100 protein-coding genes, 1 tRNA gene and 5 pseudogenes (1 of these 106 running past the window's edge) are annotated in these 115,343 nt (G+C 38.9%); 56 read left to right on the forward strand and 50 right to left on the reverse strand.

Annotated elements, in window-relative coordinates; all coding sequences use genetic code 11:
- From K3248_RS04310 to K3248_RS04330, 5 genes are all read left to right on the forward strand, one after another.
- Positions 1 to 217 (forward strand): hypothetical protein (locus K3248_RS04310; RefSeq protein WP_220717174.1); only part of this gene is annotated, 217 nt, incomplete at its 5' end.
- A 629-nt stretch (positions 218 to 846) separates the two neighbouring features.
- Positions 847 to 1,509 (forward strand): gene transfer agent endolysin BgtA, encoded by a 663-nt coding sequence (bgtA, locus tag K3248_RS04315; protein WP_220717175.1) that lies wholly within the window; start codon positions 847 to 849, stop codon positions 1,507 to 1,509.
- The gene (locus K3248_RS04320) at positions 1,506 to 1,733 is read left to right on the forward strand and encodes a hypothetical protein (RefSeq protein ID WP_220717176.1); all 228 of its coding nucleotides are present in this window, start codon (positions 1,506 to 1,508) and stop codon (positions 1,731 to 1,733) included. The genes bgtA and K3248_RS04320 overlap by 4 nt, the downstream gene beginning before the upstream one ends.
- A gap of 537 nt (positions 1,734 to 2,270) precedes the next feature.
- A complete protein-coding gene (locus tag K3248_RS04325; RefSeq protein ID WP_220717177.1) occupies positions 2,271 to 2,489 on the forward strand; it encodes a hypothetical protein in 219 nt (72 codons plus the stop codon).
- Positions 2,490 to 2,798: 309 nt separating this feature from the next.
- Entirely contained in the window at positions 2,799 to 3,728 is a 930-nt protein-coding gene (locus K3248_RS04330; protein WP_220717178.1) for an outer membrane protein, read from the forward strand.
- A gap of 857 nt (positions 3,729 to 4,585) precedes the next feature.
- On the opposite strand, the gene K3248_RS04335 is transcribed toward K3248_RS04330, so the two are convergent.
- Positions 4,586 to 4,670: transfer RNA gene (locus tag K3248_RS04335), tRNA-Leu, on the reverse strand.
- A 225-nt stretch (positions 4,671 to 4,895) separates the two neighbouring features.
- Here K3248_RS04335 and K3248_RS04340 point away from each other — a divergent pair.
- From K3248_RS04340 to dut, 4 genes and pseudogenes are all read left to right on the forward strand, one after another.
- Entirely contained in the window at positions 4,896 to 5,504 is a 609-nt protein-coding gene (locus K3248_RS04340; protein ID WP_220717179.1) for a YqaA family protein, read from the forward strand.
- Positions 5,505 to 5,516: 12 nt separating this feature from the next.
- A complete protein-coding gene (locus tag K3248_RS04345) occupies positions 5,517 to 6,089 on the forward strand; it encodes a disulfide bond formation protein B (protein WP_220717180.1) in 573 nt (190 codons plus the stop codon).
- Positions 6,090 to 6,447: 358 nt separating this feature from the next.
- Positions 6,448 to 7,267: pseudogene (locus K3248_RS08970) on the forward strand (VIT1/CCC1 transporter family protein).
- 291 nt (positions 7,268 to 7,558) lie between these two features.
- Entirely contained in the window at positions 7,559 to 8,119 is a 561-nt protein-coding gene (dut, locus tag K3248_RS04355; RefSeq protein ID WP_220717181.1) for a dUTP diphosphatase, read from the forward strand.
- A 572-nt stretch (positions 8,120 to 8,691) separates the two neighbouring features.
- On the opposite strand, the pseudogene K3248_RS04360 reads toward dut, so the two are convergent.
- Positions 8,692 to 9,132, reverse strand: a pseudogene (locus K3248_RS04360) (biopolymer transporter ExbD); the annotation flags it as partial.
- A complete protein-coding gene (locus K3248_RS04365) occupies positions 9,129 to 9,995 on the reverse strand; it encodes a MotA/TolQ/ExbB proton channel family protein (protein WP_220717183.1) in 867 nt (288 codons plus the stop codon). The gene K3248_RS04365 and the pseudogene K3248_RS04360, both read right to left, overlap by 4 nt.
- 623 nt (positions 9,996 to 10,618) lie before the next feature.
- Here K3248_RS04365 and K3248_RS04370 point away from each other — a divergent pair.
- Both K3248_RS04370 and K3248_RS04375 read left to right on the forward strand, forming a co-directional pair.
- The gene (locus tag K3248_RS04370; RefSeq protein ID WP_220717184.1) at positions 10,619 to 10,945 is read left to right on the forward strand and encodes an ElaB/YgaM/YqjD family protein; all 327 of its coding nucleotides are present in this window, start codon (positions 10,619 to 10,621) and stop codon (positions 10,943 to 10,945) included.
- A 3-nt stretch (positions 10,946 to 10,948) separates the two neighbouring features.
- Positions 10,949 to 11,392 carry a phage holin family protein gene (locus K3248_RS04375; protein WP_220717185.1) on the forward strand — a complete coding sequence of 148 codons (444 nt, stop codon included), beginning with the start codon at positions 10,949 to 10,951 and terminating at the stop codon, positions 11,390 to 11,392.
- A 723-nt stretch (positions 11,393 to 12,115) separates the two neighbouring features.
- Here K3248_RS04375 and glmM read toward each other — a convergent pair.
- The 6 genes from glmM to K3248_RS04405 all read right to left on the reverse strand — a co-directional run bounded on the left by glmM (position 12,116) and on the right by K3248_RS04405 (position 21,320).
- On the reverse strand, positions 12,116 to 13,495 hold the full coding sequence (gene glmM, locus K3248_RS04380) for a phosphoglucosamine mutase (RefSeq protein ID WP_220717186.1): 1,380 nt from the start codon (positions 13,493 to 13,495) through the stop codon (positions 12,116 to 12,118).
- Between the two features lie 493 nt (positions 13,496 to 13,988).
- Positions 13,989 to 16,154, reverse strand: a complete 2,166-nt coding sequence (gene ftsH, locus K3248_RS04385) for an ATP-dependent zinc metalloprotease FtsH (RefSeq protein ID WP_220717187.1) — start codon at positions 16,152 to 16,154, stop codon at positions 13,989 to 13,991.
- 135 nt (positions 16,155 to 16,289) lie between these two features.
- Positions 16,290 to 17,645 carry a tRNA lysidine(34) synthetase gene (locus K3248_RS04390; RefSeq protein ID WP_371875513.1) on the reverse strand — a complete coding sequence of 452 codons (1,356 nt, stop codon included), beginning with the start codon at positions 17,643 to 17,645 and terminating at the stop codon, positions 16,290 to 16,292.
- A 120-nt stretch (positions 17,646 to 17,765) separates the two neighbouring features.
- Positions 17,766 to 19,805, reverse strand: a complete 2,040-nt coding sequence (locus K3248_RS04395; protein WP_220717189.1) for a hypothetical protein — start codon at positions 19,803 to 19,805, stop codon at positions 17,766 to 17,768.
- 100 nt (positions 19,806 to 19,905) lie between these two features.
- Complete coding sequence (gene pal, locus K3248_RS04400; RefSeq protein ID WP_220717190.1) at positions 19,906 to 20,424, reverse strand: peptidoglycan-associated lipoprotein Pal; 519 nt, start codon at positions 20,422 to 20,424, stop codon at positions 19,906 to 19,908.
- 197 nt (positions 20,425 to 20,621) lie between these two features.
- On the reverse strand, positions 20,622 to 21,320 hold the full coding sequence (locus K3248_RS04405) for a DUF1013 domain-containing protein (protein ID WP_220717191.1): 699 nt from the start codon (positions 21,318 to 21,320) through the stop codon (positions 20,622 to 20,624).
- A gap of 385 nt (positions 21,321 to 21,705) precedes the next feature.
- Between K3248_RS04405 and K3248_RS04410 the strand changes: the two genes are divergently transcribed.
- Positions 21,706 to 22,452 (forward strand): YebC/PmpR family DNA-binding transcriptional regulator, encoded by a 747-nt coding sequence (locus K3248_RS04410; RefSeq protein ID WP_220717192.1) that lies wholly within the window; start codon positions 21,706 to 21,708, stop codon positions 22,450 to 22,452.
- Between the two features lie 683 nt (positions 22,453 to 23,135).
- Here the strand turns inward: K3248_RS04410 and tolB are convergent.
- The 10 genes and pseudogenes from tolB to opgC all read right to left on the reverse strand — a co-directional run.
- The gene (gene tolB / locus K3248_RS04415; RefSeq protein WP_220717193.1) at positions 23,136 to 24,458 is read right to left on the reverse strand and encodes a Tol-Pal system beta propeller repeat protein TolB; all 1,323 of its coding nucleotides are present in this window, start codon (positions 24,456 to 24,458) and stop codon (positions 23,136 to 23,138) included.
- A 38-nt stretch (positions 24,459 to 24,496) separates the two neighbouring features.
- The gene (tolA, locus tag K3248_RS04420) at positions 24,497 to 26,143 is read right to left on the reverse strand and encodes a cell envelope integrity protein TolA (protein WP_220717194.1); all 1,647 of its coding nucleotides are present in this window, start codon (positions 26,141 to 26,143) and stop codon (positions 24,497 to 24,499) included.
- An 87-nt stretch (positions 26,144 to 26,230) separates the two neighbouring features.
- Positions 26,231 to 26,683 (reverse strand): protein TolR, encoded by a 453-nt coding sequence (tolR, locus tag K3248_RS04425; protein ID WP_220717195.1) that lies wholly within the window; start codon positions 26,681 to 26,683, stop codon positions 26,231 to 26,233.
- A 15-nt stretch (positions 26,684 to 26,698) separates the two neighbouring features.
- Complete coding sequence (gene tolQ / locus K3248_RS04430) at positions 26,699 to 27,412, reverse strand: protein TolQ (protein ID WP_220717196.1); 714 nt, start codon at positions 27,410 to 27,412, stop codon at positions 26,699 to 26,701.
- Between the two features lie 191 nt (positions 27,413 to 27,603).
- The gene (gene ybgC / locus K3248_RS04435) at positions 27,604 to 28,044 is read right to left on the reverse strand and encodes a tol-pal system-associated acyl-CoA thioesterase (protein ID WP_220717197.1); all 441 of its coding nucleotides are present in this window, start codon (positions 28,042 to 28,044) and stop codon (positions 27,604 to 27,606) included.
- A gap of 206 nt (positions 28,045 to 28,250) precedes the next feature.
- Positions 28,251 to 29,345, reverse strand: coding sequence for a Holliday junction branch migration DNA helicase RuvB (gene ruvB / locus K3248_RS04440; RefSeq protein WP_220717198.1), 1,095 nt, complete (start codon positions 29,343 to 29,345; stop codon positions 28,251 to 28,253).
- Positions 29,346 to 29,358: 13 nt separating this feature from the next.
- Positions 29,359 to 29,979, reverse strand: coding sequence for a Holliday junction branch migration protein RuvA (gene ruvA / locus K3248_RS04445; protein ID WP_220717199.1), 621 nt, complete (start codon positions 29,977 to 29,979; stop codon positions 29,359 to 29,361).
- Positions 29,980 to 30,009: 30 nt separating this feature from the next.
- Positions 30,010 to 30,525, reverse strand: coding sequence for a crossover junction endodeoxyribonuclease RuvC (gene ruvC / locus K3248_RS04450; RefSeq protein ID WP_220717200.1), 516 nt, complete (start codon positions 30,523 to 30,525; stop codon positions 30,010 to 30,012).
- Between the two features lie 158 nt (positions 30,526 to 30,683).
- Positions 30,684 to 31,208 (reverse strand): DUF1465 family protein, encoded by a 525-nt coding sequence (locus K3248_RS04455; protein WP_220717201.1) that lies wholly within the window; start codon positions 31,206 to 31,208, stop codon positions 30,684 to 30,686.
- 254 nt (positions 31,209 to 31,462) lie between these two features.
- Positions 31,463 to 32,460 (reverse strand): annotated as a pseudogene (opgC, locus tag K3248_RS04460) (OpgC domain-containing protein); the annotation flags it as partial.
- Positions 32,461 to 32,682: 222 nt separating this feature from the next.
- Here opgC and K3248_RS04465 point away from each other — a divergent pair.
- The 5 genes and pseudogenes from K3248_RS04465 (at position 32,683) to K3248_RS04485 (ending at position 37,669) form a co-directional block, all read left to right on the forward strand.
- Positions 32,683 to 33,345 (forward strand): thiamine phosphate synthase, encoded by a 663-nt coding sequence (locus tag K3248_RS04465; protein ID WP_220717202.1) that lies wholly within the window; start codon positions 32,683 to 32,685, stop codon positions 33,343 to 33,345.
- Positions 33,346 to 34,139: 794 nt separating this feature from the next.
- A pseudogene (locus K3248_RS04470) lies at positions 34,140 to 34,447 on the forward strand (helix-turn-helix domain-containing protein).
- Positions 34,448 to 34,984: 537 nt separating this feature from the next.
- Entirely contained in the window at positions 34,985 to 36,049 is a 1,065-nt protein-coding gene (locus K3248_RS04475) for a tetratricopeptide repeat protein (RefSeq protein WP_220717203.1), read from the forward strand.
- A 247-nt stretch (positions 36,050 to 36,296) separates the two neighbouring features.
- Positions 36,297 to 36,866: an elongation factor P gene (efp, locus tag K3248_RS04480; RefSeq protein ID WP_220717363.1), complete on the forward strand. Its 570-nt coding sequence runs from the start codon at positions 36,297 to 36,299 to the stop codon at positions 36,864 to 36,866.
- An 11-nt stretch (positions 36,867 to 36,877) separates the two neighbouring features.
- Complete coding sequence (locus K3248_RS04485) at positions 36,878 to 37,669, forward strand: inositol monophosphatase family protein (protein ID WP_220717204.1); 792 nt, start codon at positions 36,878 to 36,880, stop codon at positions 37,667 to 37,669.
- A 505-nt stretch (positions 37,670 to 38,174) separates the two neighbouring features.
- Here K3248_RS04485 and K3248_RS04490 read toward each other — a convergent pair.
- Positions 38,175 to 39,602, reverse strand: coding sequence for a hypothetical protein (locus K3248_RS04490; RefSeq protein WP_220717205.1), 1,428 nt, complete (start codon positions 39,600 to 39,602; stop codon positions 38,175 to 38,177).
- 876 nt (positions 39,603 to 40,478) lie between these two features.
- Positions 40,479 to 42,269, reverse strand: a complete 1,791-nt coding sequence (locus K3248_RS04495; RefSeq protein ID WP_220717206.1) for an ABC transporter transmembrane domain-containing protein — start codon at positions 42,267 to 42,269, stop codon at positions 40,479 to 40,481.
- A gap of 192 nt (positions 42,270 to 42,461) precedes the next feature.
- On the opposite strand from K3248_RS04495, the gene rpmE reads away from it, so the two are divergent.
- Positions 42,462 to 42,683: a 50S ribosomal protein L31 gene (rpmE, locus tag K3248_RS04500; protein ID WP_220717207.1), complete on the forward strand. Its 222-nt coding sequence runs from the start codon at positions 42,462 to 42,464 to the stop codon at positions 42,681 to 42,683.
- Between the two features lie 948 nt (positions 42,684 to 43,631).
- Here rpmE and K3248_RS04505 read toward each other — a convergent pair.
- From K3248_RS04505 to tkt, 4 genes are all read right to left on the reverse strand, one after another.
- Positions 43,632 to 44,663, reverse strand: a complete 1,032-nt coding sequence (locus K3248_RS04505; RefSeq protein ID WP_220717208.1) for a class I fructose-bisphosphate aldolase — start codon at positions 44,661 to 44,663, stop codon at positions 43,632 to 43,634.
- Positions 44,664 to 44,793: 130 nt separating this feature from the next.
- Positions 44,794 to 45,987 carry a phosphoglycerate kinase gene (locus tag K3248_RS04510; protein WP_220717364.1) on the reverse strand — a complete coding sequence of 398 codons (1,194 nt, stop codon included), beginning with the start codon at positions 45,985 to 45,987 and terminating at the stop codon, positions 44,794 to 44,796.
- Positions 45,988 to 46,306: 319 nt separating this feature from the next.
- Positions 46,307 to 47,314 carry a type I glyceraldehyde-3-phosphate dehydrogenase gene (gene gap, locus K3248_RS04515; RefSeq protein ID WP_220717209.1) on the reverse strand — a complete coding sequence of 336 codons (1,008 nt, stop codon included), beginning with the start codon at positions 47,312 to 47,314 and terminating at the stop codon, positions 46,307 to 46,309.
- Between the two features lie 176 nt (positions 47,315 to 47,490).
- Positions 47,491 to 49,497, reverse strand: coding sequence for a transketolase (gene tkt / locus K3248_RS04520; RefSeq protein ID WP_220717210.1), 2,007 nt, complete (start codon positions 49,495 to 49,497; stop codon positions 47,491 to 47,493).
- Positions 49,498 to 49,827: 330 nt separating this feature from the next.
- Between tkt and K3248_RS04525 the strand changes: the two genes are divergently transcribed.
- Both K3248_RS04525 and K3248_RS04530 read left to right on the forward strand, forming a co-directional pair.
- Positions 49,828 to 50,103, forward strand: coding sequence for a DUF4164 domain-containing protein (locus tag K3248_RS04525; protein ID WP_220717211.1), 276 nt, complete (start codon positions 49,828 to 49,830; stop codon positions 50,101 to 50,103).
- Between the two features lie 12 nt (positions 50,104 to 50,115).
- Positions 50,116 to 50,493 carry a cell division protein ZapA gene (locus tag K3248_RS04530; RefSeq protein ID WP_220717212.1) on the forward strand — a complete coding sequence of 126 codons (378 nt, stop codon included), beginning with the start codon at positions 50,116 to 50,118 and terminating at the stop codon, positions 50,491 to 50,493.
- A gap of 355 nt (positions 50,494 to 50,848) precedes the next feature.
- Here K3248_RS04530 and pyk read toward each other — a convergent pair whose 3' ends face one another.
- Together pyk and K3248_RS04540 are read right to left on the reverse strand one after the other, a co-directional pair.
- Positions 50,849 to 52,285, reverse strand: a complete 1,437-nt coding sequence (gene pyk, locus K3248_RS04535; protein WP_220717213.1) for a pyruvate kinase — start codon at positions 52,283 to 52,285, stop codon at positions 50,849 to 50,851.
- Positions 52,282 to 52,815, reverse strand: a complete 534-nt coding sequence (locus tag K3248_RS04540; RefSeq protein ID WP_220717365.1) for a DUF1036 domain-containing protein — start codon at positions 52,813 to 52,815, stop codon at positions 52,282 to 52,284. The genes pyk and K3248_RS04540 overlap by 4 nt, the downstream gene beginning before the upstream one ends.
- A gap of 248 nt (positions 52,816 to 53,063) precedes the next feature.
- On the opposite strand from K3248_RS04540, the gene K3248_RS04545 reads away from it, so the two are divergent.
- Positions 53,064 to 53,321 (forward strand): DUF2312 domain-containing protein, encoded by a 258-nt coding sequence (locus tag K3248_RS04545; protein WP_220717214.1) that lies wholly within the window; start codon positions 53,064 to 53,066, stop codon positions 53,319 to 53,321.
- Between the two features lie 592 nt (positions 53,322 to 53,913).
- On the opposite strand, the gene K3248_RS04550 is transcribed toward K3248_RS04545, so the two are convergent.
- The 3 genes from K3248_RS04550 to K3248_RS04560 form a co-directional block, all read right to left on the reverse strand.
- Positions 53,914 to 55,770, reverse strand: a complete 1,857-nt coding sequence (locus K3248_RS04550; protein WP_220717215.1) for an ABC-F family ATP-binding cassette domain-containing protein — start codon at positions 55,768 to 55,770, stop codon at positions 53,914 to 53,916.
- The gene (locus K3248_RS04555; protein ID WP_220717216.1) at positions 55,770 to 56,174 is read right to left on the reverse strand and encodes a YMGG-like glycine zipper-containing protein; all 405 of its coding nucleotides are present in this window, start codon (positions 56,172 to 56,174) and stop codon (positions 55,770 to 55,772) included. Before K3248_RS04555 ends, K3248_RS04550 begins: the two co-directional genes overlap by 1 nt.
- A 105-nt stretch (positions 56,175 to 56,279) precedes the next feature.
- On the reverse strand, positions 56,280 to 56,924 hold the full coding sequence (locus K3248_RS04560; protein ID WP_220717217.1) for a thiamine diphosphokinase: 645 nt from the start codon (positions 56,922 to 56,924) through the stop codon (positions 56,280 to 56,282).
- Between the two features lie 162 nt (positions 56,925 to 57,086).
- On the opposite strand from K3248_RS04560, the gene K3248_RS04565 reads away from it, so the two are divergent.
- Positions 57,087 to 58,610: a M48 family metalloprotease gene (locus K3248_RS04565; RefSeq protein WP_220717218.1), complete on the forward strand. Its 1,524-nt coding sequence runs from the start codon at positions 57,087 to 57,089 to the stop codon at positions 58,608 to 58,610.
- A gap of 402 nt (positions 58,611 to 59,012) precedes the next feature.
- Here the strand turns inward: K3248_RS04565 and K3248_RS04570 are convergent, their stop codons facing one another.
- Entirely contained in the window at positions 59,013 to 59,924 is a 912-nt protein-coding gene (locus tag K3248_RS04570; RefSeq protein ID WP_220717219.1) for an RNA polymerase factor sigma-32, read from the reverse strand.
- A gap of 580 nt (positions 59,925 to 60,504) precedes the next feature.
- Here K3248_RS04570 and K3248_RS04575 point away from each other — a divergent pair.
- The 3 genes from K3248_RS04575 (at position 60,505) to K3248_RS04585 (ending at position 63,333) form a co-directional block, all read left to right on the forward strand.
- Positions 60,505 to 62,070: a hypothetical protein gene (locus K3248_RS04575; protein WP_220717220.1), complete on the forward strand. Its 1,566-nt coding sequence runs from the start codon at positions 60,505 to 60,507 to the stop codon at positions 62,068 to 62,070.
- 21 nt (positions 62,071 to 62,091) lie between these two features.
- Entirely contained in the window at positions 62,092 to 62,430 is a 339-nt protein-coding gene (gene fdxA, locus K3248_RS04580; protein WP_220717221.1) for a ferredoxin FdxA, read from the forward strand.
- A gap of 318 nt (positions 62,431 to 62,748) precedes the next feature.
- Positions 62,749 to 63,333 carry a CarD family transcriptional regulator gene (locus tag K3248_RS04585; RefSeq protein ID WP_220717222.1) on the forward strand — a complete coding sequence of 195 codons (585 nt, stop codon included), beginning with the start codon at positions 62,749 to 62,751 and terminating at the stop codon, positions 63,331 to 63,333.
- A 630-nt stretch (positions 63,334 to 63,963) separates the two neighbouring features.
- On the opposite strand, the gene rpmF is transcribed toward K3248_RS04585, so the two are convergent.
- Positions 63,964 to 64,143 carry a 50S ribosomal protein L32 gene (rpmF, locus tag K3248_RS04590; RefSeq protein ID WP_220717223.1) on the reverse strand — a complete coding sequence of 60 codons (180 nt, stop codon included), beginning with the start codon at positions 64,141 to 64,143 and terminating at the stop codon, positions 63,964 to 63,966.
- 472 nt (positions 64,144 to 64,615) lie between these two features.
- Between rpmF and K3248_RS04595 the strand changes: the two genes are divergently transcribed.
- A complete protein-coding gene (locus K3248_RS04595) occupies positions 64,616 to 65,518 on the forward strand; it encodes a polyprenyl synthetase family protein (RefSeq protein ID WP_220717224.1) in 903 nt (300 codons plus the stop codon).
- A gap of 73 nt (positions 65,519 to 65,591) precedes the next feature.
- Here the strand turns inward: K3248_RS04595 and ispG are convergent, their stop codons facing one another.
- Positions 65,592 to 66,833 (reverse strand): flavodoxin-dependent (E)-4-hydroxy-3-methylbut-2-enyl-diphosphate synthase, encoded by a 1,242-nt coding sequence (ispG, locus tag K3248_RS04600; protein WP_220717225.1) that lies wholly within the window; start codon positions 66,831 to 66,833, stop codon positions 65,592 to 65,594.
- A gap of 241 nt (positions 66,834 to 67,074) precedes the next feature.
- On the opposite strand from ispG, the gene K3248_RS04605 reads away from it, so the two are divergent.
- Entirely contained in the window at positions 67,075 to 67,359 is a 285-nt protein-coding gene (locus K3248_RS04605) for a hypothetical protein (protein WP_220717226.1), read from the forward strand.
- A 243-nt stretch (positions 67,360 to 67,602) separates the two neighbouring features.
- Here K3248_RS04605 and K3248_RS04610 read toward each other — a convergent pair whose 3' ends face one another.
- From K3248_RS04610 to K3248_RS04645, 8 genes are all read right to left on the reverse strand, one after another.
- Positions 67,603 to 68,598 (reverse strand): HlyD family secretion protein, encoded by a 996-nt coding sequence (locus tag K3248_RS04610; RefSeq protein ID WP_220717227.1) that lies wholly within the window; start codon positions 68,596 to 68,598, stop codon positions 67,603 to 67,605.
- A complete protein-coding gene (locus K3248_RS04615) occupies positions 68,595 to 70,256 on the reverse strand; it encodes an MFS transporter (RefSeq protein WP_220717228.1) in 1,662 nt (553 codons plus the stop codon). Before K3248_RS04615 ends, K3248_RS04610 begins: the two co-directional genes overlap by 4 nt.
- A gap of 23 nt (positions 70,257 to 70,279) precedes the next feature.
- Positions 70,280 to 70,693 (reverse strand): F0F1 ATP synthase subunit delta/epsilon, encoded by a 414-nt coding sequence (locus K3248_RS04620; protein ID WP_220717229.1) that lies wholly within the window; start codon positions 70,691 to 70,693, stop codon positions 70,280 to 70,282.
- A 75-nt stretch (positions 70,694 to 70,768) separates the two neighbouring features.
- Positions 70,769 to 72,379, reverse strand: a complete 1,611-nt coding sequence (atpD, locus tag K3248_RS04625; protein WP_220717230.1) for a F0F1 ATP synthase subunit beta — start codon at positions 72,377 to 72,379, stop codon at positions 70,769 to 70,771.
- Positions 72,380 to 72,398: 19 nt separating this feature from the next.
- On the reverse strand, positions 72,399 to 73,310 hold the full coding sequence (locus tag K3248_RS04630) for a F0F1 ATP synthase subunit gamma (RefSeq protein WP_220717231.1): 912 nt from the start codon (positions 73,308 to 73,310) through the stop codon (positions 72,399 to 72,401).
- 22 nt (positions 73,311 to 73,332) lie between these two features.
- Entirely contained in the window at positions 73,333 to 74,868 is a 1,536-nt protein-coding gene (gene atpA / locus K3248_RS04635) for a F0F1 ATP synthase subunit alpha (protein ID WP_220717232.1), read from the reverse strand.
- Positions 74,868 to 75,452 (reverse strand): ATP synthase F1 subunit delta, encoded by a 585-nt coding sequence (atpH, locus tag K3248_RS04640; RefSeq protein ID WP_220717233.1) that lies wholly within the window; start codon positions 75,450 to 75,452, stop codon positions 74,868 to 74,870. Before atpH ends, atpA begins: the two co-directional genes overlap by 1 nt.
- Before the next feature lie 549 nt (positions 75,453 to 76,001).
- Positions 76,002 to 78,212 carry a primosomal protein N' gene (locus K3248_RS04645; RefSeq protein ID WP_220717234.1) on the reverse strand — a complete coding sequence of 737 codons (2,211 nt, stop codon included), beginning with the start codon at positions 78,210 to 78,212 and terminating at the stop codon, positions 76,002 to 76,004.
- 430 nt (positions 78,213 to 78,642) lie between these two features.
- Here K3248_RS04645 and fsa point away from each other — a divergent pair, with 430 nt between their 5' ends.
- Positions 78,643 to 79,296 carry a fructose-6-phosphate aldolase gene (fsa, locus tag K3248_RS04650; RefSeq protein WP_220717235.1) on the forward strand — a complete coding sequence of 218 codons (654 nt, stop codon included), beginning with the start codon at positions 78,643 to 78,645 and terminating at the stop codon, positions 79,294 to 79,296.
- Here fsa and lptE read toward each other — a convergent pair.
- Entirely contained in the window at positions 79,293 to 79,877 is a 585-nt protein-coding gene (gene lptE, locus K3248_RS04655) for an LPS assembly lipoprotein LptE (protein ID WP_220717236.1), read from the reverse strand. The genes fsa and lptE overlap by 4 nt on opposite strands.
- A complete protein-coding gene (gene leuS / locus K3248_RS04660) occupies positions 79,864 to 82,488 on the reverse strand; it encodes a leucine--tRNA ligase (RefSeq protein WP_220717237.1) in 2,625 nt (874 codons plus the stop codon). The genes lptE and leuS overlap by 14 nt, the downstream gene beginning before the upstream one ends.
- 167 nt (positions 82,489 to 82,655) lie before the next feature.
- Here leuS and K3248_RS04665 point away from each other — a divergent pair, with 167 nt between their 5' ends.
- The 5 genes from K3248_RS04665 to K3248_RS04685 all read left to right on the forward strand — a co-directional run bounded on the left by K3248_RS04665 (position 82,656) and on the right by K3248_RS04685 (position 88,577).
- A complete protein-coding gene (locus tag K3248_RS04665) occupies positions 82,656 to 83,345 on the forward strand; it encodes a YggS family pyridoxal phosphate-dependent enzyme (RefSeq protein ID WP_220717238.1) in 690 nt (229 codons plus the stop codon).
- Positions 83,346 to 83,568: 223 nt separating this feature from the next.
- Positions 83,569 to 85,527, forward strand: a complete 1,959-nt coding sequence (gene acs, locus K3248_RS04670; RefSeq protein ID WP_220717239.1) for an acetate--CoA ligase — start codon at positions 83,569 to 83,571, stop codon at positions 85,525 to 85,527.
- Positions 85,528 to 86,278: 751 nt separating this feature from the next.
- Entirely contained in the window at positions 86,279 to 86,938 is a 660-nt protein-coding gene (gene ftsE, locus K3248_RS04675; RefSeq protein ID WP_220717240.1) for a cell division ATP-binding protein FtsE, read from the forward strand.
- The gene (locus K3248_RS04680) at positions 86,931 to 87,884 is read left to right on the forward strand and encodes a cell division protein FtsX (RefSeq protein WP_220717241.1); all 954 of its coding nucleotides are present in this window, start codon (positions 86,931 to 86,933) and stop codon (positions 87,882 to 87,884) included. The genes ftsE and K3248_RS04680 overlap by 8 nt, the downstream gene beginning before the upstream one ends.
- 3 nt (positions 87,885 to 87,887) lie before the next feature.
- Positions 87,888 to 88,577: a YdcF family protein gene (locus tag K3248_RS04685; RefSeq protein WP_220717242.1), complete on the forward strand. Its 690-nt coding sequence runs from the start codon at positions 87,888 to 87,890 to the stop codon at positions 88,575 to 88,577.
- A 686-nt stretch (positions 88,578 to 89,263) separates the two neighbouring features.
- On the opposite strand, the gene K3248_RS04690 is transcribed toward K3248_RS04685, so the two are convergent.
- The 6 genes from K3248_RS04690 to K3248_RS04715 all read right to left on the reverse strand — a co-directional run bounded on the left by K3248_RS04690 (position 89,264) and on the right by K3248_RS04715 (position 98,625).
- Complete coding sequence (locus K3248_RS04690) at positions 89,264 to 91,246, reverse strand: MacB family efflux pump subunit (RefSeq protein WP_220717243.1); 1,983 nt, start codon at positions 91,244 to 91,246, stop codon at positions 89,264 to 89,266.
- A 3-nt stretch (positions 91,247 to 91,249) separates the two neighbouring features.
- On the reverse strand, positions 91,250 to 92,476 hold the full coding sequence (locus K3248_RS04695) for an efflux RND transporter periplasmic adaptor subunit (protein ID WP_220717244.1): 1,227 nt from the start codon (positions 92,474 to 92,476) through the stop codon (positions 91,250 to 91,252).
- The gene (locus K3248_RS04700; RefSeq protein ID WP_220717245.1) at positions 92,473 to 93,972 is read right to left on the reverse strand and encodes an efflux transporter outer membrane subunit; all 1,500 of its coding nucleotides are present in this window, start codon (positions 93,970 to 93,972) and stop codon (positions 92,473 to 92,475) included. The genes K3248_RS04695 and K3248_RS04700 overlap by 4 nt, the downstream gene beginning before the upstream one ends.
- A gap of 60 nt (positions 93,973 to 94,032) precedes the next feature.
- Positions 94,033 to 94,848 (reverse strand): exodeoxyribonuclease III, encoded by an 816-nt coding sequence (locus K3248_RS04705; protein WP_220717246.1) that lies wholly within the window; start codon positions 94,846 to 94,848, stop codon positions 94,033 to 94,035.
- 30 nt (positions 94,849 to 94,878) lie between these two features.
- Positions 94,879 to 95,487 carry a LolA family protein gene (locus tag K3248_RS04710; protein WP_220717247.1) on the reverse strand — a complete coding sequence of 203 codons (609 nt, stop codon included), beginning with the start codon at positions 95,485 to 95,487 and terminating at the stop codon, positions 94,879 to 94,881.
- Positions 95,488 to 96,189: 702 nt separating this feature from the next.
- Positions 96,190 to 98,625 carry a DNA translocase FtsK gene (locus K3248_RS04715; RefSeq protein ID WP_220717248.1) on the reverse strand — a complete coding sequence of 812 codons (2,436 nt, stop codon included), beginning with the start codon at positions 98,623 to 98,625 and terminating at the stop codon, positions 96,190 to 96,192.
- Between the two features lie 174 nt (positions 98,626 to 98,799).
- Here K3248_RS04715 and K3248_RS04720 point away from each other — a divergent pair, with 174 nt between their 5' ends.
- Positions 98,800 to 100,077 carry a ubiquinone biosynthesis hydroxylase gene (locus K3248_RS04720; RefSeq protein WP_220717249.1) on the forward strand — a complete coding sequence of 426 codons (1,278 nt, stop codon included), beginning with the start codon at positions 98,800 to 98,802 and terminating at the stop codon, positions 100,075 to 100,077.
- 542 nt (positions 100,078 to 100,619) lie between these two features.
- Here K3248_RS04720 and K3248_RS04725 read toward each other — a convergent pair.
- On the reverse strand, positions 100,620 to 100,907 hold the full coding sequence (locus tag K3248_RS04725) for an H-NS histone family protein (protein ID WP_220717250.1): 288 nt from the start codon (positions 100,905 to 100,907) through the stop codon (positions 100,620 to 100,622).
- Positions 100,908 to 101,651: 744 nt separating this feature from the next.
- Between K3248_RS04725 and K3248_RS04730 the strand changes: the two genes are divergently transcribed.
- The 22 genes and pseudogenes from K3248_RS04730 to K3248_RS04830 form a co-directional block, all read left to right on the forward strand.
- Complete coding sequence (locus K3248_RS04730) at positions 101,652 to 102,308, forward strand: lysozyme family protein (RefSeq protein WP_220717251.1); 657 nt, start codon at positions 101,652 to 101,654, stop codon at positions 102,306 to 102,308.
- Positions 102,309 to 102,435: 127 nt separating this feature from the next.
- Positions 102,436 to 102,735, forward strand: coding sequence for a KorA family transcriptional regulator (korA, locus tag K3248_RS04735; RefSeq protein ID WP_220717252.1), 300 nt, complete (start codon positions 102,436 to 102,438; stop codon positions 102,733 to 102,735).
- Positions 102,698 to 103,015, forward strand: a complete 318-nt coding sequence (trwL, locus tag K3248_RS04740) for a VirB2 family type IV secretion system major pilin TrwL (RefSeq protein WP_220717253.1) — start codon at positions 102,698 to 102,700, stop codon at positions 103,013 to 103,015. The genes korA and trwL (K3248_RS04740) overlap by 38 nt, the downstream gene beginning before the upstream one ends.
- Before the next feature lie 126 nt (positions 103,016 to 103,141).
- The gene (gene trwL / locus K3248_RS04745) at positions 103,142 to 103,465 is read left to right on the forward strand and encodes a VirB2 family type IV secretion system major pilin TrwL (protein WP_220717254.1); all 324 of its coding nucleotides are present in this window, start codon (positions 103,142 to 103,144) and stop codon (positions 103,463 to 103,465) included.
- 155 nt (positions 103,466 to 103,620) lie between these two features.
- The gene (gene trwL, locus K3248_RS04750) at positions 103,621 to 103,941 is read left to right on the forward strand and encodes a VirB2 family type IV secretion system major pilin TrwL (protein ID WP_220717255.1); all 321 of its coding nucleotides are present in this window, start codon (positions 103,621 to 103,623) and stop codon (positions 103,939 to 103,941) included.
- 150 nt (positions 103,942 to 104,091) lie between these two features.
- Positions 104,092 to 104,409 (forward strand): VirB2 family type IV secretion system major pilin TrwL, encoded by a 318-nt coding sequence (trwL, locus tag K3248_RS04755; protein ID WP_220717256.1) that lies wholly within the window; start codon positions 104,092 to 104,094, stop codon positions 104,407 to 104,409.
- A 50-nt stretch (positions 104,410 to 104,459) separates the two neighbouring features.
- Positions 104,460 to 104,780, forward strand: coding sequence for a VirB2 family type IV secretion system major pilin TrwL (gene trwL, locus K3248_RS04760; RefSeq protein WP_220717257.1), 321 nt, complete (start codon positions 104,460 to 104,462; stop codon positions 104,778 to 104,780).
- Between the two features lie 140 nt (positions 104,781 to 104,920).
- Entirely contained in the window at positions 104,921 to 105,238 is a 318-nt protein-coding gene (trwL, locus tag K3248_RS04765) for a VirB2 family type IV secretion system major pilin TrwL (RefSeq protein WP_220717258.1), read from the forward strand.
- A 140-nt stretch (positions 105,239 to 105,378) separates the two neighbouring features.
- On the forward strand, positions 105,379 to 105,693 hold the full coding sequence (gene trwL, locus K3248_RS04770) for a VirB2 family type IV secretion system major pilin TrwL (RefSeq protein ID WP_220717259.1): 315 nt from the start codon (positions 105,379 to 105,381) through the stop codon (positions 105,691 to 105,693).
- Between the two features lie 47 nt (positions 105,694 to 105,740).
- Positions 105,741 to 106,058 (forward strand): VirB2 family type IV secretion system major pilin TrwL, encoded by a 318-nt coding sequence (gene trwL / locus K3248_RS04775; protein ID WP_220717260.1) that lies wholly within the window; start codon positions 105,741 to 105,743, stop codon positions 106,056 to 106,058.
- Between the two features lie 56 nt (positions 106,059 to 106,114).
- Positions 106,115 to 106,441: a VirB2 family type IV secretion system major pilin TrwL gene (gene trwL, locus K3248_RS04780; RefSeq protein ID WP_220717261.1), complete on the forward strand. Its 327-nt coding sequence runs from the start codon at positions 106,115 to 106,117 to the stop codon at positions 106,439 to 106,441.
- Positions 106,442 to 106,564: 123 nt separating this feature from the next.
- On the forward strand, positions 106,565 to 106,876 hold the full coding sequence (trwL, locus tag K3248_RS04785; protein ID WP_220717262.1) for a VirB2 family type IV secretion system major pilin TrwL: 312 nt from the start codon (positions 106,565 to 106,567) through the stop codon (positions 106,874 to 106,876).
- A gap of 144 nt (positions 106,877 to 107,020) precedes the next feature.
- Positions 107,021 to 107,350 carry a TrbC/VirB2 family protein gene (locus K3248_RS04790; RefSeq protein ID WP_220717263.1) on the forward strand — a complete coding sequence of 110 codons (330 nt, stop codon included), beginning with the start codon at positions 107,021 to 107,023 and terminating at the stop codon, positions 107,348 to 107,350.
- 12 nt (positions 107,351 to 107,362) lie between these two features.
- Positions 107,363 to 107,677, forward strand: a complete 315-nt coding sequence (locus tag K3248_RS04795) for a VirB3 family type IV secretion system protein (RefSeq protein WP_220717264.1) — start codon at positions 107,363 to 107,365, stop codon at positions 107,675 to 107,677.
- Positions 107,678 to 107,679: 2 nt separating this feature from the next.
- Positions 107,680 to 110,151, forward strand: a complete 2,472-nt coding sequence (locus K3248_RS04800; RefSeq protein ID WP_220717265.1) for a VirB4 family type IV secretion/conjugal transfer ATPase — start codon at positions 107,680 to 107,682, stop codon at positions 110,149 to 110,151.
- Positions 110,148 to 110,951: a TrbJ/VirB5 family protein gene (locus tag K3248_RS04805; protein WP_220717266.1), complete on the forward strand. Its 804-nt coding sequence runs from the start codon at positions 110,148 to 110,150 to the stop codon at positions 110,949 to 110,951. The genes K3248_RS04800 and K3248_RS04805 overlap by 4 nt, the downstream gene beginning before the upstream one ends.
- 236 nt (positions 110,952 to 111,187) lie before the next feature.
- On the forward strand, positions 111,188 to 112,039 hold the full coding sequence (locus K3248_RS04810; RefSeq protein ID WP_220717267.1) for a TrbL/VirB6 family protein: 852 nt from the start codon (positions 111,188 to 111,190) through the stop codon (positions 112,037 to 112,039).
- 276 nt (positions 112,040 to 112,315) lie between these two features.
- Positions 112,316 to 113,161: a type IV secretion system protein gene (locus tag K3248_RS08740; protein WP_308765658.1), complete on the forward strand. Its 846-nt coding sequence runs from the start codon at positions 112,316 to 112,318 to the stop codon at positions 113,159 to 113,161.
- A 215-nt stretch (positions 113,162 to 113,376) separates the two neighbouring features.
- Complete coding sequence (locus tag K3248_RS04820; protein WP_220717267.1) at positions 113,377 to 114,228, forward strand: TrbL/VirB6 family protein; 852 nt, start codon at positions 113,377 to 113,379, stop codon at positions 114,226 to 114,228.
- A 222-nt stretch (positions 114,229 to 114,450) separates the two neighbouring features.
- Positions 114,451 to 114,594, forward strand: a complete 144-nt coding sequence (locus K3248_RS04825; protein ID WP_220717268.1) for a TrwH protein — start codon at positions 114,451 to 114,453, stop codon at positions 114,592 to 114,594.
- Positions 114,591 to 114,665 (forward strand): annotated as a pseudogene (locus tag K3248_RS08745) (TrwG protein); the annotation flags it as partial. The gene K3248_RS04825 and the pseudogene K3248_RS08745, both read left to right, overlap by 4 nt.
- Before the next feature lie 99 nt (positions 114,666 to 114,764).
- Positions 114,765 to 115,343, forward strand: partial view of a type IV secretion system protein gene (locus K3248_RS04830; protein WP_246588289.1) — the 5' portion only. It continues 183 nt past the right edge of the window; only the first 579 of its 762 coding nucleotides appear in the window; its start codon is at positions 114,765 to 114,767; its stop codon lies off the right edge, out of view.

The raw sequence follows: 115,343 nt of genomic DNA on the forward strand, positions 1-115,343 counted from the left end.
CGTCAGTCGTGTACAACACCCACCAGCAACACCAACCACCAGCAACACCACCCACCAGCAACACCAACCACCAGCAACACCAACCACCAGCAACACCAACCACCAGCAACACCAACCACCAGCAACACCAGCCACCAGCAACACCAGCTACCAGCAACACCAGCTACCAGATTGGTTAAAAACCATAAAAGCACATTTTTTGTTGACAAGACATTAAAAATCATCTTTAATAGTGTATGCGGTAGGGTTTTTTTTGCGTCTTCATTTCACTTTTATAATCTATGAAAAAGGAAAGCCTTTTAGGGGTTTTTTTGCTTTTTAAAAAGATGTATTCTTACAAAATGCAAAAATATAAAAGCTGTTTTCCATAACAGATATTTTCCTTAATCCTTTATAAGGCACTTCCAGACAGTTTTTATAAGTATCTGCACACTAAAAGTTTTTAAAAAAACTGAGTACGTAAAAGAATTTTTTCTTTGGGAATTTGTAAAAACAAATTGAGGAACTGCTTCTAAAAGCTTTAAGCCAAAAGGCGTGTATCCTCTTTGAAAAACGAGATTAAATTTAACAGAAACAGAAAAGAAACTGCTTTTTAGCATAGAGAAAAAGAACTGTGAAAATATAAAGCTGTTCTTCCACGAGAAGATTCTTTTTTATATTGGAATATCCATCATCAGAAAACATTTAACGAGACGCATTTCAATACTCTATTATAGAAAACCACCCTGTCTTGTGGTTTATCTTTGCAACATCACATTTCTCTTCTCATTTTGAGAGATGAGAAAAACGCTTAAAATATATCACACAAGCCTCACCTTACGTGAGGCTTTTTTTATGGAGAAGTTTATGCGAAAAATATTGAAAGAAGGGCTTGCACTTATTAAACAATGGGAAGGTTTGCGTTTAAACGCCTATCAAGATACCACGGGTGTCTGGACAATCGGTTATGGACATACCAATGCAGCCGGAAAACCTTTTGTTCATAAAGACATGACAATCACAGAAAAACAAGCAGAAGATATTCTGCGTCAAGACTTACAACGTTTTGAAAACACGGTTGAAAAATTGGTTAAGGTTTCTTTAAATGCTTGGCAATTCGCAGCATTAGTATCCTTTTGCTATAATGTAGGAACAAAAGCATTTTCCAATTCCACATTGTTAAAAAAACTGAATAAAGGTGAATATGAAGCTATTCCTGCTGAATTACAAAAATGGACCAAAGCAGGAGGCAAACGTCTTGAGGGTCTTGTTCATCGTCGTGCAGCTGAGGCAGGATTATGGGCCAAACAATCTTATATTTCTCCCAATTATCAAGCAGTAGAAACGAAAGAAAAAGCAAGCCGTTTCAAAGCAGAAGCCCTTGCACCCATTATAGGATCTTGTTCTGGACTTGGAAGCTTATTGACCGGCAACGGTCCCATCCAATGGGCATTAGCAGTGATTATGATTTTAGCAGCATGTGCTGGTTTTATTTTTGCGACAAAACGCTTTCAGGAACAACGCTTATGATAAGCTGGATTAACAAAAACTTCATGATAATGGGTGGGGCTTTCGCCGCTTTTTTTATCATTTTAAGAAAAGCCTTCACTCTTGGAAAGAAGGCTGAACAACAAAAACAAACAGAAAAAGCTTTAAAAGCAGCAAAAATGAGATTTGAGGTGGAAAATGAAATTAACCTCACAAGTGATACTGATGTGCGTAATAAGCTTTCTGAGTGGATGCGCGACCAATGAATCTTCTTCTTGTGTTGGGTGGTTGCCCATTTATTTAGAGAGAAGAGATATTCATGTCATCAGCCCTAGCTTAGCCAGAGAAATCTTAAAACATAATAAGCAAGGTGAATATTTATGCGGGTGGAAACATACTGAAAAACAACAGCACATTCCATAAAGTTTAAAGACGGCCATAAAGTTTAAAGACGGCCATAAAGTTTAAAGAAGGAGAAAAAGAAATGCTTCAACAAAATGAAACTTTCCTCACACAATGTAAAAAAGCATATCACATAACTTTTTAAAGCAGTATATACGCATTATGCAACAATTAAAATGCAATAAATAATACATTTTGAATAGATATTAAAATAAACAAGAAGAGTGATACTGATGCATATTCTACGCACTTTGTGTAGATATGTCATCAAAAACCATTCTTCTTGTGTTTGTTTTGTGCTCATTTTTTTGAAACAAAAGAGAGGTCAGTATCATCCATTCAAGCTTAACAAGAGAAATCTGCAACCATAATCAGCAAAGTCATATTTAGAGGGGTGAAAGATGATGAGAAAAAAAACGAAAAAACGTGTAGAGCTTACAGAAGCAGAAAAAGAAATGCTTCAAGAAATGATCCTTACCTACCAAAGTGTAAAAGTGATGTCTCGCTGTATGAAATGGCTTATATTTATTCTTTTTCTCTTTATTCTTGACTTTGCCCGTCTTATAGATGCGCTAGATAATGTTTTTATCCATTTAAAACAATGGTTTTTAAAACATTAAAACCTCTTTTCTTTAAATTCGTATTTTCTTAAAAGCGTATTTCATTAAAAATAGATTTTCTTAAAAGCGTATTTAAATAAGAGAAATGTCATGGAGAAAAGCGCTTTGCTAAAATATATAAAAATATTTGAAATTTTTTATAAGCAATGAATTAAACTGTGCCCCAAACCCGTTTAATAAAATATTTAAATGTATATAAGTATAATCTATATAGTATTATTTTATTTCCTGTATTAAAAATTAGTTATGGATTTTTTAATACAATTTATATATAGTGCGTTCCGCATTGAAACAAAATTGGGGATTTTCATGAAAAGAAAATATTTAATGACAATATCGCTTGCCACATTAATGGCAACTTCAGCAGCACATGCAGCTGATACTCTTATTTTTCCAAGCAGCACAGAAAGTGTTTCACCACCTTATACAACACAAAGTATTTCACCAAGTTATAAAGCAGGAAATAGATCTCCGGTTATTATTGACCTTCCTTTTTCTTGGTGTGGTTTTTATATTGGAGGAAAGGTGGGGGGTTTTTCTGATCACACGAGCGTCAGCCACTTTAAAAGTGTAAACCTTGAAAAATGGGCTCCAGCTGATAAGAATTTATTTTCTAAATCTTTAAAATACAATGCAAGCCTTTATACAGGTTATAATTTTGATATCGGAGATAATTTCATTATCGGTGTTGAAGCAGATATCGCCTTACCAATTCGGAAAAGCAAAAAATTAGAAAAGGAACAAAAAATTCTCAACGAGGGAGATTTAAATTCTATTAAAAATGTTTTTGAACAAGCTGAAATTCCAATTATACAACCAACAACAGAGGGTGAAACAATCCCGAATATTAATGATATTGTTGTAAGCAATACGACTTTCAAAGAAGAAGTATCTGGTAGTATACGGATGCGCATAGGCTATAATTTAAACCGTATTATGCCCTATATTTCTGGTGGTGTTGCCTTGTCAAAGCAGCAATATATTATGTCCATTTTGTCAAAATCTCACGAAACACAAACGAGAGTATTTGCTTCTGGCGATGTCATAAATGATACAAAAAAAGTCTTTGGCTATACTGTGGGTGGTGGATTTGATTTTGCAATGACGAATAATATTATTTTTCGCACAGAATATAGTTACTTAGATTTTGCAAATGACAACAATACATTTGCAGAAGATAAGCTTAAATTATACTATAAGACGCATAATATGCGCATGGGTATTTCTTATAAATTTTAAGAGTATAAGCGAGCATATTTTTAAAAACCCTGTTTTTAACAGGGTTTTTATTTGTAAAACAAACATTTTCTTATAGCTTTTCTTTTCTCTCCCCTTATGTTGCAAACAAAAAGAGAGCAACGCATCACATTTTCCAGCTTAAATAAACGCTATAGGAATGATGATTGAAAATTTCTGTCTTACTGCTTGTACTCTTGTACTCATGTTCAGAAAGTTACTACAAACAGTTTAAAGACATCTGGCTTTTCTTAAACACTTCTTGTTTATCAGGGCTGTTGTGTAGCAAAAGCATCATTTTTACAAGACAAATACGAAGCAAAACGAAAAGTCACAAAATTCTATCCTTAACACCATTGATGTTGTTTTATTCCCCATTTAATCACATTACAGAAAAACACATAAAAGCACTCTCGCAATTTTATTTTCTTATTTCCAACACTCTTGGCAAGAGATATGGCGCATCCTTTTTCAGAAAGCAATTGTTTTAAAAAAATGAGCATCTTATAAAAACTCTCAAATTCTTTTATGCTTTATGTCTTCCCTTCTAAAGAGAAGGGGAAAAGCAGAAATTATTTCATTGGACTGAAAAACCAACAGCCTTGATGTGTGCACTCTTTTGATAAGCCATAGTCCAACCCCATCCGCATATTTACCCTTAGACAAGTTTTTACGGATAATCTCTCACGCGTTCTTGTTTTCCTAGTCACTATTCACACCACCTTTTGAATCACGCTTTTGGCGGATTCATCAGCTCTCAAAACCGTATGTAAAAAACAATCACTGATCAGTGAAATAAGATAAACAACGATATCAAGTGATATGGTAGAAAATATCTGATACCGCAGAGAATATCAAAGTGGTGCGGGTGGTCGGACTCGAACCGACACTCCTCTCGGAACCAGATTTTGAGTCTGGCGCGTCTACCAGTTCCACCACACCCGCACACTATTGTCATAGCAGGATAAGTTTTCCTATTGCTTCTTTGCACTATATGAAGAAGGAGAGATTCGTCAACATCAGACTTCTCACTTTTTAAAGAATTCGTATTATTTTTCACTCTACTGGTTTATAAAACAATGATCTGCTTAATTGACAAGGGCAATATCTCTTTAAATTTATAGACTATCCTTTGTAAAGTTTTTACCTCTTAGACTTATGAAAATCTTTATGCTATTAAAAACATTAAAGCTTTGGACGGTTTCTTTAGCAAATCGACGCACTGCGCCTCATTGGCTTGGTTTTATTGCTTTCATTGAAAGTTCTATTTTTCCCATTCCAGTTGATGTTTTATACATTCCGATGGCCCTTGTTCGCCCTTCTCGCGCTTATTTTTATGCTTTTATTGCCACGCTATTCTCTGTTTTAGGGGGTATATTGGGTTGGTTTATTGGTCATTTTGCTTATGAGAGTCTTGCCAAACCGATTTTAGAATTTTACGGTAAAGTTGAAAGTTTTGAAGCTCTGCAAAACGGTGCAACATTAGAATTTCTCCTCATGTTATTGGTTATCTCAGGTCTGATACATCTTCCTCCCATTAAAATTGTGACAATTTTGGCAGGTGTAATGCGTGTTCCCCTTGAACTTTTTATTCTCAGCTGTATCTTTGCGCGAGGAGCACGTTTTTACCTTCTTGCATGGCTCATAAAACATTTTGGGCGTCAAGCAATGAATTTTCTTGCCCAGAACTTTAAATGGATTATTCTGGTTGGTTGCATAACACTCCTATTGGTTTATGGTATTTTCATAGCTTTTGTGAAAAAACACCTTCTATTATAAGGAACATGCGCAATGGTACGTGTTTTGTCTTCTAAGCATATTTTGAAGCAACATTTTTATCTTGAACCAAGTAAAAAAGAACAAAGTTTGTGGGCTTTTTTTCTTGCTTTTTGTTTATCTGCTACATTAGGCTTAGCGCTGGGCTTTGAGCATATTGGAGGCTATCTTCCTTGTGATTTATGCCTCATTGAACGTTTACCCTATTATGGGGCCATACCCTTTTTGATTTTAGCAGGTTTTGGAGCATTATTTTTTCGCTTATCTTTTTGGGTACAACTCTCATTTTTATGTGTTTTTGTCTTAATGAGTATCAGCCTTATTTTAGCGCTCTATCATGCAGGTGTTGAATATGGTTTTTGGCCTGCTCCTTCCAGTTGCAGTTTAAGCGCCGTCAAGAGAACAACAGATGTCAGCCAATTGTTCAACCGATTAAACAGCTTGCATCCTCCTTCTTGTTCTGAAGCCTCCTTACGTGTTTTTTCTCTCTCATTTGCCGGTTGGAATGTCATAGCTAGTCTATTTTACGCACTGACGAGCTTTTATATTGCCTCCAAAGGACTTCTTTCAGGTTCTAAAAAACTATAACCATAAAAGAAAAAACAAACAGCCTTATCTTCCTATTCTTTATCCCCTCATTTGCCATCTCAATCCTGTAGTAAAACCTCTTTCATCACTCTTTTTTCTTTCAAGCCACAGCACATAGTTCCTGAAATCTGACAAAATCCTCCAGGCAAAGAAAACTCTAGAGGTCATTTCTCTTCTATTCTCTTTATAAACCTTCATTTTTAAAGCTTAATTTTCTTTACCCGTGATTTTATGGGCTATAAGCACCACTGCTTTTCTTTCACATAAACAGCTTTTTTTGAATTCTTCACTTTTAGATTGACTTTCGCTTTTTTACCCCTATATTTTAGAACAATTCTAAAGTGCAGGGGTAGAGAAGATGTTGAAATTATTTTTTTCATTTTTACAACATGAAACTCTGTCCTTTCATTTCATAAAAAAAAGACTTACACGCACGCCTAAAACAAAAGAGCAAGATACAGCCTTTTATTTAGGCTATGCAAAAATTTTACAGCCTTATTCTTGTAAGCAAATAGCCTCCCTTACTGTAATAGGTATTCAAGAGCTTGAAAATTATAAGAAGATTATTTCCCGTATCTTCTCACACCCGTGGAAGAATAACGGATTCATGATGCAACCACCCTTCTTTTACAACAAATAAGCACCCTTATCATATGAATACACAACATTCTCACACAACAACACATCAAGCCGTAAAAAAGCCTTCAAAAGCCGAAAAACAAACCCTTTTAACTTGGATTCAACCCGGTCTTGCAGGGTTAATGGATGGCTCAGTCTCGACCCTTGCGCCTATTTTTGCAGCAGCCTTTGCAACGGGTGATACCCATCAAACTTTTTTGATAGGGCTTTCTGCTTCAATTGGAGCAGGACTTTCAATGGGATTTACAGAAGCAGCCCATGATGACGGTAAATTATCAGGCCGTGGTTCTCCCTTTAAAAGAGGCCTTGCCAGCGGTGTGATGACAGCGCTTGGAGGGTTAGGTCACACACTTCCTTATTTGATCCACTCTTTTTACATTGCAACGATTATTGCTTTTATCATCGTTTTTTTTGAGCTATGGATTATCGTTTGGATTCAAAATAAATTCATGGCAACACCTTTTTGGCGCGCATCTTTACAGGTTATTATTGGCGGAGCTTTGGTGTTTGCGACCGGTATTTTGATTGGCAGCATCTAAAATAAACAGATAAAGATAAAACACTTCATTTGCAAAGAGCGCAGAGCATCTCCTCAGGATCCATGCTCAAGATCCCAAAGAAATTCCTTTCATTGCATATTTTTTATCGGCATAGCGTGTGCATTATCGACAACTTCAGCACGCACCATACATTTTTTATGCACACTAAAAAATATAAGCCTTGGGGACAATTGCTCTTCATAAACTTTTATTGACTTGTTTTGTAAAACGCTTTTGATAGAGTTGTTCTTTATGTTTGATCCATTTTATACTTTGAAAAGAGTTTACCCCATGCCCGATAAGCAAAGCAATATGTCTCTCACGCATCAAGAAAGTTCTTCGTCCTCTGCTCTTTCTTCTCACCTTTCAAACACTATGACTTTATTTGTCGAATCTCTCGAGCATGGACAGGGTTTAGAGCTTCCTCACTATGCGACAGCGGGTTCTGCTGGTCTTGATCTACGCGCAGCACTTGCGCAAGAAGAAACACTCGTCCTTTCCCCTGGGCAGCGTGCACTTATTCCAACAGGTCTCATTTTTCACTTATCTCCAGGCTACGAAGCACAAATACGTCCACGTTCTGGTCTTGCCTTAAAGCACGGTATTACATGCCTCAATACGCCCGGAACAATTGATAGCGATTACCGTGGAGAAGTTAAAGTTCTTCTCATTAATTTAGGACAAGAAGATTTTGCCATCCAGCGTGGCATGCGCATTGCTCAAACTGTCATTGCACCTGTTCTTCAGGTCCATGTTCGCGCCCTTGAATCAAATCAAAAGTCTTCCCTCCAAACATCCAACGATACAGACATTCGCGGGGCCGGTGGCTTTGGCTCTACAGGTCAAGACTAAAAAACAAGAACCCAAAAATCTCCCCTTTACCCGTTAGGCGCAATGCCTTCTCGCACAGAGGAACCTATCACCTACAGCACGTGATGCACACATCTCTACCGAAAACAGTGGTTTCCACAAGACCCGCAATTTCATTGACTTATAGAAGCAACACCGCAGCCCCTTTACCCGTTAGGCGCAATGCCTTCTCGCACAGAGGAACCTAGCACCTACAGCACGTGATGCACACATCCCTACCGAAAACAGTGGTTTCCACAAGACCCGCAATTTCATTGACTTATAGGAGCAACACCGCAGCCCCTTTACCCGTTAGGCGCAATGCCTTCTCGCACAGAGGGACCTAGCACCTACAGCACGTGATGCACACATCTCTACCGAAAACAGTGGTTTCCACAAGACCCGCAATTTCATTGACTTATAGGAGCAACACCGCAGCCCCTTTACCCGTTAGGCGCAATGTCTTCTCGCACAGAGGAACCTATCACCTACAGCACGTGATGCACACATCTCTACCGAAAACAGTGGTTTCCACAAGACCCGCAATCTCATTGACTTATAGGAGCAACACGCGCTTTTGTTGCAACAGTGGCTGATTTTTGCAATCCCATCAGCCCCACTTTCGTGTATCCTGCCGTTCGTATGGTATTTAGTAAATCTATAACAGCACCATAATCAATTTCGCTATCAGCTTTGATTAAAATTTTTGTCTCTCGATTTTGATTTGTTTCCTTCAACAAGGTTTCAATAAATGCTGTTTGAGAAACAAGATGATCTCCCACATAAAGAGAACGGTCTTTTTGCAAAGTCACATAAAGAGGTTCATCTGGCTGAACCGCGGAATCTGCTTGGGTTATAGAAGGAAGCTGAACAGGAATAACAGATGTTGCCAAAGGCGCTGCAACCATAAAAACAATAAGCAATACCAACACAACATCAATAAAAGGGGTCACATTGATTTCACTGTGCAACCCACCTTCCTCTGTTTCCCAATGATCATTAAAGTTTGCTTTCATTTTTTATGACTTTTCTGTTGTCTATGTTTATCGAGTTCACGACTCAAAAGTCTTTCGAGAGCAGCAGCAATATCGCCTAAATCATTACGATAACCACTCAGAGCACGCATAAGTCCATTATACATCACAACAGCGGGAATAGCTACAAAAAGCCCGATAGCTGTTGCAAGGAGTGCCTCGGCGATTCCAGGTGCCACCACATCAAGTCGTGTTGTTTGGGATTCAGCAATTCCAATAAAAGCGTTCATAATTCCCCACACGGTTGCAAAAAGTCCAACAAAGGGAGCAAGTGCACCAATAGTTGCAAGCACAGCACTTCCACATGCAACACGGCGCGTAGCAGATAACAAACAGCGTGATAAAAGTGAATGCACTCTTTCTTTTACGCCTTCATTCATATCGCGAGCAATATCTTCAGAGCGTTCATTTTCTTCATAGAAAAGAACCTCTTCATGAAGAAAAGTTTGCGTGGTTTGTCTTGCACCTGTTCTTTCATGCGTGCCTGCACTTCCTCCTTCTGTACCAAGAAAATTCACTTGTTGTGTTGAAAGATAAATTTCTTTGAGAACTTCTTTGAGAAAGACCACACCAGCACCTTTACTTTCTTTCAAGCTAGCTGCCAAACGTGTAAGGGTCTGAGCATTAAGAATCAATTGAAGTTCTTTTCTTACTCTTCGTTTTGCCAGAGTAATCTCAACAATTTTAACAAAAGCAATCGTCCAAGAAGCAAGAGAAGCCAGCAACAAAAGAACGATAACAGATTTCACCACAAAATCAGCGGCCATAAACATAGAAAAGGGGGAAAGATCATGCGTTATCGCGATAGCAGATGTATTGTTAAAAGGTACCGTCTCAGATTCCATCTCTGTCTCACATTCTTGGGGTCTTTTCTTTTTGATCTTACAGTCGTACCACCACCCCGCATAGCATGTCTTTTACCATGCCACTTCCCCCTTAACGCTACTTCGCAAGCAATTTAAGAAATAAAAGTTGATTTATCAAGTATAGTTTTATTTCAACAAGCATCTCTTTCAAGAGGAACCCTCCAAGAAATTTTTTGTTAAACGCTATCAATGAAAAGAAATTTTTTGTTAAAGAACGTATATATTGCATAAAATACAACATTGTACCCTATGATCATAATCTTATAAAAGATTACTTTATAAGATTAATAGATTCTTTCATCCCTGATGAGTCGTTGTACGCAATATAGCCAATTTTTCTTTTCTCTTTTTTCATTTTCAAGTGAAAAGAATATTTTTATCAGCAAAACCACTTAGCCAATCAGGCAAGATTTATTTGGTCTGCTTGTATTTTTTTCTAAAATATTTTTCAAGAAACGCAAAGCATATAAATTTTAGATCAAAATGGAACGAAAAAAACCATTTAACGTTATGCAAGCAGTGAAAATTTTATTCCCATGCAAATAATCACTGTAAAAATAGCCTAAAATGGATAATGATGCCTAAGAGAGGGAAAGAACATCATGACAAATAATAAAGCAACAGAAAAAAATAAAACAACAGCAGAAAAAGATCTTCAAGAGCAATTAGAGAAATTACGCAAAGAACTTTCAGGCGTCACCTCAACATTGACAGATCTTGGAACCAATAAATTAAACACAGCAAAAACAAAAGCAGAAAAACTCTATAATGCTGCGAAAGAAAGCAGTGAAGACGTTATATCGCAAGCAAAAGAAAAAATAGGCGATTTTGAACAAACCATGAACCAATGTATTCAAAAAAATCCTGGTAAAAGCGTTCTACTTGCAGCAGGCGTTGGTTTTATTCTTTCACAATTATTGCGTCGTTAAGCCATGCATAAACTTATTACGCCTGTTTTAAACCATCTTGTTGGTGGGGGGCTAAAAAGTACTGTCAAGCAAGTTCGCCTTCAAGCAATTTTTTGCGGGATCATTGGCGTTTCCTTGTTCATGGCTTTGGTCTTTTTATGCGTTATTGGTTTCCTTGCTCTTTGCTTGGTCATGAAACCTCTTGGAGCAGCCAGTGTGCTGTTTTTTATTTGGCTTTTTCTCGCAGGATTGAGTGCTCTTATTGGTCGCATTTTAAAAACGTCACAGCGTTATGAACAACAAAAGAAAGAAGAGGAACAACGCCATCAACTTATGACACAAACAACCCTTTCCAGCCTTGCCTTGCTTGGAAAGCATTTGCCTTTTGCAAAATTAAGTGTCCCAATCCTTGGACTGACAAGCTACTTTCTGTGGAAAAAAGAGAAAAAAGACCGCTTTTCAGATTAAAATATGTAATGTTGCCGTTACCCCCTAGGTGTTTTCTTTTCTCATAAAGAAAACACCTTTTTTGTTTTATCCCCCTTTGTTTTATCCCCTCTTTTGCCGCGACCATAGGCCTTTTTCCCAATATAGTCTTACAAACACTTCACCCCTATTCTTAAAGAATTGAAAACAAAAGTTTAAACCACCTTCACCATTCTCTTATAAAGAATGGCGTTTCTTTAATTACCAAATATGCACTCTTTTTACTCTCTCTAAAGCGAGAGAATTTTTCCCATAAAATTCTAACGATAAAGCGTAATTTTTCTTCTTGTATACTCTTCTTCTTTTGTACAAGGAAAAAAATTTTGCATAAAGCAAAAAACGCGCTTCCAATTTTTTCCTTGCCTTAAAGACCCCTTAGAAAAACGCTCCTCTCATGCCAGCACACAGGATTTCTCTTGAAAAGCAACGCCCCTTTCTCAGATAGGTTTCTAAAGCATTTCCTCAAGAACCATACGCATACCTGCCCACAATTCATCCTCTAACAATTCAGCTTAAACTTATATTTCAGCCGGTGATAATTTTGCATTCCAACCAATAACGAACGCCTATTTTCACAACACGGATCACTGAATGTATTTTTTGCAAAAGTGATATAACACATCATTTTGCAAAACCTCTTCAAGCTTTTGGGGATTATCAAAATCTGTATGAGCGATTACACATTTTTTATCAATTTCCCCCAATTTAAGATTTTTTAAGGGAGGCATTCACTTTTGAAAGCACATCATGATGTGTAATCACATCAATCATCTGTGTTACCACCGCCTTTATGAGCTCTCGTTCATCACCTTCAGCCATGATTCGGATCACAGGTTCTGTTCCAGAAGCGCGAATCACCAATCGTGCATTTTTTCCCAACTGCTTTTTGGCTTGATTTATTGCCTTTTTAACCGGATCTTTTTTTAAAATTGTTTTATCTTTAACGGTTACATTTTTTAAAATTTGCGGTACAAATTCAAACCGTTGACACAATTGACTCATAGAGCTTTGACTTATCTGCATACACGCTAAAATCTGTAAAGCAGCCACTAACCCATCACCGGTTGTACCAAAATCCCTAAGGACAATATGCCCAGAAGACTCTCCCCCAACATTATACCCCTTTTGCCGCATGGCATCGACAACATACCGGTCTCCCACATCAGTCCGCACAAGATCCAACCCTTTACTGTTTAAGAAACGCTCAAGACCAAGATTAGACATAATGGTTGTAACAACACCATTATGCTGTAAGCGTCCCGTTTTTTGCCAATGTTCAGCAAGCACAGCGATCAACTGATCTCCATCGATTGTTTGTGCTTTTTCATCCACAATAAGAACACGATCTCCATCACCATCAAGAGCAATTCCCACATCAGCACGCACTTCATGCACTTTTTGTTTTAAAGAAGCCAAATCGGTTGAGCCACATTTGTGATTAATATTGGTCCCATTTGGCGTATCATGAATAGCAAAGACTTCAGCTCCCAATTCCCACAAAGCACGCGGAGCTGCTTTATAAGCAGCACCATTTGCGCAATCGACAACAATACGCATAGCATCCAAACGTACATCACGGGGTAAAGTTCGTTTTGCATATTCGATGTAACGATAAATATCCCCTTCCACCCGTTTTGCATAACCAATTTCAGCACAACTGGCTAAGGAATTTGAAAGATCTGTATCGATTAACTGTTCAATTTTTTCTTCCACTTCATCTGAAAGTTTAAAACCATCAGGACCAAAAAGTTTAATTCCATTATCATAGAAGGGATTATGAGAAGCAGAAATCATCACTCCAAGATCTGCCCGCAATGAGCGACAAAGCATTGCAACAGCAGGGGTTGGCACAGGACCCAATAAGAAAGCTTCCATTCCCGCAGCGGTAAAACCCGAAACCAAAGCATTTTCCAACATATAACCAGAGAGGCGGGTATCTTTACCAATCACCACACGACGCGACTGATGTTGTGAGCGAAACAAAAAACCTACAGCCATTCCTACTTTCATAGCAAAATCCGCTGTCATAGGAAAAGAATTCGCTCTGCCTCGAATTCCATCAGTACCAAAATATTTTTGTGCCATGCCTTTTTCCTTTATACATACTTTCCCTCTTTTCTGTACGCACGAAGCGCCCTCTCCTATAATACCCTTTCCCCACAAATCTCTCCTCACACACATTTTCTTCTCATAAGAGACATTTCGCTCTCTTGAGATTTTTAAACAATTACAATAGCTATTATCCTCACGCTTCCAAAGAAATCTTTAATCTTCACAAAATCGCAACCATTTTCTTCATTATTCCTCTACACCCCATATCGTAAACCATATGATTCTCTCCTATGGCTTACGCATACATGCACCATTAAACAACATAAAATGATAATTTCATACGTTCTCCACCCCACATGCAGGAAAACAGCTTTCTTACAATTCCCTTCAAATGGCATGCAGTACACCATTTTTCTTATAAGCTCCCCAAGATGACTTTAAAGGCGCAAGCAAAGCTTACGCCTTTTTAAAAAATTGCTGAACATCTTTAAAAACACACGGATATTCAAGCATTATAAGAAATTTTTTACTTTTCTTTATCCTGTCCAGTATCATTTGCTGTTTTATCAGGATTGTCTTTCTTTGTAGAGCTTTTAACTGCTTCAGCTACCTTTTTTACACTACGTGCTTTTTTTTGCTCTTGATGAGATGTGTTTTCCTCAAGCCCAGAGTTATTGGCTTTGTTATTGGCTTTAAGAGCTGTAGATTTTGTTTCTTCCTTTCCATTTTTTTTCTCTACTTTTTCTTCTTCTGTGGTAGCGGTCTCCTCTTTATCAGCACCGTTTGTCTCAACATCACTTTCATGAGGCTCAACCTTTACACTACTCCCTGTCTTAGGTACTGAAGAAGCCCGCACAGGAGCACTCTCATCTTTCAGCGCACGAGAAGGAGGCTTACCTTCAATAACTTCATTGATCTCAGCGCCGGTTAAAGTTTCATATTCCAATAACCCTTGCGCCAAAGCAAACCATTCTTTCTTTTTGGTTTTGAGAATTTTTGTAGCGGTTGAATAAGCATCATCGATAAGCTTGCGTACTTCGGCATCAATCATTCGCGCAGTTTCTTCAGACACATTTTGCGTTCGTGCTACGGAATGTCCTAAGAACACTTCATCCTGATTATCTCCATAAGCCACATTTCCCAGAAGATCAGAAAATCCCCACCGTGTTATCATAGCGCGCGCTAATTTTGTTGCCTGCTCAATATCAGAAGAAGCGCCCGATGTGATATTTTCCTTTCCAAATTTCAACTCTTCAGCCACACGTCCCCCCATCATAATGGCCAAGCGCGAAATCATCCAGCGATAACTCATGGAGTAACGATCACCTTCAGGCAATTGCATCACCATCCCTAAAGCTCTTCCTCTTGGTACGATTGTTGCTTTATGCACAGGATCAGCGGCAGGCACATTAAGAGCTACGATAGCATGCCCAGCTTCGTGATATGCAGTAAGTTCTTTTTCTGCTTGGGTCATAGCACTTGAACGTCGTTCTGCACCCATCATCACCTTGTCTTTTGCATCTTCAAACTCCTGCATTGTCACAATTCTTTTATTGCGGCTTGCAGCCATAAGAGCAGCTTCATTGACAAGATTCATCAAATCCGCCCCAGAAAACCCTGGCGTTCCCCTTGCAAGAACTTTCAAATCCACATTAGGTGCTAAAGGCACATTACGCACATGTACTTTTAAGATTTGTTCACGTCCCGATACATCAGGGTTTGGAACAACAACTTGTCGATCAAAACGCCCTGGTCTTAACAGAGCAGGATCAAGCACATCAGGACGGTTTGTTGCAGCAATGAGAATAATACTTTCATTGGGCTCGAATCCATCCATTTCCACGAGCAATTGATTTAAGGTTTGTTCTCGTTCATCGTTTCCGCCTCCCAAACCGGCACCACGATGACGTCCTACAGCATCGATTTCATCAATAAAGATAATACAAGGGGCATTTTTTTTAGCCTGTTCGAACATATCGCGCACACGGCTTGCTCCCACCCCTACAAACATTTCGACAAAATCGGACCCTGAAATTGTAAAGAAAGGCACATTGGCTTCACCGGCAACAGAGCGCGCCAGCAAGGTTTTCCCTGTTCCTGGAGGCCCAACAAGCAAAACGCCTCGTGGGATACGTCCCCCTAGGCGTTGAAATTTTTGTGGTTCACGTAAAAAGGCAACAATTTCTTGGAGATCTTGCTTTGCTTCTTCAACACCAGCCACATCCTGAAAGGTCACCCGCCCTTGCGCTTCATTAAGCAGTTTCGCTTTTGATTTTCCAAAGCCCATAGCCCCACGCGACCCACTTTGCATTTGTCGCATAAAGAAGACCCATGCCCCAACGATAATAATAACAGGGAGCAAAGAAAAGAGCAGATTAAGGAAGATACTATTTCCAGAGCTTTCAGGAATAGCTTTCACATTTACATTTTTGCTTTCCAATTTTTGTATCAAGCCTGGATCCCGTGGTGCATAGGTTGAAATAACTCTACGCTCAGCGGTATGTCCTGTTAATTTTTGCCCCTGAATGGTCACGGCTGTTAGCTCATTGTTCTCCACCTTTTGCAAAAACTCGGAATAAGAAACCTCCCCACTTCGTGAACGCTGGCTCTCACCATTAAAGAGAGAAAACGACACAATCAAAATCAAAGCAATAACTCCCCAAATGAGGAGAGAGCGGTAATTAGAATTCATATTCAACCCACTTAATCAAATAGAGATTTTAAATATTTCCCCTTAACATATAACCTTGTCTGCTCCTTGCCAAGGTATGAGAAGATGTTTATTACTTTTTAGAGTCATTTTTCTTCAAATTAAGTGTGATTTTCTTTATCTTTTCACCTTAATATCAAAAAAAGGCTCCACAACATGAACGAGAGGGGCGTCTTCGCGCGATGACAACCAATGAAAGGGGGCTATAATCCGCTTAATGGTGACATTTTTGCAAAAAAAATCTTGAGAAGTCAACTCTGGAATATCACATCCTTTTTTATTTGAAAGCATAAGTAACGATTGCAAAGAAGGAAAATGGGGCTGTTTAAGAGTAAACCCGTTGTTTTTCAAGCAAAATTTCAAATGTTCCAAAGGCGCTGCTTCCACTTTTAGAGCCTCAAATCCATGGTTTGTAATCTGATAGCGTCCATCCCATAAGCACGTTTTTCCCGGATGCACAACCGCTTTTTTCATATTTCGTGATTCGCGCCAAAAAGCGACACCGCTTTGACTATATTCCACGACAGATCCAGCCAAAGTAAAACGTTGTTTTTGGGGAGAGAGGAAAGACAATCTTTGAACAATTTTATTTAATTTTTGCGAAGAGAGTAAATAAAAGCCTCCTCCCATCAACACAGCAAAGAGCCCCACAACGAAGGAAAAATTGGGATTTTTCTGTAAAAAGTCTGCAGGCTTTGCGATAAAACAGCGTCCATATTCCATACGAATATCCAAAGCCCTAATCAAATCAGCACTTTTTTGTGCGTGTTGACGACGCTGAAGAGCAGCTTGATGCACCTTTTTAGCAATATCCATAAGTTTTTTGGGAGGCAGAGATTGCCGTACACGCACACGTTCAAAACGGCGATCTTCATTTGTTGGATCTTCAATCCATATTTTTCCGTTAAAGCGCAAATAAGCACGCAATGTTTTGCGCTCTACACCAAGGAGAGGACGAATCAAACGTACTGTTTTATGCAATAATGCTTCACGTGGAATACAAGATAAACCGCGTTCACAGATCCCCTCATCATTTTTTTGCGCAAAACCATAAGCTGTTTTATCAAGTTCTGTAGAATGTACTCTGGTTTCCAGAGCTTTCTTATTGTAGAGAGCGCCATCAATTTCTTGCAGCCCAACATATCTCTTTTTTTGAAGACGTTGACAGCGCATCTGATAAGTTTCAACTTGATCATTGAGCGTATGCCCTGTCATAATTAGTGTTGCACCTTGCTTTTGTGCCTCTTGAAACAAGAGATCATATCGTGCAATGCGCGCTTTTGAAGCAATATGGGTCTTTGGCTTTTTTCCCTCCCATCGTACAATAATGTGTTTTATGTGATGAGCGCGACAAATTTCTGCAACAATTTGTGCTTCACGCGCTGATTCTCTACGCAATCGGTGATCAACAGTAACAACAATGATTTCTGGTGGAACAGAGAGTGTTTTGAAATAATCTTTAACCAAAAACATCAAAGCCAAAGAATCACCCCCACCAGAAACTGCAAGAATGACTTTCTGACATTGGATAAAATCGGATTGTTTAAAGAGATCTCCTGCTATTTTTACGCCCACCGTATACGACTCCGCAGCTTATTTATACGTTTTACAAAAGACGCACTCCAGTGTTTTATAGCATTTTTGTTTGTGTGTAAAAAGTGCACACACTTCTTTATTGTGTTTAAGAGCCACCATACTCATTGCTAATTTCAACAATATCTCAGAATTATAGAGTGTTTCTCGACCTTTATACCAAACATTGAGATAAACCTGTGCTGCTTCATGATAGCGCTTTTGTCCCAACAAAGATTCTGCCAACCAAAATAAAGCATCATCATATAAAGGATCATTTTTATAATGATCTTGAAAAGTGCAAAAGACTTTTTCAGCTTCAACATAGTTGGCAGAACGTAAAAAGTCATAGCCTTTTTTATACAATGCTTTGGAAGCAAGAAGAGCGGAATCTTCACCATGCTGTTGTTTGACATGCTTGCTTTCTTCTATGCCAACCTCTAAATGGTTTTCCTGATCATGACTCTCTAACCTCTCATGAGTCTCACTCTCTACCACACTATTTTGCGCACTCTTTGTAATCTTTTCCCCATTCTTTTTTATAGCTTGAACATTTTGCCCCCACTTTACCTTCTCAGAAGAACAGGAATAAACTGCAGAATCCTCTTTATCAAAAAGCAAATGAAATTGCTTTTTGATACTTTCCAGATCATTATGTTCCAGTACAGTCTCTATTCTATGCAAGAGTTTATCTAAATCGTAACTTTTCAATAAAGCTTTCTGATGCTCTAACATAAACGCTCGATTTAGAAGAGTGTCTTGAAAAGAAAATCCTAAATCAGAAGCCGTAGCATCCGTTTCAGAAGAAGGCGAAACTTCAGAAGCCGTAGCACCTATTTCAGAAGAAGGCGAAACCTCAGAAGCCGTAGCAGCTATTTCAGAAGAAGACGCAACCTCAGAAGCCGTAGCAGCTATTTCAGAAGAAGGCGAAACTTCAGAAGCCGTAGCAGCTGTCCCAGAAGAAGGCGAAACTTCAGAGGCCGTAGCATCCGTTTCAGAAGAAAGCGCAGCATCAGAGGCCGTAGCACCTGTCCCAGAAGAAGGCGAAACTTCAGAAGCCGTAGCATCCGTTTCAGAAGAAAGCGCAGCATCAGAGGCCGTAGCACCTGTCCCAGAAGAAGGCGAAACTTCAGAGGCCGTAGCACCTGTCCCAGAAGAAGACGCAACCTCAGAGGCCGTAGCAGCTGTTCCAGAAGAAGGCGAAACTTCAGAGGCCGTAGCACCTGTCCCAGAAGAAGACGCAACCTCAGAAGCCGTAGCAGCTGTCCCAGAAGAAGGCGAAACTTCAGAGGCCGTAGCACCTGTCCCAGAAGAAGACGCAACCTCAGAGGCCGTAGCAGCTGTTCCAGAAGAAGGCGAAACTTCAGAGGCCGTAGCAGCTGTTCCAGAAGAAGGCGAAACTTCAGAGGCCGTAGCAGCTATTTCAGAAGAAGACGCAACCTCAGAGGCCGTAGCAGCTGTCCCAGAAGAAGACAAAACCTCAGAAGCCGTAGCAGCTGTCCCAGAAGAAGGCGAAACTTCAGAGGCCGTAGCACCTGTCCCAGAAGAAGACAAAACCTCAGAAGCCGTAGCACCTGTCCCAGAAGAAGGCGAAACTTCAGAAGCCGTAGCACCTGTCCCAGAAGAAGGCGAAACTTCAGAGGCCGTAGCACCTGTCCCAGAAGAAGGCGAAACTTCAGAGGCCGTAGCACCTGTCCCAGAAGAAGGCGAAACTTCAGAGGCCGTAGCACCTGTCCCAGAAGAAGGCGAAACTTCAGAGGCCGTAGCACCTGTCCCAGAAGAAGGCGAAACTTCAGAGGCCGTAGCACCTGTCCCAGAAGAAGGCGAAACTTCAGAGGCCGTAGCACCTGTCCCAGAAGAAGACGCAATCTCAGAAGCCGTAGCAGCTGTCCCAGAAGAAGACGCAACCTCAGAGGCCGTATTGGACGCAGAACTTTCTCTATTATATGGAGAAAACTGAGAAGCTCTGCGTGGCATAGTATGAGCGGACAAAGACAAACATGCTATGAAAACCGATAAAAAAAAGACACTTTTCCAATTTTGTTTTTTACACACACGCATGTTTTTCTCGTTTCAAGAATCAAACCAATGGCTTTTTGACACTCCATAACTTTATTTAATATATAAACCACTGGCGTCTCATTTTTTTATGACACGCCCATCATTGATAGTCACCATTCATATTACTAATTGTTGTCACAGCGCGCCGATTTTGGTTCCAACAAGAAATATCGTCACACACTGCAACAGGCCGCTCTTTTCCATAAGAAATCGTCCGAATCCGTTGCGCAGACACACCCAGAGAAATCAAATAATCGCGAACAGTTACAGCACGTCTCTGTCCAAGTGCTAAGTTATATTCACGTGTACCACGTTCATCAGCATGCCCTTCAATCATGATGGAATAGTAAGGGTAACGCAACAACCATTCAGCTTGACGCATTAAAGTCTGCTCTGCATCAGAATCGAGCGAAGAAGAATCAAGACTAAAGAACACGCGATCTCCAACATTGATGGTAAAATCTTGTTTTGAACCCAGAGAGGCTTGGTTAAAACCATCACCCTTCAAATAAGCATTATTCATATTATTAATATGTCTTTTTTCGCAACCAACCAGCGGCAGTGAGAAAAAAAGGACCATAATGAAGGGATAAAAAAGTATATTTTTGGTAGAATGCATGTACTGCTTCTCCTTGAAGTCATAAAATAAAAATTAAAGGAAGAGACTCTTCCAAAAGCATTTCTGAGAATAAGCGTTACATCCTCATGAAAGCAAAGCTTTTCTTGATTTTATTTTCTCTCCTTGCATTTACCTATTCTCATTTTACCCCACGCTTTTCGCATATCGATGCAACTGTTATGAAACTTACTCTTGCGTTATTCTGTTTCTGTCTCATCCTTACGGCTTTTTTGTAGCGCATTCAGTTTTGCAAAAACTTTATCAGCATCAAAATTTTGATGTAGATTTTCTTCACTCTCTGCTTCATGAAGCGAAGCATTTTCGGTTAGTGAAGCAGGAAGCAAAGATCTATCATCTTCTGCTACAGGAGGGCGATTTTTTGCAGCCCGCCTAAGTTCGAAATCCAAATCGATTTGCGAACACAAGCCCAACCCGACAGGATCGAGAGGCACCAAATTTGCACTATTCCAGTGCGTTCTATAACGAATTTGCTCAATTGTTGCTTTTGTTGTACCAATTAAGCGCGCAATTTGTGCATCTTTTAACTCAGGATGATTCATCACCAGCCACAAGATACCATTTGGACGATCTTGCCGTCGAGAAAGGGGGATATAGCGCGCACCTTTTCTCTTTTTTTCAGGGATGCGAACGCGTGATTCGGAAATTCTTAAACGCGCTGTTTGATCAGCCTCGACCCGAGCAATTTCATTACGTGTCAATTGTCCAGAACTAATTGGATCTAAACCTTTAATTCCATGAGCAGCTTCACCATCAGCAATAGCCTTCACTTCCAAGACATGCAATTTACAAAATTCTGCAATTTGATCAAAAGAAAGAGCAGTGTTATCAACCAACCAAACAGCTGTTGCTTTAGGCATTAAAAGTTGCGTTGCCATCTTTATCATATCCTTTGTACTTAGCCTTTAATAAAGGCAGGTTAATGCCCACTATGGAGCATGAGAGTTTTTGTTCTTATACGTCTTCTTATACACTAAGTTCTTTGCTACCCCCTTTTCACGAAGCGAGATACGAAATAAACCACTTTTGCCATGAAACCCTCTCTCTGTTATAGCGTGATTTTTAAGAAACGACAAGACAGATGTCTCGTCATGCTCTTCGCATTTTAAGTCTCTTTACCTTTAAGACGAATTTTCTTATAAGAGGTTTACGCGATCACTTTATCTTTTACACCAGCACATTGGCTCTGATGAGATGGGTGTTTATCGCCTTAAAGTTCAAGGAACTTTCGATTAAGAACCCCCAAACACTGGAAGGAACACGATGGCAGGCCATTCACAATTTAAAAATATTATGCACCGTAAAGGGCGCCAAGATGCGATGCGCTCGAAGATATTTTCTAAACTTGCGCGTGAAATCACCGTTGCAGCCAAACAAGGTTCTCCTGATCCAGCTATGAACCCCCGCTTAAGACTAGCTGTCCAGAATGCTAAAGCGCAATCGATGCCCAAGGATAACATTGAACGTGCAATTAAAAAAGCATCTGGAAATGATGTCGAACATTATGATGAAGTTCGTTATGAAGGCTATGGCCCAGGAGGCGTTGCTGTTATTGTTGAAGCTTTAACAGATAATCGCAACCGCACAGCTTCAAATGTACGCGCCGCCTTTACCAAATCAGGTGGTGCACTTGGAGAAACAGGTTCTGTAAGTTTCATGTTTAATCGCATTGGTGAAATTATCTATAAACCAGAAGCAGGAACAGCAGACAGCATTATGGACGCAGCAATCGAAGCGGGTGCTGAAGATGTGCAATCAGAGGAAAATGGGCATCATATTACCTGCGCATTTGAAGATATTGGCGAAGTTTCTAAAACGCTTGAAGCAAAACTTGGCGAAGCAGAATCGATAAAAACTGTTTGGAAAGCCTCTACCCTAACACCTATAGATGAAGAAAAAGCGGTCTCTGTTTTACGGCTTATTGCAACATTAGAAGAAGATGATGATGTGCAAAATGTTTACGCCAATTTTGATGTTAGTGATGAAATTTTGGCTAAATTATCTGTCTAACTCCCTGTCATATTGTTTCACGCCCCATGCTCTTCATGACCCATAACGCTTCATGACTCATGACGCTTATGGGGATTTCAGCGTCTTTTATAAGCACTTTTCCTTCAAGGGCTCTGTGTACAAGTATCATCACTTAACTTATGACATACCAGATTATAACCAATACCCTCGCTTTATAGTGGGGTATAGGGATATTTTAAAACATTTTTTGTACATATCTTTTCAAACTTTAAAAGCTTTTATCTCTTTTAAAGAACTGTTACTTTTAAACTCTTATTCTAAAAAACACGCTTCACAAAAAATTGATATCCCTTCCCATAAATGAATAAAAAAGCCAATTTACCAATATCCTTTTTTGCAAAAGCAAATAGTCTTTAAACTTTAGCACAATTATTGCATCATAAGTTTTTTTATCGTCTTGTTTTACCACACAGTTTATTTTCAATCCGCAAACCCTCATCCCAAGGGGAGTTTCTTCCCAAGGGGAGCTTCCCAAAGAGTGGTCTTCTTCATTGTCTAGAGAAGACAATACCCATAGCCGATCAGAAACATAATGATAAACACCAAGAAATACGCATGATATCTCTTGGTGTCCGCATAGAGATTTTAACCGATCAATTTTATTCTAAGACCTATGCCTTTTTACAAAGGTAATCCTTTGAGCACCCAAAACATTCTTTTCCTCATTGCGCTGTAAGCAATGGTGACCATGCTGGATCAGAAGCATCATTGGGGGTTGGCACAAGGCGTTCATTACGTCCCGTAATGTCAATGGTATAAATTTTAGGTCCCACGCCTGGATTTTTGCGAAAAAACATTAATACGCGTCCATTGGGAGACCAAGTAGGTCCTTCATTGTGAAACCCAGTTGTTAAAATGCGTTCTCCTGTTCCATCAGGATGCATCACACCAATGGAAAACTGTCCTTCTGCTTGTTTTGTAAAAGCAATATAATCACCCCGTGGAGACCAAATAGGCGTAGAATAACTCCCCCCATTAGAAGAAATCCGCTTAAGATTGCTTCCATCCACATTCATGGTATAAATTTGAGGTTTACCACTACGATCTGAGGAAAAGACGATTTGTGTCCCATCCGGCGAATAAGAGGCAGAGGTATCAATAGCAGAAGTTGTTGTAAGGCGCGTCGTCGTGCGGGTACGTAAATCCATGGTATAAAGATTTGCACTCCCATCATTTTGCAACAAACTCATGATCACTTTTTGTCCATCAGAAGAAAACCGTGGAGCAATTGTCATATTATTAAAAGCGCCTATTAACTCTCTTTGTCCCATTTCAATTTGTTGCAGATAAACATGAGGGATTTGATTGTGCTCATACGCCATATAGGTAATTTCTTGTCGTTTAGGTGAAAAGCGCGGGGTAAGGACCAACTCACTCCCATCGGAAAGATAGGTCAAATTTGCCCCATCTTGATCCATCATAGCCAAACGTTTAATACGTGCGTTTTGGGGTCCTGTTTCATCAATAAAAACAATTCGCGTATCAAAATAACCACTCTCTCCTGTCATCTCACTATAGATCTCATCGGCAATCATATGCGCAACACGCCGCCAACGTTCTGTAGCTGTATAAAAACGCCGTCCTTTGAGTTGTCGCTGTCCAAAAACATCCCATAAACGAAAATCGACTCTCAAACGTCCATCCGTTTCTCTGATCACTTGCCCAACCACCAAACCTTGCGCTTTTATTTTTTGCCAATCAGCGAAATGGGGTTGACTATTAGGATGAGAAATTTGTGCTAAAAAAGATGCCTTATCAAGGGGTAAAAAAAGCCCTGACCGCTCAAGATCGGCGGCAATGATAGCGGTTATTTTTAATCCAATTGAATCATTGGAAACAAAATCCGTAACAGCAATAGGAATAGGACTAAAATCAGCACTAGCAATTGTTCCTTTTAATTGTGCGTGAACAGATGAAAAACTAGAAAGCCACAAACCGCCTGTGACAATAAGCCAAGAAAAAAATTTGTATCTCGTCATAGCCATAATGGAATGCATCCTTTCATTTAAAGGCAAATCATATACTACTCAATTACATTTTGAAGGGGATCAACATTAAAATCAAATCCCTGCCCCCACAAATCATATTGATCACGTGGAAGGTCTTGATAGGGTTGACATGCAAAAACAGCTGCATACACCTGCCTTATCATAATCGCTTGTTGGCTTTCTGCACCACTTAAAGGATCAATAATAGGATCTCCCACCACCCTTCCTTCACGGTTGAGATAAAACCGCAAACGCAAGATTGGACGGTTTTTCAAATCACCACCCAGAGCAACAAGTTTAAGCTTTTGTTGAATACACCCCCCCGCAATATTAACCAATGTTTGCGCCATTTTTGCGGTATCATCCATATTTTTTCTTGCTCCCAAAGCCTCTGGTTTCTGAGAGCGTTTTGCTCCCCCACCTTGTGTACGTGCACGATTGAGCAGATTTTGTTCTTCCATTGCTAAAATATCTTCAATCGTCTGCTCTGTTGTTTGTTGTTTTTTCTGATGAAGCGCTTGTGCTTTTTGCGTTACAGTTTTTTTTGCAAATTTTGGTTTAAACTGCGGGAAAGGAGAATTTTCCGGAAGCACAATTTGGGGCTCTTGTTGGGGAAGAGGTACCGGCTCTATAGGCATCTTTTCTGCCATGGGCAACACTTCTCGCAATGCGCTCATTTCTTTATTTCTATGCTCTTTTTCTACCTTGGGCGCTTCTTGAAGCAATGCTTGCTCTTGCCTATCCTGCTCTACCTTGGGCGCTTCTTGGAGCAATGCTTGCTCATGCCTATCCTGCTCTACCTTGGGTGCTTCTTGGAGCAATGCTTGCTCATGCCTATCCTGCTCTACCTTGGGTGCTTCTTGGGGCAATGCTTGCTCATGCCTATCCTGCTCTACCTTGGGCGCTTCTTGGAGCAATGCTTGCTCATGCCTATCCTGCTCTACCTTGGGTGCTTCTTGGGGCAATGCTTGCTCTTGCCTATCCTGCTCTACCTTGGGTGCTTCTTGGGGCAATGCTTGCTCATGCCTATCCTGCTCTACCTTGGGCGCTTCTTGGGGCAATGCTTGCTCATGCCTATCCTGCTCTACCTTGGGCGCTTCTTGGGGCAATGCTTGCTCATGCCTATCCTGCTCTACCTTGGGCGCTTCTTGGAGCAATGCCTCCTCATGCCTATCCTGCTCTACCTTGGGCGCCTCTTGGGGAAGAGTAAATTTCTCTTTTTGTAAAAGCGCAAGAGTCTCCTGTAGAGAAATTTCTGGCATTTCTTCTGTTTTTTCTTCTAATAATTCTTGTGTTTTCAAGCGTGGTACAGGTTTTTCTGCAACCATTTCTGCTTCCGATGGCGGTGGCGGTGTCGCTTTAACATCACGCGGTTTTTCTTTTGGTTTAAAGGGAGCAAGATTATCGATTTTGCCCTCTCCAACATAATGTGCTTCTTCTTGTTCTTGTGGCTTAGTGGTCGGTTTTACCGCGGGAATTGCACGCACAGGAGCATCCAACGCCCCTTGTTGATAAGAAAGTTTTTCATCCAGAGGAGCAAGAGTAATAGAAATAGCTTCCAATGGTTTCGGCAAAGAAACAGGCGTCGTAAAATGCACTGCTCCCCAACTGAGAAAAATCACATGTACAGCAAGGGATAAAGCCAAGCCTCGTTTCATGCTATGATAAGAGTCTTTGTTCATCTCTATGCCTTACGTATGGTTGTTATATTTTTATTTTAATCGCTCCCCATTGCCTTTCCATACAACGTGCGACAATTTATCATTCTTTTATGATGCAAGGCTTGCCAAAGCAACTTGTGAAAAACCTACTTTTTGGAGTTCAGCAAGCAACTGTAAAACTTTTTGATACTCAATATTTTTCTCAGCACGTACAAAAATACGTTGATTTTTTTGTGCTGGATTGTTTTCCAATTGCACTTTAAGTTGTGCAATCAAAGCTTCTGAAGTTTCGTAATAATCTTGATTAAGAGCAAAACGCCCCTGTGCATCGAGTGAAACTGTAAGAGGAGGCGTATCTGCCTGTACAGGACCAGCTTGACTACGCGGCAAATCAAGAGGAACCCCATTTACCAAAAGAGGCGCAGAAACCATAAAAATAATTAACAACACCAACATTACATCCACCAAAGGTGTCATATTGATCTCACTCATTAATCGGCTCTGCGAATGATGACGTCTGCGTGTATTTTTTCGAGAAGAAGAAGCAACTGAAATTCCCATAGGATATAAGCTCCTTTATGAAGATGAATGCGCTGTGTTTGTCTCATCAAGACGACGAGAGACAATTGTAGAGAATTCATCAGCAAAGTTTTCAATGCGCGCAATAATATGCGCACTTTCATTTACGAATTTATTATAGGCAATCACAGCAGGAATGGCAGCAAACAAACCAATAGCAGTTGCCAAAAGTGCTTCAGCAATTCCAGGCGCAACAATTGCAAGCGAAGTATTTTGAGATGCTGCGATAGAAAGAAACGACCCCATAATCCCCACAACAGTTCCAAAAAGTCCAATAAAAGGCCCTGCTGATCCCAATGTTGCAAGAAAGCTTAATTTCGATTCTATTTTTTCACTTTCACGGCCCAAGGTTAGATCCATCGCTTTATCAATTCTGCTTTGTAAGCTTATGGATGTGTGAACTCCTTTTGCTAGAGACTTTTCCCATTCCACCATTGCAGCCATAAAAACAGCAGATATACTATTAATACGCCTATTTTTGCATGCTACATAAAGATCCTCTAACGGTTTTCCTGACCAAAATGTATGTTCAAACTGCCTTATTTCTCTCCATATTCTGCGATAGGTAAAAATTTTATCAAAAATAATCGCCCAACTCCATACAGAAGCGAGCAGCAAGCCAATCATGACCGCTTTAACAACAAAACTTGCTTGCATAAACAAATGCAAAATTCCCATAGTTTCTGGATTTGTTAATTCTACATGCGGCATTTTTTTGTCCCTCTAAATGAAAGATTCATTTGTAAAACTCTATAAAAGAGATTGTTTTATATTTTCTAAATGCCAGAAAATAAACCCCAAGAAATAAACACTAGGAAACAACCCTTTGTCTTTCTCAAAAAAAGACGCCATACAAAATGGCTTTTACAACAAAATAAACACTTAATTTAACAAAGTCCCTTTTAAACAAGATCTGCAGAAAAAAGTTCTTTGGGTAAGCGCCGTGGTTTTCCACCTTCATTAATTAAAGCAATTTCAACTGTTGCTGTTACCAACAGCATATCTTCGCGTAGCAAATATTGTTCCATAAAAAAGCGTGCGCCTTGGATACGCTGAATCCGTGTTTTTATGGTTAAAAGGTTATCAATTTGTGCTGGTCGTAAAAAATGAATTTCCATATTCCGTACAACAAAAAACAGTTTTTCTCCCTGCATTCCTGATGCTAACATCTTGTTGTTAAAGCCCGTATCTCTTAAAAATTCTGAACGTCCCCGCTCAAAAAATTCAAGATAGCGAGCATGATAAACCACGCCAGAAAAGTCTGTATCAGCGACATAAACGCGTACCTGAAAATCATGAAAATCATTTGTAGAATTCATGTTGAAAGGGTATGTTTGCGCCATCTCCTCCATCCCATAAAATTTTTATCCCCATAAAGTTTTTGTTCTAGAAAATTCTTTTGTTGATCAAATATTAAAACGCATTTTTATGTCGAAACCATGAAAGTGCATATATAAAGCCTTCAAAAGGCGCAAATTTTTCTCTCAAAGAAGATTTATTTTATATCCTTTTTTAAAATATATTGAGAGAGCTCTTCCCAAAGAATATCTCAATCCTCTTCTTCATCCCATAAACTTGCTTGGAAAGATGTCTTATCTTTTAACTCTGACAATGAAGCACGTTTTTGTGTAACAGTAGATGTTGCGGGAGGAGCAAGCCCTAAATGGTTCCAAGCTTTTTCGGTTAAAATTCTACCTCTAGCCGTTCTTTGAATAAAGCCTTGCTGCAACAGATAGGGTTCTACAATATCTTCAATAGCATCTCGAGGTTCTGAAAGAGCAGCAGCAATTGTTTCAATCCCCACAGGTCCTCCTAAAAAAGTTTCAGCAATCAAAAGCAAATAACGATGATCGAGTGGATCAAGCCCCAGATGATCCACTTCTAAACGCGAAAGGGCTTCATCAGCAATTTTTTGATCAATTTTTTTTGCCCCTTTCACCAAAGCAAAATCACAAACACGTCGCAAAAGCCGTCCCGCGATGCGTGGCGTACCACGTGCTCTGCGAGCAATTTCATGGGCTCCATCCTGACTAATTTGTACACAAAAAAGCCGCGCATTCCGCTGAACGATATATTCTAATTCCTCTACGGTATAAAAACTAAGGCGGATAGGAATACCAAAACGGTCACGCAATGGTGTCGTCAACAATCCCAAACGCGTTGTTGCTGCTACCAAAGTAAATTTAGCGAGATCAATTTTCACCGAACGCGCTGCGGGCCCCTCACCAATGATAAGATCCAATTGATAATCTTCCATCGCTGGATAAAGAATTTCTTCAATTGCCGGATTTAAACGGTGAATTTCATCAATAAACAAGACATCGCGCTCTTCAAGATTTGTTAAGAGAGCTGCTAAATCGCCTGATTTAGCAATAACAGGCCCTGAAGTAGAGCGAAAATTAACGCCTAATTCTTTTGCCATAATCTGAGAAAGAGTTGTTTTACCCAAACCCGGTGGTCCAACAAACAAAACATGATCAAGTGCTTCTTGACGGGTTTTTGCCGCTTCAATAAATATTTTTAAATTTGCCCGTGCAGCTTCTTGCCCAATGAAATCATCCAACACTTGTGGTCTTAAGGAACGATCTGGATCATTAGGAAGGGGAACGGCACCAAGAAGGCGTTGATCTTCATTTTTATGCATTTTAACCTTTTATTTATGTAGGAGGAGAAAGCAATTTAAGGCTATAGCGAATAAGCAGAGCAGAAGAAATGGTTTCACCTTCTAGAGCATTCATTGCACGCGCAAGAGCATTGGCAGCTTTTTCCCGTTCAAAACCGAGTTTGAGCAAAGCAGAAAGTGCATCATGCGCCGGTTGATCGGTTATTTTTTGCTGGAAGGTAGATGCGGGATGCGCCAAACTATTGTCGTGCAAGGGAGGCGCTTTATTTTTCAACTCACTCACAATTCTTTCACTGACTTTTTTACCAACACCTGGTGCACGACTAATCATTGCAATATCGTTTAGAGCAATGGCTTGTGCGAGTTCATCGGGTGATAAAGTTCCCATAATTGCCAACGCCACCTTTGCGCCTACCCCAGGAACATTTTGTAGAATGCAAAACCATTCTTGTTCTGCTCTTGTCGCAAAACCAAAAAGACGAATAGCATCTTCACGAACATGCGTTTCAATAAAGAGATTTAAACTTTCTCCAAGAGCGGGTAAAGAAGGACGCAAGCGATGAGAGATAAAAACGACATATCCCACCCCTTGGACATCAAGAAGGATATGATCATCAAAGACCTGTTCAAGCGTTCCCTTTAACTTTCCAATCATCAGCACATCCCACTTATCTTACATCTTCCATCACATTGCCATGCTTGAATGATAAGATGCATAAATGCTTTTTCGGTGGGTACTATGGCAAAGAGCAAGCGCCAAAGCATCAGCAGCATCACTGCTATCAAATTCAGCGCGTGGCAGCAGCACTTTTACCATCATATGGATTTGTTCTTTATCACCATGCCCAACACCAATAACAGATTTTTTGACTTTATTTGGAGCATATTCAAAAACGGGCAGCTTTGCTTGGGCTGGCACCAACAAAGCAATAGCACGCGCTTGTCCAAGTTTGAGCGTTGCCGCCGCATCTTTGTTAACAAAGACATGTTCCACCGCTGCTTCATGGGGCATAAATTTTTGCACAATCTCAGAAAGACCTTCATAAATCTGGCAAAGTCGAGAAGCAAGGTCACCCTGTACATTAGAAGAGACAGTCCCAGCAGCAATAAATTGCAAACGGTTTCCTAAGAGATCAATAATCCCCCATCCCGTACGCCGTAGCCCAGGATCAACACCTATAATACGAATCGTCTCTGCCATAAAATCAATTTATCCATTTTTTAAAGTGTTGAACAGAGGCAGGAGCAAAAAGTCCAAGAAAGCAAAAGATAAAAATATCAAACAAGCAAATGACTTTTTCCATTTAAAAAAAAGAAAAAAACTCCCCCAAAGCTTCAGAAAAACCAAGTTTTTCATTTTTAAGAAGAGCGAAAAGCGGTTTTTAGCATTTCGATTTGTCTTCCCACGGGGTTTTTTTCTTCTTCATGAAGAAAAGAGCAAGAAGCCTCTTCTCTCCCATAGCGCATATATTGCATACGCGCTTCCAGCCGGAGTGAACGTGCAACAAAGGTGCGAAACACTTCTGGCAATTCTTGCCAATGCCCATTTTCCATTTTCAATGTTGGCGTATGAAGCGATACTTTTGCAATTTCTTTTTGTATTTGTTCCAGAGACATTTCTCCTTCACGCTCTGCACGCAAAAGCAGAAGCTGCGAAGCAATTTGCATAAGCCTTGTACTTAAATACATCGCTTCTTTTGCATAAAGTGCTGAAATTTCAGCAGAAAGAGAACGCACAGCCAATTTTCCTTCGGTATCGATATAAGCTGCTGTTTCTTCAATCAGCGCCATTGTTTCTTCATACAGGCGGTTAAAAGCATTTTCAAAAGCACTATGCTCAATCATGATAATGGGGTCATCATAGGGACGTTTGTGTGCACTCACGCTTTTATACTCCAAATGTCAGCACAAAGATAATACCTCTCAACGAAATGAGAATAAAAAAGTTTCTTTTTTACTGTATAGAATGCTTTTTTTTAAATTGAGTACCTCTTTTAAAATTTTTGCGCAATATTCTTCTTAAGCTAAGGTTAATATGGCAAGGAAGACCCCTCCTATAAGGAATGTATTTTCTTATAAACAAAGAGCTTTTCTTGTAGAAAGCCGATAAAAAGGCTTGCCGTTTTTCATAAAAATTAAGCAACCCCACTGAACATTAAAAGACTATCAAAAAAGAAATTTGTTGTCATCACTGTTTTGATGCCTTGTCCTACCATAGCACAAACGGTTCCAATTATAAAGACAGGAAGACTATGTCTTCCAAAAGAGCCAAAGGATGGTCTTTTAAGACAAAAAACCATTGATGCAAACGAGGCAAACAAAAGATAAAGAATGCAAGAGCAAAAATATGGAGCAAACGCGGTAAACTTAAACATATTTTATCAAAATTCAGTAAGGGAGAAGACCAGCCAAACCACCCTATCAGCCCCCACCAATTTAAGCGCCCCCATAATAAAGCAAGCAACAGATAGCCTGCTAACACAGTGATCCAAAAGGGACGAAAAGTGAATATTTTTCCTTGTTAAAAGACAAAGCACGCATCAAGCCCATGACAAATAAAAATTGCCAAGACAAAGGATTCAAGAACCATTTTCCGAGCAAAGGGTAAGAATTTGGTGCAATTTTATAAAGCCCACAAATGAGACAGAGCATAAACAAGCCCAAAAAACAGCAGCTTTGTCTGTTTATAACGCAAATAAAGAGCAAAAGGAGTAAAAAGCATCAAAACAATATTAAAGACAGAATATTATGATATCCCAACGGATGGCCAAAGCTTAAAATACACAAAAATGCAATGAATGGCTGTGTAAAAAAGAGTTCCACATGATTCATGATTAAAAGTTTTTCTCCACGCCAGAGTAAAAGGCTGCAAAAAAAGAGCTCATGGAAAGAAGGTGGTAAAAAGAGAGGCTTTATACAGCTGAAAAGCTCTGTACCACAATTTTCGTACAATGAAAAAAGGGCTTTTTTGCAAGCGCGCATGAAAGCTAAACCCAAGAGAACGACCTGAAAACAAAATAAAAATTTCTATACAATCAGAAAAACCAAAATTTTTACATGTAAGAATTTCATATAAGGTTCCAAGAATAGGGTTGGTAAAAATTATCAATAAGGCAAAAGAACAGAACACATCAATATGTGTATCACGAAGAAAAGGGTGTGTATCAGCAGCTAAAGGCTACGTTTTATGATTGAAAACACCCTGATATGCCATAAAATGCCCCTCACACGTCGCGCGCGCTAAAAAGCTACGAGAAGTGAAAGAAAAGCAGTGACCTTCCTTATAAAAAAACAAGGTATTTTAGGATGCAGCTTTCCTTTTGAAGAATCAAGTTTCTTTTAAAGTCAAAGGTTTTACATGAAAAGAGAGCAAAACAAAGCAATGGATTCTCCCCTTTTTCCTCAATTGGTTTTGACATTAGATGTTCGTCGCTCTTTTAGCCCCCATTTTTTGCGCCCAATTTTGCAAACCCAATTTTTTGTCTGCGTTATCATTTATGACTCTCAAGGTTTAAAGGATGATGCTTCTTTTTTACAAAAACAAGCGCAACAATTTGTGGAAGAAATTCAAAAAAATGGCGCGGCTCTTGTCATTGCGGGAGACAGCCGCATTGTAGGCCGAACAAAGGCGGATGGTCTCCATATAGAAGGTGACCTTAACATGCTTGAACACTTAAAAAATGAAAAAAAAGAACAAAAGATCATTGGTTTTGGCAATATCCGGAATCGCCATTGTGCGATGGTTGCGGCTGAAACAGGCATTGATTATCTGCTTTTTGGCAAATTAGGGGCGGATAAAAAGCCCAACGCGCACCCTCGCAATCTTCAGTTATCAGAATGGTGGGCAAAGATCATGGAAATTCCTGCCATTGTTCAAGCAGGAAGTGACATTGCAAACTTTGAGGAAGTTTTAAAAACTGGCAGTGAATTTATAGCCGTAGAAGAAATGCTTTTTGGAAATGAGAATCCTTTGCCCTTGCTAAAAATGATGCACGAAAAATGTAAAAACGCCCCTTTATAATACAGAGAATGCAAGGTAAAAATTCTTATAACAATATTTTCGTGGCGTAAAAATTGTATTTTGTAGCGTAAAATTTTACGTATAAACAACCGTTTCACAAACTCTGTTCATTTTTATTGTACATCCTTTCCAATTTCTTTATGAGTGAAAAGGTATTTTGGGGCGTATACGCAAACGACCAAGAGGGATTCAAAAACCCGAAACCTCGCGCATAAAATAAACCCACTTTGTGGGTATCCCAAAAATTTCGGGAGATTTTGCCATGTCCAGGTGCTTCTCAGCACTAAAAGCAAAAAAGCTGACTCGGATTCAGTACTTTCAGACTCCCGGAATACCCATGCGAGGGCGCGCGCAACCGGTGGGGGAAAATGACAAGGTAAAAATTCTTATAACAATATTTTCGTGGCGTAAAAATTGTATTTTGTAGCGTAAAATTTTACGTATAAACAACCGTTTCACAAACTCTGTTCATTTTTATTGTACATCCTTTCCAGTTTCTTTATGAGTGAAAAGGTATTTTGGGGCGTATACACGAACGACCAAGAAGGATTCAAAAACCCGAAACCTCGCGCATAAAATAAACCCACTTTGTGGGTATCCCAAAAATTTCGGGAGATTTTGCCATGTCCAGGTGCTTCTCAGCACTAAAAGCAAAAAAGCTGACTCGGATTCAGTACTTTCAGACTCCCGGAATACCCATGCGAGGGCGCGCGCAACCGGTGGGGGGGAAATGACAAGGTAAAAATCCTCATAACGATATTTTTGTAGGCAAAAAAATTCGCTTCAGGCGAAAAATGCTGAAAATGTCGCAAAAAACGTTAGCAGATCACCTGCATATCAGTGCCCAACAAGTTCAAAAATACGAGACAGGCTTAAATCGTGTTGCCGCTGGACGGTTAAAAGAAATTGCTGATCTTCTTGGTGTTCCGATTGCCTTTTTTTATACTGAAAATACAACAAAACAAGAGACCCCTCTACCCATCATGACGAAATCGCATCCAGCAGAGAAGAATATCTACTGCTCAAAAGATTTAGAATTCTCCCCCCTGTAAAACGCAGAGCAATTTTACACTTGCTTTATGAACCCAATGAAAGCTTTTAACATCATATACGCCCCAAAGGCTGTGTAGATCTGCAATCCTGTGCATTCTTAAAGCTATCCCCCAACAAGCAAAGCTTGCTTAGACTCCAATATGTGGTCAGTACAATATTGAAAAGCAAACGAAAAGACGTGCCCATAAGTGCAAAACACGCCGCCTAAAATTGCTCTTTCACCAATGCAAATTTTTCATGAAAAGCACAAAGCACATTGTATTTTCTCTTCACATGTGCGTCAAGGATAACATTGTAACTCTATGGAAAATAGAAAATATTTTCCACCAAGGTCAATTTTGCTTCCATGCACGCAATGATCTATAAAAATGGCAGAAATGCCTCTTCTTTTAAATCCCCGTTCTTTTAAAGAAGAAAATCATTTCAAGCCTTTGATAAAAGGTTAAACGCGCCCCTCATGAAAACCCTCTTGTAAATTGATTATCGTTAAAGATAAACACTTTGCAGACAATAGTCCCTTGTTTATACTTGATATAGTGAAAGAAAAATGTAAAAACTCCTTCATATTGATGGGGAAGGAGCACTCATGATAAAGCAAAGCATAATAAAAAAAAGCACAGCATTCTTTACCCTCATAATAATTTCCTTGGCAAGTGCTGTCACGGGTGCACATTCCACAAAAATGGCTGAAGAAACCTCAGATTTGGAACGCTCTTTCAATACTATTCAAGACACTTCAGAGACAAAAAAACCTTTTCAGCCCTTAAAAACTGGAGAATATGATCAAGCCTATGACTATTATATCCAAGGCTATTATTTGAAAGCTTTTCGTGAAGCACTAAGGCGCGCTGAACAAAATGACCCCTTTGCACAAACGCTTCTTGCCCGAATTTATATGGAAGGCTGTGCTGTTCCTATTGATGGTGCACGCGCTGCTTTATGGTTTGGTCGTGCCGCAAAACAAGGTGAACCACAAGCACAACTACGCTATGGACTGATGTTATTTGATGGCCATTTTGTTGCTAAAAATCAAAAACTTGGTGAACAATTTATTCGAAAAGCTGCCAATGCTGGGGTAAAAGAAGCCTATTTTTATTATGGTCAAGCACTTCTTTATAAGTCCTTGCGTGAAAAACAAGCTCTAGCAGGTGTTTCTTCACAAAGCCGTGAAGATGAAGCAATAGAACAAGCATTAAAATGGTTTTTAAAAGGCGCAGCGCTTGGAGATTCTGAGGCGGCTTTTGCTGCAGCAAAAATTCTCTCTCTGGGTACTTTAAAACGACCAAAGGATGACCGTAATGCACGAAAACTCATGGAAGTTGCGGCTCAAAACAAACATTCTCTCGCACAAATTCTTTTAGCGCAATGGCTTATACAAGGCCGTGGAGGAGAAACTGATTTTTCACGTGCTTTTCACTTACTTCTCAGCAATGCCATTAACATGGTTGCACCGGCACAGATTTCTCTTTCTAGGCTTTATCGAGATGGGATAGGAACAAAAGGCGATATAATCATGGCAGCAGCATGGTATATGCTTGCCAAACAAGCCAAAATGCAAGCACCTGATCTTGAAATGATGCTTGAAGGGATGTCTGATGCACAATTAAAAAGTGCACGTAAACAAGCGATAAAACTTCTTCCTATACTTTAAGATATCTTTAAAAAATCATGTTCTTTGCTTACAAGAGCGAAATTCTCATAAAAATCTTTGAGGAAGTTTTTAAAGGGCTTGCGTCTCAACTCTTTTTATGGTCTTGCAAAGGGTTGGAAAGCCACAATCAAGAAAGGCTCTTTTGGAGGAGTATTTTGAAGCTTTTTTCTCTGCAAAAGCGATGGGGAATCTTTTTGTAAAAGACAAAAAGAGAGCGCTTTTTGCAAGAATAGAATGGGATAAAACGATGAAAATTAATGGCAATGAAATTCGACCAGGCAATGTAATCGAGCATCAAGGCAGCTTATGGGTTGCCGTTAAATGCAATGCAGTCAAACCAGGAAAAGGTGGAGCATTTAATCAAGTCGAACTGAAAAATTTAATGGATGGTACAAAGCTCAATGAACGGTTTCGTGCTGCTGAGACAGTTGAACGCGTACGCCTTGAACAAAAAGATTTTACATTTCTCTATCAACAAGGTGATGCTTTGGTTTTTATGGATTCGCAATCCTATGAACAACTTGAATTACAAAAAGATTTTGTTGGTGAACGCTCTGCTTTTCTCCAAGATGGGATGACAGTAACCGTTGAACTTTATCAAGAAAAACCTATTGGCATATCGCTTCCCGATCAAGTCACTCTAACCATTGCAGAGGCTGACCCAGCAATCAAAGGGCAAACAGTTACCGCCTCTTATAAACCAGCCATTCTTGAAAATGGTATTCGTATTCTTGTCCCTCCTTTTATCAACAGCGGCGAACGTGTGGTTGTTGACACCAACGAATTAACTTATTTGCGTCGTGCAAGTGATAAATAAAGGAAGAAAAAATGGCCCATTCTGCAATCATGAATGTCATGGTGCAAGCCGCAATGAAAGCAGGACGCTCACTCGTGCGTGATTACGGTGAAGTACAAAACTTGCAAGTCTCTTTGAAGGGACCAGCAAATTATGTAAGCCAAGCAGACCGTAAAGCAGAAAAAATTATTTTCAATGAATTAAGCAAAGCACGACCAAAATTTGGTTTCCTGATGGAAGAATCGGAAGAAATTATTGGTGAAGATTCACAACACCGTTTCATTGTTGACCCTTTAGATGGTACCACAAATTTTCTCCATGGCATTCCTTTTTTTGCTGTTTCTATTGCTTTAGAAAGCCAAGGAAAAATTGTTGCGGGTGTTATTTATAATCCCGTAAGTGATGAGCTTTTTACGGCTGAACGTGGTAGTGGTGCATTTTTTAATGACCGGCGTTGTCGTGTTTCTGCAAGGAGAAGATTAGAAGATTGTGTCATTGCTACAGGCATGCCACATTTTGGTTGCCCTGATCATGGGAGCTATCTCATTGAACTACGCAATGTAATGGTAGAAGTTGCAGGACTTCGCCGTTTTGGTGCTGCTTCTCTTGATTTGGCTTATGTTGCCTCTGGCCGAACGGATGGCTTTTGGGAAAATAACTTGCAAATTTGGGATATGGCTGCTGGAATATTAATGGTTCGAGAAGCTGGTGGTTTTGTCACCGATAAAGAAGGGGGCAACAACATATTTGGCAAAAAAAACATCCTCGCCGCCAATGAACATATTCGCACCAAATTAGAAAGAACCCTCAAAAAAGGCATTTAAACTCTATAATTTTTAAAAAGAGCCTATGCAACCTTAAAAAAGCCCTTCAAACTTTTTAAAAAGCAGCAAAAAACATGTTCCTTGTCTTGAAATCAGTATGACAAAATAAATCAATGAAAGAGGCATTTGGCAAAAACATCTGCCATCAACAGTGTACATACATCCCCTCTTCCAAAAAAAGAAGTCACAATTTCATTTTACTGCCTATTATTATACTGTTGTGTTTCTCAATGCCCTTCTCAACAAACAGAAAAACGCACTAAAAAGTATTCCAGCATAAAACGCTCCCCAAGCAAGACCCACACCGCACGTAGGCAACCCATTACCTCTTGTAAGAGATCATCATGATCACTGCTCCGACGATATTAACTCCCCAAAACTTCTTTTTCCTCTCTAACAAGATCCACTATGCCTCTTATTGCTTTTCACTCTTTTTTACAAAAAGACACAATGATGCAAGTTTCCATTAACATACGCGTTCATATTACTGTTACCCGCCTCTTCTTCATTGAGAGTTATTCAGATACCCTATGAAATGCCCACGGGATTTATAATAACAAAATTTTTTATTTTCAAAGACCGCAGCCTGCATCTCATTTTCAACCTGTTCTTTGTCTTTTTTAACGGCCTCTTCGAGTGCCTTTAACGTCTCATCACCGAAAATAATTTTTAATTTTTCTTTTGAAGATCCTATTATGAGGAGCATCTTCCAAAAAATCAACCGATTATCACATTTCTTATTTGACACCCTCATCCATTCTTTTACACCCAATTTGTATGCTTCTTCAAATGTTGGCATCTTTTCACAAATATCCAGATCTTTTTTTTCTTCTCTATCTCTCTTTCTACAAACCTTCATTTCCTCTTCAACTTCGAAGTCACTATAATCTTTATCAAAGGCAATATAACCTTCTTTCACCGTATCAATAAGCATCTTATAGTAAATAAAAGTTTCTCGTGCTTTTTTATAATCACTGGAAACATCATACAAAAATGATAAAAGCTCCCTTTTACAAACGTATAGGCTACGACAAGGCAAATTACCAAATCCGTTCTGCAACTTTTTTAGCGCTTCATATTCTGTATATTTAGGTATATCTTCAAAGTAAATTTCCATAGATGCTAATTCTTCATAGTGTCCTGAAGCTTTGTCTTTTTGTTGTTTTTCGTATGCAGCTGTGATCATATCATCAATCATATATACCCACCAATGAAGGAACAGCATCGTAAACTTATACCGCTTTTTTTTCGTAAGAGGATCTACAAATTTTTGCAGTGGGATGCCATTCTGTTTCATTAATCGCACAACTTTACGATAAGTTTTCCTAAAAATTGGGCGACTCATTAATTTATTGAATCTTTTAACCTGCTCAGCAGTAAATTCTACTTGCAGCGCCTGTTTATAAAGAAAAAATGTATCTGCATATCCTTGCGCACAGATATCTTCCACCACCATCGGATATTTCTGTCCACCCGCTCCAATAATGTGCCCAATATTTTTTATCTCTAGGATACTCCTTTCCCAATGTCTTATTGCCTCATCCCATTGTTTAATCCATTTTTTGGGTATTTTTTGATTTTTTTCAAAGAGCTTCTCCTCCCATTGTGCAATAATCTCTCTATATATCGCTATTTCTCGACCGCATAATTGCTCAAATTTCTCCCATTGCTTCAGTGCTTCATTGCATTGCTTATTTTGATAATTTGCAAATGCCAACATCAAGCTTTCTATAAAAAACGCTATAGTTGCTACAATTAATAAAGTTTTCATTGAAGATTCAAAATACCACAGCGCGCCGATAAGGATGATAAATAAAATCGTATCTCCGAATCCTGCATTCCAGCTCTTCTCTATTCCCTTCCAAAGTCCGTAAATGATACCGCCTCCTATCGTGATTATTACGATAACTAAGAAAATCTCTTGATCACTCATTTTTATGCCTTTCATCCTCACCGACATGAATACAAGCTTTTTACCGATTCCTCGATATTATATCATTATGTATATATATGAGTTGGAAATCACTATATATTATATTTTAATACATATAATATACAAAATATAGAACGCTGTACTGCTATAATTAAACATTTTGTATTTAATTGTACTGTTCTCATGCTTTACGCTCTTTCAAAAAAAAAGCCTTCTAAGCCCTCACAAGGCACAGCCATCATCTATCCGCTTAAAAAAATGAAAGTTCACAGCAAAACATTGCACTCTGCTTCTCCCCAACATGGATGAAAAAGCATCGTATAGCACAGTTATCCTCAGTTTTTCAGCTATTTTGGAGCAAGAACGATACCGTTTGATGATATTCCAAAAAAGAAGTTCATATCTCTCAATGAGAAAATCACCCCTTTATACAAGGCACACACATTCATATTTTGCATAATATTTTATTTCCTCAGAGGGAGCGTTTTTTATAAAATGCATCGCTTTATTTAGCCTTCTCCTTCTTGAACGAGAGAGATTCTAACCCGTACTGGTTTGTCAACAATCCAACTTCTCTCAACAAGCACGCTTCACCTGCGGACGATTGACATGATGCACTCTAGTAACGCTCTGGGCAAATTCTACCCTGAAGACTTATCACATTATTGAAATGTACTGAATGGGTGAAGCTTTACATACCTTATATCACCATCTTAAACAACAATGTTTTACGATACAACAAGATAAAAACAAAGCCTCCAAAGAGAATGTAAAAAAGACTTCAATTCTTGACGCTCTTCTTTCATAGAGCTCTCACATTAAGATCCCTTTTAAGTTTTGCTCTTTATCCCTCTCAAAGAGAGCAATTATGCATTTTTATTCAGGAGAAAATTGCAATTTGGCTAAATAGGCATAAACGCCATTTTTTGCAACAAGTTCTGCATGTGTTCCTTCTTCAACGATTGTTCCCTTTTCCATCACAAGAATACGATCTGCTTTTAAAATTGTTGCCAAACGGTGCGCGATCACCAATGTTGTTCGATTTTGCATCAACCCTTCTAAAGCTTCCTGCACCAATTGTTCACTCTTTGCATCTAAAGCTGATGTTGCCTCATCCAACAGTAATAAGGGAGAATTTCTTAAAACTGCACGCGCAATACCAACGCGTTGTTTTTGCCCCCCTGAAAGCATAATACCCTGTTCTCCCACTTGCGTATCCAAGCCCTTTGGTAAAGTTTCAATAAATTCCAGTGCGTTAGCTGTTTTGGCAGCAGCAATAATTTCCTCTTCCCCAACATTTTCGCTTCCAAAAACAATATTATCGCGCAATGTCCCATCAAAAATAGCAACATCTTGTGGAACATAAGAAATTGCACTGCGTAAATCTTGGAGAGAAAGACGGTTAATTTCATTGCCATCCAAGCAAATTTTTCCACTTACCGGATCATAAAAACGAAGAATTAAAGAAAAAACTGTACTTTTCCCGGCCCCTGAAGCACCAACAAAAGCAACAGTTTCTCCTGCTTTAATCGAAAAAGAAAGAGAACGTAAAATCTTCCTTTCTGGTCTGGAAGGATACGTAAAATCCACTTGATCAAAAACCAAAGCGCCTTGAACAGGTTTTTCCAAAAGAAGAGGATCTTTTGGGGAAAAGATTGTTGGTTTTTCTTGCAACAATTCGGCTAGTCGTTCAGCAGCACCAGCCGCTTGAATGAGTTCAGCCCCCAGTTCTGATAATTGGGCAAAGGTTGTAGCTCCAAAAACGGCATAGATCACAAATTGCCCTAATGTTCCTCCTGTCATGGTACCGTCTAAAACATCTTTAGAACCAATCCACAAAACCGCAACAACACTGCTAAAAACTAAAAAAATTGCAAAGCCTGTAAAAAAAGAACGCAAAATGACAGAAGCACGTGCTGTTTGAAAAGCGCGTTCAACCAACTGCGCAAAATGTGTGGATACAAGTTTTTCAGCGGTAAAAGCTTGTACCGTGCGAATAGCACCCACCTGCTCTGTCGCTAAAGCATTGGCATCTGCAAGACGGTCTTGTGCCGTGCGTGTGCGGGCACGTACCTTGCGTCCAAAGATAACTAAGGGAATGGCAACAAAAGGAATAGCAAGCAAAACCAATGCGGATAATTTTGCATTGGTAATAACCATCATCACAATTGCACCAATTACCACAATGAGATGACGCAAAGCCGTTGAAGCCGTTGAACCAACAGCCAATTTTATTTGTGTTGTATCTGTGAGGAGTCTTGAGACAAGTTCACCAGAATGAGACTTTTCAAAAAAAGCAGGAGAAAGTTTCATAATATGGGCAAAAACATCACGCCGCAAATCAGCAATAATCTGTTCCCCCAAAGTAATAACACAATAATAACGGCAAGCCGAAGCAAGAGCGAGAAGCAAAGCTAAAAAAAACAAAACACCAAAATAAAAATTAATATGGCCACGGCTTGAAGTGCTAAAGCCATGGTCAAACATTTTACCGATAGCAATGGGCAAAGCTAATGTAACAAGAGCAGCAACCAACAAAGCAAAAAAAGCAAAAATAAACAACCAACGATAGCGTATAAAATAAGGACTAAAAGTGATAAGCGAAGCAAAGGAAGACTTCGTATGGGATGATTTTTTAGATTTTTCTGAATGACGGCTTAAATTCATAGAATTTCGCTCCCTCATGAGGTTGTTTATAATTCTTGATACAAAGATGTATCTTGAACTCTTGTTTTTTAGTGCATGCTCAGTTATAGGAAGAGTAGTTTAATCAATTTAGCAAAAATACGAAACAAGCGCACGAAAAAAAAGCAAGAAAATATGTGCTCTTTCGTTTATGAACATATAAAGGTTTAACGCATGAGAGCGAATATTCATCCAGACTATCACAAGATTACCGTTGTTATGACAAACGGAACCCAATATACAACGCGCTCCACTTGGGGAAAAGAAGGAGATACCCTTAATCTGGATATTGACCCCACAACACATCCTGCGTGGACAGGTGGGTCTCAAACCCTCGTGGATCGTGGTGGACGCGTTTCTAAATTCAAGAATCGTTTTGGTAATCTTGGCATATAAGATGCTCTTTTCCCTTAGAGAAGGGCAAAAAGCTATCAAGTAAAGGAGAGCGAGAGATCTTAACAATTGCTCTCTTTTAGGGCTTTTAAAATACCCTTTGGAAACTTTATAGACTGAAGATTTGCCCAAAAGTACTTTCCTCATTTTTCTCAAAATATAGAGGATGTATTTCTTAAAATATAGAGGATGTATCAATGAAATACCCTGCTTTTTTGCGGGACAGTGTGTATTTCATACAAAACGCTTCCTTGCAAACAAAAGAGCATTGCATTTCTTAAAAGAAGAAAAACGACCGTTTTCTCTTTCCATTAAAAGCCGTGAATATGGATATACTGCATCCATTTTTTACCCCCCCTTTTTCTATGGTTGAATGTTTTTTATAGACAGCAGAAAAGAGAGATAAAACAGAAAGATCCGGATATTTTTTGAAAAGAGATTATAAAATTTTCCTGCTTTTAAAATCACCGTTTGTAGCTGTTGTTTTACAAAAACAAGGCAATAAGCGCAAAATATCCATGGCTGATCAATAGGCTATTGGCTGTATCGCACATGCAATAAAATAAAAAAGACAATCCCTAAAACTACAGCAAGAACTTAAGCAACAAGACTATTCTTCCCTCATTTTTACGAAAAACATGAGCGCCTATCTTGTCCATGAAGCACTTTATGAAAGTTCAAAATCATCCCCCCCTTCAAAAACACAATTCCTCAAACAACGCCTTAAAGCGCGCGCGATGCCCCTCCAATAACGCCCAAGCAGCAAAAACGATGCGCTCTTTATCTTATGAGAACGCAATCATCACTCCTTCTGATATAAGAAGGAACACAAGCACTCTTTCTCACCACTAAAACATAAAAGAGCAGCAAGCAGTAAGCACACATAAACTTTTTACAATTTATTTTATTGCTTGTTTGTTAGCAAAGGGCATGTCCTAAATTTGTTACGCCTCAAGCACAAGATTTTTCATGTTCTTTTGTCCACTGCCCTAAAGTAGCAAGATGATTCATCAAAGCACGATGACCAAAAGCCTTCTGTGCAGCAGCAATATTCTCTTCTTTTCCGGCCCATGCTTTTAAGGCAGCCGCTTGCAATGCCCGTCCATAAGAAAAAGTCAATTTCCAAGGCAATGCTCCCAAAGCATTCATAGCGGATAAATGCGCTGTTGCTTCTTCATCCGTTTGTCCTCCAGAAAGAAAAGCAATTCCAGGAACAGCAGCCGGAACGGTTCTTTTAAGCACCAGAACTGTTTTTTCCGCCACTTCTTCTACACAAGCATGCCGTGCTTCTTTTCCATCAATCACCATATTGGGTTTCAAAATGATCCCTTCCAAAAGCACACGAGCCTCTAACAATTCTTTAAAGACTTCCTCTAAGACAGCTTGTGTCACCTCAAAGCAGCGTGTAATGGAATGCGTACGCGAAAGCCCATCCATCAAGACCTCAGGCTCAACGATTGGCACAATTCCTAATTCCTGACATAAAGCAGCATAACGAGCAAGAGCCTGTGCATTTTGTTTTATAGCCCCCCTTGTAGGTAGCGCGTGTGCATCAATGGCAATCACCGCCCGCCATTTAGCAAAACGAGCACCCAAAGCATAATATTCTTTTAAACGTTCACGCAGCCCATCCAAACCTTCTGTAATTGTCTCTTGGGGAAAAGCAGCCAAAGGTTTTGCACCGGTATCAACTTTAATCCCAGACAAAGCTCCAGATTCATGAATAAGATCAGTCAACATTTTCCCTGTTGATGCTTTTTGACGAATAGTTTCATCGAATAAAATAACCCCAGAGATAGCACTTTTCATCGCCTCTTTTGCGCTAAAAAGCATTTCACGATAAGCACGGCGATTATCCTCATTACATTCAACGGCAATGGTTTCAAAACGTCTTCCAATTGTTGCAGTACTTTCATCTGCAGCCAAAATACCTTTTCCTGTGTGAACCAAAGCCTGTGCTATTTCTTCAAGACGTTCATGCATAAAAATACCTCTTTTTTACTTTATTTCTTTTACTTTATTTCTCCAGCTGTGTATCACAGCAATATAATCTTTAAATGCCTCTTCTCTCCAAGAGAAATTTACTTTAAAAACTTTTCTTAACAATCAGCCCTTAACCTTGCATGAGAGCAAGAATACCAGGAAGCGTTTTCCCTTCCATCCATTCTAAAAAGGCGCCTCCTGCCGTTGAAAGATAAGTAAAATCATTGGCAACATCGGCATGGTTTAATGCAAAAACCGTATCCCCTCCTCCAGCAATTGAAACCAATTTTCCATCCAAGCTACGTTCTGCTGCATGACGTGCTACTGCAATTGTCCCTTTATCAAAAGGCGACATCTCAAAAACGCCAAGCGGACCATTCCACACAAGGGTAGCAGCTTTATCAATCACTGCATTAATATGTGCAATAGAGCGCATACCAATATCGAGAATCATACCCTCTTCAGGAATATCTCCAATATCATAAAGACGATGCGGTGCATCTTTTTCAAAACGAAATCCGACGATAGCATCAACAGGCAGTAAAAGTGTACATTGGTATTTTTGGGCTTTTTCAATCACCTTTTTAACTGTTTCCATGAGAGCATGTTCACAAAGTGATTTTCCCACTTGGATACCTTGCGCAGCCAAAAAACTGTTGGCCATTCCCCCACCAATGACTAAATAATTCACTTTCTCCACCAAATGATTGAGCACAAAAAGCTTACTGGAAACTTTCGCGCCTCCCACAAGAGCCACGACCGGACGCGCAGGATTGCCAAGCCCTTTTTCTAAGGCTTGCAATTCATACTGTAGAGAACGCCCGGCGTAAGAAGGCAACAAATGTGTTATCCCCTCTAGGGAAGCATGCGCACGATGAGAAACGGAAAAAGCATCATTGACATAAAGATCGCCCTGTTTAGCCAAAGCCTCAGCAAAACAGCAATCATTTTTTTCTTCACCAGAATGAAAGCGAACATTTTCAAGCAGTAAAACACCGCCATTTTGCAAATCCCGTACAGCTGTCTCTACAGCAACACCAATACATTCAGGTACAAACATAACCGGCTGCTTGATGATTTTTTCTAACACTTGCACGACAGGGCGTAACGAGAATTCCGGCTCCACCTTTCCCTTAGGACGCCCACAGTGAGAAAGTAAGATAATCTTAGCGCCCCGCTTTTTCAGCTCAATAATTGTTTCTTTATGCCGTTTCAGGCGCGTTTCATCACAAACTTTTCCTTGTGCCATTGGTACATTAAAATCCACCCGCACAAGAACACGTTTTCCCTCCACATCAACATCATCAAGTGTCCGAAATCCCATTACTGCATCCTTTCCACTTTCTGTTGTTTTCATTCAATGCACTTTCTAAAGTTTTCCCCACACCATTTTTTTCTTTTTCGAAAAGAAATCCGCATTCATTGTTTGTAATTTATTCTGTTAAATTGTATTTTTTTAATTCCAACCTTTCAGACATGTTTGAAAAACGCGCATAATTTAGCAAAACAGATTTCCCTCAACAGCACCATTTTCCTATCGCACCTTCACAATTTTTACCCATTCTCTTTTCCAAAAAACATCTTTTATTTTTTATCATAAAAGAGGCTTTTCTGTAACAAAAAGAGGACTAAAAAGTCCCCTTTTACACTGTTTTAGCAAAAGCGACCGCAGTATCGCTCATGCGGTTAGAAAACCCCCATTCATTATCGTACCAAACCAAAACACGACAAAGTTTTCCATCAATTACTTTTGTTTGGTCATTATGAAAAATAGCCGAATGTGGATTATGATTAAAATCACAACTGACGAGTTTTTCTTCTGTATAATCTAGAATGCCCATTAAAGAACCTCTTGCCGCAGTACAAATAGCGTCGTTTATTTCTTCAACGGTTGTGGAGCGTTGAGCAGTAAATGTCAAATCAACCACAGAAACATTAGGTGTTGGTACACGGATGGACACACCGTCAAGTAATCCCTTTAATTCTGGTAAAACCAATCCAACAGCTTTTGCAGCCCCTGTTGAGGTTGGGATCATAGATAAAGCAGCAGCACGCGCACGATACATATCACGATGCATAGTATCCAACACAGGTTGATCTCCCGTATAAGAATGGATAGTTGTCATAAAGCCTTTTTCAATACCAACAGTTTTGTGCAACACTTGTGCTACAGGCGCCAAGCAGTTTGTTGTACAAGACGCATTGGAAACCACAAGATGCTCTTTACGTAAACACTGGTGATTAACGCCATAAACCACAGTAAGGTCAGCACCTTCAGAAGGAGCAGAAACAAGCACACGCTTTGCCCCTGCATCCAAATGCGCGCGCGCTTTATCACGGGCTGTAAAAATACCGGTACACTCTAAAGCAACATCGATACCTAAGTCTTTCCAAGGCAGTTTTTCTGGTTCACGCTGTGCAAACACCTTTATTGGACCAGATCCGACATCGATCGTATCCCCCAACACTTTCACATGTCCTGGAAAACGCCCATGAACGGAATCATAGCGTAACAAATGGGCATTTGTTTCCACTGCTCCTAAATCATTAAGTGCTACAACTTCAATATCTTTTCGTTCACTTTCAACAATAGCACGTAAAATATTACGCCCAATACGACCAAATCCATTAATTGCAACACGAACCGTCATTTCATATTTTCCTTATTCATTTTTAACCGTACAACACGATAAATATTCACCTTTACGCATCCAATTACGCAATGCTACCCATGCCATATTATCCACATTTATAAGGATATAAAATGTCGCGCTCACGTGCATTCCATTTTACGCCTTACAACATGAATTGCTCTTTCTGAAACCTCTTATTTTTCATTGTTTTTACACATTTTTTTTCGCGCTTTATCCACACAATCGATAACATGCTCACAAGTGATATTAAAATGTGTATAAAGCGCTTCCATTGTTCCACTTGCACCAAAACCATCCATTCCAATAAATATGCCATCATCCCCAATAAAACGCTCCCATCCTTGTCGAATAGCGGCTTCAAGGGCGATTTTAATGGGAGCATCACCAATAAGTGCACGTTGATAGGAGGAAGATTGTTTCTCAAAAAGTTCAAAACAAGGGACAGAAACCACCCGTGTTGGAATAGCATTTCCTTCTAACACGGCATGCGCTTTTACTGCAATTTGCAATTCTGACCCAGAAGCAAACAATGTCACTTGTGGTTCGTCACTGGCTGTAAGCAATTCATAAGCACCAAGCATACAGAGATTTTCTTCTTCATACTCTTGACGCAAAAGTGGTAAATTCTGTCGGCTCAACGCCAAAGTAGAGGGGGTTTTACGTGCTTTTAAAGCCAATTGCCAACATTCTACAGTTTCCATAGCATCAGCGGGGCGGAAAACGAAGTGATTGGGCATTGCACGCAAACAAGCTAAATGTTCTACAGGTTGATGCGTTGGTCCATCTTCACCAAGACCAATAGAATCATGGGTCATGACATAAATGACGCGCAATCCCATAAGAGAAGAAAGACGCATTGCCGGACGCATATAGTCAGAAAAGCATAGAAAGGTCCCCCCATAAGGAATCAATCCTCCATAAAGAGCAAGACCGTTCATCACGCCAGCCATCGCATGCTCGCGAATGCCATAATGTATATAGCGTCCTGAAAAATCTTCAGCAGAAATACTGTTCATCTGGCTGCTTTTTGTATTATTAGACCCTGTTAAATCAGCAGAACCACCAATGGTCTCAAGCACGACATCATTGATCACTTCAAGAGCCATTTCAGAAGCTTTACGCGTAGCAACAAAAGGATTGTCTTCGATAATTTTTTGTTTATAGGCATCAATAGCGCTATCAAACTTTCCAACAAGGTCTCCGCGTATTAACCTTTTAAACTCTACACGTTCTGAAACGGGCATCTCGTTTAACTTTTCTTCCCATTTTTGTCGCTTTTTTGCAGCATTAAGACCAGCCAAGCGCCAATTATCAAGAATGTCAGCAGGAATAACAAAAGGTTCAGCCTCCCATCCCAAAGCGATACGTGTTTCAGCAATTTCCCGTGCTCCTAAAGGCGCACCATGAACTTTATTGGTTCCTTCTTTATTGGGGGCCCCAAAACCAATTGTTGTTTTACAAGCGATTAAGGTTGGTTTATCGGAATTTTGAGCCGCTTCAATAGCACGTGCAAGTGCGGCTTGGTCATGCCCATCAACTTTGTGTGTATTCCAACCTGAAGCTTTAAAACGCGCTATTTGATCCGTACTATCGGCTAGAGAAATTTCTCCATCGATAGAAATATTATTATCATCCCATAACACAATAAGTTTATTGAGTTTTAAATGCCCAGCAAGGGAGAGTGCTTCCTGAGAAATCCCTTCCATGAGGCAACCATCCCCAACCAAGGCATAAGTGTAATGGTTGATAAGATCACCAAAACGCGCATTCTGCAAGCGCTCACCAAGTGCCATTCCCACGGCATTAGCCAATCCTTGTCCAAGTGGGCCCGTAGTGGTTTCGATTCCAGCAGCAAGGCCATATTCTGGATGTCCAGCCACTTTAGATCCTATTTGGCGAAAATTTTTAAGATCCTCTATACCGATATCTTCATAACCAGACAGATAAAGCAGAGCATAAAGCAACATAGACCCATGCCCAGCAGACAACACAAAGCGGTCACGATTAGGCCAATGAGGATTTTTGGGATCATGTGCTAAGAATTTTGTATAAAGAACAGTGACGATATCGGCAGCCCCCATTGGCAACCCTGGATGACCAGAATTTGCTTTTTCAATTGCATCAATAGCAAGAAAACGGATAGCATTGGCCATCTGATTTTGTTGTTTTGTATTTGTCATAAAGGATAGACCATTTTTTTAACAGGTTATTTTATGTATCAGCTATATTCTCTTCAATTTTCAAGAAATAGTTTTCAGTTTATTTCGACCGTCAGCGTGAAACCTTTTGTAATCACTTGTGTAAACATTCCCCTCACACATTTCTCATGCCCATATCATTTATGACAATAGTTTCAAAAAATCCAGCTTTTAATTCACATGCATTTTCTACTTTGCTTGCTAAAATATCTTACATATTTAAAAGTAAAACGCGCAAAAAACAAGAAAACGAGTGATTCGTTTTTGCATAAAGAACAGATAAAGGATAAAATCACCTAAAGGATGAAAGCAATGAACCAAGAGACTACGGTTCTACCCCACGCTTTAGAGCAATTGGAAAAAGCACTCCGAACTTTAGAGATAACCATTATAAACCGCAATGCTGTTATTGATAAAAATAATGAATGGGAAGAAGAAATTCAACGAATGAATGCTGATCGTAGCCGCCTTGCCCAAGCGCTTGATAAATCCGAAGCGCAAGTTGAGCGTTTAGAGGCTGTAAACAAAGAAGTTTCCAAACGTCTTATAAAAGCGATGGAAACAATCCGTATTGTCATTGATAGATAAAGGTTTAAACGCATGGAAACTGTTTCTGTCACCATTGATGGTAAAGTTTATCGTATGTCTTGCGATAAAGGACAAGAACACCGTCTGATGAAGCTTGCAGCACAATTGGATCAGTATATCACACATTTAAAAACAAATTTTGGTGAAATTGGCGATAATCGTCTATCGGTTATGGCCGGCATTATGATTCTTGATGAAATGGAAGAAATCAAACGAGAAAATAACAAATTACAAGCAGATTATGAAGCACTTTTACGGTTACATAATGAAAGAGATCTTACCATGGGAAGAATTATGCGAGATACAACCGAACGCATTGAAAAACTCACCGATCAATTGCTCAAAGATGATCAAAACAACGTGGATCTTCAAGAACAAGAACGCTCATAAACATAAAAATGCCGACGACATAAAAACGGAATGAACAGGATAAACACCTTATATAAATTGAAAGACGAAACTTTATTGTTGACGTTGGCGCATTCTTTCTTCCATGAAAGCCCATCATCCGTAATAAAAATGCTCAAAAAACCACGACAGAATCAAAAAAGTGTCAAAAACTTTTTTGAAAAGCAATAGCGCGTTCACAGGGCTTTCATACATATTTTAACATCGCATTACCTCTTCCATGAAGTAACAATGTGCTTCCTAGAGTGTAGCCTCAAATACTGAGCTGTTTTTATGACAAAAATAAAGTCATAAAAGGTTTGTTTGCGTATGTACAAACGCTCTTTTGCATAAATTTTTAAATGGCTTTCGTTCCATCTTGAGAAACAGAAGCAATACGCAAGAGATTTGTTGCACCAGGCGTACCAAGAGGTACACCAGCTGTTACCAAAAACCGCTCTCCCTTTTGACAAAAACCTTCTTGAAAAGCAATGGCTGCAGCTCGATCCACCATGTCTTCTAAATCGCGTGCATCTTCAGTGACCACACAATGAAGTCCCCAAACGATAGCCAAGCGTCGTGCTGTTTCCACAATAGGAGATAAAGCAATAATAGGTTTGTTTGGACGTTCACGTGATGTTCGTACACCGGTTGTGCCTGAAGCGGTGTAAGCCACGATAGCAGCCAATTCAAGTGTTTCAGCGATCTGACGTGCTGCAAGAGAAATAGCATCTGTTCCCGTTGGCTGAGGCTTGGGATGCTGGGCCCCAACGATAGCTGCATAAGTATGATCTTGTTCGATTTGCCGCGCAATTTTATCCATCATAAGTACAGCTTCTTCAGGATACAATCCAGAAGCCGATTCAGCAGACAACATCACAGCATCGGTTCCCGCATAAACAGCTGTAGCAACATCAGAAACTTCTGCACGTGTTGGAACAGAAGATGTGACCATTGACTCTAGCATTTGTGTTGCCACCACTACAGGTTTTCCGGCCAAACGACAGGCTTTAATGAGTTCCATTTGTAATGCAGGTACTTTTTCTAAAGGCATTTCTACCCCAAGGTCTCCCCGTGCAATCATGATCCCATCACAGACATCAATAATCTTTTCCATATGCTCCAAAGCTTGAGGTTTTTCGATCTTTGCCATCAACGAGACTTTATTTTCCGTCAAGCAACGCACCGCCATAATATCTTCAGGACGCTGAATAAAGGAAAGAGCAACCCAATCCACAGGCTGTTGTAACAAAGCCTGAAGATCGTCTTGATCTTTTGGTGTTATGGAATGAAAAGGCAAGAGCGTATCAGGAAGACTAACGCCTTTTCGATCGGAAATATGGGTCCCAGAAACCACGCGACATTGAGCACAATGCCCATCACACACTTCAACACGAAGCTCCAGTTTTCCATCATCAATAAGCAGCCGATTTCCCGGTTTTAAAGCTTCTAACACATCCTGATGAGGGAAAAAAACCCGTTGTGCATCACCCAGCACATCCTGACTGTCTAACGTAAAAATCTGCCCAGTTATAAGTTTTTCTTGACCTTTAGCAAAACAACCAATCCGCAATTTTGGTCCTTGTAGATCAACCAAAATGCCAATGGGACGTTGAACTGTTTTTTCGATTTCGCGTATTTTTTTCACCAAATCAACCATCGTTTCACGGTCAGTATGGCTCATATTCAAACGAAAAACATCTGCGCCTGCTAAAAACAGTTTTTCAATCATTGAAATGGAAAAAGAAGAAGGTCCAAGGGTCGCAATAATTTTTACTTTACGTGCACGCTTCACGGTGGAGAGACTCCTAAAAGAGTGGGAGAAGATATTTCTGAATTCCCCAATAAAGACTCCTCGGTCAACTGCACCATCCAACTGGTTTGATTACCAGTATCAATTTCTTTAAATTCCGCCTTTTGATAGCCACGTGGGAAACAGTCATGCACCCCTTGAATAGTAAATTGACTATCTTGCACACACATCGTTACAGAACCGGACCAGTTTCCTTTTTTTTGAGCTCCCTCAGCATAAAAATAATAAAACCGCGAAGAAAGTGGACCATCGATTAAAGTTTTACACTCTGTCATGGGGACAACCCACCAGCCTTCACTCACCCATCCTGAAAGAGTACGATACCCCACCGCAACACCAACGGACTGTTGGGTTGTATTACAAACTCTAAAATCAGCTTTTACAAAAACAGTCTGTGACAACAAAAGCAAGAAACTCACAAAAAAAACTTTTAATCCTCTTAAAAGCATCCACTTTTGTTCCTTGGCAACCACAACACTTTCCTTAAACTGCAAGCCACAAAAACAAAATATCAATCCCTTTTTCTCTTTTTTCAAGAACCTTTCACAGGCATATCAACATATTTTCTTCTATTTTGCTTTTTATCGCTCTTTTATCAATATATATCTTAAAGTTTTTACAAAATATTTAAATTCAATTTGTAAAGAAAGTGTGTAGCTAGACTGACTTTCTGTCCTTCAAGCTTTTTTAACAAAAATGTATCAACACAAATTAAATTGTCAAAAAACAACTTAACAGCTTATAATGTGGAGAAAATATCATGAATACAGTAACCGATGAAACACACGCCATATCTGTAAACCAACTGCGTGCTTTTATAGAACGCATTGAACGACTAGAAGAGGAAAAAAAGACCATCTCTGATGATATTAAAGAAGTTTATGCTGAACTTAAAGGTTCAGGTTTTGATAGTAAAGCCGTTCGAAGCATTATACGATTGCGTAAAAAAGAAGATCATGAACGCATGGAAGAAGAAGCCATCATCCAGCTTTATAAAAATGCACTTGGTATGAGTTAAAACAACCAAACCCTTTCCAGCATTTCCATTCACAATGGTAAATTCCTCATTCATTATGGTAAATCAAAGTGTCCCCACCCCATTCCACTTTGCCTACAAAGGCAATAACGCTACCTTATGATTTGCAAACAAATTTATGCATAAAACACAAAGAAAAGGAAAGTCTACAAGCAATCAACAAATCGTGAAGAAGCATAAAGAACTGATGTATGAAAAATGATATGGGGAAAGAGATAAACCCGCACATTTCTATGAAAAGAGAGCTCTCTTGACCTTGCACCTTCTAAAGGACAAAAATTTTATACCTTCCTATCTGTCAACAATCCAGCTTCTTGCATAAGGTTCTCATAACTGGACCATTTGCATGGGTTCGCTTCTAAACTGCTCTAAAAGCAGTCTTTCAATAAGCACTATACTCTCTCACAGTATATAATACATATAAAATTTCACATACTTTATAAGACGCGTTAGACAACAATATTGATTTTAAGCATTACTGTATAAAGAATTCTATAAAAAACAGATAGGCACTAAAGGCAAAGCCATTGATTAAAATCTCTCATTTTTTTGAGAAAGATTAACGCGCACGTATTTATTTTTCACTGTCTTCGCGTAACAATTCGAGCTCCAACCATTGTTCTTCCTTTTGGGCGCAAGTCTTTTTCTTCTCTTCCAATGCTGTAGATAACCGCTCAAAACGCTCTTTATCTTTTCCATAGAGTGCTGGATCAGAGAGCTCTTGTTCAATTTTTTTGATTTCATTTTGCAAAGCAGTAATTTGTTCAGGGAGTTTTTCCAGCGCATAGACCTGCTTATAAGACAACTTGCGCGGTTTTCTTTTTTCTTGCGCTTTACAACGCGGATCATTTGATGAAAGCGATTTTTCATTTTCTCGCCCAGAAAGATTTTTTTTCCGAACATGCGACTTTAAAGACGCTTTGTCTTTTTTTCCAAACAATGCAGCTTGCTTATTTTGTGCGATCATATCACTATAACCGCCCGCATACATAATCCACTGCCCATCACCTTGAGGGGCCAATATGTGTGTTACGGTTCGATCTAAAAAATCTCTGTCATGGCTAACCAACAAAACGGTTCCATCAAAATCGGCAATAAATTCTTGCAACAGATCCAAAGTTTCCATATCCAAATCATTGGTTGGCTCATCAAGAATTAAAAAATTTGCAGGGCGTGAAAGCAAGCGAGCCAGTATGAGACGGGCCCTTTCTCCACCAGACAATTCTTTGAGAGGTGTGCGCATTTGCTCAGGCAAAAACAAAAAATCTTTCATATAAGAGACCACATGCCGCTCTTGCCCATTAATGACAAGGCTATCCCCTCTTCCGCCGGTTAAGTAATAGGCTACAGTTTCTTTTTCATTTAAGATACGCTGTTGATCCAGCAATGCCATAGAGAGATTATATCCTCGTTTCACAGTTCCAGTATCGGCGGACTCCTGACCAATCAGCATGGAAAGCAATGTTGTTTTTCCGATACCATTAGGCCCTACCAAGCCAATTCGATCTCCACGCTGAATGCGCAAGGAAAAATCTTTAACGATCACGCGATGATCATAGGACTTTGAAATATGCTTTGCCTCAAGCACCAATTGGCCAGAATCATGACTTTTTGCTGTCGTCAAAAGTGCACTTCCAGGAGGTGCTTTATAGGTTTTTTGACGCTGTCGTAATTCTTTTAATTCACCCAATCGCCTTACATTACGTTTACGTCGTGCTGTAACGCCATAACGCAACCATTGTTCTTCACGTGCAATCTGTCTATCTAATTTGTGCTGTTCTATTGCTTCTTCTTCGAGCGTTTTATCACGCCAACTTTCAAATTCTGAGAAAGATTTTTCCACTCTTTTTGTTGCCCCCCGATCCAGCCATACAACTGAATGCGTGACATTTTCCAAAAACCTCCGATCATGAGAAATGACCACAATAGCTGAACGCAAAGAAGCCAAAAGCTTTTCAAGCCATTCAATGGTTGGTAAATCAAGATGATTGGTTGGTTCATCTAAGAGAAGAATATCAGGTTTTGCTACAATGGCTTGTAACAGACAAACACGCCGCTTTTCTCCTCCAGAAAGAGTTTCCAACTTTTCTGTTCCCTCAAAGCCTAAGTTTGCATAAAGTGTATTTATCCATTGCGGATCAGGAACATCATCCAATCCTGCTTCTATAAAGGTTTGAATATCATCAAATCCTGAACAATCTGGATTTTGCGCAACATAACGAATAGTCACCCGTGGATGACGAAAAATCTCGCCCTCATTTGGCTCGATCATTCCTGCAGCAATTTTTAACAGAGTAGATTTTCCACAACCATTGCGCCCTACCAATGCAATACGAGCGCCCTTCTCAACCGCAAGGTCTGCTTGGTTGAGCAAAGGCGCTGTTCCAAAATTTAAAACAATGCGGTCAAGCCGCAAGAGTTGCACCGCCATTAACGAGCGTATCGAGGACAAGGTGCCTTATACATCACACCTCTCCCATCACGGTAAGTACACAATTTCGGTGTATGCACTGGTCGTGAACAAGGAGCACGGTAGGCCCGCCCACTTCGACTACGATAAGTGCAAAGCTGTACAGGAGCCGGTTGAACAATAACTTGCCGCTGCTGTCTTCTTTGGTTTGCAGCCGCCCCTGTTACAGTTCCTGCAAGAGCCCCAACAGCTGCCCCAGTAAGCGCTGCTCCAGAACTACTTCCACCAATAACTGTTCCAGCCAATGCCCCCAAAGCAGCCCCACCTACACCATAACGTGCTACTCTTTGATCATCGGTGGTACACGCCACTGAACTAAACCCTACGGCTGAAACAACAGCCACTTTTAAAATTGATTTTAACATATAAAAACCTTTCCTTCTCAAGATCAATACATCAAGTATATATTCATGCCGGCCCTTATTACTTTTCTGCCCCCCCTCCGTTTTATGCGAATATATGAGAAGAGCTTATGGAATAGGTACAGACGCCAACAATATAGCTTTTCCAGAACGTAAAGTACAAGAGAAGGTTCCACAAACACGGTTAGAAAGCGTTAAAGAAGAGCCAAATGATACATTTTTATCACAAAGCGGCCATTTTACACCGGAGAGTGTTAATCCTTCTAAATCAGAAAAACCTATAATACTAAACAAACAACCATCCGGTAAATTTGGTAAATCATATGAAAGAAGATTTGGCAAAATCGGCCATCCTTCCTCGACACCACTTGTCAACAGCACTGAAATTCCTTTTTGCGCCATCTTTATTGCTTGCGTCATATGAGAAAGACTATGATCGGTTCTTTCCCCTCCCAAAGCTCCACAAAGGATAAGGCGCCTAGCGCCTTTTTGCAAAGCTTTCGCACATGCTAATGCACTATCTGTCATATCTTTATCAGAAGGAAAAACTTCCCGTGGTACATGATCATATTGGCATCTTAACGCCTGATCAGATGAATCAAAGTCCCCCACCCACAATTCAGGCTCCACATTCAATCCTACAGCATGGCGCATTCCCCCATCAGCAGCAATGACACGCGTTTTTTGAATTTGAGAAAGCAAACGATTCGTAATACAAACATTTCCATTTAACAATATTGTAAATGTTGTCATGACATATTATGCCTTTCATAAGATATCTCTTGGTTTATAAAAATAGCCATTTTTTATAAATAACAACCATGTTATAGCCAAAAGAATCCTTCTCAAAAGCTTCTTTTTAAAAAGCTTTTCATTGTAGAAACACACACAAAGATACAAGTGAAATTTGTCACAATGCAATTAAACAACCAGGTGCACAAACGTCAAAAACTGCAGATTTTTCAACGCATATTTTTTTTTCGCAGAAAAATTTATAGCATCCCTCTTCTCAGTTTCATGCTTGTGCTTTCTGCATGCCATAATACCTCTTTTGCTCCAAATGATCAGCGCTTTTCTTGGAAGCCTACGAAAAGGATCAAACGCCCCCATAAAAGCACTCTTTTTTTCCCACCCAACGCCACACAACACGCACGTATTTTGCAAATTTATGGCGGAACTTATCACGACCCCAAACTTGAAAAGTTGTTAGCAAATATTTTACGCAAATTAATTGTTGTATCACACAATTCTCATAAAAATTATTCTATTACAATTTTAAACTCAGGCGGTGTGAATGCTTTTGCACTTCCCAATGGTTCTATTTACATCACCCGCGGCATGCTCGCATTAGCCAACGACTCTTCAGAAGTTGCGGCCATTTTAGCCCATGAACTTGCCCATATTATTGCCAATCACGGCATTTTACGTCTACAAAAAAAAGCACAGTTAAAGACCGCTCGTCATCTATCCTCACATCTTCTTTCACACGCAAACAGAAAACTTTATAATCCCATTAAAGATAAGCAACAACTCGCACAGTTTTCACGCAATCAGGAATTGGAAGCTGATTCGATTGCCTTAGAACTTCTTCAACAAGCAGGATATGATCCATTTGCCTCTCCACGCTTTCTCAAATCAATGGAGGCATATAATGCTTTTTGTAATATTTCAGGTATCACCAATGCTTCCTTAGATTTTTTAGCAAGCCACCCCACCACGCCACAGCGGATTCATCTTGCAATAGAAAAAGCACGTAAAATCCATACAACAAACCTACAAAAAAGTGATCATGATTTTTTTCTCAAGAACCTTGATGGCATGGTTTTTGGAGGAAGCCTTCATACAGGCTTTATGCGCGGCAATCAATTTATACACCCACAATTAGGCATTGCTTTTTCCCTTCCAGACAATTTTACCATAGAACATTCTACCAATACGCTTTGGGCTAGCGGCCCCAATAACATTGCCATTCGTTTTGATGCTCTTTTACATCCTGCTGAAATATCTGCAAGTGACTATTTGCAAAGCGGCTGGATTGTAGGATTAGATCAATCTTCTATCCGTCCCTTTACAATGCACGGTCTGCCTGGGGCGCGTGCACGTGCAAGCAATGAAAAATGGCAATTTGATGTGGTTGTTATTATTTTCAATCATCACATCTTCCGTTTTCTAACGGCAGCTCCACATCATTCTTCAACTTTTAAAGCTATTGCTGAAAGCACGATACAAAGCTTTCATCCCCTTTCAGCATCACAGTTACAAAAATTGCAACCTTTTAAAATTCGTGTTGTACGTGTTCAAAAAGGAGACAGCGTTGCAAGCCTTGCAAAGAAAATGCAAAATACAATGCACAAAGAAAGACTCTTCCGCATTCTTAATGCACTTTCTCCCACACAAACTTTACCTATAGGCGCAAATGTTAAAATTATCATGGAGTAAAAACTTTTTTCTATATTTTATATTCCTTTAATTCTCTTTTGCTTTCCTCACCCACTTCCCTTCTTTTCAGCACTCTCCAATGTTGTCTTTATACATCTCATCAATTTTTGCATCTCATCAATTTTTGCAGCAATCTTTTTGACAATTATTATCTGAGCTCTTTTTAAAATCAGCTCTCCAGACAACACACAGACCTTTCTCGCACCAAGCACACGAGACTTTGCTTGATTTTATCCTTTCTTTTTATCCTCTATAAAACACTTGACTGCCATCTTGTAGATGGCAGTCAAGGAGGAGGTCTTACGATAGAAAATCGCGCGCGAATTTTTTAAAAGCAACACTCCAGACACTGTAGGAGAATGTCATGGTACATTTTTCTCTGCTTTGTTGCATCCCTTCTTATCACACTTCATAAGCGTCAGCTGGATTAACCGTCAGCAGAGCAGAGCGCAATTTTTGCAAAGCACGTGCTTCAATTTGGCGAACTCTTTCTTTTGAGATTCCTAATTTTTCACCCAAAACTTCCAGAGTCGCCCCTTCTTCATTCAAACGGCGAAACCGAATAATTTCAAGCTCGCGTTCATTAAGAATCTGTAATGCATCATAAAGCCATTGTGTGCGCCGTTGTCCATCAATCACTTGCTCAATCAAAGCATCAGGAAGGGGACTCTCATCGACAAGAACATCCATTTTAGCAATGGGATTATCACTGTTTTCAGAAACAGAAACGCTCAATGAATTATCAGAACTGGAAAACCGAAAATCCATTGTTTCAACGTCACGTACTGAAACACCGAGTTTTTCAGCAATTGTACGAAAAATATCTTGTTTTGACAAAGCGCTATCATCTTGCACCAATTTTGCCCGCAAACGCCGAAGATTAAAGAAAAGCGCTTTTTGGGAAGAACTTGTACCACCGCGAACGATTGACCAATTGCGTAAAATATAATCTTGAATAGAAGCACGTATCCACCATGTTGCATAAGTAGAAAAACGCACTTCACGATCAGGCTCAAAGCGTGCAGCAGCTTCCAAGAGTCCCACATAGCCCTCTTGGACCAGATCCCCTAAAGGCATTTTGAAACGTTTAAAACGGTTAGCAATTGCAATCACCAAACGCATATGAGCCGCTGCAATTTGATGCATAGCATCATCATCGCGCTTGTCTTTCCATCGCAGAGCCAAGTCATGCTCTTTTTGCCGTTCAAGATAAGGCGCTTGCATAGCAGAACGCATCATATTACGTCCCAAACTTTTGTCTGCGTCGCTATAGTTTTTGCTATTTTTATAAACAGCATTTGAAAGATTACTCATAAATAACCCCTTGCGATTAAAATTATCAACATTGATTTGGCAACGACATCGCCGTTCTTTCCAAAAAAAGAACGTAAAAGTTGTTTGTTTTATAAAGACTACTTTAACGTGTATTTTTATAATCGCAATTGTTTTTTTATTGTAACCATAAAACTTACGCTCATAAGCCACAACTTTATGAACAAAACAGAACTCTCACAGGTTTCCTTGTCACAAAAAGAACATGAAAAAGCTTTTTCTTCATATTTTTGTCACACAACAGAAAAAAATAAAACAATCACATAAAACAGACGTCATTTTATGTAATTTTTCACTTATTTATATTTACAAGTTGAGCGTTTATTTTATGCTTCTAGCTTTACAACACAACTAATACGTGTAATTAAAAAAATATACAATATCTATCATGAATAAAAAATGAACAAAAAGAACCAGCAAAATTTAAAAGCGTCAAAAGAGATATCAAAAAACGACAAGAATGATTGAAGCAAGTGCAACAAACATGTTAAAGGAGCATCACAATGATGGAATTGTCGAGAATAAACTTTTGACGAGTGTGGTGCTGAGAAAGAAACTGATCATGGATAGCAAGATTATTCAACAAAATGAAAGCCTCCAAGAGGATGTTATTGAAAAACATGGCCAAGGTAAATTTGAAGGTTTTCGTTTTTATGCCAATACAATCAATAGTGATCAAACAATCAATACACAAAATTTAAGAGATAATGAACATTTGATTCTTGCTTTTTCGAAACGTGCAGCGCGTTTTTGTAATTGTGCGAATGGAGATCTTAGCCTCAGTTGTGATGGTATCATTCGCTGGATTGGTCAACCTGTAGGCCAACTTGTTGCAACAGAAGACTTTCTAAAACCAAAACCGATCATTTTAGCAGATACACAATTAACAGGAGAAGCCCGTAATAAAGTTGTCCAACGATTAGAACGTTTTGTAACTTTTCATTTTACAACAACTTTAAAACCGCTTTTTGACTTGCTGCATGCACATCATTTAACAGATTTGACGAGCGATCTTGCTTTAAAGCTTGTCCATTCTTTAGGGGTTTTACCGCGTCAAGAAATCTCAGAACTTGTCAAAAGCCTTGATCAAGAATCACGCTCCATGCTGCGACGACTGGGAGTGCGTTTTGGTGCTTTTCATATTTATGTTACAGGAATGCTAAAGCCCGCTTCTGTCCAAACCATTATGCTTTTGTGGAATCTTAAAAATACAGGGCAAGACCAAACTGGATTAAATGAAATTCTCTCAGCTTTATCTGCAGGCAGGACTTCTCTGATTGTTGAGCCTAGCTATAACCGCCAATTTTATTCGTTAGCTGGTTATCGTATTTTAGGTCAACGGGCTGTACGCGTTGACATTTTAGAACGCCTTGCTAATCTTATCCGTCCAACACTTCATTGGAAAAAAGATTCTACTCCCAAGCCCGATGGTGCTTATGATGGCAAAAGTTTTTTTGTCACCCCAACCATGATGTCTATTCTTGGCGCCAATGGAACAGACATGGAGGAGATTTTAAAAGGTCTTGGTTATCAATCGCAAACCATTACCCGTACTGTTTTTGAACAAAACCAGCTTGCCTATAAAGACTCTCCCCATATGTGCACAACAGATATTCCAGCAGCAGAATGGGTTGGCTCTCCATGGCAAGACACAAAGAGGCTACCAAATACACAGGTAGAAAAAAATCTTTCATCCCCTTCGCCGGCAACACAGCAAAGCAGTACAGCTTGTCTGCCTGCTGCTGAACCTGTAGGCAATTTTATCACAAAAAAAAGCATTCAAAGTCCTGCAAGAGAAGATAAAGTTATTTTACTATGGCGTTATAATCATCACTTCCACCACCACGGTCACAAAAACCGTGACAAATCTGGACAGAAATGGCAAAATAAACAAAAAAAGGCTTTTAAGAAAGAGAGGAATATAAACGAAAAGTCCCCTCAAGAAGCCACAGCATCTACGAAACCCTCTTATAAATCTTCCTCTCCACATATCAAATATGGGAATCAACAATCATCTAAGAAAGCAAAACATCATAATCCCGATTCACCTTTTGCGAAATTAGCAGCACTGCGTGATCAACTCACAAAGAGTAAAAACACAGATATACTTTCCTCCAAAGAGCATTAAAGTAAAAAATGGAGTTTAATTTTGACCCACGTAGTAACCGACAACTGCATTCATTGCAAATATACGGATTGCGTTGAAGTTTGCCCTGTTGATTGTTTTTATGAAGGCGAAAACATGCTCGTTATTCACCCTGATGAATGTATCGATTGTGGGGTTTGCGTTCCAGAATGCCCTGCAGAAGCCATTCTACCTGATACAGAACCAGGTTTAGAAAAATGGCTAGAACTTAATCTCCGTTATGCAACCAGATGGCCCAATTTAACAACCCGAAAAGATCCACTTCCCCAGGCCAAAGAAATGGATGGCGTTCCAAATAAATTAGAAAAGTATTTTTCAGAAAATCCTGGAAGTGGTGAATAATAATTCACCAATGCGCACCACATACTTTCAAAAATAAAGATCATTCCCTTGTAAAAATAAAAAATCCTTAAGCGAAATGATTGATTCTTTTAAATTTTGATGTTAGTGTTATTTGTACATGATCATCTTTCTAAGTATTTTTTATTTGCTTTCTGTTTTTAGATTGTAAAGCGATATATTTTTTGTTGGATTTAAAAGTACTCAACTTTTATGCTCATTAAATTCGTGTAATATACTTGGTCAAAGAACGTTCAACGTTCAGGTTTTTTAGCCTGTTTTCCAGTACATTTATTGGTCATAAAGGGAGTAAACAAAAATATGGCATCCCAACACGGAACTTCTTCTCATGCAAAAGGATTTGAAACCTCTGAATATATCGTCTATCCAACCCATGGAGTAGGACAAATTATCGCAATTGAAGATCAAGAGGTTGCAGGACATAAGTTAAAGCTTTTTGTTATTCACTTTGCAAAAGATAAAATGGATGTCAAAGTACCTATCGCAAAAGCTCTTTCTGTTGGCATGCGCAAATTATCGGCTGGTGATTCTGTCGAACGTGCTTTGAAAATTTTACATGGAAAAGCCCGGGTTAAACGAACCATGTGGTCCAGACGTGCTCAAGAATATGATGCAAAAATCAATTCAGGAGATCTTATTTGTATCGCTGAAGTCGTCCGTGATCTTTTTCGTTCAAACCTACAGCCTGAACAATCCTATTCCGAGCGTCAACTCTACACCGCCGCATTAGAGAGAATGGCACGCGAACTTGCTGTCATTAATAATCTTTCCGAAACAGAAGCTATCAACCTCATAGAGATGCATCTCTCAAAGAAAGCAAAGCGTGAATTCAAAGCGGAAAGAAATGAAACAGATACGAACAACAAAGCCATCTATGCTGCATAATAACCTATTTATAGCTGTACACTTAAAAAGCAAAGGTTACACTTTAAAAAAAGTAAAATATTTTTGATAAAACAATATAATCAATAGAAAGCTATTTTATTGGGTTTTAATATCTCTTGTAAACAAGAAATATTGCGTAAATGCGCCTGTCCAGTTTTTATATAACAATATAGGGATAAATTTGAGTACAAGAAAATAAAATCACATAATTTTATCAAAAAATAAAATTGTTATTTAAAAGCTTATTCTCAGATGAACAGCCTCATATAAAGCATATAAACAACTTTTCAAATCTTTGAAAAGAAATGATCAATCATATTACAAGATTACAAAAAAGGATGTTCTTTCTGAATTTTGAGAGAGAATATTTCCTATAAATCAAACAAGCCCCCGATGCTCCTTCAAAAGCAGCAGAAAATTCCCAAAAAAATACACTACAATTAAGAAAGCCTTATGGTTTTATTTTTGATAAAAACAACAATCTTCTCTCAGCACTTTCTAATAAAATCCATAAGCACTCCCCCAAGCAATTTTTTTTGTTTTTAGCCTTTCCAAAGGGGATATGAATATAACCCACTCAAAAGCACTTTACATTGCTTAGCAAATAAACAGAAGAGAAAGATAAAACGCTCAATCTTTAGCAGGCAAAACAACCCGTCCGCGATACATTCCTGTTTTCAAATCAATATGATGGGGACGCCGCAACTCACCTGAGTTTTTATCCTCAATATAAGTTGGTGCTTTCAGGGCATCAGCCGAACGGCGCATACCGCGCTTGGCAGGAGAAGTTTTTCGTTTAGGTACAGCCATAAAGAGACACTCCAAATCCACTAAAACAGATAAAGCAACGCCGCAACCGACAATGCCTTTCAAAAACATTACAAAACTTTACAAAATTTGACAAAGTTATACACTGATAAAAAAGAAGAGGCAATGTCAAAATGTCTAACAGAGTGTAAAAATGATTTAATTGAATGCAAAAACGGTTTTTAAATGAGCACTCTCTCATCAAAATGTTATAAAATTTACGCTATACTCCAAGAGTAGAAAGAGTTTATAGAACATTTTTAGAGAGTTTTTGTTTCGCTTTAACAGGAAGTTCTGTACATACGAGATGAGCATAGACAATAACAAAAAGACCGAAACGAGCTGTTGATTTTTGAAAAATGCCCTCACCAAGATTTTTCAATCATCACCAAAGAAAATTGACAAAAATGAAAAAAATCAATACTCTTCTTTTTTAAATTTCAAGATTTCATTGTGTAAAAATAAGGAAGCAAGAATGCATGAATTTATGGCTCTTCTTGCCAAGCATGCGCGCACCGTTGAACAGCGGCTCGACACATTGCTCAGTAACCACGTTCAAAGAGGTGAAATTGCCCGTCCTGAACTTTTAATCAAAGCCATGCGCTATGGTGTGTTGAATGGAGGAAAACGCCTTCGTCCTTTTCTTGTCATTGAAAGTTCTGCCCTTTTTGGCATCCCCTTAGAACATACGCTTAACATTGCAGCTGCTTTAGAATGTGTACATTGTTATTCACTCATTCATGATGATCTGCCTGCTATGGATAATGATGACCTTCGACGCGGAAAATTGACAGTTCACAAAGCCTTTGATGAAGCTACAGCAATTCTAGCAGGAAATGCACTTTTAACTTTTGCCTTTGAAATCATTGCGCATAAAGCCGCAGTACTTTCTCTTAAGAGCAGGATCCAATTGATCACCACTCTTGCACAATCGGCAGGGCTTGGAGGTATGATCGGTGGGCAAATGCTTGACCTTGAAGCGGAAAAAAAACCACAAAAAGAGAGCGACATTATCCTGCTCCAACGCATGAAAACAGCGGCTCTCATAAGCTTTGCTTGTCAAGCCGGCGCCATCATGGGCAATGCTTCTCAAGAGTTGACAAACAAACTTGCGACTTTTGGAACATATCTTGGTTTAATATTTCAGCTAACGGATGACCTTCTTGATGTCACTTCCAGCACACAAACCTTAGGAAAAACAACAAAAAAAGATGAAGCAGCGCATAAAGCCACCTTTGTACGTCTTTATGGCATTAAAGAAACAGAAAAAAAACGCAATGAGCTGCTTGCAAAAACAGAAGCACTTCTCCATCCCTTTGGTTCCAAAGCAAAAATTCTCCAACAAGCGGCCCAATTTAGTGCATGCCGCAAAAATTGACCACAAATCTCCCGCCCAAATTTTGAAACATTCCTTTCAAAAAGTAAGCAGAAAAGAAAACCAATTTTTTGTTTTAAGCTTTTCCAAAACGGGTATGAATATAATCATTCAAAAGCACTTCAAATTGCTCAGCAATATGATCACCACGCAACACCTTCACTTTTTTTCCTTCAATAAAAACGGGTGCTGCTGGACTTTCCCCTGTTCCGGGCAAAGAGATCCCAATATCGGCATGTTTTGATTCGCCTGGTCCATTGACGATACATCCCATAACTGCAACCTTTAAACTTTCTACACCAGGGTATTTTTTACGCCAAACGGGCATATTTTTGTATAAATCCGCTTCAATTTTTTGCGCCAACTCCTGAAAAACTGTCGATGTTGTGCGACCACATCCAGGACAAGCGGCCACGACGGGCAAAAACTGTCGAAAACCCATCACTTGCAACAACTCTTGTGCAACTTTCACTTCTCGTGTCCGATCTCCACCCGGTTTAGGTGTTAATGAAATACGAATAGTGTCACCAATTCCTTGCTGTAATAAAATTCCCAAAGCCACAGAAGAAGCAACAATCCCCTTTGTGCCCATTCCAGCTTCCGTCAACCCCAAATGGAGAGCATAATCACAACGGTCTGCTAAATTAGCATAAACAGCAATGAGCTCTTGTACATCGCTTACTTTTGCGGAAAGAATAATTTTATCACGCCCCAAGCCTATTTCTTCAGCAGCAACAGCTGAAAGCAGAGCGGACTGAACAATGGCTTCACGCATAACTTCAACGACAGATAAAGGATTTGTCTGTTTTGCATTTTCATCCATAAGCCGTGTTAACAGGACCTGATCAAGGGATCCCCAGTTCACCCCAATACGAATAGGCTTATTATGCCTGCAAGCAATTTCAATAATTTGTGCAAATTGGTGATCTTTTTTTGCACCAAATCCTACATTTCCAGGATTAATCCGGTATTTTTCCAATGCCTCAGCACATGCGGGATGTTCTGCTAAAAGCTTATGCCCAATGTAATGAAAATCCCCCACCAACGGTACCGCCAAACCTAACCGTTCCAATCGCTCGCGTATTTTTGGCACAGCAGCAGCAGATTCATCACGATCAACAGTAATGCGCACCAATTGTGAACCAGCTTGTGCTAAAGCAGCAACTTGAGCGACTGTTGCATCAACATCGGCAGTATCGGTATTTGTCATAGATTGCACAACAATTGGATTTTCTCCCCCAACCAGCACATCACCCACCGCAACAGCGACACAATGACGACGCTCAAAGGGTTTAGATAAAGAATAGGCTGTGCTCATCCAATCCTCAATATTTCAAAACTTAAGATTTTTGCTTACTAATTGTGGTAATAATTTATCAGATTACCATAAAAAAACTTTCTGAAAGAAAAATCTCTCAAGAAGCAAAATTTTTGTTTTTCTTTTCACGAACCTCAGCAGCACAATCAATGCAACTTTTTAATTTTCAAGCCGTTATACAAAAATCCCAAGCACAATTCCAACTGTCATGAAACAGTATAACACATGAAGGAGTCAACAGATGTCTCTATTTTCCTCCCAGAGCAAAAACGCTAAAATTAAAAAACGCATTGCTCAATTAAAAAATGAACTTGTTCCCGTAAATCGTTGGTATTCTTCCAACGAAAGCTTTGAAAACATTTCTGAAATATTTGATACATGGAAACAAAAAGGGCGTCATGCATTTTATCACCTCAACAAACACGCAAAAAGCTTAAAGAAAAAAGCGCAAGAAAACCCTAAAACGACCCTTGCATTGGCTGCAGGTGCTATTTTAACAAGCTTTTTATTACTACGCAAAAATTAACAATACAGCCAATAATTTAATTTTTCATGCTCGCTTTTAAAGCGAGCATTTCCCCGTAGCGAAAAAACAATTTATAAAAAGCCTCTTTTTATAGGAAACAGCTTTTAATCTTTTCTATTTTTTTAGTGCAAGAATAAAAGCTTCAAGAGATGTATCATCACAAACCAAATAAAATCTTCTAAAGTAAAAACCCATTTGCTATAAGCAAAAGGGATAAAAGCCAAACTTAAAAGAAACAAACTTTTATCCTCCAGTACCGCTCTGAGAAGTATCCACATAAGTTACCACAGACATCCCTGGAATAAGCTTTTCAGCCCCTTCTTGTCCAGGATCTAATGCAATACGTACCGAAATACGTTGTGCAATTTTTATAAAATTACCAATTGTTGTATCCGTTTTTAACAATGAAAATTCGGATCCTGTTGCTGGTGCGAAACGAACAACACGTCCTGTTAATTTTTTATTGTTCAATGCATCAACAGAAAAAATAACAGGTTGCCCAACACGCATTTGCGACAATTGTGTTTCCTTATAATTAGCAATAATCCAAATATCATCAGAAATCACAGAAACCAGTTGTGTTCCAGGCACAACATATTGTCCTACCCGCGCGCCCACCAATCCTATATATCCAGTTTTAGGAGATAAAATCTTTGTATGATTGAGATTAAGCTTGGCCAATTCCACGCTTACCTTTGCTCCTGAAACCTCAGATTGTAAACTTTGTCGTTCAAGATCTAATTGCTTTTGCAATTGTCGTTTTGTTTCCAGCGCTGCCAACAATTGTGAAAGAGAACGAGACGCCTCAGACGACAGTCCAAGTTTTTTATTTTCAGGCAAAACATTAGAAAATGCACGAGAACGGGTTAATTCAGCGTCTATAGTATTAATTTCCCCCTGTAAGAGCTGCGCTTGTAAAGCAATACTTGCCAATTTTGCATTTTTTGAATCCAGAACTGCCTGCGCCCGTGCAAGCTGTTGACGAAAAAGAGAATCATCGAGTTCAAACAACAACATTCCCTTTTCAACGCGTTGATAATCTTGCACATAAATCCGTGCTACCACACCAGAGACCTGTGAACTTACCAGTGTTACATTACCCTTAATGGAAGCATTATCGGTTATTTGAATTGTACTAACAAAAGGAGGAAGCCTCCACGCCCATAAAATCAGCAAAATTCCTATAATTCCTGACAGGAATACAATAACCGTCGCTTTTGATCGCAGCGCTTTTATCATTTTTTGTACTCCTTATGAAGGACAGAACTTTGCTTTTCAAAAATATACAAAGAACATGATTTAAAAAATATTTTGAGAAAAAAGAGAAAAAATACAACCATTGCGATATAAAAATAAAGCCGGAAAACGTCGTCATAAGCAAAAATATTTGCTGTTAACTTAAACTTCTCAATGAGTCTTGCTGTATTTTGCTCATCCCCTAAAATGGGAGGAATAGAAGCACCGTAAGAAGGTGAAAATAAGGTATTGACCTCCCCTGAAATAAGAGGATCAGTGACAACAATATTTTGTATTAAAGCTTCAAAATTCTTATGTGCGAAAATAAACTGCAAACTGCCAAAAAAAGCGGCTCCCATCAACCCCCCTGTGACCTGTGTGAGCAGAAAAACAGCAATAAAACTTAAAACATAACTGGGCCCTTTCTTACCAGCGATAATAAAGCCCTTAAAAAGAACAGAAGGCAAAAAAAGCGCATAACTAAAATTAACCAATCCTTGGCTCAACATCATATCTTGCGGGCGCGTTAAGTGGTTTACATGACTGTCCAAATAAGCGCCAAATGCTAAACACCCTAAAGAGATAAGATAAAAATAATCCTCACGACCATCACGTAAAAAAAAGACGCACACCGCTCCCCCCAAAAGGGTACCTAATGTTACAGCAAGATACATAGGTATCATTTCCCGATTCAACAAACCAAAGAGATTAAAAAATCCTGTTGTTAAAGTTGAACGCTCTAACAAAAAAACGTGAAAAACCAACAAAATAAGAACAGATTGCACCATTTCTTTACTAAAAAGCCAACGTAAATCAATCAATGGTTTTTTTCGGTTCAGCTCAATAATAGTAGCAATGGTTAAAGAAAGAACAGCAAAGGCAAGCCCCCATCCAATCCATTCTGCCTCATGCCACCAATATAATGTACCAACAGACATAATCACAGCATTGAGTCCAAGACCAAATGCAATGAGACTATAACTTACCCAATCTAATTTTTGAATAACCTTACTTCGTACAACAGGTGTCAGGGGAAGAGCGTAAATACATCCTAAACTGATAAGCACGAGCCCCATCTCCATAGCGGAAAGATGTAAAAATCCACCATTTTCCAGTAAATCAGGTGAAATCAAACGTGACAAAGGAGCCGCTAAAATAGCATTCATATAATTCAAGCTCAAACCGATAGTATATTTCTTTGCGGGTGCAAAAGCCTCCATCATATAAAGGAGAGCAAGAGAAGCCAATGGTGCTGCAGCAATACCAGCAAAAAAACGAATAATAAGAGCAGAACGCAAATCCGTAACAAACAATTGTAAAATACAAACCAAAACGAAACTTAAAATCGAGAGTTCAGCAAAAGCACGCAAACCAAATTGGTAACGGATTTTAATCAACATAATTGCAACACTGACATTTGGTGCCATATAAGCAGCAACCAGCCATGTCGTTTCAGTCAGCGTTGCATGGAAATCTCCAGTCAAATAAATAATATTAGACTGAACAACATTAGCCCCTAAGCCATATGCCCACTGCAAAATAAAAGAGGCAAAAATATAAATAAAACATTTTGGCAAAGGTCCTGCAAAAACAACACCGGGATGAGGAAAAGGTTTGCCCCCTCTTTTAGCAGACATAACCGTACGCTTTCTACCGCTCATGTCGCTTTTTCCTGTGTACTATGTTACGCCTCTGCCAGCCGCATGCCAACAGTTTTTAATTTATAAAAGAAATCTTCTATTTGATCTTCGCCTTCACTTATTTCCCCCTCCAAGCTTGCACGAATCTGCAAGATCTGCTGTTCTAACAAGTTAAAAGACAGATGTTCAACAGCCACCACCCTCTCGGCTAAAAGAGCACATCCCGAAAATGTAATATTGGCGACACCACCACAAACAGCAAATAGCTTTTCTCCTGCTGCGGTTCGAATACGAACACTTCCCAAAACAATGCTTGCCACCAAAGGCGCATGATGAGCCATAACAGTCAAAGCACCTGAAGCAGAAGGCAAAACAACAGATATCACCCTCTCTGAAAAGACAATTTTTTCAGGTGATATAAGTTCAAACAAAAAATGCTCTTCTCTACCGTTATCCACAATACTCTCCACGAGACTTTCTAAAAGGATCGTTTATCTTCTTTATAACAAGCATTTATTACCAACTTCTTTTTATCAAGAAGCTTCTGCAATAAGACGCTTTCCTTTTTCCAGAGCCTCATCAATCGAACCGACCATATAAAAAGCTGCTTCAGGCAAATGATCATAATCGCCCGCACAAAGACCTTTAAACCCTTTAATTGTTTCTTCTAAAGGAACAAGCTTCCCAGGTGATCCAGTAAAAGCTTCAGCCACATGGAAAGGTTGCGAAAGGAAACGTTCAATTTTACGTGCACGTCCAACAAGCAACTTATCATCTTCAGAAAGTTCATCCATTCCTAAAATAGCAATAATATCTTGAAGTGATCTGTAGCGTTGCAAAATAGTTTGAACTTGACAAGCAACGGTATAATGCTCCTCACCCACAATTAACGGATCCAACATACGTGAGAAAGAATCGAGAGGATCAACAGCTGGATAAATCCCTTTTTCAGCAATTGAGCGTGAAAGAACAGTTGTCGCATCCAAATGGGCAAAAGATGTTGCAGGAGCAGGATCGGTTAAGTCGTCAGCAGGTACATAAATGGCTTGAACAGAAGTAATAGATCCAGTTTTTGTACTTGTAATACGTTCTTGCAAAGCACCCATATCGGTTGCCAAAGTGGGCTGATAACCCACAGCAGAAGGAATACGCCCTAACAGAGCAGACACTTCAGCCCCAGCTTGGGTAAAACGGAAAATATTATCAACAAAGAACAAAACATCCTGTCCCTCATCACGAAAACTTTCTGCAATCGTCAACCCAGAAAGAGCGACACGCGCACGTGCTCCTGGAGGCTCATTCATTTGTCCATAAACAAGGGCACATTTTGACCCCTCTGTTGAACCATTGTTGTCTTTTGGATTCACATTCACGCGGCTTTCGATCATTTCATAATAAAGATCATTTCCCTCACGGGTACGTTCACCCACACCGGCAAAGACAGAATATCCACCATGGGCTTTTGCAATATTGTTAATAAGCTCCATAATAAGGACGGTTTTTCCAACACCAGCACCACCAAATAAGCCGATTTTTCCCCCTTTAGAATAAGGTGCTAACAAATCAACAACTTTAATGCCGGTAACGAGAATTTCTGAAACGGTTGACTGCTCAACATATTCAGGCGCATCTTGGTGGATTGCCCGTTTTTTTTCCGCGACAATAGGCCCCACATTATCCACGGGCTCCCCGATCACATTCATAATACGACCAAGAGTTCCCTCTCCTACAGGAATAGAGATCTGTGCACCTGTATCAACAACCTTTTGTCCCCGCACCAAACCATCGGTTGTATCCATAGCAATGGTACGTACAGTATTTTCACCCAAATGCTGAGCAACCTCTAAAACCAGCCGATGTCCTAAATTTTCTGTTTCTAACGCATTGAGAATATTGGGCAAAGCAGTACCTTCAAACTGCACATCTACAACAGCACCAATGACCTGTTTGATCACCCCTATAGCCCCTTTTGAAGATTCCTCTCTTTTTGGTTGCTCCTTTTGAGGGGAAGAAGAAACAGGATCAGAAGAATCCTTTATACGCGCTTGAGATTTCGAGGCGGCTTTTTTCACGCCTGAACGAGCAGTTGATTTTTTTTTCTCAACCTTTTCTGCTCCTTTACTTGACGTCACTGCTTTTACCATCAATCCTTACCTTTTCCATTTAAAGCGCTTCAGCGCCCGCAATAATTTCAACCAATTCTGTTGTGATCTGTGCCTGACGCTGGCGATTATAAGCCACCGTCAATTTATTGATCATTTCACCCGCGTTACGCGATGCATTATCCATAGCCGTCATCTTCGCCCCCATTTCACCGGCAACATTTTCAAGCAAAGCACGAAAGATTTGCACAGTAAGATTACGCGGTACCAGCACATCCAAAAGAGAAACGGCATCAGGCTCATATTCATAAACGATTGATTGTGCACCGCGACTTGCATCTTTTTTTTCAACGATATGGTCTCCTTCCACAACCTCTAATGGAGATACTGTTGGAATTAAACGAAAAGCCGTCGGTTGCTGATTGATCACTGAAACAAATTCAGAATAAAACAGCGTACACACATCAAATGCACCCTCATTAAACAAATCAATAACCCGCTGACTAATCATTGCCGCTTCAGCAAAACCAATCTGCTTTACAGAATGCAAATCGATATGATCAATGATCAAATCTTTATAATCGCGTGCTAAAATATCAGCACCCTTTTTCCCTACGGTTAAAATTTTAACGATTTTATGAGCCGCAAGAAAGGCTTTAATTTGTTCACGCGCACGCCGCGCAATTTGTACATTAAAAGCACCACACAAACCACGCTCTGCGGTACAAACCACCAAAAGATGCACGTCATCCCTCCCTGTTCCACGCATAAGAGGGGGGGAATCAACAGCATCGACATCAGCAGCAACATTGGCTAGAATAGTCGCCATTCGCTGTGCATAAGGACGCGCAGACTGAGCCGCCTCTTGCGCACGATGCAACCTAGCCGCTGCCACCATCTGCATGGCTTTGGTAATTTTCTGTGTTGCCTTAACCGAGGCGATACGGTCTCTAAGATCCTTTAATGACGCCATTGAAGCATTCCATCAATTTTATTTACGAAAAAGTTTTCGCATAAGAATTCAAAAGAACGATAATTTTCTCTTTAATTTCATCCGTAATCTGCTTTTGTGAAGCAATTGCTTGTAAAAGGTCTTGATGATCACCACGCAACAGGGTCAAAAGTCCTTGCTCAAACCGAGCAACATCAGCAACAGCAAGAGAATCGAGATAACCATTAACACCAGCGAAAATAACAACCACTTGTTCTTCAGTTTTCAGGGGGGAAAATTGCGGTTGCTTTAATAACTCGGTTAAACGTGCTCCTCGATTTAGAAGACGCTGTGTTGAAGCATCCAAATCGGAGCCAAATTGTGCAAAAGCTGCCATTTCGCGATATTGTGCCAATTCTCCTTTAATTGACCCTGCAACCTGCTTCATAGCCTTAATTTGTGCAGCCGAACCAACGCGTGACACGGAAAGTCCTACATTCACGGCTGGACGAATTCCTTGATAAAACAAATTTGTTTCCAGAAAGATTTGCCCATCAGTAATCGAAATCACATTTGTAGGAATATAAGCGGAAACGTCATTGGCTTGTGTTTCAATAACAGGCAAAGCCGTTAAAGAACCAGAACCATTGTCTGCATTGAGCTTTGCAGCACGCTCCAAAAGACGCGAATGCAAATAGAATACATCTCCTGGATAAGCTTCACGACCAGGCGGACGACGCAACAAAAGAGACATTTGTCGATAAGCGACAGCCTGTTTTGATAAATCATCATAACCGATCAAAGCATGTTGACCATTATCACGGAAATATTCGCCCATAGCACATCCGGCCAGCGGCGCAATAAATTGCAAAGGAGCAGGATCAGAAGCCGTAGCCGCAACAATAATGGAATATTCGAGGGCACCACGTTCTTCTAAGACTTTAACAAATTGTGCAACCGTTGAACGCTTTTGACCGATAGCAACATAAATACAATAGACCTTATCCTGATCCCGTCCAGCTGTTTTTTCATGGAACGGCTTTTGATTCAAAAATGCATCAAGTAAAATCGCTGTTTTTCCTGTTTGGCGATCACCGATCACTAACTCACGCTGTCCACGCCCAATGGGAATGAGAGCATCAATAGCTTTTAAGCCCGTTGACATTGGTTCATGTACAGACTGACGGGGAATAATCCCTGGAGCTTTAACATCGACACGCCGCCGCTCTGTCGCCTGCAGAGGTCCTTTTCCATCAATTGGATTTCCCAAAGCATCGACAACACGCCCAAGCAAAGCGGGACCGACAGGAACATCCACAATAGAACCTAACCGTTTAACGGTATCTCCTTCACGAATATCACGATCAGAACCAAAAACGACAACACCGACATTATCAATTTCCAAATTGAGTGCCATACCTTGCACACCATTGGAAAAGGAAACCATTTCACCTGCTTGGACATTCTCCAAACCGTAAACGCGAGCGATACCATCCCCCACGGACAAAACCCAACCAATTTCTGAAACTTCAGCTTTTTGGTCGAAGTTTTTGATTTGTTCTTTTAGAATTTTTGAAATTTCAGATGGTCTAATATCCATCAGCTGACCTCTTTTTTCAATGCAAGCTTAAGTGAAGATAACTTCGCCACAAGGGATGTATCAATCTGCATTGACCCGACACGAATGATCAAACCACCAAGAATTTCTGGATCAACACAAATATGCAGCAAAACTTTTCCCCCAATGACCCCTTCCAAAACCACGCGCAACTCTTTTTCCTGCTGAGCGGTTAATGGACATGCAGAAATGATCTGCGCCGTCACTTCTTTACGAGACGAAGCAACACAACGCTTAAAAGCTTCTAAAATACCAGACAAGGCATAAAGCCTGCGGTTTAGAGCAATAACACACAAAAAATTACGCACAATTTGCCCTGTCTTTTCATCAGCAAACTTGATACATTCACAAATAGAATGCATCATTTTAATCTGTTCTTCTTCTGAAAAGAAGGGGCTTTGCACACCACGTTTTAAGTCTTCATTTTGTTTTAAGACATCCCCAAAAGACGCCACGGCTTTTTCAACATTTTCAACGGCCCCTCTTTCTTGAGCCAAATCAAAAAGCGCTTGTCCATAGCGTTGTTCCACCAATGGCAGCGGTATAAGAGAAAATGAATCCGACACGAAATACCGCCTCTTTCCCTTGAGCGACTCTCTGATAGTTATCAGATGAAATGAATTGAACATTCCAAATTTTAAGAATCTCTTTCTTAAAATCAAGAATAAAAAACTTTCTGGTTTCTAGCATAGACATTGCAGACTCGCAACACCACAAATCAACGCTTTTTAAAAATTTTAAACAAAATCTTTAAAAGAGCTTTGAAAACAATTTTTCAAAAAACCATCTGTTTTTATCTGCTTCTTTTTGACATTCCCTGAAAGACTTTTCAAGTCCTTTTCTTTATAGCATCAATGGATTACAAATCAAAAAACAAGACATACTTTCTTCGTATTCACTTTGTGTAAAATGCACGCTCTTATAAGAGAACAGTGCACGTAACAATATGTTCTTTCAAATATGCTACACAAAAAACCAATATGCTTCTTGAAATAAGAAAAATTTATGAAAGACGCTCTTCATTAAAGAGCATAAGAAACGATAAAAATTGGGTAAAAGGTCTATTTTAAAAGAGCCGTTTTTTGCTGTAAAAAATGCCTTGTTATATTGTAGCTTTAGAAAAAACTTTGTGGATCAATATCAATTTGAACCCGAACAGAATGGGGCATTTTAGGCGTATATCTGAGCATCGCACGAATAAACCCTTGCATATCAAAAGAGCGCTGTCCTTGCAGCAAAAGCCGAAAACGGTACCGTCCTCGAACAAGAGCCAAGGGTGCTTCTGCTGGTCCCATCAGTGAGATATTTTTTTCTTGTGGAGCAGCTTGACGTAAGGCGCGAGCATATTGTTGTGCATCTTGACGCTTTTCTGACGAGACAATCAAAGAGGCAAGCCGCCCATAGGGAGGGAGATGATAATGTTCACGCATAGCAAGTTCATGCGTATAAAATTTTTCATGTTGTCGTGAAAGCAACGCTTGTATCACGGGATGATCAGGTTGATAGCTTTGCAAAAAGCCCACACTTTTAAGCCCCATACGCCCTGCTCTTCCTGTTACCTGAGATAAAAGCTGAAAGGTTCGTTCACTCGCACGCAAATCACCATTTGCAAGACCAAGATCCGCATCAATAACCCCGACCAAAGAAAGCTTGGGAAAATGATGTCCCTTAGCAACCAATTGTGTTCCAATGATAATGTCAACATCGCCCTTTGCAATTGCTTGCAATTCACTTCGTAATTGACTAATCCCCCCTTTTAAATCTGTTGAAAGAATCAAGAGCCGCGCCTGTGGAAAAAGCATGCGTGTTTCTTCGGCAATTCTTTCCACCCCTGGTCCACAAGCAACAAGATGATCTAGCGTTCCACATTCTGGACATGCTTCTGGAAGAGGTTGATGATAACCACAATGGTGACATTTAAGTTGTCCTTGTGCACGATGTTCAACCAACCAGCTTGAACAATCGCTACAATGAAAACGATGTCCACAAACCCGACACAAAGTTAAAGGTGCATAACCACGTCGATTAAGGAAAAGAAGCGACTGTTCTCTTTTTTCGAGAGTGTCTATTAAAGCCTGTTCCAAAACAGAAGAAATAAAACGTCCCTTTTGCACACCACCTTTGCGCATATCAATAACCTGCAACTGTGGAAGCGCTGCTGCTTTAAAACGAGAAGGCAAATGCACCTTTTGATAACGTCCTTTTAAAACATTTGCCTGACTTTCAATTGATGGTGTTGCTGAAGATAAAATAACAGGAAAATTTTCAAAGGATCCGCGTGCAACCGCCATATCACGTGCATGATAAAAAATGCGCTCTTCCTGTTTATAAGCACTATCATGCTCTTCATCAACAACAATCAACCCCAGATCATGAAAGGGAAGAAAAAGGGCCGAACGCGCCCCAGCTACAACGCGTATCTGCCCTTCTGCAACTTGCCGCCACACACGTTCGCGACGACGTGGTGCCAAATCTGAATGCCATTCAGCTGCTGCTGCTCCAAAGCGTGCATAAAAACGATCTAAAAATTGCTGTGTTAAAGCAATTTCAGGCAATAAAATCAAAACCTGCTTATTTTCTGTAAGCGCTTGTGCAACGGCTTCAAAATACACTTCCGTCTTTCCTGATCCCGTCACACCATCAAGCAAAAAAACCTGAAACTTGGCTGATAAAACACCCTCTCGCAATACTGCTGCTGCTTCCTTTTGTGCTCCCTCCAACTGAGGCGGAGAAAAATCAGGATCAGGTTTTGCTACAAGCGCAGGAGCAGGAATCATAACATCTTCAAAAATCCCAAGTGCTTTTAGCCCTTCAACAACAGACACCGAAGTCCCTGCTGCATGGGCAAGACCAGAGCGTGTCCAAACCCCACCATCGCGCACCAACTCCAAAACCCGTGATCGTGCGGGGGTAAGACGCGCAACCTCTCCTCCACAATAGCGCAATCCTGGCATCTGTGATTCTGGATCCAAAGCAGCCGGTACACTCAAAATCAATCGTGCAACAAGACCAAAAGGAGTCATCGTGTATCGGCTCACAAAACGCAAGAAGGCAATCATCTCTCCTTTAAGTACAGGACAATCAAAAACATGAAGAAGAAAACGTAATTTTTCCTGCGCCACCGGCACAACACTTTGTCCATCTTTTTCTTTTGTCTCTCCAACCTCCACAACAAGACCACAAAGCACGCGCCCCATAACAGGAACCCGAACAAAAGACCCCACTTTCACCTCCATAGAAGAAGGAACTCTATAATGATAAGCATGGTTAACAGGCAAAGGTACCAATACAGCAACAGTTTCTTTTTCTGTCTTATTTGACTTCATTTTTATGCCCAAATCTTATAAAAACATTTTACTCTCAAAAACGGTTTTACATCATATCTTCTCTTTTGATGTCATTGTGCATACTTGTCTAGAAAGCACCTTTTATCCTTATCACAAACCTTGCACAAAATAGTGCTTTTCAAACTATCTTCTATCACAAAACCATTGCCCTACCTTCATAACCTAAGGAATTCCATAATGATAAGCATCAAAGATCAAAGTGATAAGCACACACCAGAAACAAAACTTTTCGTCTTCTAGCTTCTCTTTAAAACAGAAAAATTGTGTTCCCTTTGACCTTAATATTTCAACAGCCCCTATAAATACGCATTCTTCCTCTTGCTTTTGCAATAAACACGAGCGCATAACAAATGATAAGGTAAAACATCAAAAACTTTGAATAAAAAGGTAAAAACCTAGGAGAGAAGAGATGAAATTTTTTGTGGATAGTGCCCATATTGAAGAAATCCAAGAATTAAACAATTTAAGCCTCGTGGATGGTGTCACCACCAACCCTTCTCTTATCCTCAAATCAGGACGCAATATTTTTGATGTTATAAAAGAAATTTGTACCCTCGTACCTGGACCTGTTTCTGCTGAAGTTGCAGCAACAGAATTTGAAAGTATCATGCAAGAAGCAGCTGTCTTAGCAAAAATTGCTGACAATATTTGCATCAAACTTCCTTTAACATTTGATGGGCTAAAAGCTTGTAGAACTCTTACACAACAAGGGATAAAAACAAATCTCACACTTTGTTTTTCCGCCAATCAAGCCTTATTAGCAGCAAAAGCAGGTGCTACATTTGTTTCGCCTTTTATCGGAAGACTAGACGACTGCGGGATAAATGGGAGCGAATTACTTCATGAAATTCGCACAATTTATGATCATTATAATTATAAAACGCAAATTTTGGCAGCCTCTATCCGTACTGTTAACCACGTCAAAGAAGCAGCCTTAAGTGGTGCAGATGTTGCCACTGTTCCACCATCTATCTTAAAAGCGCTCATCAAACATCCCTTAACCGATAAAGGCTTAGAAATATTCCTCAACGATTGGAAAAAGACCGGACAAAATATTTTTTAATGTTGAGGAATTTCCTTTAAAAGATCTCTGGAAAGTAACATAAAAATTTGCTCTGCCAGTTCCTCAGCCACGCGCTTTTGTGCATCTTCTTCTGCTTGCAGCGTCGCATATTCTTGACGAAGCCGCTCAAAAGATGCACGCATCGTTGCCATTCCTGTTGCAAGAGGAACATTGTCCATATTTCGTAAACTATAAGACACTTTTCCTATTACGGTTCCAACGGAAGGCCGCCCATTTCTTCTTTTATCGAAATCAACTTCTATTTGCATAGAATTCCTTGTAAACACAGATATCTGTAAGGCCAATTGATAAGCAGGCGCTGAAGGTTTATCACCATTTCCATACAAAAGAAACAGCAGATGATTACGTACCATTTGGCCAAAACGATCTGAAGGCTCTTCCACAACAATAGAAGCTAACCTTGCAGACAATCCTAAAGAAGCAACATCTTGCCCTGCAACATTTCCCGTAAGCGTTGCGTTTTTTGAAACCTGACGATAAAGCGGCTCAACTTTACATCCACATAAGAATGTGCACACGCCTAAGAAAACCATAAAAATAAAGCATTTAGAGAACGACATTCACAATCCTTTGGGGCACAATAATCATTTTTTTCACGGGCTTTTCTATCAGAAGGGCTTTCACAAAAGCCAAATTTAACACAGCCTCTTCAATCATCTCTTTACTAGCAGTTGCTGAAACAGTGACCTCACCACGTTTTTTGCCATTCACCTGTACGGGTAAAGTATAACAGTCCTGAACGGTTAATGTCGGATCATAAACAGGCCAAGGCAATTCAGAGACCAAAGTTGTTCCACCTAACGCAGCATGACATTCTTCTGCTAGGTGCGGCATAAAGGGTGCAATCATCATCAAGAAGAAATCCATAGCTTGACGTAAAGAGGCTTTCATTTCATCCTCCATATTGTCTATTTTATTTAATAAAGGTGCCATGATATTCAAAAATTCATAAAGACGTGCAATAGCCCGATTAAAAGCAAATTTTTCCAAATCATCTTCTACAGCGCAAAGGATGCAATGTGCTGTTTTTGACAGCTCTAAAGCTTTTCCTTGTTGTCCTACGCGGGGAGCAACTTCTCGCAAAGCTGGGGCTCCCAAAGCTACACAGCGCCACACACGCTGTACAAAGCGATGTGCTCCTTCCACACCAGCCTCTGTCCAGATAACATCTCGTTCAGGGGGCGAATCTGATAAGACAAACCAGCGTACGGTATCGGCTCCATAGGATGCAATAATATCATCAGGATCCACGACATTTTTTTTCGATTTAGACATTTTTTCAATCAATCCAATTGTCACTTCGCTCTGATCGGTCAATTTATACGCTTGACGTTTTCCATTTTTTTCGACGATTGAAATTTCTGCTGGTGATACCCACCCCTGCTCATCCCGATAGGTTTCATGAACGACCATTCCTTGCGTAAAAAGTCCTTTAAAAGGTTCATCAACGGATACATAACCGATCAATTTCATGGCACGCATAAAAAAGCGGGAATAAAGAAGATGTAAAATCGCGTGTTCAATTCCTCCAATATATTGCTGTACGGGTAGCCATTCAGTGGATGCTTGTTTATCAACGGGTTCTTTTTCCCAAGGATTGGTAAAACGCGCATAATACCAAGAAGAGTCCACAAATGTGTCCATTGTATCCGTTTCGCGTTGAGCAGGCTGCCCACAGGAAGGACAAGAAACATCTTTCCATGTTGGATGACGTGCAAGAGGATTGCCCGGTTGATCAAAAGTCACATCATCAGGCAAAACAACGGGCAAATCAGCTTGTGGTACAGGCACCACACCACAAATTTCACAATGGATAACGGGAATAGGACATCCCCAATAACGCTGACGTGAAATCCCCCAATCACGCAATCGAAATTGCACTGTTTTTTTCCCCTGTGGCTGTTCATAAAGAACTTGGTCTTCAAGCTTCTTGGCGGCAACTTCAAAAGCCTGTTGCGGTGTCAAACCATTTAAAAATCCAGAATTGATCATCACCCCATCCCCTATATAAGGCGTTTCAGCAATCACGAAATTTTCTGCATCTTCCCCTTTTGGTAAAACCACAGGCCGCACAGGCAGACCATATTTACGTGCAAAATCCCAATCTCTCTGATCATGGGCCGGACAACCAAAAACAGCCCCTGTTCCATAATCCATAAGCACAAAATTAGCGATATAAACGGGAATCTGCACCGCTGAATCAAACGGATGTATCGCCATCAAAGGCGTTAGAAACCCTTGTTTTTCAGCCGTTTCAAGAACTTGCGTTGTCATTCCACCAGAGCGACAATTTTCGATAAAAGTGCTAAGCGCTTTGTCTTTTTTTGCCAAGGCTTGCGCAATGGGGTGGTCAACAGACAAAGCCAAAAAAGACGCTCCAAAAAGCGTATCTGGTCGTGTAGAATAACAGACAATTTCTTGAAATTGTACATCTCCATCATCGGTAACATCTGTGGGCTTTAAAGCCCAACGAATCAGCACCCCCTGAGACTTACCAATCCAATTTTTTTGCATAATGCGAACTTTTTCAGGCCATTGCTCTAATTTTTCAAGCCCTCTCAAGAGATCTTCACTAAAGTCGCTAATTTTAAAAAACCACTGTGTTAATTCACGCTGTTCCACCAATGCACCAGAACGCCATCCTCGACCATCAACCACCTGCTCATTTGCTAAAACCGTGTGATCAACGGGATCCCAATTCACCTTAGCCACTTTGCGTGTTACCAAGTCTTTTTGATAAAAATCAAGGAAGAGTTTTTGTTGGCGATGATAATATTCAACATCACAAGTCGCAAATTCACGCGACCAATCTAAAGACAGCCCTAATTTTTTTAACTGCCCACGCATAACCGCAATATTTTGATAGGTCCAAGTTTTAGGATGTACATTACTTTGCAATGCAGCATTTTCTGCGGGCATACCGAAAGCATCCCACCCCATTGGATGCAGCACATGAAAACCTTTTGCACGTTTATAACGTGCAACCACATCACCCATTGCGTAATTGCGCACATGCCCCATGTGAATACGCCCAGAGGGATAAGGAAACATTTCTAAAACATAATATTTTTCACGTTGATCGTCCTGAGCAGCTTGAAAAATCTTCTTTTCATCCCAGATCGTTTGCCATTTTTGTTCCCTAGCACGTGAATTATAGCGTTCAATTGTCATGCGCATGATACTCTTTAAATAAAATAAAACCAAAAATCTATTTTACTATGCTTGACCATGGATTAACTCCAAGGTCAATATTTTCAGTTAATATTTCACGAAGTATTTTATACGATTCTTAATAAACACCAACCTAACCCCTGAATAAAACGCAAAGGCATGAAAATATGGACACACACATTCTTCCTGATATTTCTTCTCTTAAAGCATGGCAAAACCTTCAAAAAGACATTACGGATACATGTCGAGAGCTCAAACGCTCTGGAGAAGAGGTACAACTTATTGCTGTTTCAAAAACGGTCGTAGCAGAAAATATTATACCGCTTTTGCAAGCAGGTCAGTCTGTTTTTGCAGAAAACCGCGTACAAGAAGCAGCAAAAAAGTGGCCCAACTTACGGCAACAATTTAACAATATTGAACTTCATCTCATCGGTCCTTTACAGTCAAATAAAACAGCCCAAGCCGTAGAACTTTTTGATGTTATTCAAACGGTTGATCGTGAAAAAATAGCCAAAAGCTTGAGCATAGAAATGCAAAAACAAAAAAAAGCGCTTCCTTGTTATGTTCAAGTTAATATTGGGCTAGAGCCGCAAAAAAGCGGTATTGCACCGCAAGATGTTGTCTCTTTTGTTTCTCAATGTAAAAATCACTATGGACTTGATATTATCGGCCTTATGGGCATCCCACCTCTCCAAGAAAACCCTGGTCCCTATTTTGCACTTTTAGCAAAACTGGCAAAAAAAGCGGAACTATCCAAACTTTCTATGGGCATGTCCAATGATTTTAAAATTGCTCTGCAATTTGGCTCTAACGTTCTTCGTATTGGTTCTGCTTTATTTGGACAACGCTCTGTTTAAACGCATTTTTATAAAACTAAAATAAACTATAACGACAGTATAAAATATTTTTATCAAAGATAATCTTAGAAATTTTAAAATATTGCTAGGCAAATCTATCTTCTTTAGTCTAAGCTGTGAGAAGTTTTTATAAAATAAAAAGCTTTTAGGAAACGTTATTGTTAAAAATACCCAAAACTATAAGAGCTTATTTTTCTCAATAAAGACTGAATGGAGGGAACACATGTCTGAAAAAATTTATCCCATATTAGACAATATAAAAAAAAATACTTTGATCGATGAAGAAACCTATCAACAATGGTATCAAGAGAGCATCAACAACCCAGAAAGTTTTTGGGCCAAACATGGGCAACGTATCGAATGGTTTAAACCCTATACAAAAGTAAAAAACACTTCCTTTCATGGCGATGTATCCATTCAATGGTATGAAGATGGAATAACCAATGTTGCCTATAATTGTATTGACCGTCATTTAAAGAATCACGGCGACCGCATTGCACTTATTTGGGAAGGAGACAATCCCTATCATGATAAAAAAATAAGCTATAATGAACTTTATGAACATGTCTGTCGTTTTGCCAATCTCTTAAAGAGCCATGGTGTCAAAAAAGGCGATAAAGTTACCATTTACCTTCCCATGATTCCCGAAGCAGCCTATGCCATGCTAGCCTGTGCACGTATTGGTGCGGTTCATTCAGTTATTTTTGCTGGTTTTTCTTCTGAAGCAATAGCAGGACGCATTGTTGATTGCCAATCAACTTTCGTTATTACCGCAGATCAAGGTTTGCGTGGAGGAAAACAAATTAACCTAAAAGACAGTGTTGATGCAGCTATTGAGATTGCAGCTGGTCATGATATTCATGTCAATCAAGTCATGGTCATAAGACGTACCTGCGGTAAAATTCGTTGGGTAGAGGGACGTGATTTTTGGTATCATGAAGAAATCTCTCAAGTTCCAGCTGATTGCCCTCCAGAACACATGAATGCTGAAGATCCACTTTTCATTCTTTATACCTCTGGTTCAACAGGCAAGCCCAAAGGTGTTTTGCATACAACAGCTGGTTATCTGGTTTATGCCTCCATGACACATGAATATGTTTTTGATTATCATGCTGATGAAATTTACTGGTGTACAGCAGATATAGGCTGGATCACTGGTCATTCTTATTTGATTTATGGGCCTTTATGTAACGGTGCGACCACTTTAATGTTTGAAGGTTCCCCCTCTTTTCCTGATCAAGGAAGGTTCTGGGAAATTGTTGATAAACATAAAGTCAATACGCTTTACACTGCTCCAACAGCCATTCGTTCCTTAATGGGAGCAGGTAATTCTTTTGTCCAACATTCAAAAAGAACATCCTTACGTCTTTTAGCGACTGTAGGTGAACCCATTAATCCAGAAGCATGGGAATGGTTTTATCATATCGTTGGAAACAACCATTGTCCGATTATAGACACGTGGTGGCAAACAGAAACAGGAGGCCATATGATTACCCCCCTCCCTGGTGCAACACCACTCAAAGCTGGATCAGCCACACGTCCTTTTTTTGGTATTATTCCTCAACTTATTGATACAGAAGGAAATATTTTAGAAGGTGAAGCGGAAGGCAATCTTTGCATTGCTGATTCATGGCCTGGGCAAATGCGTACACTCTATAATGACCATAAGCGCTTTATTGAAAGTTATTTTTCTCCCTATAAAGGAAAATATTTTTCAGGTGACGGATGTAAACGTGATAGCGATGGCTATTACTGGATTACAGGACGCGTTGATGACATTCTCAATGTCTCTGGACATAGGCTTGGAACCGCTGAAATTGAATCGGCTCTTGTTTCACATCCTGCTGTTTCAGAAGCCGCAATTGTCGGTTATCCTCACCCCATTAAAGGGCAAGGAATCTATAGTTTCGTCACCTTAATGGAGGGAAAAAAATCAAGCGAAGCATTACATCAAGATCTGATTGAACACGTCAAAAAAGAAATTGGAGCGATTGCCATATTGGATAAAGTTCAATTTGCTCCTCAACTGCCCAAAACACGCTCAGGAAAAATTATGAGACGTATTTTGCGAAAAATTGCTGCAAATAATTTTGATAATCTTGGAGATACTTCAACGCTTGCAGAACCACAAGTTGTTGAAGATCTTATTGCCAACCGGCAAAATAGGGAGGCCACAGCTTAACCCAAAACACCAACAGTGGCTTTAGCCTTTCTTCTCTCTTAAAAATGCTTTCTAAAGCCACTGAAAAGATCTATCCAAACAGCAAAAAAAAGAAAGAAAGCTCTCCATATCTCTCAAAATAGAGGTACTTTCTCACCAACAAACGCGATACAGCTGAAAAAAAGAGGCAAAATTGTAAAATATGAATGCGCGCAACACAAAAGCAACAAAAGGTCTTATCTTTTTCTATTTCTAATAACCAAGCACAAATGCCGTTGAAGAAAAACAAGAATGAACGTTTTTTGTTTGTACTAGAATCATACGTGTATTCCTGCTACAGAAGTAAAAATGCAATTGAGAAACACAATGATGAAATCTATTTTACGAAAAGTTTCTAAAACATATTTAAGACTCTTCAAAGATCTTTCACCTCTCAACAAAATCAAAGCACCGTTAATACTCTTAAACTCCCTACAAAAGACAAAACATGCACTTTATCAACCGAGTTTTCACTAGAATCACACGTGCATTCCTGCTAAAATCATCCACGGAGTAAAATGAGAGGTATCTTAAGAGCTAAGAAGACTTTTAATATCCTTTGAAAACAATCAAATTTTCTGGATATCAATAAATAGCTGAAAAAACGCATTCAAATTTATGAAGGATTAAATACTGAAAAGCAATAACATCAATGAGAGTAAGCTTTATCGATAATCATTCCCCCAAAAGAAAAGCAAAAGGTATCATAAGAAAGCAGAGGAAATAATAAAACGTGATTCATTTTGAAAATGTTGGACTACGCTATGGAATGGGTCCTGAGATCCTGCGTGATATTAGCTTTCATATTCCTCCTGGATCCTTTCAATTTCTCACTGGTGCCTCTGGGGCAGGCAAAACATCATTGATGCGTTTGATGTTTTTGGCTCTCAAACCAACCCGTGGTCATATTGATCTATTTGGATCTGATACAGCATTACTCAAACGAGAAGAGTTGCCCGCATTACGACAACGTATTGGTGTTGTCTTTCAAGACTTTCGCCTTCTTGATCACATGACCATTTATGAAAATGTCTCTCTCCCTTTACGCATCAAAGGGCAAGAAGAGGCCACTTATCGCAGTGAAGTAGAAGATTTGCTCTGTTGGGTTGGTCTTGGAAACCAAATTCATGTTTTACCACCAGTTCTTTCGGGTGGAGAAAAACAAAGGGTCGCAATTGCCCGTGCACTTATTGATCAACCTGAAATTCTTCTTGCAGATGAACCGACAGGAAATGTTGATCCACCTTTGGCAAAACGCCTTCTACGCTTGTTTATCGAATTAAACCGTTTTGGAACAGCTGTCATCATTGCCACCCATGACATCGCACTAATGGAACAAGTTGCAGCGCGACGTATGCTTCTCCATAATGGACGGATGACAATTCATGAATAAATCTTTCCCTATTTTTACAAATAATAAAAAAAGCACCACAGCGATTATTCCCAGTGACAATATTTCTGGAAAAGCCTTGGTTGCCGTCATTGCAATTATGACCTTTCTTGCAAGCCTCACCTTAATCGGTGTTGGTCTCGTGCAACATGCTGCTAAGAATTGGAGCCATCAAATTAGCTATGAAGCCACAATTCAAATACATCCCGTGGAAAATGTTGATATTGAAAAAGCTCTTCATGCTGCAGTTCAATTGGTTAAAAGATTTCAAGGTGTAAAAGATGCCAAAATTGTTGACAAAAAAGCAACAGAAAAATTACTTGAACCATGGCTTGGCACAGGTTTAACTTTAAATGAACTTCCCCTTCCTCGCCTGATCATTGTCACATTAAAAGAAGATGAAAAAATTGATTTTCATGCCATTAACCACGCCATCAAAATGCACATTCCAGGAGGCCAGTTTGATAACCACCGTGTTTGGGTAAGCCGTTTTACAAAAATGGCACACACAACAGTTTTTATTGGCTTTTCACTTTTAATATTGGTTCTTGGTTCACTCATCCTTACGATTATCTTTGCCACACGCAACGCCATAGCAGAAAATGCGCATATTATCAATGTGTTATACTTCCTAGGAACTGAAACCTTTTTCATTGCACGACAATTTGATTGGCATTTTTTTAAAACAGCACTGCGCGGTGCACTCTATGGTGGTCTTGCAAGCATATTGCTGTTTGCTACCTTTTCTTTCTGGACACACTATAACCTAGGAAAAGCAGAAGTAAGCCAGATCACCGCGTTGTTTGGATATTTTTCTATCCATTCTATTCCTTATGGAAAAATCATTATCCTGATTTTTTTTGTGTCTTTTCTTACCACACTTACAAATCGCCTAACAATTTTAACACAACTAAAAAAAATCGACCAAGGCGAAAACGGTTTATTTTAATTTATGCCTCACAACACCCATAATCATAAACCCCATACTCCTGCATTATCAGCACAAGAAGACCTTAAGCATTCACTTCCAAAGGGTACTTCTCATAGCCGATCGGCTCTGCGCTATTTGTTTTGTTATTTTCCACCAACCACCTTTATTCTTTTAATGACCATTCTTGTCTTTTGTGTGGGTTTTATTGTTTTTTCTGAAAAAACAGAAAGGCTTCAGCCACCAAATCCTTTGCCAAAAGCAGATGCTATTATCGTTCTTACAGGAGGAGAAAATCGCATAGAGACAGGACTTGATCTGTTACAAAAAGGGCTTGGTTCGCGACTCTTAATCAGTGGCGTCAACACAACAACCAATCTCAAGCAATTTATGCATAACATGCATATTTCTCCTCAACTATTTTCTTGTTGCATTGACATAGGCCAAAAAGCAATTAACACAAAGGGAAACGCTGAAGAAAGCGCTGCTTGGATAAAAAAATACAATTATAAAACACTTTATATTGTCACCCATGATTATCACATGTGGCGCTCAATGCGTGAACTTAAATATTTAATGCCTGACATCCATTTTATTGCTTATCCTGTGAAAAAAAGAAAATTTGAGAGCACAATACAACAGCTCAATCAAATACGCATTCTTATCTTCCAATATCTTAAAACAATTGAAGTCTATATAAGAACGACATTTTGATCTTTCTCACATAGTCTTTAAAAAACGGCCTCCTTTCTACACTGATAAACGAGATACTCTTTAAGATCTTCAGTATAATTTCCCCTTTTGTGCAAACATCATGCATATCCATTCTTTTCAGTATGATTTATTGTTATTTTAAGAATCATTTTTGCTTTTCAAAGACCTTTGAATAAAAGCTTAAAGAGACTTTGGAACACAATAAAAAGGGATTTTTTCATATATTGCCTATTCGCTTAAAACCATCCTAAACTGACTTCTGTTTTTAAAATGGATAAGTTTTTCAAAAAATGACAAAAATAAGCAAATAAAATGAGAGATTTTCTTATCCAGCTTTTCTTTTAATACATATTTTTGATCTTACGGATTAGCCCTACAAACCCAAAATCTTGAAATCAGCTATAAAAGGATTTAAATGGTTTTCCAAACAGCAAGAAAAATGCCAAATCACGTTGAAAAAGTCAGTACAATTATTACCTGCCTTAAAATAGGAAAAGAGCCTATTTTTCTCTTAAGCATCTTTCTCGACAGTTGCATCATTTTCTTCCCCAATAACCGCCATAAGATCTTTTGTTCCTTTACACATTTTATATTTCTTCCCTTAAGGGCCAAGCTGTGCCTTATATTGAGAGGCTCAAAATATTGCGATAACCATTCCCTTTAGAACGCTTTATGAATGATGAAAATTAATCGCGTGAAAGAGCGACAACAGGATCAAGCCGTGAAGCTTGTCTTGCAGGCGAAAAACCAAAACAGATTCCAATAATAGTTGAAAAAGCAAGAGAAAGCAGAATCGAATCAAGTGTATAAATCAAATGGATAGGCGCTTTAAACAGCACAAACAAACCGCCAATAGAGAATCCAAACAAAATCCCCAATCCACCCCCAATCACACATACTAAAATTGCTTCGATGAGAAATTGCTGCAAAATATCACTCTGACGTGCTCCCACAGCCATACGCACTCCAATTTCACTGATTCGTTCTGAAACAGTGACCAACATAATATTCATCACCCCAATGCCACCTACAATCAGAGAAATAGCTGCAATTGAAGACACTAAAAGTGTTAAGATATGCGTACTTTCCATGATGCGATCACGATAGAATTCTGAATTTCTAATGAAAAAGTCATGCCCTCCATGGCGCATAATGAGAAAACGCTCTACCATCTTTTCTGCGAGATGAGAATCAACATGATCGGCAATTTTAAGCATAATGGCACGAACTTGCGTTGTTCCAAGAAAACGGGTTTGCACTGTTGTATAAGGCAAATAAATTTGTAAAGTATTTGATGTACCCCCAACACTTTGTGGATCTACCACCCCAACGATGCGCACAGGAACATCTCCAACCTGCACCACTTTTCCAATTGGGCTTTCGCGGCTATGAGGGAAAAGCACAGCAACAGCTTCCTTTTCAATAACAAGGTCTACAGCTCTATCATGCACACTGTTTTGATCAAACAACTGCCCTTGAATAGCATTCAGCCCTTGTGTTTGAAAATATTGTTCTCCCACGCCCATAACCACGGCATTGGCTTGAATTGCACCAGAGCGGATCATTGAACTCACTGAAAGCTGTGGTGTCACGCCCGAAACATAAGGCAATCCAGAAAGTGCTTCTGCATCGGCTTCAACGAGGCTTGTTATTTTCTCTGCTTGTGTATCAGAAAAGCTTTTTCCTGGAAAAATTGTTAATGTATTAACCCCCAAACTCTTAAAATTTTCCAGAATTTTTTCTCTTGTACCATTTCCCAAAGCCACCATGGCAATAATAGCACCAATACCAATGATCACACCAAGCATTGTTAAAAAAGTACGCATACGATGTGCATTCATTGCCAATAAAGCCATTACAAAGGCTTCACGAAAGCGTTCCACAAAAGAACGAAAAAAACCAAGTGAATATTGATCTTTCAGAGTTTCTTTTTCAACGGCAGAGTGATGATGTACTTTTGTTTTTGCAATTTTTGATATATTATCCGCAACAATTTCACCATCACTAATTTCGATAATACGGTCTGCTCTTTCTGCCACCTGCATATCATGTGTTACCATGATAATAGTGCGTCCTTCTTGATGTAGCTCATCTAAAATACGCAACACTTCTTGACCACTCTGTTTGTCTAAGGCACCTGTTGGTTCATCGGCCAAAATGACTTCAGCATTATTCATCAATGCACGAGCAATAGACACGCGTTGCTGTTGCCCACCTGAAAGTTGATTTGGACGATGATTGATCCGATCCCCCATGCCTAAGCGTGTTAAGAGATCCTGAGCCCGTTGTCTTCGTTTTTTGAGTGCATACCCCGCGTAAATAGCTGGAATTTCCACATTACCAAGCGCAGTCAATTCATTTAACAAATGATAGCGCTGGAAAATGAATCCAAAATGATTACGCCGTAAAGCAGATAATTCATCAGCAGAAAGAGACGCCGTTTTTTTTCCTGAAATCCAGTAATGACCAGAACTTGGTCGATCAAGACAACCAAGAATATTCATCAAGGTAGACTTTCCAGAACCGGAGGCTCCCACAATTGCCACCATCTCACCACGTTTAATGGTAAGATTGATATTTTTCAAAACAGTGACAAATGTTTCTCCTGCAGGAAACTGACGTACAATATTCTCCAAAACAATGACGGCATCGGTCTTTTTTGTTTTCATGGCCTACATCTCATCTTCATTTTGTACATCAGAAGATTCTGGCATCACGCCATCACGTGAACCAGTAATAACCACATCGCCTTCATTAAGCCCTGAAACAATCTCCGCTACCACTTTGTTATTAAGTCCTACAGTCACCTGCTTTGTGACCACCTTATTTTTCCCCACCAAAAGAGAAACCCACGCTTTATGCTCTTTTGTTTCATCCCGTAATGCATCGCTTGGAATTAATAAAACATTTTGAGCACGTCCTAAAATAATATGCACTTGAGCTGTCATATAAGTCCGTAAAAAGTTATCTTTATTATCCACATGCACAATCCCATTATAATAGATAGCCGATGCCCCTAAAGCATTAGAACTTACACCCATTCCAGGATTAATACTCACATCATTACGAATAGTTTCAGGAGCAGGTTCTATTCTTTCTAAAGTTCCCTCATAGCGACGTTGCGCATTTCCTAAAACAGTAAAATACAGGGGTTGTCCAGCCTGAACTTTAAGAATATCAGCTTCTGAAATTTGTGCTTTAACAGTCATTTTTGACAAATCGCCTAAAATAACAATTGTTGGCACAGACTGAACAGCATTCACATTTTGCCCTTCTTCAACAACCGTTGCTAAAACTGTTCCTGCTGAAGGAGCTGTTATACGTGTATAACTTAGATTAACCTCAGCACTATCTACATCAATTTTTGCTTGTGTAATTTGCTCTTGGAGCTGTGCAATTTGGGCTTGTCGTATTTTTACTTGTGCTATTGCGTCATCAAGATTAGCACGTGAAATTGCCCGCGCTTCGATCATTTTTTTCTGCCGCTCTAAATTTTTTTGTGCCAGAGCAAGATAAGCTTTCTGTTCCTCTAAACTTGCATAATAATGTGCTAATGCTGCTTTTTTTCTTTTCAGATCATTTTCTTGATCTGTAGGATCAATTTCTGCCAAGAGGTCCCCTTCTTTCACAACACTGCCAGGAGAAACCCGCATTGATACGACGCGCCCTGTCGTGCGTGCACCAACAGCAACCAAATGATAAGGGCGCACAAGACCAGAAGCGAGAACACTTTCTTCAATATCACCACGCTTTACCACTGCTGTCATATAGACCGGTGCTGATGTTCCAAAAAACATGGAGCGCAGCCATAAGAATACAATGATAAGGAATATAACAATTAAAAAGGAGGAAAGTTTTTTACGTTTGAGAATAAAATTTTTGATGCCACTTTTTTTCATTGCTTTACCCTTATACGCGAACGGTGTGCAACATCGACAATTTCTGGACGAGAGGCATCAACAACACCATCCCAACCACCACCCAACGCTTTCATCAATGCGATATATTGAGTAACCAAAGAAATACGACTGTCTTTAAGCGCCATTTGTGCAGAATAATAAGAACGATTAGCATTTAACAATTCAAGAAAGCTCGTATTTCCATTTTCAAAAAGATCTCGTGAAAGTTGTAAAGAATGCAATGAAGCTCTATTTGCAACGATAAGCTTTTCTAAACGCTGATGTTCTTTTGTTAGTCTGAGCAGCGCATTTTCCACCTCTTCCAAAGCTGTCAACACAGCAGCGCGGTAAGTAATAAAGGCTTGATCACGCTGTGCGCGTGCCACCTCAATAGAAGCAACAATTTGTCCTCCATTAAAAAAAGGAAAACGAATGCTTGGCCCCAAAGACCAACCAATGGTTGAACTCTTCCATAATTGACTAATTGCCTCTTCTGCTGTTGAAATACTTCCTGTTAGCGTAAGCGATGGATAGCGATCTGCTTCTCGTTGACCGATTCTTGCTGTCGCTTGTGCATATTGGCGCTCAGCCCGCCGTAAATCTGGGCGTGTTAACAAAATATCCGCTGGAATTCCTGCCGGTATTGGCCATTTTGGTTGCGGAATTTTTGCATGTTTTGCATCTTTTTGTAAAAGATCCTGTAAAGCCGTAGGAACACGACCAATTAAGACGGAAAGACGATGAATACTCATAGCCAAATTTACTTCCATCTGTGCAATATCTGCTTCTGTATTCGCCAATTGCGCTTGTGCATTTGAAACATCAAGCGCAGAAGCATCGCCCGCTGTTAATTTGGTACGCATTAATTGATAGGTTTTACGCTGTGATAAAGCAATTTTCCGCACAATCAATAATTTTTGTTGCCAACCACGCAATTGCACATAATTTGTTGCCACATCCCCCAGCAGCGTTACCATGATCGCCCGCATATCTTCCACAGCTGCTTCAAGACCATAACGGGCTGCTTCCACGCCCCGTTTATGCCCTCCAAAAAAATCAACTTCCCAACTCGCATCAAAACTACTACGATATTGCGTTGTATATTGTTTTACAAAAGTTTCATCAGATGATGGTGAGCCATTGCGTGTTCCTGAAATTCCGCTTGACATACTAGGCAAAAGAGTACCCACAGCCTGCCCTAGACTAGCGCGTGCTTCTCGAATACGTGCTTTTGCAATTGCCACATTATTGTTTCCGGAAATTGCATAATTCATCAATGCATCTAAAACAGGATCATTGAAATGCCGCCACCACCCTGCAAGCGCAATGGGATGGCCAGACGTTTGTGTAGATTGTTGCCCCCATTTTTTAGGAACACGAAAAAATGTTTTTTGATAATTTGGACCAACCATACATCCTGACAACATCAAAAAGCATACGAAAATACTATAAAATAATTTTTTATACGCAATCCATCCTCGGTTTCTGATCTGCATCCACTCTCCTACATGTTTCAGAATCAACGGATTAACATTTTATTTACTAAAGCTCTTATTTCAAATTTGGCGTGAAAAATCAAATAAAGTTTGCACGGGAACGTGATCTGAAGGTTGATTCCAACCACGTGCAACACGAAAAATTGATAAATCAGCCATAAAAGGCGCTAAATCCGGAGAAGACCAAATATGGTCAAGCCGCCGCCCACGATCAGCAAGAGCCCAATCACGAGCACGATAACTCCACCATGTATAAAGCTTAGCCGGTACGGGACAATGCATACGCATCAAATCAATCCATCCCCCTTGAAGACATAAAGCCTGTAAACGTTCCGTTTCAATGGGGGTATGGCTTACAACCTTCAACAATTGCTTATGCGACCAAACATCTTCTGCCAAAGGAGCAATATTTAAATCCCCAACCAAAAGAGAAGAAAGACCATCCTTCTGATCAGCTTGAATGGAAGACATCTCTTCTAAAAAATCAAGTTTATGACGAAATTTTTCATTCACCTCAGCGTCAGGTACATCCCCACCAGCGGGTACATAAAAATTGTGAATCCGCATATTTCTGCCATAAATTTCAACAATAACTGAAATATGGCGGCAATCTTGCTTTTGACAAAAGACACGTTTTTCCACACCTTTAAAAGGTAAACGTGAAACAATGGCAACACCATTGTAAGATTTTTGTCCACTAAATGCGATATATTTATACCCTGCTGCTTCAAAAGCCTCAACAGGGAATAAACCATCGGGGCACTTTGTCTCCTGTAGACATAAAATATCTGCGGGAAATTGGTCTAAATATTGAAAAATTTGTGCAAGACGCAAACGAATCGAGTTAACATTCCAAGTTGCAATACGAAAAAACATTTATTTCAATCCCAATGACATAACAATAAGTTATTTCTTAGAGGGAAGTGTAAACATCCCCTCAGCAAATCTCACCCCTGTCCTTACATTCATGATTTGAACAGTGGTTTCCAAATTTTGCTGATCAACAATTGTCCATTGTCGTAAAGCATAATTTTTAGAATCAAACACCATCCTGATTTGCCCTGCCCCTATAGTTTTATCACACAAAACGATCGTCACAGCCCCTGGATCTTTACGAAAAGACAATAGGCGTCCTGATGATATGTCAATTTTATCACTTAAAAGAAATTTCATTGGCGTTTGAAACAGTTTTGAAAAATTCCAAGTATTCAAAGCGCGATTGTTAATTCCAACAAATTGACCATCTGAAATAATCTGCAAAGGTATTTTTTTATAAATAAAACGAATTTTTCCTGGACGCTCTAAATAAAATGTTCCCTGTGACATTTTGCCCTTCGGACTAAACTGAATAAAATCACCTGTCATGGTTTTAATCGCCGCAAAGTGATTTGCAACATTTTGCGCCTCTTCTACTTGATAAGAAGCTTGCGCAAAAACAGGAAAAATGAAAAAGCAAAAGACAATATTTCTAACAAGTCTAAAGAATTTTCCCCCTGATAAAAAAGATATTTTCATAAAATGCTCCCAAGCAATACGTATCTACCCCGTAATAAAACGCTCATAATGCCTCAATATCTCTCTTTAAAAGATAAAGATATTATCTGAAAAAACTATCAAAAGATTTTTTTCAAAAGAATTTTTCTTTGCAAGAAACAAAACTTTCTATTTTCTTGCATAATTTGCCATCAATGATGCTTTCTCCTATCTGCTTAATATGTAAAGCAGCATGGCGTTATAGCCCATATTTAGATAGCGTTGTAGATAAAAAAATAAAGACTTATAATCCAAAGGCAACAAGCCACAGCTTAACAACAACAGCTCAATGAGAGAGGATACCTTTTACCAAAGAAATCACACAACAACTTTCTCTTTTGTGCATTCTCTTTTTTTTAAGCTTTAAAGAATCACTCAACTTAAATTTTTGCAAACCTTGAGGTTTCCTTCTGCTTTGCATAATTTTTGCTTTCCAAATACGGACTTTTCGCTTTTATCTGGGTACTCTTGGTAAGGTAACAAAATGCTAGCCAATCCTTAATAAAAATAAAGGATAAAAAAACATATGCTTGGCAAAGCTAAATCGTTTTTCTTGAAACTTTGCAATAATAAACAATATTTTTACAAAAAGGCTTGCCTTTTTTGCTTTTCATACCAATAGAAAATGTAAAGAGAACGTCTTTTTAAAAGAATTTTATGTAAAAGAATCTCGAAGTTTTTTCTTCAAAAAATTTCTTCTTCGCTAGGAACCAAAATTTCTCGTTTCCCGGCATGATTTGCTGGACTAATGATGCCTTCTTCTTCCATCCGCTCAATAAGTGAAGCCGCACGATTATAGCCAATGCCTAAACGGCGTTGAATATAAGAGGTTGAAGCCTTACGATCACGAAGCACCACAGCAACAGCTTGGCTATAAGGATCATCCTTTGCAGGAGAAGTGAAAGAAACATCTGCTTCATCCTCTGCAATTTCTTGGGTAACTGTCTCCAAATAATCAGGCAAAGCTTGCGCTTTGAGATGTGCTACAACTTGCTCTACTTCATCATCAGCCACAAAGGGCCCATGAACACGCTGAATCCGTCCTCCTCCCATCATAAAGAGCATATCTCCCTGTCCCAATAATTGCTCAGCACCCTGCTCCCCCAAAATTGTTCGGCTATCGATTTTCGAGCTTACAGAAAAAGAAATGCGTGTAGGGAAATTGGCCTTAATCGTCCCAGTAATCACATCCACAGAAGGACGTTGGGTTGCCATAATCACATGGATACCGGCAGCACGCGCCATTTGCGCTAAACGCTGAACTGCTCCTTCAATATCTTTACCAGCAACCATCATCAAATCAGCCATTTCATCAATAATCACAACGATATAAGGCATCGGACTAAAATCAAGCTTTTCTGTCTCGTATAAGGGCTCACCGGTCTCAGAATTAAATCCAACTTGAATTGTACGCACCATTGGCTCTCCCTGATTTTCAGAATCTTTAAGGCGCGCATTAAATCCATCAATATTGCGAACGCCAAGTTTTGACATCTTGCTATAGCGTTCTTCCATTTCACGAACAGCCCATTTTAATGCCACCACCGCTTTTTTGGGATCTGTTACCACGGGGGTTAATAAATGTGGAATACCATCATAGACTGAAAGTTCGAGCATTTTGGGGTCGACCATAATAAGACGACATTGTTCAGGCGTCATACGATAAAGAAGGGATAAAATCATCGTATTAATAGCAACAGATTTTCCCGACCCTGTTGTCCCTGCAACCAAAAGATGCGGCATTTTTGCTAAATCCGCAATCACAGCTTCGCCCCCTATTGTTTTACCCAAAGCAAGCCCTAGTTTTGCCTTGCTCTCCATAAATTCCCGCGCTTGCAAAATTTCTCGTAAATAGACCATTTCCCGTTTTGCATTGGGTAATTCTATTCCAATAACATTGCGCCCTGGCACCACAGCCACACGTGCTGAAATAGCCCGCATTGAACGCGCAATATCATCGGCCAAACCAATAATACGAGAAGACTTAATACCAGCAGCCGGTTCAAATTCATATAGAGTAACTACCGGACCAGGACACACATCAATCATTTTTCCTTTCACCCCAAAATCCAACAAAATACCCTCAAGTTCTTGAGAATTGGCTCTTAAAACAGCAGGAGAAAGTTTTTCATCTCTGATTGTTGGCGGAGAAACGGAAAGATAGTCCAAATGTGGAAGAAGGAAACCGCCATTTGAAGAAGCCGTTAAAGGCTTAACAACACGGCTCTTTTTAGAGGAAACGGGCATCTTATTTTGAGCGTTTTCATATTTTACTTTTTCATCAAAGAAAGTAGGTTCAATACGATCAAATGCCCTTTTGTGTCTCTTTGACGTATTTTTGAAAGAAAAAAGACGAAAAAAACGTGCTTGCAAAAAATAAAAAAGGTGTAAAATAGCCCCAACAGTCGTTGCCCAAAAACTATGTCGTGTTTCATCAGTGCTATGTTCTGCTACTTCTGAAACATCAACAACGAAATCTTCGCTTTCCTCTATCTGAACATCTTTTTCTTTCCTTTTATTTGATGAACGGCGCCATATCACATTACCTGCAAAGGCTGCTATTAAGAAACCTAAAAGAATAAACAACACACTCAAAAGTACATTCTGAAAAGAAGAAAGAACAACAGGAAAAATGGATAAGGCTGCATTTAATACCTTATCCCCCAAAACCCCTCCCAAGCCTATTGGCAAAGGCCAATAAGTAAAAGAAGTAATAAACGAAAGCAAAGCAAAAGAAATTAAAAAGCAAAGAATTGAGATAATCCACAACACAAAGCGAAAAATAAAATGATAAATATCCTTCTGTGCTAGCAAAAGAAATGACCAAAACAATGGTGTCAACAAAACACCAAGACTTGCCAAACCAAAAAATTGCATAACAAAATCTGAAAAAATAGCCCCTGGCCATCCCATCAAATTTGTAACCTTATTCGTACTTGCATGTGTTAATGACGGATCTGCAACATTCCAAGTTGCCAAAGATAAAACGCCAAAAAGAATAAAGCCTAAAAGTCCAAGCCCAATAAACACACCAACTTGGCGTAAAAACATTTCGATGAGCCGCGACCTTTGAAAGCCCTGCGTTTTCATTGAATTATAATGAGAAGAATTTTGGTGCATCCATCCATTCCACAGATAAAACCTTCGTCTTTAAAGAGTTATAAAATTATGACCGCAAAATATTAACACTGTTTTAACCATCATAGGCATAACAATTTCCTTATAATAATATATAAAAAAGTGTTATAAAAAGAAGGTATCCTTTACCATTTAAAAACGAGCAAACTGCAAACAATGGAAAGAAGTGTTGTGTATCCTATCCCCAATAAAGGTATAACATCCAATATAAATATCAAACAATGCGACCTCTTGATTGCAGGAGGAGCAGCTGTTGGTCTTACTCTTGCAATAGCGCTCAAACAAGCCACTCCTGATTTAAAAGTTACAATCGTTGATGCTGCTTCTAACGAAGACCTTCCTCCTTCCAATATACGGACACTTGCCCTTGCTGCTGCTTCTATTCGCATGTTGAAACAGCTACAATGTTGGGAATCTATAAAATCCTATGCCCAGCCTATCCATTCCATGATTATCACGGATGCATGCACTGATGACCCTGTCAAACCTACTCTTTTAACCTTTGAAGGAGAAATTACTCCCAACGAGCCCTTTGCGGCAATGATAGAACAAAGACAACTCATCGCTGCTTTAAAAAAACGTGCAAAAAATCTTAACATTTCTATTATACAAAATGTACGTGTTGTTGATTTCCATACAGAAGAGCAACAAACAATAATCACTCTAAACAATGAAGAAATCTGGAAAACAAAGTTACTTATAGCAGCTGATGGAGCACATTCAAAATTACGTAAAAAAGCAGGTCTTAAAAACTTTTTTCATCCCTATAAACAAACAGCCATTATCTGTACCATTGAACATGAAAAACCCCATAATGGCCAAGCAATCCAACATTTTTTACCAGCTGGTCCCTTTGCTCTTCTCCCTCTCAAAGGTAATCGATCCGCAATTGTTTGGAATGAACACCATAAACAAGCACAATATTATCTAAAAGCAGATTCTTTTATTTTTGAAACAGAAATTGAAAAACGCATTGGACATCGATTGGGAAAACTCTCTTGGAATGGCGAACGTCAAGCTTTTCCTTTGAGCCTTTCTTTAACCCGTGAATGCATTAAACCTCGTTTTGCCCTTATTGGCGATGCCGCCCATACAATTCATCCCTTAGCAGGACAAGGCCTCAATTTAGGATTACGCGATAGCGCTGCCCTTGCCGAAGTCATTATTGAAACAGCACGATTAGGTCTTGATATCGGATCTCTCACCGCTCTTGAACGTTACCAAAGCTGGAGACGTTTTGAAGTTGTACGTATGGCTTTAAGCAATGATTGGCTCAATCATCTCTTTTCTAATGATAATTTCTTTTTACGAATGCTTCGAGATGCCGGTCTTGGACTTATCAATCAAACACCAAAAATGAAACAATATTTTATTCAAGAAGCGTCCGGCCTTACCCCCAATGCACCACGCCTGCTACAGGGACTCCCCCTTTAGTTAAAAAATAATACCATAACATCTCTAATATGAGATAAAAGAGACTCTCTTTATTTTTTAACCTTCAAAATATTCTTTATTGATTGCGTACCAAGAGCCTTCTCACGCATTTGAATGACAAATATATACAAAACAGATCCGGATGAGCTTTCTAAAAAACTAAATACAAACCAATATCCAATACAAAGAAATTTTATCTTTGAAAATATTTCTCTCATACCGCCATACTCAATCCAAACACCATAAATACATAGATCTTTATAATATAAAAAGTTTTAAAAGATACATTTGATGCTTCAGATCTATCGGCTTATAAAAAAGAATCACAAAAGCATCAAACTGCAGCTCTAAATCAACACAAAATACATCCCCCAAGAACATGCAGAAATAACACCCCCTCTCGTGATTGAATAAATCCATACATGAATTCCTCTGATTCTTTCAACCACACCAGCATTTTCATACATCACTTTTTCAAAAATATACTCTCTGTCACTTTATATCTTCTCGTCTTTTTATACTTTGCCAATATCGTGCAGATATTATGTCACTTCTAGTTCTTCAAGTGCATAACCATTCTTTAACCATTCTTTAATCCACTTAGGTCTACGCCCGCGTCCATTCCATAGTTCCCATTGATTATTGGGGTTTCTATAATGACGCTCTTTGCTCACAAGATCGGCAATATCAATTCCATGCGCATGAGCAATTTCAAGAATTTTTCGACGCGCATTTTGCTTCTCTTTTGCCTGTCTTTTTTTCAATTCCGCGTCAATTTGAACACGCATTTCTTGTAACTCATCAAGATTCATATGTTTGAGATCATTCATCTTATTACTCCCCTTGCAAAAAAAGAATTATGTTTTGCCATATTTTTAACACAATTATAGAGGATTTTCGTCCATTTATTATCAAAGTTAAAATTACGATGAATATATCACTTTCACGGAGATGTGCTTTGAACCACGAAAAGTCGTTTATTTTTGTTTTAACAATCACGACCGTATCCCTTTTCAGTTTGATCGCTGAAATGGTTCGTAAAAGTTTGCAAGCATCATGTTACCTCTCTGACGCCTATAAATCAGCAGTCAAAAGTGAATATAAATCGCCATTGTATAAACTATGGCAATACTGGGTAAAGAACAACCCCTCCCCGTATAATGATCATGTAATTACTTCTTACAATAAGGGATACTCTCAAATACAAGAGTTTTTTGTTTCAAATCTATACGCCTCGAAAAGTGAAGAAAAAACGAAAAGTTATAAGAAAGAATCATTGCAAAGAAAACAAATAACATGGTTATTGAGCCCTTTCTTTAAAGCAGGAAATAACTACACGTTTGTTTTGTATAATATGCTTGGTTGTATTGTACAAATTAGCATGATGCATCACATAAAGGCATATATCCAAAAAGTTTTTGAAGAAAAAATAATCCATAATTGTAAGAAAAAAAGTTCTAAACTGAAAAGAATCTTTTTATGTATTTGTAATTACATAATGCATCAAAACTTAAAAAGTGTATGCAAAATTGGCGTAAACAGTAATAATTTTTTTATCCTTAGGTGTATTGGCAATGACAATTTCTAATTTCGTAATGCTTACTGCCATATGTGCACCAACTCTACAGAGTACAATACTTTCACCTGTTGTCTTGCCTGAAACATTAGGGTGTACCTCTAGAGGCAACATTTATAATAACCACCAATTATCACTTAAAATATCTAAGTTTAAAAAAACCGTCACAACAATTGAACAATTTAAGCAAAATGGACACAATTTTGACGTAAAGTGGGGGCAAATCAATGTCGGAAATCTGAAATGGTTTGATGTTTTGCTTTCTGATTTTTTTGTTTCTTATAAAAACTTCAAAGTTGCACAAGCTATTCTCCCTCACAGTCTTGAGCCAACAATGTCACAAAATCAATTTAAACAAGTAGCGTTGCAAATTGCTCTAAACTACTATGATACAGCAAGTTTTAAGAGCAGCTTTACGAACACTTCTCTGAAAGAGGTTGCTTTAAATACTGCAGTGCAAGTTCCTGCTTTTGTAGATGAAGAATGGCCAAAATCTTCACAAATAAATACAAAAGGAACAGAACAGACAATTAAAACAGAGCCTCTTTTTCCCTTAACAGAAGAGTTAGTGGATGCATTTGCGAACACAACAAGTGGTGTTCATGATGCTTTTACGACTGAAGATTCCTCTCCATTTGAAAAGTTGCAAGAATGATGGCTGCTGCATTTATAAATTAAAAGAATAATTTTGATAGGATACAGTGATGATAAGGTAGATAAGGAAATATTAAAGCTCTAATTAGTAAGATTGTATGAATCTATTCTAATTGAGAGCAAAAATAATGAAAATGATAGAACAAAACAGCGTTGATATAGCGTTTAATCAAAAAGCAGCACGTGAAATTACAATCGTGATGCGTTCAAAAAGGGAGTGGTACTTTACGTTTGTTGCTGATGATCCAATAACCGGCAAGGCGGAGAAGTATGCGCTTCTTACACAAAGAGGAAAACTAAGGACTTGGGCAGATCCGAAATATCTCTTTAAATTTCTACATGAAAGAGGTGTTGTTGATGGCCATTTTAGTCTTAACCAGGATGACAAACATGAGAAAGTCAAACATTCTACAAAAAGCACATCGTAAAATCACAACAATTGCTGCAACAACAACTGTATTTTTGATAACACATCCTGCATATGCAGTACAGCAAACAGGGTTAGGTGGAATAACAAAAGTTTTAACAGAATTTCAAAAAGGCTTGGTTGCAATTATTCCTATTTTTGCTGCTGTTCTGCTTTTGTGTTTAGCAATTGGCTATGCTGGGCGGTATATCCAAAAAGATACATTCGTACGGTGGGCTATTGGTGTTGCCGTCGCTGGTTCAGCAACTGCAATTGCCGATATGTTGTTTAAACAAGCTTAAAGCAGAAATAGAATATTCCTATAAAAATATATCATTACTATAACTTTGATAAATAATTATAGTGTTTTCTCTGCAATAAAATAAAGAGTTATATGCAATAATTTTAATCTCAATGCGATAAATAACATGAAAAAATTTAGTACTCTTCAATCAAAAATGAATAATAAAATTGCTGCGATTTCTGCAGCTACAACTGTATTTTTTATGGCGCATCCTGCATATGCACAAGTATCAAGCCCAGGTTTGACTGGGATGAAAAAAGTTTTAGAAGCTTTTCAAAAACAACTGGGAACAATTATTCCTATTTTTGCTGCTGTTCTTCTTTTATGTTTAGCAATTGGTTATGCAGGAAGATATATCCAAAAAGATACATTTGTACGGTGGGCTATTGGTGTTGCTGTCGCTGGTTCAGCAACACAAATTGCCAATATGTTATTTGAGCAAGCATAAGTAGGATAAAAACGAATTAATACATAAATTACAAAACGTTTCTTTTTATAAAGAACAATTCAGTTTCGTTATCTTTATTATTAATCAGGATGTTTGCTTTTCTGAAAAATAAGTAGATATTTTCAATAATTTTAACCTCAATGAGAATAAATAATATGAAACAATTCCGTGCTCTCCAATCACAAATGAACCATAAAATCATTAGAATTACTGCAACAGCATTATTTATAGTATATCCTGCATATGCGAACGCAGCGAACAGCGATGGTTTGAAAGGGATAGGAACAGTTTTAAAAACATTTCAAGACCAATTAAAAACAATCATTCCTGTTTTTGCTGCAGTTCTTCTTTTATGCTTAGCAATTGGTTATGCGGGACGCTACATAGAAAAAGATACTTTTGTACGGTGGGCCATTGGTGTTGCTGTCGCTGGTTCAGCAACACAAATTGCCACACTGCTATTTACACAGACCTAATAATGAAAATTAATTAGAAGTAATAAAGCATTCTTTTCTGCAAAGAAAATTCTCAATTCTATTATTTGTATAATTGATGAGGCAAGAGTCATTTTATTATATAATGAGAGGTTATTTGCAATAACTTTAACCTTAATGAGGATTAAAAATATGAAACAATTCCGTACCCTCCAATCACAAACAAACGATAAAATCATTACAATTGCTGCAGCAGTAACAGTGTCGTTTGTCACACATCCTGCATATGCTGCTGTTGAAAAATTAGGTGGAATAAAAAACGTTTTAGGGGAACTTCAAAAACAGTTGAAAACAATCATTCCTGTTTTTGCTGCAGTTCTTCTTTTATGCTTAGCAATTGGTTATGCGGGACGCTACATAGAAAAAGATACTTTTGTACGATGGGCTATTGGTGTTGCCGTCGCTGGTTCAGCAACACAAATTGCCACATTATTGTTTGAGCAAGCATAAAAATAAAAAGCTATTTATTACAATTTCACACCTCCGTAAGGATAAATAATATGAAGCGATTTAGTATTCTCAAATCAAAAATAAGTCATAAAATTAGAACAATTACTACAAGTACGCTTGTATTTTTTATAATGCATCCTGCATATGCACAAGCGCAAACAGGCTTAGGTGGAATAACAAATGTTTTAAAAGAATTTCGAACAGAATTGTCTGCAATTATTCCTATTTTTGCCGCTGTTCTCCTTTTATGCTTAGCAATCGGTTATGCAGGACGTTATATTGAAAAAGATACATTTGTACGATGGGCTATTGGTGTTGCCGTCGCTGGTTCAGCAACACAAATTGCTAATATGTTGTTTACACAGCCATAGGCTTAAAATCATTAAATACAAAACATTGCTTTTTAAAAGAAACCCTTAGTTTGATCATTTTCATAAGCAATCAAAACATTTTCTCTGCTTTAAAGTAAAAAACTATATAAGATAATTTTAATCTCAAAAAAGTGAATAACATGAAAGAAAATATATTACGATCAAAATCAAACAATAAAATCTCCACAATTTTTGCGGCTGCAGCCGTGTATTACATGGCACATCCTGCATATGCAAAAGCAGCTACGGGTTTAAACGGGATAAAAACAGTTTTGGAAAGTTTCCAGACTGATTTAAAAACGATCATTCCTATTTTTGCTGCCGTCCTTCTTCTATGTTTAGCAATTGCTTATGCAGGACGTTATATTGAAAAAGATACATTTGTACGATGGGCTATTGGTGTTGCCGTCGCTGGTTCAGCAACACAAATTGCTAGTATGTTGTTTACACAGCCATAGGCTTAAAATCATTAAATACAAAACATTGCTTTTTAAAAGAAACCCTTAGTTTGATCATTTTCATAAGCAATCAAAACATTTTCTCTGCTTTAAAGTAAAAAACTATATAAGATAATTTTAATCTCAAAAAAGTGAATAACATGAAAGAAAATATATTACGATCAAAATCAAACAATAAAATCTCCACAATTTTTGCGGCTGCAGCCGTGTATTACATGGCACATCCTGCATATGCAAAAGCAGCTACGGGTTTAAACGGGATAAAAACAGTTTTGGAAAGTTTCCAGACTGATTTAAAAACGATCATTCCTATTTTTGCTGCCGTCCTTCTTCTATGTTTAGCAATTGCTTATGCAGGACGTTATATTGAAAAAGATACATTTGTACGATGGGCTATTGGTGTTGCCGTCGCTGGTTCAGCAGCTCAAATTGCTAATATGTTGTTTAAACAGTAAAATAAAGAGCTATATACAATACTTTAATATCAATGCGGATAAATTATATGAAACAATTTGGTACTTTACAATCAAAAATGAACCATAAAATTACCACTATTTCTGCAATTACAACTGTGTTTCTTATAACACATCCTACATATGCGCAAGCAAGCACAGCTTTGGCGGGAATAAAGAAAGTTTTAGAAGCATTTCGAAACGATTTAAAAATAATCATACCTATCTTTGCTGGTGTCCTTCTTTTGTGTTTAGCAATTGCTTATGCAGGTCGTTATATTGAAAAAGATACATTTGTACGATGGGCAATCGGTGTTGCCGTTGCTGGTTCAGCAACACAAATTGCTAATATGTTGTTTACACAGTAAAATAATAAAATAAAGAGCTATATACAATAACTTTAATATCAATGCGGATAAATTATATGAAACAACTGAGTGTTTTTCAATCAAAAATGAACAATAAGATTACCACTATTGTTGCAATTACAACTGTATTTCTTATGGAGCGTCCTGCATATGCACAAGTATCAGGCGTAGGCGGAAATTTGGGTGGAATAAAGAAAGTTTTGGGGCTCTTTCAAAAGGATTTACAAGCAATCATTCCTATCTTTGCTGGTGTCCTTCTTTTGTGTTTAGCAATTGCTTATGCAGGACGTTATATTGAAAAAGATACATTTGTACGATGGGCAATTGGTGTTGCCGTCGCTGGTTCAGCAACACAAATTGCTAATATGTTGTTTACACAGTAAAATAAATGATAAAGTCTTTTTATCCATAAAATATATTGTTTTAATAATATTTATAAAGATAGTTGATATATTATAAATAAACCATTATACATAACAAATTAAAATTCAATACGGATAAATCATATGAATAAATTAAATACTTTACAATCAAAAATGAATCATAAAATTGTCGCGATTTCTGCTGCTACAACTATGTTCTTTGTGTCTAATTCTGCATATGCACAAAATTTAACCAACATGAAGACAATGTTAGAAGGTTTTAGGGATCAATTAAAAACAATTATTCCTATTTTTGCCGCCGTTCTTCTTTTGTGTTTAGCAATTGGTTATGCAGGACGCTATATCGAAAAAGATACATTTGTACGATGGGCAATTGGTGTTGCCGTCGCTGGTTCAGCAACACAAATTGCTACTATGCTGTTTGGTACTAACTAATGGCTAATTGTAAAATTAATTTTTTGAGAAAGTGAGGATGATAATTGCTACAGCTATACCAATAGTGATCTGTGCTTATACAACAAAAAGAGAATATTATTTAAATAATTAAAATCGTAATTCAATTATAATGAGGGTAAATATATGAAACGATTAAATACTATTCAGAAAATAATTAATAGTAAAAAAAATAAACTAAATACTATTTTTTTAATTCTAATTATGCTTTTAGCAACTCAACCTGTATATGCTCAAGCAACAAATAAAAATATAGATCTGATCACGGGACTACAATACGGATTAAGTATTATTGTTCCCATGATTGCTGCTATAATTCTTTTATTTCTCTTAATTCTTTGTGTATTTAGATTCATCGCAAGAGCAACATTTGTACGATGGGCGTTTAGTACTATCATCGCTGGTGTAGCATTCTATGTTAGCAATATCTTATTCATATTATTCAATATAAGCTAACCGGAGCAATCCATGAAACCACAAAAACATGAACCATTTCCTTTATTCAAAGGAGCAACCCGTGTTCCAACGGTTGCAGGTGTACCCATGATTCCACTTATTATTATGGTTATGGGCGTCGCTATTGTTTCCATGACAATAAGTATCTTTTTGTGGATTATTGCGCCGCCATTATGGTTTATTATGGTGCAAATTACTAAAAATGATGATAAAGCATTTCGGATTTGGGGATTGTGGATTGATACCAAGTTACGAAATCGCAATAAAAACTTTTGGGGGGCTTCAAGTTACAGCCCCTCTAACTACTGCAAAAGCAAAAGGAGATAAGCATGACAGCTGTTGAAAGCAGCAAACGACTCGTATCAGAAACACCCGTAAGTCTTTTTGTACCCTATTCGCACCACATTACAGATACGATTATCTCTACCAAAAATGCAGAATATTTATCGGTCTGGAAAATTGATGGACGGTCGCATCAAAGTGCTTCGGAAGAGGATATTTTTCAGTGGACGAAAGAGCTCAATAATACTTTGCGTGGTATTGCATCGGCTAATGTCTCACTATGGACACATATTGTACGCCGTCGCGTTTATGAATATCCTGATTCAAACTTTGATAAAATGTTTTGTTATACACTTGATGAGAAATATCGGCAAAGTTTTACCGGTTATAATCTCATGGTTAATGACCTGTATCTTACCGTTATCTATCAACCGATTGCTGATAAAATTATGTCATTTTTTTCTCAGCATGAGCGTGAAACGCTTGATCAAAAAAAGATGCGGCAAGAAACATGCATTAAAGCCCTTAATGACATTAATCGCACATTAGGACAATCGTTAAAGCGTTATGGAGCAGAACTTCTTGGTGCTTATGAGAAAAATGGTCATGCTTATTCTTCTGCTCTTGAATTTTTAGCAATGCTTTTAAATGGTGAATATATGCCCATGCCGATCTGCCAAGATCGCTTCGCAGACTATATGTCTATCAATCGGCCTTTCTTTTCAACATGGGGTGCCATTGGTGAATTGCGTACAACCACTGGAATACGCCGATTTGGCATGATAGAAATGAAGGAATATGATGCAACAACCAAGCCAGGGCAACTGAATGTTCTTCTGGAAAGTGATTTTGAATTCATATTGACACAAAGCTTTTCTATACTCTCACGACATGCTGCTAAGGATTATTTGCAGCGACATCAACGAAATCTTATTGACGCGCGTGATGTAGCAACCAGTCAGATTGAACAAATTGATGAGGCGCTTAATCAACTCGTAAGTGGAACTTTTGTTATGGGGGAACATCATTGCACTTTAACGATCTATGGTGAAACAATTCAACAGGTTCGCGATTATATGGCAAAAGCGAATGCAGCGCTCCTAGATGCTGCAATATTGCCCAAACCTGTGGATTTAGCTCTAGAAGCTGGTTACTGGGCACAACTTCCTGGAAATTGGAAATGGCGACCACGTCCTGCACCAATTACATCACTGAATTTTTTATCATTTTCTTCCTTTCATAACTTTATGTCAGGTAAGCCAACTGGAAATCCATGGGGACCAGCGGTTACAATTCTCAAAACAATCAGCAAGACACCTCTTTATTTTAATTTTCATGCCTCTAGACTTGAAGAAGATGCAACAGATAAACGATTACTTGGAAATACTGCAATTATCGGGCAGTCAGGTTCCGGTAAAACTGTATTGCTCGGATTTTTGCTAGCACAAGCGCAAAAATTTAAACCGACAACAGTTGTTTTTGATAAAGACCGCGGTATGGAAATCGCCATTCGGGCAATGGGAGGTAAGTATCTCGCATTCAAACCAGGAAAACTTAGCGGCTTTAACCCATTTCAACTTCCACCTACACAAGAAAATCTCATCTTTCTGAAACAATTTGTGAAAAAATTGGCAGAAACGGGTGGAGAAGTCACTCATCATGATGAAGAGGAAATTGATCAAGCAGTTACGTCGATTATGAGTAGTAACATTGATCGATCACTGCGTCGTTTATCTTTTCTTGTGCAATTCTTACCAAATCCACATACGAGTGGCCATAATGCTCATCCCTCTGTTCATGCAAGGTTGATAAAATGGTGTGAAGGGGGACATTACGGATGGTTATTTGATAACCCTACTGATGCACTTGATCTTTCAACCCATCAAATTTATGGCTTTGATATTACTGAATTTTTAGATAATCCAGAGACACGTACTCCGGTGATGATGTATTTGCTTTATCGCACAGAAGGAATGATTACTGGACAACGATTTATGTATATTTTTGATGAGTTCTGGAAGCCCTTACAGGACCCATATTTTGAAGATTTAGCCAAAAATAAACAAAAAACTATTCGTAAACAAAATGGTATTTTTGTTTTTGCAACACAAGAGCCTAGTGATGCCCTAGACAGCAATATTGCCAAAACGCTTATTCAACAATGTGCAACCTATATTTTTCTAGCTAATCCCAAAGCAAATTATGAAGACTATACAAATGGTTTTAAACTAACAGATTCTGAATTTGAATTGGTCAAAGGAATTGGTGAATTTAGCCGCCAATTTCTCATCAAGCAAGGTGATCAATCGGCGCTTGCAGAACTCAGCCTCGACAAATTTCATGTAACAATTGATGGAAACACTTTTGACTGTGATTTCAATGATGAACTTTTAGTGCTATCGGGCACTCCAGACAACGCAGAGTTGGTCGAAAGCATTATCGCTGAGGTAGGCGATGATCCATCAATATGGCTACCAATTTTTTTACAACATGTCAAAAATGACAGGAGGGTGACATGAAAAAACAAATTATCTCGATAGCGATGGCGATCATTTTAGGATCTCCAAGCTCAGCAATGGCTTTTAATTGGTTCTTAGGAGCAGGTGCGGCAGATTTAAGTCGCGTCTTTCCATCTTTTCCTGCCAAACCCTCCTCACCGCCAAAAGCGCCAGCATCAAAACCAACACAAAAGCTTCCTCCACCAAAGAAACATCCGCTTGAATATTATGTATTACTATTATTGAGTCAACAACTGGATATACAAAAAGAACAGCTGGAAGAAGCTAAAAAAACATCTAATTCTATAACGGGAAATAAAAAAATTGACATGACCCAAACAGATTATGGTAGTTTTTTTCTTAAAACTCCAGAAACGATTTATAAACGCAATAAGCATAAAAACTATGAAAATGATCGTTCAGACATATCTTTATCTGTCGCAAAAATTCTGAATGAAGAAGAACTTTCCAACTCTGCGGGTTTTGTGCGTAGATCTATCGCTCAACGCTTTCAATATGGAGCAGCCATTGATAAAGCTATCAGTTTGCAAACTTTTGAAGAAACAGAAAAGCGTTTTCAACACATTTCAGATTTATTAAAAAAGATTGAAAAAACAGAAGATTTAAAAAGTATTGCTGAATTACAAACATATGTAAACAGCATGTTAGCTATGATTCAAAATGAAAATGCAAAGTTTAAAATGGTTGCACATCTGCGTAACGCTGAGTACACACTTATTAATCATCAAAGACATAAACACAATATAAAAATTTTTAGCAGTACAAATAAAGGTATGCCTCGCATAAAATCCATACGATGAGATTCTAAATAATATTGACTATGTCATTCCTCCTTGTCTACCCACCAAAATAAAAATCAACGCGTCTTAATGCAAAGTTTTTATAAGAATGTGATAAAGGCACACAAAACATGCCCCAACTAAAAATTTCAGCACATCAGCAAAATGTTTGGAAGACAACGCATAAATGCAAATAACGCATAGGACATGTAGAAATGCCTAAAAATGATGAAAAAAATACGTGAAAGAGGAATATCATGGCTTTCCAATTGTTTACAGAGCTTTTCAATATCATTGAAACGGCAACACAAACATATATCACCGATATTTCAAAAACAGTGATTACTGTAGCAACACCCTTCATCTCTACCGGGCTTACAATCGCTTTTATCGTCTATGCTATACTCGTCATGCGCGGTACAATAGAAATGCCTGTCTCTGAATTCTTAAGCCGATGTCTAAGAATGAGTATTGTCATTTCCATCGCAATAACCTCTGGCCTTTATCAACAGGAAATCACAGACATTATAATCAAGACCCCTTCTGAGTTATTCCAAGCACTTATAAAAGACCCTGCCGATAACACAAAATTAAGTGATTTGCTTGATCAAGCCGCCAAAAACGGTTTCAGCTATGCTAACCAAAATTTCGAAGAAGCTGTCTATTTTAATTCCGACGGTTTTCTCTTTGCTCTCTTTGGTATCCTCATGTTGCTCGCAACATGCAGCTTCCTAGCAATTGGCAGTGCATTCATTCTGTTAGCAAAAGTTATAATCTCACTTCTCGCCGGACTTGGACCATTCTTCATTCTTGCACTACTCTGGCAAGCAACACGTCGCTTCTTTGACCAATGGATCGTACAAATCTTGAGCTATACAATTCTTATCGTATTCCTCTCCACTTTATTTAATCTCATGATGCGTATCTTCTTACTTTATACGCAAAGTATGCAAATTGATTACTCCTACAATATGGGTTACACGCTTGGCGGGGCAATTATCTTGTCTATTATTTTCACAATACTGCTGTTCAAACTCTCAGGCATGGCCCATTCTTTAGCAAAAGGCATAACGCTTGGGCATCTGTGGAGAGGTTCTTATAAAAACTAGAGGATCCAAACAATAATATTTCTTCATAAAAACAAGAAACCAATAAGCAAAGCTCTCCAATAAAAAATATCTAGGCGCCAAGTGAATATTTTCATCACAAAAAGTAAAATTAAGAAAATAAAAACTATCGCAAACTATACAATTTAATTTATAATCAAAATTGAAATAGTGACAAAAAAGTGCTAGGCTGTATTTTACAGTCATAAAAGATGGATTTTAAAAATGAAACCAATCATTTCTATCGTTTTGATTGCCGGTCTTTTATAGATTTGTGCATTGGCTCCAAAGCCAAAACAACCAAACAATTGGAATCGCGTACCCATTAACAAAACAGTCCCTATCGAAATTCAACAGGAACAACATGTGAAAAAACTGTTTATAATAGCAGTAATCAGTGTATTTCTTGGAATACCAACATCTGCAATTTCAAAAACAGGCTCTAGTACATCACATACATCACTGAAAACGCAATCAACTAAGAAACCAAATCTTAAATCGTTATCAAATATAAGTTCTCTTAATAAAATAAAGAAGCCCAAATTTTTAATAGATCAAAATACTGGGCTTATAAAACAACAATATACAACAAATAAAAAGCAGCTTAAACCTATAAAAAAAATACATCAATTTATAAATAAGTCTAAATTAAAACAGCAAAAAAAAAATATTAAAAGAAAAAAAAGTGCTCATGCTCAAAACAACAAGATTAAAAAGACTTTTCCAGATGATTATTTAATGAATCAAATAATGAACTATAAAATGACGAGCTACAAGAAGGATCAAAAACAAATTTCTCAAGAGCTCCAAAATACAATCGCTTTTGGAGAAGATATAAGCAGAAAATCTTTTGCTATGGCGCATAATCGTTTTGAAGCACTCAAAAAATTGGTAGAAAAAATCAAAGACACAAATGATTTAAAAAGTCTTGCTGAAGTACAAGCAAGCATAGATTTTCTATTCACTGCAATCCAAAATGAAACAATAAAATTCCAAGCAACTACACATTCCTATAAAAGTCAAAAAGCACTTATCAATCAGCGTAAACAGCAATTATATGCAACAGTATTCAGCCATACCAATACGCATATGCCCAGTCTACAATCTATTACAAAGAAATTTTAAGTAATACGATTGTCATTCCTCTTTGCGTGTGTGCTAACAAATTAATCCCTCCACCCTACTTGTGAAACACTGCAGACAAAAAGCAAAACATGCCCCAACTAAAAATTTCAGCACATCAGCAAAATGTTTGGAAGACAACGCATAAATGCAAATAACGCATAGGACATGTAGAAATGCCTAAAAATGATGAAAAAAATACGTGAAAGAGGAATATCATGGCTTTCCAATTGTTTACAGAGCTTTTCAATATCATTGAAACGGCAACACAAACATATATCACCGATATTTCAAAAACAGTGATTACTGTAGCAACACCCTTCATCTCTACCGGGCTTACAATCGCTTTTATCGTCTATGCTATACTCGTCATGCGCGGTACAATAGAAATGCCTGTCTCTGAATTCTTAAGCCGATGTCTAAGAATGAGTATTGTCATTTCCATCGCAATAACCTCTGGCCTTTATCAACAGGAAATCACAGACATTATAATCAAGACCCCTTCTGAGTTATTCCAAGCACTTATAAAAGACCCTGCCGATAACACAAAATTAAGTGATTTGCTTGATCAAGCCGCCAAAAACGGTTTCAGCTATGCTAACCAAAATTTCGAAGAAGCTGTCTATTTTAATTCCGACGGTTTTCTCTTTGCTCTCTTTGGTATCCTCATGTTGCTCGCAACATGCAGCTTCCTAGCAATTGGCAGTGCATTCATTCTGTTAGCAAAAGTTATAATCTCACTTCTCGCCGGACTTGGACCATTCTTCATTCTTGCACTACTCTGGCAAGCAACACGTCGCTTCTTTGACCAATGGATCGTACAAATCTTGAGCTATACAATTCTTATCGTATTCCTCTCCACTTTATTTAATCTCATGATGCGTATCTTCTTACTTTATACGCAAAGTATGCAAATTGATTACTCCTACAATATGGGTTACACGCTTGGCGGGGCAATTATCTTGTCTATTATTTTCACAATACTGCTGTTCAAACTCTCAGGCATGGCCCATTCTTTAGCAAAAGGCATAACGCTTGGGCATCTGTGGAGAGGTTCTTATAAAAACTAGAGGATCCAAACAATAATATTTCTTCATAAAAACAAGAAACCAATAAGCAAAGCTCTCCAATAAAAAATATCTAGGCGCCAAGTGAATATTTTCATCACAAAAAGTAAAATTAAGAAAATAAAAACTATCGCAAACTATACAATTTAATTTATAATCAAAATTGAAATAGTGACAAAAAAGTGCTAGGCTGTATTTTACAGTCATAAAAGATGGATTTTAAAAATGAAACCAATCATTTCTATCGTTTTGATTGCCGGTCTTTTATCGGCTTGTGCATTGGCTCCAAAGCCAAAACAACCAAACAATTGGAATCGCGTACCCATTAACAAAACAGTCCCTATCGAAATTCAACGAGAAGCAGTATGAGAAAAAAACAAGCTAAACCAGTCAAAGCAGAAAAACTCAATAGTTATTATGAAGAAAGCAGAGGTTTAGAATGGAAACGCATTGGCAGTGGAAATGTCAATCTTTCTGTAAAGTGGACAAACAAAATATTAAAGCTGCTTATGATAATAAGCGCCGTTGCGCTTTTAGAAATGCCAAAACTCGCAATTTCACAATCATCACAAACTTCACAAAAACAGATAGCAGAAAATATCAGCAAATATATTCAAGGGCTTGGAATTTTAAAGGATAGTCAAAATTCGGCAATAAAAGCACAGCTAGAAATATTAACACAACAATTTCAAGAAACGCAACAACGGCTTGAGAAACTAAACGCTATACATACATCCATAACGGGAAATCGTATAAAAGAGGCTGAAGCAAAAAATACAGTTGATCTATCAGAAGGATATATACGAGAAATTTTCGCACCACCCGCAAATATAGAAAATTATGTCTTGCTTGATAATCCATATAATGTTCCTTCTCGTAGAACAAGACCTATAACAACAGCTTTGAGCAGACATCAAATAACTGATCCAATAGAATTAGGTACTAGTTACAAAAATGACCGAGGAGAAGTCGTGCAAAAGCTCCAAAATACAATCGCTTTTGGAGAACACATAAATAGAGATGTTTTTAGTATGGCGCATAATCGTTTTGAAGCACTCAAAAAATTGGTAGAAAAAATCAAAGACACAAATGATTTGAAAAGTCTTGCTGAAGTACAA

The sequence above is a fragment of the Bartonella raoultii genome (genome assembly GCF_019659805.1).
Taxonomy (GTDB): Bacteria; Pseudomonadota; Alphaproteobacteria; order Rhizobiales; family Rhizobiaceae; genus Bartonella; species Bartonella raoultii.

Bases quoted from the DNA above. Each gene is read 5' to 3' on its own strand.
- bgtA (WP_220717175.1), top strand. From the start codon at position 847: ATGCGAAAAATATTGAAAGAAGGGCTTGCACTTATTAAACAATGGGAA.
- K3248_RS04320 (WP_220717176.1), top strand. From the start codon at position 1,506: ATGATAAGCTGGATTAACAAAAACTTCATGATAATGGGTGGGGCTTTC.
- K3248_RS04325 (WP_220717177.1), top strand. From the start codon at position 2,271: ATGATGAGAAAAAAAACGAAAAAACGTGTAGAGCTTACAGAAGCAGAA.
- K3248_RS04330 (WP_220717178.1), top strand. From the start codon at position 2,799: ATGAAAAGAAAATATTTAATGACAATATCGCTTGCCACATTAATGGCA.
- K3248_RS04340 (WP_220717179.1), top strand. From the start codon at position 4,896: ATGCTATTAAAAACATTAAAGCTTTGGACGGTTTCTTTAGCAAATCGA.
- K3248_RS04345 (WP_220717180.1), top strand. From the start codon at position 5,517: ATGGTACGTGTTTTGTCTTCTAAGCATATTTTGAAGCAACATTTTTAT.
- dut (WP_220717181.1), top strand. From the start codon at position 7,559: ATGCCCGATAAGCAAAGCAATATGTCTCTCACGCATCAAGAAAGTTCT.
- K3248_RS04365 (WP_220717183.1), bottom strand. From the start codon at position 9,995: ATGGAATCTGAGACGGTACCTTTTAACAATACATCTGCTATCGCGATA.
- K3248_RS04370 (WP_220717184.1), top strand. From the start codon at position 10,619: ATGACAAATAATAAAGCAACAGAAAAAAATAAAACAACAGCAGAAAAA.
- K3248_RS04375 (WP_220717185.1), top strand. From the start codon at position 10,949: ATGCATAAACTTATTACGCCTGTTTTAAACCATCTTGTTGGTGGGGGG.
- glmM (WP_220717186.1), bottom strand. From the start codon at position 13,495: ATGGCACAAAAATATTTTGGTACTGATGGAATTCGAGGCAGAGCGAAT.
- ftsH (WP_220717187.1), bottom strand. From the start codon at position 16,154: ATGAATTCTAATTACCGCTCTCTCCTCATTTGGGGAGTTATTGCTTTG.
- K3248_RS04390 (WP_371875513.1), bottom strand. From the start codon at position 17,645: ATGTTTTTGGTTAAAGATTATTTCAAAACACTCTCTGTTCCACCAGAA.
- K3248_RS04395 (WP_220717189.1), bottom strand. From the start codon at position 19,805: ATGCGTGTGTGTAAAAAACAAAATTGGAAAAGTGTCTTTTTTTTATCG.
- pal (WP_220717190.1), bottom strand. From the start codon at position 20,424: ATGCATTCTACCAAAAATATACTTTTTTATCCCTTCATTATGGTCCTT.
- K3248_RS04405 (WP_220717191.1), bottom strand. From the start codon at position 21,320: ATGGCAACGCAACTTTTAATGCCTAAAGCAACAGCTGTTTGGTTGGTT.
- K3248_RS04410 (WP_220717192.1), top strand. From the start codon at position 21,706: ATGGCAGGCCATTCACAATTTAAAAATATTATGCACCGTAAAGGGCGC.
- tolB (WP_220717193.1), bottom strand. From the start codon at position 24,458: ATGGCTATGACGAGATACAAATTTTTTTCTTGGCTTATTGTCACAGGC.
- tolA (WP_220717194.1), bottom strand. From the start codon at position 26,143: ATGAACAAAGACTCTTATCATAGCATGAAACGAGGCTTGGCTTTATCC.
- tolR (WP_220717195.1), bottom strand. From the start codon at position 26,683: ATGGGAATTTCAGTTGCTTCTTCTTCTCGAAAAAATACACGCAGACGT.
- tolQ (WP_220717196.1), bottom strand. From the start codon at position 27,412: ATGCCGCATGTAGAATTAACAAATCCAGAAACTATGGGAATTTTGCAT.
- ybgC (WP_220717197.1), bottom strand. From the start codon at position 28,044: ATGGCGCAAACATACCCTTTCAACATGAATTCTACAAATGATTTTCAT.
- ruvB (WP_220717198.1), bottom strand. From the start codon at position 29,345: ATGCATAAAAATGAAGATCAACGCCTTCTTGGTGCCGTTCCCCTTCCT.
- ruvA (WP_220717199.1), bottom strand. From the start codon at position 29,979: ATGATTGGAAAGTTAAAGGGAACGCTTGAACAGGTCTTTGATGATCAT.
- ruvC (WP_220717200.1), bottom strand. From the start codon at position 30,525: ATGGCAGAGACGATTCGTATTATAGGTGTTGATCCTGGGCTACGGCGT.
- K3248_RS04465 (WP_220717202.1), top strand. From the start codon at position 32,683: ATGAAAAGAGAGCAAAACAAAGCAATGGATTCTCCCCTTTTTCCTCAA.
- K3248_RS04475 (WP_220717203.1), top strand. From the start codon at position 34,985: ATGATAAAGCAAAGCATAATAAAAAAAAGCACAGCATTCTTTACCCTC.
- efp (WP_220717363.1), top strand. From the start codon at position 36,297: ATGAAAATTAATGGCAATGAAATTCGACCAGGCAATGTAATCGAGCAT.
- K3248_RS04485 (WP_220717204.1), top strand. From the start codon at position 36,878: ATGGCCCATTCTGCAATCATGAATGTCATGGTGCAAGCCGCAATGAAA.
- K3248_RS04490 (WP_220717205.1), bottom strand. From the start codon at position 39,602: ATGAGTGATCAAGAGATTTTCTTAGTTATCGTAATAATCACGATAGGA.
- K3248_RS04495 (WP_220717206.1), bottom strand. From the start codon at position 42,269: ATGAATTTAAGCCGTCATTCAGAAAAATCTAAAAAATCATCCCATACG.
- rpmE (WP_220717207.1), top strand. From the start codon at position 42,462: ATGAGAGCGAATATTCATCCAGACTATCACAAGATTACCGTTGTTATG.
- K3248_RS04505 (WP_220717208.1), bottom strand. From the start codon at position 44,663: ATGCATGAACGTCTTGAAGAAATAGCACAGGCTTTGGTTCACACAGGA.
- K3248_RS04510 (WP_220717364.1), bottom strand. From the start codon at position 45,987: ATGGGATTTCGGACACTTGATGATGTTGATGTGGAGGGAAAACGTGTT.
- gap (WP_220717209.1), bottom strand. From the start codon at position 47,314: ATGACGGTTCGTGTTGCAATTAATGGATTTGGTCGTATTGGGCGTAAT.
- tkt (WP_220717210.1), bottom strand. From the start codon at position 49,497: ATGACAAATACAAAACAACAAAATCAGATGGCCAATGCTATCCGTTTT.
- K3248_RS04525 (WP_220717211.1), top strand. From the start codon at position 49,828: ATGAACCAAGAGACTACGGTTCTACCCCACGCTTTAGAGCAATTGGAA.
- K3248_RS04530 (WP_220717212.1), top strand. From the start codon at position 50,116: ATGGAAACTGTTTCTGTCACCATTGATGGTAAAGTTTATCGTATGTCT.
- K3248_RS04545 (WP_220717214.1), top strand. From the start codon at position 53,064: ATGAATACAGTAACCGATGAAACACACGCCATATCTGTAAACCAACTG.
- K3248_RS04550 (WP_220717215.1), bottom strand. From the start codon at position 55,770: ATGGCGGTGCAACTCTTGCGGCTTGACCGCATTGTTTTAAATTTTGGA.
- K3248_RS04555 (WP_220717216.1), bottom strand. From the start codon at position 56,174: ATGTTAAAATCAATTTTAAAAGTGGCTGTTGTTTCAGCCGTAGGGTTT.
- K3248_RS04560 (WP_220717217.1), bottom strand. From the start codon at position 56,924: ATGACAACATTTACAATATTGTTAAATGGAAATGTTTGTATTACGAAT.
- K3248_RS04565 (WP_220717218.1), top strand. From the start codon at position 57,087: ATGCAATTAAACAACCAGGTGCACAAACGTCAAAAACTGCAGATTTTT.
- K3248_RS04570 (WP_220717219.1), bottom strand. From the start codon at position 59,924: ATGAGTAATCTTTCAAATGCTGTTTATAAAAATAGCAAAAACTATAGC.
- K3248_RS04575 (WP_220717220.1), top strand. From the start codon at position 60,505: ATGGATAGCAAGATTATTCAACAAAATGAAAGCCTCCAAGAGGATGTT.
- K3248_RS04585 (WP_220717222.1), top strand. From the start codon at position 62,749: ATGGCATCCCAACACGGAACTTCTTCTCATGCAAAAGGATTTGAAACC.
- rpmF (WP_220717223.1), bottom strand. From the start codon at position 64,143: ATGGCTGTACCTAAACGAAAAACTTCTCCTGCCAAGCGCGGTATGCGC.
- K3248_RS04595 (WP_220717224.1), top strand. From the start codon at position 64,616: ATGCATGAATTTATGGCTCTTCTTGCCAAGCATGCGCGCACCGTTGAA.
- ispG (WP_220717225.1), bottom strand. From the start codon at position 66,833: ATGAGCACAGCCTATTCTTTATCTAAACCCTTTGAGCGTCGTCATTGT.
- K3248_RS04605 (WP_220717226.1), top strand. From the start codon at position 67,075: ATGTCTCTATTTTCCTCCCAGAGCAAAAACGCTAAAATTAAAAAACGC.
- K3248_RS04610 (WP_220717227.1), bottom strand. From the start codon at position 68,598: ATGATAAAAGCGCTGCGATCAAAAGCGACGGTTATTGTATTCCTGTCA.
- K3248_RS04615 (WP_220717228.1), bottom strand. From the start codon at position 70,256: ATGAGCGGTAGAAAGCGTACGGTTATGTCTGCTAAAAGAGGGGGCAAA.
- atpD (WP_220717230.1), bottom strand. From the start codon at position 72,379: ATGGTAAAAGCAGTGACGTCAAGTAAAGGAGCAGAAAAGGTTGAGAAA.
- K3248_RS04630 (WP_220717231.1), bottom strand. From the start codon at position 73,310: ATGGCGTCATTAAAGGATCTTAGAGACCGTATCGCCTCGGTTAAGGCA.
- atpA (WP_220717232.1), bottom strand. From the start codon at position 74,868: ATGGATATTAGACCATCTGAAATTTCAAAAATTCTAAAAGAACAAATC.
- K3248_RS04645 (WP_220717234.1), bottom strand. From the start codon at position 78,212: ATGAAGTCAAATAAGACAGAAAAAGAAACTGTTGCTGTATTGGTACCT.
- fsa (WP_220717235.1), top strand. From the start codon at position 78,643: ATGAAATTTTTTGTGGATAGTGCCCATATTGAAGAAATCCAAGAATTA.
- lptE (WP_220717236.1), bottom strand. From the start codon at position 79,877: ATGTCGTTCTCTAAATGCTTTATTTTTATGGTTTTCTTAGGCGTGTGC.
- leuS (WP_220717237.1), bottom strand. From the start codon at position 82,488: ATGACAATTGAACGCTATAATTCACGTGCTAGGGAACAAAAATGGCAA.
- K3248_RS04665 (WP_220717238.1), top strand. From the start codon at position 82,656: ATGGACACACACATTCTTCCTGATATTTCTTCTCTTAAAGCATGGCAA.
- acs (WP_220717239.1), top strand. From the start codon at position 83,569: ATGTCTGAAAAAATTTATCCCATATTAGACAATATAAAAAAAAATACT.
- K3248_RS04680 (WP_220717241.1), top strand. From the start codon at position 86,931: ATGAATAAATCTTTCCCTATTTTTACAAATAATAAAAAAAGCACCACA.
- K3248_RS04685 (WP_220717242.1), top strand. From the start codon at position 87,888: ATGCCTCACAACACCCATAATCATAAACCCCATACTCCTGCATTATCA.
- K3248_RS04690 (WP_220717243.1), bottom strand. From the start codon at position 91,246: ATGAAAACAAAAAAGACCGATGCCGTCATTGTTTTGGAGAATATTGTA.
- K3248_RS04695 (WP_220717244.1), bottom strand. From the start codon at position 92,476: ATGAAAAAAAGTGGCATCAAAAATTTTATTCTCAAACGTAAAAAACTT.
- K3248_RS04700 (WP_220717245.1), bottom strand. From the start codon at position 93,972: ATGCAGATCAGAAACCGAGGATGGATTGCGTATAAAAAATTATTTTAT.
- K3248_RS04705 (WP_220717246.1), bottom strand. From the start codon at position 94,848: ATGTTTTTTCGTATTGCAACTTGGAATGTTAACTCGATTCGTTTGCGT.
- K3248_RS04710 (WP_220717247.1), bottom strand. From the start codon at position 95,487: ATGAAAATATCTTTTTTATCAGGGGGAAAATTCTTTAGACTTGTTAGA.
- K3248_RS04715 (WP_220717248.1), bottom strand. From the start codon at position 98,625: ATGCACCAAAATTCTTCTCATTATAATTCAATGAAAACGCAGGGCTTT.
- K3248_RS04720 (WP_220717249.1), top strand. From the start codon at position 98,800: ATGGAAAGAAGTGTTGTGTATCCTATCCCCAATAAAGGTATAACATCC.
- K3248_RS04725 (WP_220717250.1), bottom strand. From the start codon at position 100,907: ATGAATGATCTCAAACATATGAATCTTGATGAGTTACAAGAAATGCGT.
- K3248_RS04730 (WP_220717251.1), top strand. From the start codon at position 101,652: ATGACAATTTCTAATTTCGTAATGCTTACTGCCATATGTGCACCAACT.
- korA (WP_220717252.1), top strand. From the start codon at position 102,436: ATGAAAATGATAGAACAAAACAGCGTTGATATAGCGTTTAATCAAAAA.
- trwL (WP_220717253.1), top strand. From the start codon at position 102,698: ATGAGAAAGTCAAACATTCTACAAAAAGCACATCGTAAAATCACAACA.
- trwL (WP_220717254.1), top strand. From the start codon at position 103,142: ATGAAAAAATTTAGTACTCTTCAATCAAAAATGAATAATAAAATTGCT.
- trwL (WP_220717255.1), top strand. From the start codon at position 103,621: ATGAAACAATTCCGTGCTCTCCAATCACAAATGAACCATAAAATCATT.
- trwL (WP_220717256.1), top strand. From the start codon at position 104,092: ATGAAACAATTCCGTACCCTCCAATCACAAACAAACGATAAAATCATT.
- trwL (WP_220717257.1), top strand. From the start codon at position 104,460: ATGAAGCGATTTAGTATTCTCAAATCAAAAATAAGTCATAAAATTAGA.
- trwL (WP_220717258.1), top strand. From the start codon at position 104,921: ATGAAAGAAAATATATTACGATCAAAATCAAACAATAAAATCTCCACA.
- trwL (WP_220717259.1), top strand. From the start codon at position 105,379: ATGAAAGAAAATATATTACGATCAAAATCAAACAATAAAATCTCCACA.
- trwL (WP_220717260.1), top strand. From the start codon at position 105,741: ATGAAACAATTTGGTACTTTACAATCAAAAATGAACCATAAAATTACC.
- trwL (WP_220717261.1), top strand. From the start codon at position 106,115: ATGAAACAACTGAGTGTTTTTCAATCAAAAATGAACAATAAGATTACC.
- trwL (WP_220717262.1), top strand. From the start codon at position 106,565: ATGAATAAATTAAATACTTTACAATCAAAAATGAATCATAAAATTGTC.
- K3248_RS04790 (WP_220717263.1), top strand. From the start codon at position 107,021: ATGAAACGATTAAATACTATTCAGAAAATAATTAATAGTAAAAAAAAT.
- K3248_RS04795 (WP_220717264.1), top strand. From the start codon at position 107,363: ATGAAACCACAAAAACATGAACCATTTCCTTTATTCAAAGGAGCAACC.
- K3248_RS04800 (WP_220717265.1), top strand. From the start codon at position 107,680: ATGACAGCTGTTGAAAGCAGCAAACGACTCGTATCAGAAACACCCGTA.
- K3248_RS04805 (WP_220717266.1), top strand. From the start codon at position 110,148: ATGAAAAAACAAATTATCTCGATAGCGATGGCGATCATTTTAGGATCT.
- K3248_RS04810 (WP_220717267.1), top strand. From the start codon at position 111,188: ATGGCTTTCCAATTGTTTACAGAGCTTTTCAATATCATTGAAACGGCA.
- K3248_RS04820 (WP_220717267.1), top strand. From the start codon at position 113,377: ATGGCTTTCCAATTGTTTACAGAGCTTTTCAATATCATTGAAACGGCA.
- K3248_RS04825 (WP_220717268.1), top strand. From the start codon at position 114,451: ATGAAACCAATCATTTCTATCGTTTTGATTGCCGGTCTTTTATCGGCT.